We start from the raw sequence: 112,937 nt of genomic DNA on the forward strand, positions 1-112,937 counted from the left end.
TGCCGACGGGCCCGGGCGACGTGATCTTCACCCCGATCACCACCGGTGGCCGCACCTACACGGCGGCGGAGCAGGAGTCGGCGTTCTTCGCGTGGCTCGCGGCCAATCCGGACATCGGCAAGTACCGCGGCAAGGTCGTCCCGGCCAACGCGCTGCGTGCCGGCTGGCTCAACAGCTTCGACGTGCGCCTGAGCCAGGAATTCCCGGGTTTCATGGCCAACGACAAGCTCGAGCTGACGCTGGACATCATGAACATCGGCAACCTGTTCAACAAGAAGTGGGGCCAGATCGAGGACGCGGGCTTCAACTCGAACCTCGGCATCGCCAACTTCGGCGGCATCGACCCGACCACCGGCAAGTACGTCTACCACTACACCGGCACGGGTGCGCAGCGTCTCAGCATCCAGGAGACGAACGGCGACGGCGTCAACACGGGCGTGTCGCGCTGGTCGGTCCAGGGCACGATCCGCTACCGCTTCTGATCCACCGTTCCACGTGACGTGACACGAAGCCGGCGCCCGCGAGGGCGCCGGTTTTTTTTGTGGCCGCATCGCCGGCCGGCCTCGGTTGACCGCCGCAAGGCCTTGCCCGATGCTAGCCGACCCGCGCAGCCCGGGACGTCCGGTGCGCGTTGCATCGCCGCATGGAGCGGCTCCAGGACACCCACGATGAGCGATACACCCCTCAAGGATCTCCCGCGTCCCCTCACCGTCACGGCGCGCATCGCGCCGGCTGCGGGACTCGACGTGCTCTCCCGCCACGAAGTTGCGCGCCTGCGCGACGCGAGCTCGGGCGGCCTGCACCAGCTGCTGCGCCGCTGCGCACTCGCCGTGCTCACGCAGGGCCACGTCAGCGACGACCCGCGCACGGTCGTCGAGCTCTACCACGACTTCGACATCCAGGTGCTGCAGCAGGACCGCGGCGTGCGCCTGGAGCTCACCAATGCGCCCGCGCACGCGTTCGTCGACGGCCGCATCATCCGCGGCATCAACGAGCTGCTGTTCGCGGTCGTGCGCGACATCGTCTACGTCGCCACGCAGCTCGAGGCCGAGGGCTTCGACCTCGAGGATTCCTCGGGCATCACGCACGCGGTGTTCGACATCCTGCGCAACGCACGCGTCCTGCGCGCGAACGTCGATCCGAACCTCGTCGTGTGCTGGGGCGGCCACTCGATCTCGCGCGACGAGTACGAGTACACCAAGCAGGTCGGCTACCAGCTCGGCCTGCGCGGCCTCGACATCTGCACGGGCTGCGGCCCCGGTGCGATGAAGGGCCCGATGAAGGGCGCGACGATCGCGCACGCCAAGCAGCGCCGCCGCGGCAACCGCTACATCGGCGTGACCGAGCCGGGCATCATCGCGGCCGAGTCGCCGAACCCGATCGTCAACAACCTCGTGATCATGCCGGACATCGAGAAACGCCTCGAGGCGTTCGTCCGCATCGCGCACACGATCATCGTGTTCCCGGGCGGCGTCGGCACGGCCGAGGAGATCCTCTACCTGCTCGGCATCCTGCTGCACCCCGAGAACGACAGCCTGCCGTTCCCGCTGATCTTCACGGGCCCGCGCAAGTCGGCCGCGTACTTCGAGCAGATCGACCGCTTCCTGCGCCTGTCGCTCGGCGACGACGTCGCGCGCCACTACCAGATCATCATCGACGACCCCGAGCTCGTCGCGCGCCAGGTGATCAAGGGCGTGGAGCGCGTGCGCCAGCACCGCCTCGACAGCAAGGACGCGTTCTTCTTCAACTGGGCGCTCAACATCGCCCCGGGCCTGCAGGTGCCGTTCCGCCCGACCCACGAGGCGATGGCCGGTCTCAACCTGCACCGCGACCAGCCCAAGCACCTCTTCGCCGCCGATCTGCGCCGCGCGTTCTCGGGCATCGTCGCCGGCAACGTCAAGCTCGAGGGCATGCGCGCGATCGAGCAGTTCGGTCCGTTCGTGATCCGCGGCGACAGCGAGATCATGCAGGCGCTCGATGAGCTGCTCGCGAGCTTCGTCGTGCAGCAGCGCATGAAGCTGCCGGGTGGCGCGGCCTACGTGCCGTGCTACCGCGTGCAGGTCGACTGATGCCGCTTCGCGCGCGCGGCCGCTCAGGCCGCGCGCGCGAAGCGGTAGTGCGCGACGAGCCATTCGTCGCCGCCGGCGTAGCCGAACAGCTCGGCGCAGGCCATCCAGAACATGCGCCAGCGCTGGTTCCAGCGTGCGGCCTCCGCCTCGCCGTAGGCCTCACGCAGTACCGCGAGCACGGCCTCGCGGTTCGCATCGTGGCGCGCGAGCCATGCGTTCGCGGTCTTCTCGTAATGCGTTCCCGACAGCAGCCAGCGCTGCTCGAGCGCGAGATCGCGCTGGAAGTGCAGCAGCGTGTCCGCGGCCGGCATGAGCCCGCCCGTGAAGAAGTGCCGCCCCATCCAGTTGCCGTCGCCCTGCGTCTCGAACGGGTACAGCAGCGTGCGGTGGCAGAAGAGGTGCACGAACAGCTTGCCGCCCGGCAGCAGCCACGACGCGATGCGTGCGAGCAGGTGCTCGTAGTTGCGCATGTGCTCGAACATCTCGATCGAGACCACGCGGTCGTAGCGCGCCTCGGGCAGGCGCAGCGTGTTGACGTCGGCCGTCACCACCTCGACGTTGTCGAGCCCGCGCTCGCGGCAGCGTGCCTCGATGAAGGCACGTTGCGGTCGCGAGTTCGACACTGCGGTGATGCGCGAAGACGGATAGCGCGCCGCCATCCACAGCGTCAGCGAACCCCAGCCGCAGCCGAGCTCGAGCACGTGCTGGCCGTCGGCGAGTTCGGCGCGCTCGCCGTAGCGCTCGAGCATGCGTGTCTCGGCCGCGTCGAGGTCGGGCGTGGTCTCGTCCCACCAGCACGCGCTGTACTTGAGGTGCGTGCCGAGGCAGTGCGTGAAGAAGGCCGGCGGCAGCTCGTAATGCTGCGTGTTGGCCGCGTCGGTCTCGATCGCGATCGCACTTCCGCGCAGGGCATCGAGGCGTTCGCGCTGGCGTTCGGCGACGGCGTCGACGCTGCCGTGGCGCTCCTCGTCGAGGCGCTGCGTGCACAGGCGACGCATCGCGAGGCGCAGCAGCGCGTCGGGGATCGCGCCGCTTTCGGCGAGTCGGATCGCGAGCGGCTCGCGCGCGGCGGGCGTCGTCGCCTGCGCCTCTGGTGTGGTCGATGCCGTCATCGTGCTCGCCTCGTCGTGTCCGCTGGGGGCGTGGCCGCATCGCGCGGGAACCACGGGAAGAACGCGCTCGTCGTGCGCTGATACTCGCGGTAGTCGTCGCCGCGCGAACGCAGCGCCTGCGCCTCGCTGTAGGGAATGCCGCTCACGCGATACAGCATCGCGAGCATGAGCGCCGGTCCGGCGAGGCTCGCGAACACGCCCGCGACGCCGCCACCGATCGCGAGAAACACGTAGGTGAACCAGTGCAGCCACTCGAAGAAGTAGTTCGGATGCCGCGACCAGCGCCACAGGCCGCGCCGGCACGTGCGGCCGCGCTGGCCCGGATCGGCGCGATGCGCCGCGAGCTGGCGATCGGCCAGCGATTCGCCGCCGACCGCGAGCAGCCATGTCGCTATCGCGAGCACGCTCCACGGCGTGAGGCCATCGACCGGGTTGCGCGCGGCGAGCCAGAACGGCACCGAGAACAGCACGATCAGCACGGCCTGGGCGAGGAACAAGGCGAGAAATCGGCGCTGGTCGCCGTTCCAGTGCGTGCGCAGCGCGGCATAGCGGCCATCCTCGTTCTCGCCGAGCACGCGGCGCGCGAGGTGCGTGGCGAGGCGCAGGCCCCACAGTGCGCCGAGTGTCGCGACGAGCACACGCGGTACCGTCGCGCCGTCGCCGAGCACGCCATGCAGCACCGCCGACACGCCGACGCCGGCCGACCAGATCACGTCGACGATGCCGGCGTTGCGCGTGCGCACCTGCCAGGCCCAACCCGCCAGCATCGCGCCCGTGGCGAACGCGGCGACGCTCGCGAAAGCCGTCCATGCACTCATGGGGTCGTCCCTCCGATCGTGGTCGCTCGCATGTCGAACCCGCCAGACCGGCGTGAAGCCGTGGAAAGAACTCCGAGCGCCATCGCCCACAGCATCGCGAGCATAACGATCGCGGTCGTGCGCGGTTCGGCGAACGACACGGCCGCGAACGCGCGCTGTGCGCCGAGGTACGAAAGCGGCCCGAGCGTGCCGCCGAGCACCACGGCGAGCCACGGCCTGCGCACGAGCCACGCGAGCGAGTGCTGCAGCGTCAATCCAAAACCGGCCCACAGCGCGAGGATCCAGACCGGTGCGATCGGCGCGCCGGGAAACGGTGACGCGTAGATCGCGAAGCCGCCGGCGACCATGATCGTGTCGCAGGTGAAGCCCGTCGCGAGCGCGACCAGCATCAGCGTCACGTCACCGCGCTTGCGCACGCCGCGTTGCAGCTGCCACGCCGCGAACACGAGCAATGCCGCAGGTCCGGCCCAGCCGTAACCGTGCGCAGCGCCGATCACCGCCGCGAACCAGACGAGCTGGAACGCCACCGCGTTGACGATGATCGCGGTGCGGCGTGACGGCGCCATCACGCGGCGACCTGCGGCGGTCGTGCGCCGGGGCAGGCGAGCAGCATCTGCACGTCGCCGATCGAGCGTTCGAGGAAGCCGCCTTCGCAGTAGGCGAGATAGAACACCCACATGCGCACGAAGCGTTCGGGATAACCGAGCGCGCGCACCTCGTCGACGCGTGCCGTGAAGCGTTCGCGCCACGCGCGCAGTGTCAGCGCGTAGCTCGGCCCGATGTCCTCGAGGTGGAACAGCTTCATGTCGCCGGTGCGCGCGATCGACGAGGTCATCGCCGAGATGCACGGGATGAAGCTGCCCGGGAAGATGTGCCGCTTGATGAAGTCGACCGCACGAAGTGCCTGCGCGTAGCGGTGGTCCTCGATCGTGATCGCCTGCACGAGCGCGAGGCCGTCGTCGGCGAGGCGTGCGCGGATCGTGCGGAAGTAGGTGTCGAGGTACTGGTGGCCGATCGCCTCGATCATCTCGATCGAGACGACGCGGTCGTAGCGCCCGTCGAGGTCGCGGTAGTCCTGCAGTAGCACGGTCACGCGGTCGGCGAGGCCCGCTTCGGCCACGCGCTGCGTCGCCAGCGCGTGCTGCTCGCGCGAGATCGTCGTCGTGGTCACGCGGCAACCGTAGTGGCGTGCGGCGTGCAGCGCGAAGCCGCCCCAGCCCGATCCGATCTCGAGCACGTGGTGGTGCGGAGCGAGCCCAAGCTTCGTGCAGATGCGGTCGAGCTTGCGCGTGGAGGCGTTCTCGAGCGATTCGTGTTCGTCGGCGTAGATCGCCGAGGAATACATGAGGTTGTCGTCGAGGAACAGCGTGAACAGGTCATTGCCGAGGTCGTAGTGCGCGGCGATGTTGCGGCGGCTGCCGGCGCGCGTGTTGCGCGCGAGCGTGTGCCAGGCCCGCATGATCCAGCCGCCGAGGCGTGCGGGTCCGCGCTCCATCGCATCGAGCCGGTCGCGGTTGCGCACGAGGATGCGCACCAGCGTGACGAGGTCGTCGCAGTCCCAGGCACCGTCCATGTAGGCCTCGCCGGCGCCGACGCTGCCGTACAGCGCGGCCTGCTGCCAGAACGACGCATCGTGCACGCGCACGCGCACCTCGAGCGTCGTCGCGCTGCCCGGTTCGGCGTGGCCGAGCACGTGCGTGTGGCCGTGTTCCTCGAGCGTGATGCGCGCATCGCGCAAGCCGTCGAGCACGGCCAGCAGGCGCCGCCGCAGCCACGTGACGCTGCGCCGTTCGCGTGGCGCGGCGTCGAGCGACGTCGGCGTGGCGGGCGTGGCATCGAGGTGGGTCATGGGCGTATCGCCTTGTCGGGATGGTCGTGGACGGGCGTGCCGCGCAGCCACAGGCGCAAGGCCTGCCAGTGGATCGCGGCGACGACGGTCGCGGTCATGAGCGGGAAGCGCCACAGCACGCGCGCGAGGTTCGTGCCGTCGAGCGGTCGCCGCGCGAGGTGCAGCGTCGCGTCGAACTCGCGCTCGCCCTCCGGCGTGCGTCGCAGCACGTCCATGTGCACGCCGAGCGTTGCGCCGGGTGGCGTGAAGCGCCAGGCGTAGTCGTGGTCCATGGCGAGGAACGGTGACACGTGGAAGCACTTGGCGAACGACCACGAAAGACCGTCGCCACGCGTGGTCGCGGTCGCGACCGGCAGCACGTAGGCGTGGCGTTCCTTCCATGGCGTGTTGGTGATCTCGGCGACGATCGCCTCGAGCGTCGTCCCGTCCTCGCCGAAGCAGTAGTAGAAGCTGACCGGATTGAACACGTAGCCCGCGTAGCGCAGATGCGTGAGCAGACGGATCGGCCCACGCGGGCGACGCCCCGTGGCCTCCTCGACACGGTTGCGCACGCAGTCGGCCAGCGGTCGATCCGGATCGCCGAGGTAGTCGGCGCGATGGAACGCGGCGACGTTGCGACGCCCGACGCTCCACAGCAGGCGGCCGCGGAACACGCGGTCGAGTTCGTCGAGATCGAGATACAGCATCGCGACGCGGTAGCGGAACGCATGCGCACGCGGCGCGTGGCGGCGATGCACCACGCGGCCTTCGTAGATCGCGCTGGCGAGCGCCGTCGTCATGCGGCGGCACTCGCGCGCGGCAGATGCTCGATCGCATCGGCGACCTCGTACGCACTGCGCAGGCCGTCCTCGTGGAAGCCGTGGCCCCAGTACGCACCGGCGAACCAGGTTCCCGCATGGCCCTGGATCTCGACCTTGCGCTGCTGTGCGAGCGCCGACGCCTGCGTCTGCTCGGGATGCCGGTAGTGCAGGCGCCGCAGCACGCGTGCGGGATCGATGTCGGCGCTGCGGTTGAGCGTCACCACGAGCGGCTCGCGCGAGAGGATCGACTGCAGCGCATTCATCCAGTAGCTCACGCTGCATGGTGCGTCGCGGTCCTCGGGCACGTGGGCGTTCCACGCCGCCCACGCACCGGGATGACGCGGCAGGATCGTCGCGTCGGTGTGCAGCACGACCTCGTTGTCCTGGTAGGTGAGGTCGCCGAGGATCGCGCGCTCGTGCGGCGTCGCATCGCCGAGGATGGCGAGCGCCGTATCGGCGTGGCAGGCCAGCACCACGTGGTCGAACGCCTCGCGGCCCGCGGCGCTTTCGACGTGCACGCCGTGGGCCTCGCGCGTCACGCGCGTGACCGCGCAGGCGGGGCGTTCCTCGACGTTCCAGCGCGCGCGCATCGCCTCGACGTAGCAGCGCGAGCCGCCGGTCACGACGCGCCATTCGGGCCGCCCGGTGAGCTGCAGCATGTGGTGGTTGGCCATGAAGCGCACGAGGTGGCCGATCGGGAACTCGAGGATGCTCCGTGACGGCGACGACCACAGCGCCGAGGCCATCGGCACGAGGTGGTCGTCGCGGAAGGCGTCCGAGTAGCCGTGTGCGGCGAGCCAGTCGCCGAGCTTCGGTCCCGGCGAGGCGTCGGCGAGCAGTGCGGGCGCCTCGCGATAGAAGCGACGCAGGTCCGCGAGCATGCGCAGGAAGCGCGGATTGGCGAGGTTGCGCGGCTGGCAGAACAGGCCACGCAGCGAGCCCGCGTTGTACTCGAGGCCGCTGCGCGCATCGCTGACCGAGAAGCTCATCGTGGTCGGCTGCGTGGCCACGCCGAGCGTCGCGAACAGCGCGGTCAGCAGCGGGTAGTGCGCGGGATTGAACACGATGAAGCCGGTGTCGACGGCGAGGCGCTGGCCGTCGACCTCGACCGCGTGCGTGTGGGTGTGACCGCCGAGATGATCGTCGGCCGCGAACAGCACCACCTCGTGGCGCGGCGCGAGGCGCCACGCCGTGCCGAGGCCCGCGATGCCGGCGCCGACCACCGCGATGCGCATCAGGCGTCCTTCCGCATGGGCCGGCGCAGCGTGGCCGGCACCGGCTTGAGGGTGTGCACGAGGCCGAGCAGCTGCATCGCCTTGAGGCCGTAGAACGTCACGTCGATTTCCCACCAGCGGAAGCCCTGCCGCGCCGAGCCCGGGAAATGATGGTGGTTGTTGTGCCAACCCTCGCCGAACGTGATCAGCGCGAGCAGCGCGTTGTTGCGGCTGTCGTCGCGCGTGGCGAAGCGTCGCGTGCCCCAGCGGTGCGCGAGCGAGTTGATCGTGACCGTCGCATGGAACAGCACGACGGTGGAGACGAAGAAACCCCACACGAGCAGCTGCGGCCCGCTCGTGCCGAGCGAGGGCGCGGCGCTCTCGAGCACGCTGCCGAGCGCGAACAGCGCCGCCGCGAGCAGGATCGGCACGAGCGTGTCGAAGCGGTCGAGCAGGCGCAGTTCGGGGAAGCCGCGGAAGTCCGGCAGCGCATCGAGGTCGGTGCGGAACGCGCGCCGCGTCAGGAACCAGCCCATGTGGCTCCACAGCAGGCCGTGCTCGCGCGGCGAATGCGGATCGTCGGGCGTGTCGGTGTGGCGGTGGTGATGGCGATGATGCGCGGCCCACCACAGTGGCCCGCGCTGCACGCACGAGGCGCCGATCACCGCGAACACGAACTGCACGACGCGCGAGGTACGGAATGCGCGATGCGCGAAGTAGCGGTGGTAGAACGCGGTCAGCGCGAACATGCGCACCGCATACAGCACGGCGGCGACCGCGAGCGCGAACGGCGACACGCCGACCACGAACACGCCCAGGCAGGCCAGGTGCATCGCGACGAACGGCAGCGCGCGCCACACGTCGATGCGATCCGCGTCGGCGTCGAGTGGGGCGTCCTGCGCGGTGTCGAACCAGCGGCGCAGCGCCGTGGCGATGCGAGGGCGCGCGGAGCGGGCAGGGAGCGATGCCATGGACGACGGGATCCTCGTGCGTGGGTCACCTGATCGTTACGGAGCGGACCGCCACCCGGATGCACGCTGAGAGCCACCCGCGCTCGAGCCCCTCTCCCTCCGGGAGAGGGGTTGGGGAGAGGGTGCGGGATCGTGACAACGGCAGATCGTCGGCGCGATCCCGAACCCTCATCCGGCCCTTCGGGCCACCCCGTATCGGGGTACGGGGCAGGCTCTTCTCCCGGAGGGAGAAGGGAAAAGATGGCTCCACGTGATGCCGTCGCGAAGCGTTCGTCGCATGGATCGGAAGCCCGCGCGCCACCGCGGGCGGCACGCGCTACAGCACCGCCACGCCACCCTTCGCGACGATCGGCCCGGTCGGCTTGCCCTCGGGCGCGCCACCCGGCGGTTCCAGCGTCACCGCGAGCACCGCCTCGGTGCCGACCTCGGCGAGCATCGCTTCCGGAATGCGAACGACCCGCGAATGCGTCACGTCGACGACACCGAGCGAACGCGGCGCCTGATCCTTCGGGATCAGCCACAGTTCGGGCACGCGTCCGCCGCTGGTCGCGGCGGCGACCGGCGTGAGCGTGAGCTGGCCGCGCGAGGGTTCGATCAGCGCGACGAAGCCGGCGCTGCCGTCATCGTGCGCGAGCGTGGACACCATCGCCGCGCCGGGCTCGGGCAGCGTGCCGCGCGGCAACACGACCAGCGCGACTGCGCACGCCAAGGCCGCGGCCGTGGCGAGTCCCGCGAATGCACGCCACACGGCGAGACTTTCCCACCATCCCGCGGATCCGCTGCTGCGCGTCGCGGATGCCGTGGCACCACCGCCGACCATCGCGCGCAGGTGTTCCCAGACGCGCGCCGGCACGGCGACCGGTTCGATGTCCGCGAGCAGCGGCATGAAGCGTTCTTCCCACACGGCGAGCTCGCGCGCGAACACCGCATCGCGTGCGGCACGCGCCTCGACCTCGCGGCGTGCCGGCGCATCGAGCACGCCGAGCACGTACTCGGCGGCCGGATCGCCTTCCGGCGGCGGCAGGTCGGTCGGCGTCGTGTTCATCGCTCGAGGCAGGCCTTGAGCTTGAGAAGGCCGCGGCGGATCCAGCTCTTGACCGTGCCGAGCGGGGTCGCGCTGCGTTGCGCGAGTTCCTCGTAGGTCGCGCCTTCGAAGAACGCCGTACGGATCAGCGTGCGGCGCGGGGCTTCGAGTTCGTCGAGGCAGTCGTCGAGGCGATGCACGTCCTGCATGGTCGCGGCGGCGTCGTCGGCCGCGGCGGCCGGTTCGTCGTCGAGAGTGATGACAGAGCGGGCGATCTCGCTGCGGTTCGCGCGCAGGCGGTCGATCGCGCGGTTGCGCGCCATCATCGACAGCCACGTCATGCCACGCGCACGGTCCGGATCGAACTGGTCGGCCTTGCGCCACACGGCGACGTAGACGTCCTGCACGACCTCCTCCGCCTCGGCACGCGCGAGCATGCGCAGGCAGACGCCGAAGAGTTTTGCCGAGGTCTCGCGGTAGAGGCGTTCGAACGCGTTCGCGTCACCGCGCGCCGTCGCTGCGATCAGGCCCGCGAGAACATCGTCGTTCACCGTCTCGGCCTCGGCCATGCGGTCTCCGCGGGCAGCGTGGGAAAGTCCGCTCGATCCTACACGGTTCCGCGCGCCGTCGATGAACGCCGTCAGTCGATCGCGCGACCGCTCCACCACAGCGCCAGCGCCGCGCCGAGCAGCAGCACCTCGAGCACGGCGGTCCACAGCGTGGTCGGTCCTACCGGCCAGAAGCGCCACAGGCTGACCGCGCGGAACAGCACGATCGGCACGTACAGCGCCAGCGCGAACACGAGCCCGAAGCGCAGGTGCCCGCCGAGTGCCGCCCAGCCGAACAGGAAGGCGAAGCCGAACTGCATGCCGCCGTAGATCACCGCGTACTCGGAGCGGCCGGAGGCCGACAGCTGCGTGAAGCCCACCGCCTGCGAGGTCGCGGTCGGCGCCAGCGTGCACCACGCGGCGAGGCCGGCGTAGAGCACGGCGTTGATCCACAGGTAGATCGCGGTCATGCAGGTTCTCCGGCAGCGGGGCGGGAAAGGACACGTGCGTGTCGTCAGAGGATACAGCGGCCGTCGAGCGGCGCCGTGGCGAGCCGTTCGAACGCGGCGGCATCGGCATCGTCGTGCCGGTCCGAGGAGGGGAACTCGATGCGCACGTCGAGCGGCTTGCCGTCCGCGTTGCGCACGTTGGCCGGGCCGTTGTAGGTGCGGATCGTGCGCGTGGCGGTCACGTAGGTCGCGTCGATCGCCGGCAACGCGAATGCGTACCAGGCGTCGACCTCGAGGCGGAAGCGCGTCGCCGGCGCGCCGTCGACCGTCGTCTCGCCGACGCGCTCGACGCTGAACGGCACGGTCGACAGGCGGCTCGGCACGAGGAACGCCATCGTCATGCGCCGTCCCGACGCGAGCGCATCCCAGTGGCCGCGGATGAACGCATCGAAGCCCGCATCGAGGACGAGGTCCGATGCGACCGGCAGCGGTGCCGACTTCTCGGCCTGTTCCGCGCGCCGCTGCACGAACACCTCGCGGCCATCGCCGCCTGCCGCGCGCACGCCTTCGCGATAGCCCGAGCGCGCGTCCTCGAGCGCGAACGAGGGCGCTTCGGGCGTGCCGTTCTCGTCGACGCGCTTGCGTGCGAACGCCTTGCCGTCCGGGCACTCGAACAGCACCACGAGCGTACGCGCGCCGTGGTCGCCGCGCAGCCCGTGCGATTCGCGATAGAGCACGCGGTCGCGGGCGTCGTAGGCGACACCGTCGTAACGCACGACCGGTGTCGCGGCGAGATCGCCGGCGGCGCCGAGCATCGCGATCGCGACCGCCGCGCCGGCGAGGCCGCCATGGGGGGAGAGGGGAGCGCTTGAACGGGTACGGAGCGAAGGCATGGCGGGGCCGTCTCGTGCAGTGCGGGAAGGTACGTGGCATGACGCCAGGCGGATGCACGGTGCCTCGTCAACATGACGCACGCCACCGTGCCATGACCCACGGGTTCTGCCTATGCTTGGCCTCCACGTGCGACGCCGCACCGCTACGGATCCCGTCCCATGCGTACCCCACTGCTCGCCCTCGCCCTGATCGCCGCCCTCGCGGCCTGCCAGAAGGCCGAGACGCCGCCGCCCGTCACGGCCGACAAACCCGCTGCAGCCACGGCGAATGCCGATACCGCGTTCGCCGACCTCTCGCAGCGCGCGCTCGCGGCGTGGCTGCAGCTGTCGCCGGTCAACGCGACGCAGATCGGCGAGCACCGCTACGACAGCGAGCTCGACGATCTCCGCCCCGAAGGTCGCGCCAAGGCGCTGGCCGTATCGAAAGGCCTGCTCGCCGAGCTCGATGCGATCGACGCCAAGGCGCTCTCGCGCGAGAACCAGGTCGATGCGGCGATCCTGCGCAACCAGCTGCGCTACGGCATCTGGGACAGCGAGACCCTGCAGGGCTGGGCGACCGATCCGCAGGTCTACAGCGGCCTCGCCGGCGGCGCGCTCTACAACCTCATGGCGCGCGAGTTCGCGCCGCGCCCGGAGCGCCTGCGCTCGGCCGTCGCGCGCATCGAGAAGCTGCCGACCCTGTTCGCGCAGGCACGCGCCAACCTCGATCCCGCACGCGTGCCGAAGATCCACGCCGAAACGGTCGCCAAGCAGAACAACGGCGTGCTCGGCCTCGTCGACATGTTCATCACGCCGCACCTCGGCGAACTCGACGAGGTGACGCGCAAGCGCGCCGACACCGCGATCGAAGGCCTGCGCAAGGCCGTCGCCGAGCACCAGACCTGGCTCGACGGCACGCTCGTGCCGAACGCGAAGGGCGAGTTCCGCATCGGCGCCGAGGTGTACGACCAGAAGCTGCAGTTCGCGCTGCTGTCGTCGCTGTCGCGCGCCGACATCCGCCAGCGCGCCGAGGCCGAGCTCGATCGCGTGCGCACCGAGATGTACGGCATCGCACGTGGCGTGCTCGCCGGCGCCAAGACCGCACCCCCGATGCCCGACACGCCCGACGAGGCGCAGCAGCAGGCCGTGATCGAAGCCGCGCTCGAACGTGCCTACGCCGAGAAGCCCGCGCGCGACAAGGTCGTCGAGGAGGCCGAAGCCGCACTCGCCTCGGCGACCGATTTCGTCAAGAAGCACAATCTCGTCACGCTGCCCGATGCGCCGGTCAAGATCATCCTGATGCCCGAGTTCCAGCGCGGCGTCGCGGTCGCCTACTGCGATTCGCCGGGCCCGCTCGACAAGGGTCTCGAGACCTTCTACGCGGTCTCGCCGATCCCGGACGACTGGAACGCCGAACAGGTCGACTCGTTCCTGCGCGAATACAACTCGCGCATGATCCATCTGCTCAGCATCCACGAAGGCACGCCGGGCCATTACCTCGAAGGCTGGCACTCGGCGCGCTTCCCCTCGACGCTGCGCGGCGTGCTGCGCTCGGGTCTGTTCGCGGAAGGCTGGGCCGTCTACACCGAAAAGATGATGGCCGACGCCGGCTACATGGACAACGACCCGCTGTTCCGCCTCGTCCAGCTCAAGTTCTACCTGCGCACGATCGCCAACGCGATCCTCGACCAGGGTGTGCACGTGGACAACTGGACTCGCGAACAGGCCATGGACCTGATGGTCCGCCGCACCTTCCAGCAGGAACGCGAAGCCGCCGGCAAATGGATCCGCGCGCAACTCACCTCCGCACAGCTGCCGACCTACTTCGTCGGCGTGCAGGAACACTTCGACATGCGCAAGGCGGCGGAGGCCAAGCAGGGCGATGCGTTCAACCTCAAGGCGTACCACGACAAGGTGCTGTCGTACGGCGCGCCGCCGGTGCGGTTCGTGAGGCAGTTGATGCTGGATGAGGCGATCCAGTAGCCGGATTCCGGTACGTCCGTTGGGAGCCGTTAGGTTCTCGGCGGCACTCCCCGGTTGCGTCGCACGGCTAATCAGATGAACAGGTGCGCGGTACGCTCGTAAGGTTCCGATTGTTGATTGCGCGATCGCATCGGGGGCTTCGTCGTCGATCACCGTGGATTGTCCATGAAATCCTCACGGCGTCTTGCGGCGTGGATGGGGCAATATCACCGCTTGCCAGCGGTGACACGAGTGATGCACCGCTGTTAAACAGATATCCGCTCGGCGCACTCAAGGCATGCATGGCGTCTTGATCGGGTAACCTCATGTTCGACATTGGGAGATCGCCTTGACAGTCTCGTCAGACTGCGTGATTGTCTCTTCTTGGCCCGCTATTTGCGCGATATATGTAGTTGGGCGCTATAGGGAGACAACGGCGCATGGACAAGACGCTCCGTCTAGCACTGAACAAGTACAGCCCAATCCCCCTGAGGCTACGGAGCAGCCCGAAGGTCGACAGCGCTCGCTCCGAGTTGACGGTGGGGTTGGCGAGTCTCTATCACCACTATTACCTTGACTCGTTTGGTGTAGCGCCGCCGAACCCCGATCCAGCTCAGTTTGAGCACGCCTCCTTTCTGTTGCCTTGTAGCGAGTTCAGGTTTCAGGGTTCCGGTCTTGGTGTCTCGCCCGCTATCAAGTCTCACCGGTCGAACGAGTTGGGGCAGGCTTTTTGCCGCTGGTTCTTGTACGAAAACCTAGATGTCACATACTTCGCTCATCTGCCGCAACTGCTAAATCGCCAACTGCAAAGACCATTCCAAGGCCTCAGCATTCAACGGTCTGCGCCGGGAGACACTCCGGACTATCTGTGCGCCGACGCTTCAGGCCGGGTATTGCTAGCGGAAGCAAAGGGACGGTATTCGCCCATCAGTTTCAAAAACAAGGAGTTCGAGGCTTGGAGGAAACAGTTCGGTCGAGTGCTGCTCAAAGACGCCAACGGCGTGGAGCGCATCCTGAAAGGTCATATCGTGGCCACTAGATTCGCGACAGAGTCGGACAGCACTCGCTTGCATACAACTATCTGGGCCGAAGATCCGGATAGCCAGGGCAGTCAGCCTCTAGATTTTGAATCTTCGCCACCGTTCGCACAGGCAACGATTGCGGCTCACTTCGGAAGCGTCGCGGCGAAACTTCGACAACCGCTTCTTGGTCAAGCACTGACAAGCGGAGTTGCTCTGCCCGCCGAGATACGGGTCCTCGCGGTCGCTTGGAGAGTTGTAGTAGGGCCACTTCAAGGCACGCGTTTCGTCGGTGGGTACTTCGCTAGCGAAGGCAGAAGCGCCGATTTTCAGAGGACCGAAGGCGGGAATCTCCACACTACAGTTGATCCATTCCGTCTAGATGTCCCATCGTTCACATTCTTCGGGGTTGAGGAGACGATCTTTCGTCGGGTGGTTGAGCTGGCTCGCTCTCCAGAGAGCCAGAATGGTCGCAACTTCCCCACCTTTGAGAGGACTGATTTTTTCTATAGCGGCTTCAGCGCTCTCCGTGACGGTAGCGCTGTCGGACCGCTCGAGTTCTTCTCGCCCGACGAACGACTCGTCCTCTAGTCGGCGCGAGAATAAAGCCCAACCCATCCCTCAACCGGAGGGCGGTAAGCCCCGCCTACAGCACGTGATGCATTAACTCAGTCCGGGCTTGCGGCACTCGCCTTCGCAGTCCGGTCAGCTCAAACGTTCGGGCGCACGAGGAGGTGTACTGAAATGGAGGTTATCAACAATCCGTGGTTTATCGGCATCGGAGGGGGTATTTTAAGCGGCCTGATCGTTACACTAATTTCAAGAATGGTCCTGTCACGCAGAGACAATCGCGAATATGCACAGAAGGTTCTTGGCGCCAACCGTGAAGTGATTTATGCAATCAAGCCTGGGATATCTGAGGGGCTAATACCAGCCTCCGAGATCATTCAGTCTCTGATTGAGGCTACCGCTAGAAAGTATGGAGTGGAAGCAAAGAACTTGTATCGAGCTTCTGAAATCGCTCAAGAGCTAATGAAGGAGGTCATGGACTCAAGTTTCATTTCTGCGAAAACGAAAGAAGAGTACTGTGCTCAGCTGGCTAGGTTGGTAGCCGCACCTTCTACGCAACCTTCAAGTACTCATCAAAAGCCGAGAGACGAACGTCCCTCTTCCGGAATGGAAGAATACCGATCTCGCATGATCTCAATGATGAGCATCATGATGGGCATGGGCGCTGCTTCTATGACGCTATTTATGGTCCTATCAAAGAACGCGCCGTTCGCATCTCTAACATTTGGCTCAGGCCTGTTCTCAGCCATCTTTCCCGCGATAGCGGCAATGCTCGTGGTGGTTGCTGCAGCAGCTGCAGCGATGTCTTTCACTAGAATTCAGCGAAAGCACCTAGAAGAACGCGAAAGACTGAAGAGAGAACAGACCAAGAAGAGTCAGGCCGGCGCAGCCTAGCAAGTCAATTGGCTTGACTCCGCTTCGCCGCGCGGCTTAATTTTGGCTTCAGAGCGCACCAAAATCGGCGCACCACCATATTCTTGCGATTGAAGGGGGGCATAGATGATAAAATACCAAATATTCGTGAGCTCTACATACGATGACCTCAAGGAAGAAAGATCTCAAGTTATAAAAGCCATTCTTGAGATGGGGCACATTCCAGTAGGAATGGAGATGTTCAGTGCCGCTGATGAAGAGCAATGGAAGATCATTACTCGACAAATCGACGAGACGGATTACTACGTAGTAATCATCGGGAGCCGGTATGGCTCCATCACGAACGGCATCAGTTACACGGAAAAGGAGTATGACTATGCAGTTGCAAGAGGAATTCCTGCATTGGGATTTATCGTCGATTCCAGCATAGAACCACTTGCAAAAAACACAGACAAGGAAGAAGATAAAATCGTCGCGCTCGCCAAATTTAAGGCGAAGATAAAACAGCGCCCGATTGGTTTCTGGAAGACGGCCGACGATCTTCATGGGAAAGTTTCAATCGCATTAATGAAGGCATTTAACACTACTCCTCGTATCGGCTGGAGCAGATCAACGGGTGTTGCCGGTCCTGAAGTCATGCAAGAGTTATCAAGACTCTCAAAGGAAAATTCTGAACTTCGTAATCAGTTGAGCGTTGTTCAGAATTTAGGGGCTATAGATCGCCGCGCACACTTGCAGGCGCGGATTGACACGCTCAAGTCTATTAATAAAGTCCTGAGTCTTAGAGAGCGCGGAAAAGCAAATTGGGATATACATGTTGAGTTGACTCTTTTTCACATATTCTCTCAACTCGCGCCGGAAATGATGGTCGAAATTTCCGTTAATACCGCTTCCACATTCCTCGGGATTATGAACAAGCCAAAGGACGAGCTGGAGCTATCGCCAGATGCCCCTATCGGCTTAAATCGTGTCAGTCTGCTTTTCGCAGATCTTGCATGCCTTGACCTAGTAGAGCCGAGCAAAAGAAAGCATCAAGTAGCTGACAAAGAGTCTTACTGGTCTCTAACTCAGGAAGGTATTGATTTGCTAAAGCTACATCGCGCCATCCGCCTTGAGGCTGAAGCCGCCAAGGCAGCGTCTCATACATCCGTTAAAGAGCAAAATACAAGAAAAACTAGCAAGGGCCTGGGCATAAAGAAGTCGTCAAACGCGTCCTAATAATTCATTTAAGCCGACACGTTAGCTCCTTCGCTTTAGTGGATACCCTGACCTAATGATCAGGAGTGTCCACGCCCCGTCCTGGTCCGCGCACTACGTATCGTTACAGCGAAAAGTTCAAGGGGGCGGCCGTGCGGCTCAGCGAGCTTCCGGTGTTTCCGTGCGAGAAGGTCCCGAGTCGCATTATGTCCCATCCGTCATGTTGTCTCTTGGCCTAGGTCAGTACGCACGCGAGGACGAGATCATGAGCAAGAAATGTCGCGAAGGAAGCCTTTGCAGGCCGATGTGTGAAGATGCATGCGCATCAGATCGAGGAGTGGCGCGATGAAAACCTTATTGCCGGTGCTCTTTCTCGGGTTGGCCCTGCCAGCCAGCGTCGTGGCCGAGGAGCTTCGATTCGAGTTGTATGCGGGCGGAGACGTGAAGCGTGTTCTATTGGCATCCGGATCGAAGCAGTATTCGGCTGCGGATTTCGATGTTTCGCGAGAGGAGCGGGGCGGTCGCGCTTACGGCACGAGGAAGGTCCTCGAGCTCCATGACGGATTCGGGGTGGGGATCCTCGATACGTACAAGAACGCGGGTGGCTTCGGCCTCACGGTCGAGCACCTCCCTGTCGGATCGCATCCGAACGAATTCAGTTGGGAGTGGTACGACCCCACGACCGGCAATGAATACGTCAAGCGCCAAGGCCGTACGAAGATCGCGGTGACGCTGGAGGGTTTGCCCGTTGCGTCGGAGGTCAGGACGATCCGCTTCCTCGAAGATGCCGAGTTCCGGTATACGGCTGACACCTGCTGCGATGACGGTGGCAAAGGTTCGACCCACGTCCTTCGGATCCTGGCGGGGAGCGTTCTCGAGTTTCCGCGCTGAGTCGTCACGAAGGAGGTGCGCATGACGATCCCGTCTCATCCCGTGCTTGATGCCGCGCTCGTCGGTACCTACCCCGCCAGTGCCAAAGCCGGTGGTGGCTACGTGTGGGACGCGGTCCTCGAGTATCGCGTGTGGTGTCATCCGGAACGCGGTGCGCCGGATCTCATGGACGGTAGCGACTACTACTATCCGTTCGAGACGGTCGAGGAGGCGCTCGCGTTCTCGCAGGAGACGCCTGGCGCCGAGGAACCGCTGGCGCTGATCGTGCTGGAGGAGTACATCGACGAGCCTGAGGCGGGCACCTACGTGCACGTCAAGGAGCGTCGCGTGACGGACTGGCCCGTCGGGTTTCTTTCGCGTCCGCGGCGCACGCCGCAAACGATTCCGGACTTCATGGCGCCCGATGCGCCGCCGAATAGACTCGATATCCTGCACGGTCTCGCTTGATCCCACCGAGGGCAGTCCCATGGCCGAGAACAAGACCAAGGCAACCGACTCCAGCGTCGAGGGCTATATCGCCGCGCGAGCGAACGCGCAGCAGACCGCCGACAGCCAGGCGCTGATCGCGCTGCTCGGCAGGATCACCGGACAAGCGCCGAAGATGTGGGGGCCGAGCATCGTCGGCTTCGGCTCGTACACGTACACCTACGAGAGCGGGCGCTCGGGCGAGGCGCCGCTGGCAGGCTTCGCGGTCCGCGGGCGCGAGCTCGTCGTCTATCTGGACTGCGAGGACGAGGCCGGCGCGAAGCTGCTCGCGAAGCTCGGCAAGCACAAGATGGGCAAGTCCTGCCTGTACTTCAAACAGTTGGCCGATCTCGATGCCGGCGTGCTCGAGAAGCTCGTCAAGGCGTCGATCGCGAACGTGAAGAAGAAGTACGGTTAGGCGTTCCGGATCGCGGGCTTGGGCTGGGGTCAGGTCCATTTGCTCTGAAGTGTAGTCCGTCACCGGGGCATATGTCGGAAAAATAAATCGCCCCAGCTTTATAAGATTAACAAGTAGAGTGCATTTTTATTTTACGGAGCGTAGTAATTATATGGAACTTATTGGCGGCCTCGCAACTGTAGTCGCACTCATTGCAGATTTTTCATCTCAACGCCGATCTGGGAAGGAAGCTAGTCTTGAGGACTTCAAAGCTTGGCTGGCAGAGCAAAGGCATCATGAAATAATTAAACTTTTGGAATCCAATCTTGTTACTATTGTAAGTATGAAAGCTGTTTTGAACGAGTCGCACTCGAGGATCGTTGATCTTCAAAGACAGCTTGAAATGCTTAAGCGAGACCAACCTGCTACGTCGCTAGTGCAAACGCAGGCGAAGTCGGACGCGATAGAGGTCATATACCTTGGCTCTAATAATAAGTTTGTAGGCACCGATCGAGATCTGGATGAGTTAGCGACTAGATGTGCAGTACACACTATTGAGGGAAAGGTGATTGAATTTACGGTCCTGCTTCAGGAAACTGTTCTGAATGTAGTTCCGGACGATCCTCTGATTATCCCGAGATACGAGAAGCATAGGGCTGAACGCGCACGTCGACTTAAATACCGACTAGAGCTTCTTACGTCTCAGGACGTGCATGAGTGGTGGGAATATTTTCTTGGTAGAAAAGAATATTGGATTTCTGCCATTAAGGCGCTTCTTTCAAGGGCTGATATTTCCGCTGATGGAAACGTTACCGGATTGACCAAGATTGACGTTTGGCGCACAGATAAGCCTGGATTGAGCGCGCCTGTTTATTTGAACAAGAATGAGATTTCTGTTGTTCTTGACCATCTGGGTTTCGATTCCACTGCAGATCTTCGGTTCGGGGCTGACTGGAGATCGGCTATAGATCTGCCAATTGATATTATTGTTGGTCATATAATTCCAAGCATTATTGTTCATTTTGATTTGCGATCTGTCTCACCAGATGGGAACGTTTTAGACTTGGCTACGTGGCATATTGGAGAGGGGTAAATAAGAGCGGGCGCTCGGGCGAGGTGCCGCTGGCGGGCTTCGCGGTCCGCGGGCGCGAGCTCGTGGTCTATCTGGATTGCGAGGACGAGGCGGGCGCGAAGCTGCTCGAGAAGCTCGGCAAGCACAAGATGGGCAAGTCCTGCCTGTACTTCAAACAGCTGGCCGATCTCGATGCCGGTGTGCTCGAGAAGCTCGTCAAGGCGTCTATCGCGAATCTGCGTCGTCGCCACGGATAGGAGATCCCATGGCAGGCCATGACGCGTGGCGTACGCAGATCGCCTCGGATGTCATACGCGACGGGCTCGGTGTCGAGCTTTTGAACGCCGCCGGCGACGTCGTCGCGGAGGTATTCCGATGCGATGCCGACCACACCGTGTTGTTCCATTCGTACGTGACAGCCATTCCCTTGTACGCCGTGGATCTTCTGCTTGCGAGGGCAAAGGAACGCCTCGATCCCTTCGAGGACGGCCAACCGTTGAGCGTTGACGTGCGAAACGGTTGACCATCGTTCGCCACGATCGGCGTTCGATCGATCGAAGAATCTCCTCTAGGCGCAAGCTTGGTCAGTTCGCTCTTCGTCCGAAGATATCCCGTGTCCCGGAGCGCGGCCATGCCGCGCTCCGGATGACATCCCTCAACGCGCCGCGTTGCTGTTCATCGTCGCGTTGCGGCTCGCGTTCAAGTACTGCGCGGGATCACGCATGTTGGCGGTGTGGCACTGGCCGGTGACGTGGCCGCGGTTGACCGCACCCGGGAGCTGGCCGTTGACCTGTTCGGTGGTGCCGTCCTCGGGATCGCTGAGGACGAGGTCGGTGGCGAACTGGCAGTAATCGTTGGTGTACCAGTTCGTCAGCGTGAACGAGGTCGTGTAGTAGTTGACCTTGGCGCGCGCCGAGTTCGGCACGCCGGCCAGCCACGACGAGGCGCCGCTGTAGGTCAGGTTGCTGTTCGATCCGCACGCCACGCCGAACCAGCTGCCGAGCGTCGCGAGGATGCCCGAGAGGTTGGTGCCCTTGTACGGCGTGCCGACTGACTGGATCAGGCGGCTGCCGGTCGCGTTGTCGAGGCCGCTCCAGTAGAACGCGTAGAGGTGCAGCGAGGCCGCGCCGCCCTGGCTGTGCGCGACCGTGCCGAACGAGTTCCAGGTCGAGCCGAACGTGCGGATGCGCTGCGCGAACTGGTCGTGGCTGCGGTTCTGGTTGGCGTCGAGGAACGTCGAGGCCGTGCTGAACTGCGAGGCCGGCCACACCGCGTTGGAGCAGTAGCCGTGCACGAGCAGCAGGCGCTGGCCGACGCCTTCGGTGACGCTGCCACGAGCCGGGCGCGGGCCCATGGTCATGGTCTCGTCGACGACGATCTCGGCCGGATTGGCCTTCGAACGCAGGTTCGGCATCGCGAGCGCGAGGCGCTTGGCCGAGGCCACGGTGACGAAATGGTCGGGATCCTCGATGCGCAGCTCGCGCAGTTCGAAGGGCGCCTTTGCGCCGCTCAGGGCGATCCAGCGCTCGTCGAAGCCGAGCGCGAGCTGGCCGTCGCGCGGCACGACCATGCCGCCGAGCCAGGCGACCGCCTTGGGCTTGCCGTCGGCGCCGGTGCCCCAGATTTCGCCGATCGCGCGGTAGTGCTGGCCTTGCTTGCGCGCGGTGACGGGCACGCGGATCGACAGGCGGTTCGCCTCGGTCGCGGTGACGGCCGTGGCCTGCTGCGCGCCGATCGCGAGGCTCGCCTCGACCACGGGCAGCAGGTGTTCGGCCGTGCGCACGAAGGCCTTGCCACGCGCGTTGGTACCGCGCACCTCGACCTGCGCGGTGTAGTTGCCGGCGAGCGTGGCCGGGAAATCACCTGCGAACAGGCCGTCGCCGGCGAGGCCGTCGTCGTGGCGGCCGTCGTCGAACATCGCATGCGTCGTGACGCTGCCGTCCGGCGCGGTGACGCGCAGCATGGCCTGCGCGATGCGACCGGCCTTGGCGCCGACGCGCACGTCGTCGCCGGCTGATGTGGTCAGCAGCGCGGTGAGGCCGAGGCGCTCGCCGACGATCTGGCGCGTGTGGGTCTGGTACGAGGCGAGCTCGGTCGCTTCGTCACCTTCGACGAGGAGGTAGCCGTCAGCCGCTGCCGCGCCGCTGCGCAGCTTGAGGCTCCAGGTGTCGCCTTGCAGGTTGTCGAGGTCGTAGCGCACGGCGGGCACGCGTGCCTCGCCGAGCGCGAAATCGGTCGCGAACACGCGCGAGGCCAGCGACTCGGCCGCGACGCCTCGCCCCGATGCGCCGACGAGGTCGACCTGCCAGTTCGCCTGCGCAGGCGCGAACACGAGGAAGCGCAGCGCATCCTTCTCGACCGGCAGCGAGGCCTGCCACGTGCGTTCGCCGCCGGCTTCGCCGGTGAACTTGACGGGCAGCAGCGCGCTGCGCGAGTGGATCGTCGCCTCGGTCGGCGACGGCGCACGCATCGACGCGATCTCCGACGGCGGACCGGCGAGTTGCTTGGCGAAGGGCAGGGCCGAGGTGTCGGCCTGGGCGAAGGCGGGCGCAGCTGCGAGCAGGGTCAACGCGGACAGCACGGACGAGGTTCGAGTCACGGTGTTTCCTCCCTGGAGCGGGTCTCGGATCGACGATCGCGATCGATTCGCGATGCGACGGCGGCGGATCCGCATCGCACGGCGCGCAGGCGATACCCGCTGCGTCACCGCTCCCCACGATGCCGGACCACTCGCGAGACTCGACGCGTGCGCGCGGATTTGCAAGGCGCAGTGCGGCAAGGGGGTTGAGGGAGATGGCGGGTCGATGACCTGCCGATCGACCATCGGCTGTACATCGAGAACGCCGGGTGTCGCGATGTGCGGCGTGATCCAGAGCAAGGACGGCGGCTCACGGAGGAGCACGATCTCCGAACTCGTTTGCGACGCTTGAATGGATTCCGGCTTTCGCCGGAATGACGGAGTACCAAGGTTCACCGGTGCACGGCGAAGCCATGCCCCTACCTTCAAGATCTTTGGGCATCGCGATGCGAGGCGTGATCCGGACGGCAGGCTCACGCAGGAGCACGACACGTCCGACGCGTCCTTTGAAAGGATGTTGCGCTTGAGCCCCTCTCCCTCCGGGAGAGGGGTTGGGGAGAGGGTGCGGGATCGTGACGACGCCTGACCATCGTCGCGATTCCGGACCCTCATCCGCCCCCGGGCCACCTTCTCCCGGAGAGAGAAGGGAAGAACACGCGCTATGCCGTATTGCCGCGAAGCGAGTCGTCATCCCGACACTCATCGCCGGAAGCCCGATGCAGCAACGCTCTCCACTCTCTGTTGCTTTGAATTTTTCCTGGACAGCAGTGGGCTTGACCAGCCGTTCGGGTGTTGAGAGTCGCCGGAATGACGGAGTGATAGGGCTCGCCGACGGATGGAGAAGCGATCACCGCCGTCTCGAACATCGTCCCGTCGAGCGATACCCGTCTGCGCCGGACGTTCGCCGCCGATCCGTCCGCCTGCCCGCATAATGCGCAGCTGATCGAGTGACGAAACGGGACACCATGAAGATTCCGAAGGGTTTGCAGCCGCTGGTCGACGACGGTGTCGTCGACGAGGTGCTGCGGCCGTTGAAGAGTGGCAAGGAGGCATCGGTCTACATGGTCGGCGCGGGTGGCCGTGTGCTGTGCGCGAAGGTCTACAAGGACATGGCGCAGCGCAGCTTCCAGGCGCGCGTGCAGTACCAGGAAGGCCGCAAGGTGCGGGGCAGCCGCCAGGCGCGCGCGATCGGCAAGGCGAGCAAGTTCGGACGGCGCGAGCAGGAGACCGCGTGGAAGAACACCGAGGTCGAGGTGCTCTACCAACTCGCGGCGGCCGGCGTGCACGTGCCGCAGCCGCGCGGCTATTCGCACGGCGTGTTGCTGATGGATCTCGTCGCCGATGCGGACGGCGACAACGCGCCGCGTCTCGGCGAGGTCGAGCTCGACGCCGACACCGCACGCGCGTTCCACACCAGGCTCGTGCGCGACGTCGTGCGCATGCTCTGCCTCGGGCTGATCCACGGTGATCTTTCCGAGTACAACGTGCTCGTCGCGCCGGACGGTCCGGTGCTGATCGATTTCCCGCAGGTGGTGAGCGCTTCGGGCAACAACGCCGCGCGCGCGATGCTCCTGCGCGACGTGCACAACCTGCGCGACACGCTCGCACGCTTCGCACCGGAACTGGCCGACACGCATTACGGCGAGGAGATGTGGGCGCTGTACGAGCAGGGCGAGCTGCAGCCCGACACGCCGCTGACCGGCACGTTCGTGTTCGACGAGCACACGGCCGATGTCGACGCGGTTCGCGACGCCATCGAGGATGCGCGACAGGAGGCGATCATCCGTCAGCAGGGGCGCGAAGCGGCCGACGCCGAAGACTGAGCAGGATCGCGCGGCGTCAGCTGGAACCGTCGAGGCACGGCGGCGAGCGACGCTCGCGCGCTGCCTCGTGGGCGCGTGGCCCCGCGTGCTGCTGTCTGCCGTGACCTGGATGCAGGGGCGCCACGGCGTCGACGATGGAGCGCGGCGATGCGCCGGCGCAATGGATTCGGTTTCGCGGGACTTCTCTTCGCGGCATGGCTCGCGGCGGCACCCCGTGCGCAGGCACAGGACATCGTGGTCACGCGTCTGGACGATCCGGCGCCCAACGGCTGCACGCCGACCGATTGCTCGTTGCGCGAGGCGGTGATCGCCGCAAACGTCGATCCTGCGGCGTACAACGATATCCTGCTTGCAGCGGGTACCTACCAGATCAATGCGACGCCGCTCGCAGTGACCGGCGGCACGCAGTTCCAGGGCGCCGGCAGCTCCCAGACGCTGATCCGTGGCGACGGCGTGACCGATCTGATCACGTTCGATTCGGTGCATCAGCTCGATCTCGCCAACCTGGCCCTCGATGCCCGGGGCAAGCGCGAACTGTTCGCCACCAACGGCAACGCCGTGCGACTCTACCGGCTGCGCGCGCCGAATCCGCTCGGCTCGATCAGGGTCGAGCCTGCGGTCGGAGGAGGCGACTTCGCAGGATCGTTCTGGGTCGGCGAGAGCGAGATCACCGCGCACGTCTCCAGCGTCGGCAAGGCCGACTTCGCGTTGTTCGGTAGTCGCATCGCCAGGCTTTCAGTGTACGGCAACGGCTTTGCCGGCTACGGTGCCACCGACATCCACCTGCACGACTCGATCATCGACGGTGCGCTCTCCGCGGGCACGACATCGGGCGCGTACCTGTCCACCGCCAACCGCGTTCGCATCAAGAGCGTGGATGTCCTCGGCACCAACGGTGGTGCGGAGATCAGAGGGCACCCGCTTGCGGAAGCCGCAGAGCTCGTGGTCGATCGCATACGCTACGAGGGCAATACGCGGCCGATGTCGATCACGAGAATGGACGGCACGCTGAGCCGCAGCGCGTTCATCGACAACGCCAACGACGATCTCGACGACCGCGGGCCGGGGGCCCTCGAAATCGGTGACACGATCGACCTGCGCATCACGGAGTCGCTCTTCGAGCGCAACCGCGGCAGCGCCAGCGCGGGCGGCGCACTGCTCATGGACGGTGGTGGTACCCGCCTCGCGGTGGAGAACAGCACGTTCTCGGGCAACAGCATCGCGGTGTCCGCCGCGGCGCTGCCGGGCGGTGCGCGTGGCGCCGCGATCGGATGGACCAGCGGTATCGATGGATCGACGCTGATCCTGCAGCACGTCACGGTGGCGGCGCCGGTCGCGCTGCCGGTCGGGCTGTCGGGATCGGCGCTCGGCGGCTACGAGGCGCCGGCCGACTTCGCGCTGCGCATTTACAACAGCATCCTGCGCGGCAGCTGCAGCTTCGCGGCCGGCTCGATCGATTTCGGCGTCGGCACCATCGAAAGCGCCGGCACCACCTGCGGCCTGTCGACCGACCTCAACACGGTCAGCGTATCCGGCACCGCACTCGCACTCGGCCCGCTGGCGAACCACGGCGGCCTGACACCGACCTACCTTCCGGCCGCCGGCAGCGTCGCCATCGATGCCGCGAACATCCTGTTCTGCCTGCACGGCGACCAGCGCGGATACCCGCGCCCGCTCGGCTCAGGGTGCGACATCGGCGCGACCGAAACGGGCGACGTGATCTTCGCGAACAGGTTCGAGTAGCGGGCATGCGCGGGTCGGGATGACGCTCGCGGAGCACATGCGGTCGTCGCGATGCGAGGCGAGATCCGGAGCAGGCTGGGCGGCTCACGGACGGGCACGATGCCCGAACCCGTCTCCGACGCTTGAAGGGATGACCAGCGCTGCGCGCTGTCGTAAAGCGCCTCCGGCTTGACCAGCCATTCGGCTGTCGAGAGCTTGGAATGTGCGTAGGGCGGAACCACCGCAGGTGATTCCGCCGTGGACCGCGATGCGATGCCGGTCTCGTGGCGAATGGACGTTCGCCATCTCTTCGCGCGCGGCATGTGCGCGGAGAGTGGGGTGATGGTGTCGCGGGGGATGTGTAGGGAGCGACGTACGATCGTGCGGCGGAATCCGCTGCGCGGGTTCCGCCCTACGGGAGCGGAATCAGGCGGAACCGCCGCAGGCGACTCCGCCGTGGTTCCCGGCGCGTTGCGCGCCGGGAACGTGGTGGATCACGCAGCGCGCGAGGCGCGCTTGCGGTCGTTCTCGGTGAGGTGCTTCTTGCGCAGGCGGATCGCCTTCGGCGTGACCTCGACGAGCTCGTCGTCCTCGATGAAGTCCAGCGCCTGCTCGAGCGTGTACTTGATCGCCGGCGTGAGCTTGATCGCGTCGTCCTTGCCCGAGGCGCGCATGTTGGTCAGCGGCTTGGGCTTGATCGCGTTGACCGTGAGGTCGTTGTCCTTGGAGTGGATGCCGACCAGCTGGCCCTCGTACACGTTGTCGCCCTCGGCGGCGAACAGGCGGCCGCGCTCCTCGAGCGGGCCGAGCGAGTAGGCGGGCGTGGTGCCGGCCGCGTTCGCGATCATGACGCCGTTCTGGCGCTTGGCGATCGCACCCTGTTCCTTCGGACCGTAGTGGTCGAACACGTGGAACAGCAGGCCCGAGCCCTGCGTGAGCGTGCGGAACTCGTTCTGGAAGCCGATCAGGCCACGCGCCGGGATCAGGTAATCCAGGCGCACGCGACCCTTCCCGTCCGGCTCCATGTTCTTGAGCTGGCCCTTGCGGATGCCGAGCTTCTCCATGACGCCACCCTGGTGCTGCTCCTCGACGTCGACGACGAGCTGCTCGACCGGCTCCATGAGCTGGCCGTCGATTTCCTTGACGATGACTTCCGGGCGCGACACCGCGAGCTCGAAGCCTTCGCGGCGCATGTTCTCGATCAGCACCGAGAGGTGCAGCTCGCCGCGGCCCGAGACGAGGAACTTGTCCGGATCCGAGCCTTCCTCGACCTTGAGCGCGACGTTGTGCAGCGTCTCGCGCTCGAGGCGCTCGCGGATCTGGCGGCTGGTGATGAACTTGCCGCCGCTGTGCTCCTTGCTGCCCGCGAACGGCGAGTTGTTGACCTGGAAGGTCATCGAGATCGTCGGCTCGTCGACCGTCAGCGCCGGCAGCGCCTCGGGCGTGTCGAGCGCGCAGATCGTGTCGGAGATGCTGAGCTCGGCCACGCCCGAGATCGCGACGATGTCACCGGCCTCGGCCACGTCGACCTCGACGCGCTCCAGGCCCATGAAGCCGAGCACCTGCAGCACCTTGCCCTGGCGCTTCTTGCCGTTGCGGTCGATCACGCTGACCGGCATGTTCGTGCGCACCTTGCCGCGCTGGATGCGGCCGATGCCGATCAGGCCGACGAAGTTGTTGTAGTCGAGCTGGCTGATGCGCATCTGGAACGCGCCTTCCGGATCGACGGCCGGCGGCGACACGTGCTTCATGATCGCTTCGTAGAGCGGGGTCATGTCGCCTTCGCGCGCGCTGTCGTCGAGGCTCGCGTAACCGTGCAGCGCCGAGGCGTAGACGATCGGGAAATCGAGCTGCTCGTTGGTCGCGCCGAGCTTGTCGAACAGGTCGAACACCTGGTCGATGACCCAGTCCGGGCGCGCGCCGGGGCGGTCGATCTTGTTGACCACGACGATCGGCTTGAAGCCCATCGCGAACGCCTTCTGGGTCACGAAGCGCGTCTGCGGCATCGGGCCGTCCATCGCGTCGACGAGGATCAGCACCGAGTCGACCATCGACAGCACGCGCTCGACCTCGCCGCCGAAGTCGGCATGGCCCGGGGTGTCGACGATGTTGATGCGGTTGCCCTGCCAGGTGATCGCGGTGTTCTTGGACAGGATCGTGATGCCACGCTCCTTTTCCTGGTCGTTGGAGTCCATGACGCGCTCGGCGAGCACGGTGCGCTCGTTGAACGTGCCGGACTGCTTGAGGAGGCAGTCGACGAGGGTCGTCTTGCCGTGGTCGACGTGGGCCACGATGGCGATGTTGCGGAGATTCTCGATGGACATACGGAGGCCTGACCACCCGTTGCCGGGCGTCGCTGGGGGGAAGGGAAAAAGAGCCGCTCGAAGCGGCAGCCGCCCATTATAGCCGGATTCGCGTTACCGCAAAACGTTTCGGTCGGTCAAGCCGCGGCGCGGCATCCGGCGGTCACGGCGACAGCGACAGCAGGCCCGGGCGGGTGCGCGGCGGCTTCGCGGGGGCCGCGCATGGCGAGGCGGGCAGGCGTTCGACGAGGTCGCGGGCCAGCGCCCGCGCGCCGGCGCGGATTTCGGCCAGGCCCGTGCACTCCCACAGCGCGCCGCGCAGCAGGGTGCCGACGATGCGCAGGTGGGTCGAGGCGCTGCCGTCCGGGCGCAGCAGCAGGCCCGAGGCGTCCGCGGCGAGGCCGAGGCCGAGCGCATCGGCACGCGCGATGCCCTCGTCGAGGATCTGCCGCACGAGGCGGTGCTGGGTGTCGCCGACCGAGGTGTTGAGGCCGGTCGCCTGGATCACGAGGTCGGCTTCGAGGCGCAGCTCGCCCGCGCCGCGCGGACGGCGCAGGCGCACCTCGAGCGGGCCGGCCCCGTCGATGCCGGCGATGCGTGCGGCGACGACCTCGAGGCGGCCGGCCTCGCGCAGCGCCTCGATCGCGCGCGTCGTGCGCGGCGGCAGGCGGTGGCGATGCAGGTCCCAGAGCGGGCGCAGGTGGCGCAGGAAGCGTGCGCGGTCGTTATCGGAAAGCGCCTGCCAGAGGCGCGGCGTCGACGGGCGCAGGCCGTCCATGAGGGCGCGCCAGTCGAGGCCGGGTTCGGTGCTGGTCTCGCGCAGCAGGCGCAGCCAGTGACGCAGGTCGGGGCGCGCGAGCAGCGCATCGACGAGATCCTGCGGATGCGCGTACGGCTCGCCTGGGGTGTCGAGGTGCGTGGTCGGGAGGCGGCCGCGCCGCGACACCGCGGTGATGCGCGCGTCGGGCCAGCGCTCGGCGATGTCGAGAATCGTGTCGATCGCGGTCAGCGCGGCACCGAGTACGACGACATGGCGCGGCGACTCGTTGGCCTTGGGCCACTGCCACGGATCGAGTGCGTAGGCGCCGCTGCAGCGCGCCTCATGGCTGGCCTCGGCGAGCGGACTCGGCGGCAAGGCGCCGACCGCGAGCACGACGGCATCGGCGTGCACGTCGTCGCCGTCCCGCGAGGTGACGACGTAGCCGAGCGCATCGCTGCCGCGCACGGCGACGGCTTCGTCCTGCACGGTCGTGAGCGTGTGGCCGCGCGTGCGCGCGGTCTCGACGAGTGCGCCGAGCGTGTGCTCGATGAAGTCGCCGAACCACGCGCGCGGCACGAAATCCGAGCCTTTCGCGTGCGGGTGGCGCGAGCTCGCGTACTGGAAGAACGCACCGACGTCGTCGGCGAACAGGCCCATGCCCGCCGCACGCACGTTGAGCAGGTGGTGTTCGGACTGGGTCGAGTAGGCGATGCCGCGCCCTGTCGAGCGGCGCCCCGCGAACCAGGTGAGTTCGAGGCCGTCGCCCGCGTACTGGCGCAGCAGTTCGCCGAGCACGCTCGCGCCCGCTGCGCCGCCGCCGATCACCGCGATGCGTGTCATGTCGTTCCCCTGGTGTCGGCGCGGCCCGCGGGCCGCGCCGGCGGCCTCAGATGCGCACCGCGTCGATGCTGGCGGTCTGGCGCGTCGCGGTGTAGCGGCCTTGCGTGTGCGTGTGGAACGTCGAGTACGACTCGAGAGAACCGCCGTACACGTGCAGCGACAGCGCCGGCTTGGTCGCCGACAGGTTGCGGCAGGCGTGCACGTAGCCCGGGCCGTCGAACGTGGTCGCGTCGCCGATGCCGAGGATCAGCGTGCGCTGGTGCTCGAGCACGGGATCGGCCTCGCTGCCGCCCTTGGCGAATTCCTCGATCGCGAGCGCGCCTTCGACGACGAGCTCGATGCCCCACAGGCCGTCGTGGTCGTGCAGCGGCGTCGTGTAGCCCTGCGGCCACGCGATCAGCAGCGCGCTGAAGTTGCGCGTGTCGTCCTGCGCGATCAGGTGGCGGCGGTAGCGGCGCGGAAGATGGGCGACCTCCGAACCGGCCGCGCTCGGACAGCCCGGCAGCCACGGCACCGCCGTGAGGCGGTCGCGCAGGGCTTCGATGTCCCACACGTCGGGTCGTTCGGGAAGCTCGCCGATGCGCACGCGCACGGCGTCGATCCAGTCCTCGGCGATCGAGATCGGTGAGTGGTCCATGGTCCCCTTCCGGTACAGCAGTGATGACGGGCGATAAGAGCACGCGAGGTGTTACGCGCACGCTAAATGTGGGGGAATCGTGCAGGCCTGCGGCGTTCCGCGCGGCGCTATGGATATGAACGAGGATCATGCTGTGGGGTAGGGGTGCGGCGAAGCGCGTTGGGAGCTTGCGTGGGCATATGGCAAGGCATGGGGTCAGGTTCATTTTCCGGGCGACGCCGCCGCGAGGGAGGGCCGCATCGTCGGGAAAATGAACCTGACCCCGTGTTGGTGTTGCGGCGTCGCCCGGAAAATGAACCTGACCCCGGTTGCTGCACTGCTGTCCGGGGAAAGTTCGAGGCGAACGCTCGAAAACGTTGCCACGTCAGACTTCCGGCAAAGAATGCCGGTATGCCGACTCGTTCTCGCGGCAACACGGCATCGCGCACGTTCTTCCCTTCTCCCTCCGGGAGAAGGTGGCCCGCAGGGCCGGATGAGGGTCCGGAATCGTGACGATGATCAGACGTAGTCTCGATCCCGCACCCTCTCCCCAACCCCTCTCCCGGAGGGCGAGGGGCTCAAGCGCAACGCCATTGCGGGAGGACGCGTCGAGCCTGTGAAGTCGCACGATGCCGAGCGCAGGGAACGACGACGCGGCAGCTCCGCTGACGGCGCGACGCGATGTGCGATTTTCCCCGGACAGCAGTGCGCGAAAGCCGGAATCCCCTTGAGCGCATCAATCGATCCGGGCGTCTGATCCCTGCGCCGACTCATGATCCTGCCACGGCGTGTACCGGCACGACACACGACTTGGTTGCACGAATCGAACCGTGCCGATCTTGTCGTCGGCAGCCCTGCGTGTGGCCAGCGGTCAGAAAATCACCTGCGCGCGCACCGCCACGATGTGCGGATCCAGCGCGAGCGTGCCGCGGTCGCTGGTGGCGCGGATCACGTTGGCCTGCAGCTTGAAATGGGTGTCGAGGTACCAGTTCGCGCCGAGCGTCCAGTCGTGCTGGCGGCCGCCGCGCACGAGGCGGTCGTCGAGGTCGAGCGCGCTGTAGCGCAGCAGCAGCTCCACGGCGCCCCAGCGGCCCTTCGGCTTGATGTTGCCGCTGTTGCCGCCGCTGTACGGGCGCGATTCGCCCGTGACGACCCAGCTGCCGAACGCGTACCAGCCGTCGGCGCGGTAGTCGGCGAGGTCGCCGTCGCGGGCGGCGCGCGCGCGCAGATACTCGCCCTGGACCGAGAACGGCCCGTCGATCCACAGCGCTTCGAGGCCGGTGCGGTCGATGTCCTCCACGCGCGACAGCGAGCCGCTGTCGACGAGACGGATGTCGGTGAGCCCGGCTTCGGGGCGCGAGCGGAAGCGCGCCGACGGCAGCACCGTGTCGCCACGCCCGTTGCTGGTCGTGTCGGGGCTTTCGCGCGTCGCCGCGACGCCGAGATGCAGCACGTGACCGTCGGCCTTGATCGGCGTCCAGGCGACGCGGCCGCCGACGGTCGGGCCGTCGAAGTCGCCGGCGAGGTCGCCGTCGTAGGCGCCGAGGTTGAGGATCCAGGTCGGTCGCTCGAGGGCCCAGTCGATGCCGATGCGGCGATTGGCGTGGATGGCCTGGGTCGGCAGTGCGGTTTCCAGAAACGACGTCGCGCGCGAGCTCGTCACGCCCTCGAAGCCGACCGGCGTCTTGGTCTGGCCGATGCGGAACGCGCCGAGATCACGCCCGAACAGGGCTTTCGACTGCACGCGCGCGTAGACGTCGAGGAACTGGTGTGCCTCGAAATCGAACACCGCGCCGGCATCCCACACGCCTTTCTTGCGCACCGAGAACCCGAACTCGCGGCGGCGGAAGCCCTCGTCGTCGGCGAAGCGCGCGCTGCCGTCGGGCAGCGTGTCGTTCGAGAAGCGGTTGAGGTCGTACTGGAAGCTCAGCGACGCGCCGAGTTCGGTGCCGTCGTCGAACGTGACCTTGGTCGGCCAGTCGTTGCGGTCCCAGGCCGCCGCGGACGTGCTCGCGGCGACCAGCAGCAGGGCGGTGCAGGAAAGCGCTCTCATCGTGCGGACTCCGGTACGGCGGCGGGATCCGGCGGGGCCGGTGCAGGGTGGGACGCTAGGCAAGCCGAGTAGGGCGCGGAAAGGAACGCTGTGCATAACCGGATAACGCCGCCGACACCAGCTGCAGGGCGGCTTGGGGCCTTCAGGTGAAATGGGCTAGGCTGCGCGCCCGTTTGCCAAGGAACCCGCCATGAGTGCCAATGCCCTGACCGCGACGATCACGACTTCGCGTGGTCCGATCAAGATCCACCTGCACGCCGAGAAGACGCCGATCACGGTCGCGAACTTCGTGAACCTCGTGCAGCGTGGTTTCTACAACGGCCTGACGTTCCACCGCGTCATCCCCGATTTCATGATCCAGGGCGGCTGCCCGACCGGCACCGGCACCGGCAGCCCGGGTTACCGCTTCGACGACGAGATCGTGCCGACGCTCAAGCACAACACGCCGGGCGTGCTGTCGATGGCCAACGCCGGCATCCAGGGCGGCAAGGGCACCAACGGCAGCCAGTTCTTCATCACCCACGTTCCGACGCCGTGGCTCGACGGCAAGCACTCGGTGTTCGGCGTGGTCGACGGTCCGGCCGACCAGAAGGTCGTCGACGCGATCCGTGGCGGCGACACGATCGAGTCCATCACGATCGAGGGCGACACCACGGCACTGTTCGAGAAGGCCGCGCCGCAGCTGGCCGAGTGGAACAAGACGCTCGACGCGCGCAAGTGATCCACGCGTCACGCGCCCGCCGCGAGGGCGGGCGCGTGGCGATGCGCGTCAGCGCTTGCGCGTGAACAACGCGTAGACGATCAGCAGGATGATCGCGCCGACCACCGAGCCGATGAAGCCCGCGGTCTGGCCCGGCTGGTACCAGCCCATCTGCTGGCCGAGGAACGTGGCGATGAAGGATCCGGCGATGCCGATCAGGATCGTGACGATGAACCCGCCCGGATCCTTGCCGGGCTTGAGGAACTTCGCGACGATGCCCACGAGCAGGCCGATGATGATCGTCATGAGGATGCCGCGCTCGCCGCCGAAGATCTCCATGGTGTATCTCCCCGAGTTGGATGGATGGAAGGCTGCCCGGACCGACGCACCGGCGCGGGCCGGCGCAGCATACGCGGCGCGCCCCAACCGCAGTTGAAGGAACACCGCCGTGCGCGGCACCGTGACGAAAGTTGCAGTGCAGCATGGCGCGGGCCGCGTGCTAGAATCCTGAGGTTTTCCCGCGCGCCGTTCCTTCCTTCCGCCGTCCGTCCGAGAGGTTCTTCACCATGCCGCACCTTGCCGCGCGCATGAGCCGCGCCAAGCCGAGCGCGATCATGCTGGTTGCCGAAAAAGCCAAGCAGCTCAAGGCCGCCGGCCGCGACATCATCAGCTTCTCGATCGGCGTGCCGAATTTCCTGCCGGGCGACCACGTCTACGCCGCCGCGCGCGACGCGCTGACGAAGGACAGTGGCCAGTACGGTTCGAACCGTGGTCCCGACGCGCTGCTCGACGCGTTCCTCGCGCACCTCGAAGGCAGCGGCCTGACCGGCTACACGCGCCGCAACCTCGCCACGGGCATCGGCGCCAAGCACGTGCTGTACAACCTCGCCGAGGCGCTGCTCGATCCGGGCGACACGATCGTGTTCCCGGCGCCGTACTGGACCACCTACCTCGACATCGCCGACATCCTCGGTGCGGTCGCCAAGCCGCTGCCGTGCCCGTCGTCGCAGCAGTACAAGCTCACGCCGGCGCAGCTCGATGCCGCGCTGCCGGGCGCCAAGGTTTTCCTGTTCAACAACCCGTCGAACCCGACCGGCATGGTCTACACGAAGGACGAGATCGCCGCGCTCGCCGACGTGCTGGTCAAGCACCCGGACGTGTGGATCGTCTGCGACGACATCTACAACCGCATGGTGTTCGACGGCGTCGGCTACCACAACGTCGTCAACGCGCGCCCCGAGCTGCGCGACCGCACCATCCACGTCGACTCGATCTCCAAGACCTACGGCATGCCCGGCTGGCGCGTCGGCTTCGTCGCCGGCCCCGAGAGCGTCGCGCAGGCGATGGTCACGCTCAACTCTAACCACATCACCAACGTGCCCGAGGTCGTCAACGCGGCCGCCATCGCCGCGCTGACCGGCCCGCAGGACGTGCCGGAATCCAAGAACCGCGAGTTCCAGGGCAAGCGCGACCAGGTCGTCGCGGCGCTCGAGGCGATCCCGGGCGTGGTCTGCCCGCGTCCGCAGGGTGCGTTCTACGCGTTCCCGGACATCTCCTGCGCGTTCGGCAAGTCGCACGCGGGCAAGACGATCGCCAACGACGTCGACTTCTGCAACGCGCTGCTCGAGGCCAAGGGCGTCGCCTGCGTGCCGGGCAGTGCGTTCGGCGAGCCGCGCGCGCTGCGCATCTCCTACACCTGCCCGACCGCGCAGCTCGCGCCGGGCCTCGCGCGCATCCAGGAATTCTTCGCCGAGCTCGCCTGATGCGCCTGCCGACGCCGCTGCGCCTCGCCGCGCTCGCCTGCACGCTCCTCGTGCTCGTGGCGTGCGGGCGCGTCGACAACTCGGCACTGCGCGCCGAGATCGGCAGCGAGCCGGTCGTCATGCTGACGACCGCATGGTGCGGCTACTGCGCGAAGATGCGCACGCAACTCGACAGCTGGGGCGTGCGCTATACCGAGGTCGATGTAGAGGCCGATGCCTCGGGCCAGCGCGCCTTCCGCCTCGCCAACGGGCGTGGCGTGCCGATCCTCGTGATCGGCGACGAAACGATCCACGGCTATTCACCGGACCGCGCGCACAAGGCGCTCGCCTCGGCAGGCCTGCTGCCGAAGGTGCCCTGAGCGCGGCCATGACTTCCCACGAACGCCAGCGTTCGACTTTCCCGCGAGGTTGATCCCATGAAAGCACCCGTCCGTGTTGCCGTCACCGGCGCCGCCGGCCAGATCGGTTACGCCCTGCTGTTCCGCATCGCCGCCGGCGACATGCTCGGTCCGGACCAGCCGGTGATCCTGCACCTGCTCGAGATCACGCCCGCGCTGCCCGCGCTCAACGGTGTCGTCATGGAGCTCAACGACTGCGCGTTCCCGACGCTGCACGGCGTGGTCGCGACCGACGACGTCAACGTCGCGTTCAAGGACGTCGATTACGCGCTGCTCGTCGGCGCGCGTCCGCGCGGCCCCGGCATGGAGCGCAAGGACCTGCTCGAGGCCAACGGCGCGATCTTCGGGCCGCAGGGCAAGGCCATCAACGACCACGCCAAGCGCGACGTGCGCGTGCTCGTGGTCGGCAACCCGGCCAACACGAATGCGCTGATCGCGCAGCAGAACGCGCCGGACCTCGATCCGGGCCGCTTCACCGCGATGGTGCGCCTGGACCACAACCGCGCGATCAGCCAGCTCGCCGAGAAGACCGGTGCGCTCAACACCGACATCGCCAAGGTCACGATCTGGGGCAACCACAGCTCGACGCAGTACCCCGACGTCCACGAGACGAGCGTGAAGGGCAAGGCCGCGCTGTCGCTGATCGACCAGGCCTGGTACGAGGGCGAATTCATCCCGACCGTGCAGCAGCGTGGCGCGGCAATCATCAAGGCGCGTGGCGCGTCGTCGGCGGCCTCGGCCGCGTCGGCCGCGATCGACCACATGCGCGACTGGACGCTGGGCACCGCCGAGGGTGACTGGGTGTCGATGGCGATCCCGTCGGACGGTTCGTACGGCGTCGAGCCGGGCGTGATCTTCGGCTACCCGGTCACGGTCAAGGACGGCCAGTACACGATCGTGCAGGGTCTCGAGCTCAACGCGTTCTCGAAGGCGCGCATCGCCGCGACCGACAAGGAACTGCGCGAGGAGCGTGCCGCGGTCGAGCACCTGTTCGCGAAGAAGTAATCGCCCGCAGGTATCGCCCCAGGACGCCCCGGCTCGCCGGGGCGTTCGCGTTTCGGGCCTGTGCCGCGCAGGGTGCCAGCGCGCCGCTCGACCATGGTCGGATCCTCCGTGCCGGAGGGCTGCTCTAGGATGGCCGGACGCCTGGAGGACGCACATGCCGTACGAGGACATCTACCGTCGTTCGATCGACGATCCGGAAGGGTTCTGGGCCGAGCAGGCCAGGGCGATCGACTGGCACGTGCCGCCGCAGCGCATTCTCGAGTACACCGAGCCGCCGTTCCGGCGCTGGTTCGCGGGCGGCATGACCAACCTCTGCCACAACGCGGTCGATCGCCACCTCGACGCACGCGGCGAGCAGAACGCGCTCATCGCGGTGTCCACCGAGACGAACACGACGCGCGAGATCAGCTACCGCGAACTGCACCGCGAGGTGAACACGTTCGCCTCGGTGCTGCGCGCGCTCGACGTGGGCAAGGGCGATCGCGTCGTCATCTACATGCCGAACATGGCCGAGGCCGTGTTCGCGATGCTCGCCTGCGCGCGCATCGGTGCCGTGCATTCGGTCGTGTTCGGCGGCTTCGCGGCGCACAACCTCGCGCTGCGCATCGACGACGCGACGCCGAAGCTGCTCATCGCCGCCGATGCGGGCATGCGCGGCGGCAAGGTGATCCCGTACAAGCCGCTCGTCGATGCGGCGTTGCAGGCCGCGGCCTCGCCGCCGCCGCACGTGCTGATCGTGAGCCGCGGGCTCGATCCGGGGCATGCGCGCGTCGAGGGCCGCGACGTCGACTACGCGACGCTGCGCGCCGAGCATGACGGCCGCGAGGTGCCGGTCGAATGGCTCGAGTCGAACGAGCCGAGCTACCTGCTCTACACCTCGGGCACGACCGGCAAGCCGAAGGGCGTGCAGCGCGATGTCGGCGGCTACGCGGTCGCGATGGCGCTGTCGATGCGCACCGTCTACGACGTCGGCCCGGGGCAGGTCATGTTCTCGACCTCCGACGTGGGCTGGGCGGTCGGGCATTCGTACAACGTGTACGGGCCGCTGATCGCCGGCGCGACCGCGCTGCTCTATGAAGGCCTGCCGACGAATCCCGATCCGGGCATCTGGTGGGAATTGTGCGCGCGCTACAAGGTGCGCACGATGTTCTCTTCGCCGACCGCGATCCGCGTGCTCAAGAAGCAGGACGCGGCGTGGCTGCGCAAGCATGACCTGTCGTCGCTGAAGTGGTTGTTCCTGGCCGGCGAGCCGCTCGACGAGCCGACCGCGACGTGGATCACCGAAGGCCTCGGCAAGCCCGTCATCGACAACTACTGGCAGACCGAGACGGGCTGGCCCGTGCTCACGCTGCTGCCGGGCCTCGACCTCAAGCCGGTCAAGTTCGGATCGCCGGGCCTGCCCAACCTCGGCTACCGCACGCGCGTGATCAACGAAGCCACCGGCGAGGATGCCGCGCCGGGCGAGAAGGGCGTGCTCGTGATCGTGCCGCCGCTGCCGCCCGGCTGCATGACCACGGTGTGGAACGACGACAAGCGCTTCCTCTCGAGCTACTTCGGCCATTTCAGGGAGCTGCTGTACAGCTCGCTCGACTGGGCCGTGCGCGACGAAGACGGCTACACGTTCATCCTCGGCCGCACCGACGACGTCATCAACGTCGCCGGGCACCGGCTCGGCACGCGCGAGATCGAGGAATCGGTCGCCACGCACCCGAGCGTCGCCGAGGCGGCCGTCGTCGGCGTGCAGGACGAGCTCAAGGGCCAGGTTCCGATCGTGTTCGCGACACTGCGCCAGGCCGTCGCGACGACGCCCGGCGAAGCCGCCGACGGCATGCTGCGCTGTGTCGTCGACCAGCTCGGCGGTGTCGCGCGTCCTGCGCGCGTGTACGTCGTGAACGCGTTGCCGAAGACGCGCTCGGGCAAGCTGCTGCGGCGCTCGCTGCAGGCGCTCGCCGAGCAGCGCGATCCCGGTGACCTCTCGACACTCGATGATCCCAACGCGCTCGAGGAAATCCGGCGCATCCTCGAGCGCGGTCCCGACGGTGGCAGCTGACGCCTCGCATCGTCGACGCATGGAGCGTCATGCGTCGACGGACGCGCGCCGCGGCTGACGCGCGGCGCGTGACACGCCATGATGCGGGTCCATCGACACGAGACCTGCGGATGCACGCGTGAGCACGACGGAATCCAGCACGATCACGCGCTACCGCCGGCGCGTCGAGGCGCATGTCGCCGAGCGTCGCCTGCAGCCCGCGCTCGACGTGCTCGCGCTGTGGCGCGCGCATGCGCCGAACGCGCTCGAGCCCGCGCTGCTGCAGGCCCGCATCGCGCTGCAGCAGGGGCGCTACCGGCATGCGGCCGACACCGCGATCGATGCGGTCGCGCGGCTCGAATGCCCGCCGGCGCTCGCGCTCGATGCGCTGCAATGCCTGCGCGTGTTCTGCGCGCACGACGTCGCCGCACGTTGGGCACAGGCCTATCCGCATCGCGCGGCGATCGATGCCGCCGACCAGGCCCGTTGCGCGGCGATCCTCGCGTCGATCGGCGAGCATGCGCTCGCGATGACGTGGGCCGACGAGGCCGTCGCCAAGGCGCCACGCTCGGTCGTGTGCCTCGCGAACCGTGGCCTGTGCGCGGTCTACCTCGGCCGCCTCGACGTCGCGCGCGAGGATTTCGAGGCGATCGCGGACGGTCCCGGGGATGCCGCGATCGCGCACTGGCAGCTCGCGCGCCTGGAGCGGCAGACGCCATCCTCGAACCACGTGGCACGCCTGCGCGATCGCATTGCGCGTGCCACCGATCCGCGCGATGTCGCGATGCTGCAGTTCGCGCTGTTCAAGGAGCTCGACGATCTCGGCGACGTGCCCGCGGCATGGCAGGCGCTCGAGGCCGGCTCACGCATCATGCAGGTGCGTGCAGGCCATGCGCGTGATGCGGTCGATGCGCTGTTCGACCGCTTGCCGACGCAGCGGCTCGGATCCGCATCGGATTCCGCGGCATCGCATGGGCCGGTGCCGATCTTCATCGTCGGCCTGCATCGCTCGGGCACGACGCTCGTCGAGCGCGTGCTCGGTGCACATGCACAGGTGCACGCGTACGGCGAGTCGCCGCGACTGACCGCGGCGCTGCGCCATGCCGCCGACTGCGCAGGCGATGCGCTCGTCGACGAGGCACTTCTCGCCGCTGCGGCGAAGGCCGATCCCGCGGAAGTGCGCGCGCGCTTCGCGGCGCTCGGCCGCCATCGCGCGGACGCGCGCTTCGTGACCGAGAAGACACCCGGCAACTTCCAGCTCGTCGGCCTCATCCACGACGCGTTCCCGCAGGCCAAGGTGGTCCACGTGCGCCGCGATCCGATGGACGTCTGCTTCGCGAACCTCGGCGAGCTGTTCACGGAAGGCCTCGGCTACACGTACTCGCAGGAGCATCTCGCGCACTTCCATCGTCGCTACGCGGCGCTCATGCAGGTGTGGCATGCGCGTTGCCCGGGCTTCGTGCTCGATGTCGACTACGAGGCCTTCGTCACCGATCCGGTCGCCCAGTCGCGGCGCCTGTACACGTACTGCGGACTGGAATGGTCGCCTGATGTGGTCGACACGGGATCGCGTCGCGACGCGGCGGTCAGTACGCTCAGTTCGGTGCAGGTGCGCCAGCCGATCGGTACCGGCAGCGTCGGCCGCTGGCGGCGCTACGAGGCCTGGCTGCAGCCACTCGGGGCTGCGTTGCAGCTCCCGCGCTGAGCGTCGCGCTTCGTTTGCGCGTGGTCCTCGCGTGACGCATCCGCTCAGGGCGTGATGACGAGCAGCGTCGAGGTCGCGCTCGCGAGCAGCGTGCCCGAGGCATCCACGAGGTGGGCTTCCGCGTAAGCCACGCGGCGGCCGAACGTCACGGTCCTGCCGCGCGCTTCGATGCGCCCGGTCCGCTTGGTCATGGCCTTGTGGTACGCGACCTTGAGTTCGAGCGTCGTGTAGGACTGACCCGGCGCGAGGCGCGAGTGCACGGCGCAGCCGCAGGCCGAATCGAGCAGCGTGGCCGCGTAGCCGCCGTGCACCATGCCGATCGGGTTGTAGGCGTGCAGGCCCGGCACGCCCGCGAACACGGCATGGCCTTCCTCGATCTCGACGAGTTCGAAATCGAGCGACACCGCGATGCCGGGGCGCTGGCCGGTCGCGATGAGACGGCGCAGCTGTTCGAGTCCGCTCAAGGCGGTAGGGGATTCGGTCATCGTGACGCGCCTTTCAATGATGGGAGTCACGCGAGCGTACGCGGCACGGCGTCGCTGCGTCGTCCCGTGACGGGAGGAGGGTCATGCGGCCGGACTTCGCGTCGCGGGCAGGAGTGACTCGCGCGTCGCCTCGAGGATCTCGTCGGCGAGTGCGGCGTCGTCGACCGCACGCGCGAGCACGATCGCGCCGACCATGCCCGACAGGGTCGCGAGGGCGCGTCGGCGACGTGTCGCACGGATGCGACCGGGGACGGCCTTCTCGAGCACGCCGAGCAGCGCGCGCACGCCATCGGCGAACACGCGTCGCACGCCGGCGCCCTGGCGTGGCGCTTCGGCGGCGAGCGCGGCGAGCACGCAGCCTTTCGCCGGCGCGTCGCGATGGCGTGCATCGAGGTAGCGTTCCACGAGTGCGCGCAACGCATCCGCTTGCGGCGTGCGTGCGGCGACGTGTCGCCAGCGTTCGATCGAGCCCGCGAACGCGTGCGCGCAGCTCTGCGCGGCAAGGTCGTCCTTGGACTCGAAATGGCCGTAGAAGCCTCCGTGGGTGAGGCCGGCGGCCTTCATGAGATCGGCGACGCCGATGCCGTCGAAACCGTGCTCGCGGAACAGCGTCGACGCCGTGTCGACGATGCGCTCGCGGTTGCGTTCGGCTTGTTCGCGCGTGACCCGCATGGCGTTCTCCGGACTCGTGGTCTGGTTGAAATATAAATGATGATCGTCATAAAATGAAGCCGCGGGTGCGGCGCCGACCCGGCGTCGTGCAGTTTTCCTTCAAGGCCCGTGCAGCGCGGCACGCGATCGCCCGGTGCGCCCGCCGGTGCAGACTTCCGAATCATTCCCATCCACCACTCCGGATCCGCGTGACATGACCGAGTCGTCGTCCCCTTCGTGGTCGCGCAGCGCGATCCTCGCCGTCGCCGCGGCGGCGTTCATCGTCACGATCAGCATGGGCATCCGGCAGAGCTTCGGCCTGCTCATGCAGCCCATGGGACGCGATCTCGGCCTCGCGCGTGAGGCGTTCGGTTTCGCGATCGCGCTGCAGAACCTGCTGTTCGGCCTCGTGCAGCCGTTCGTCGCGGCGTGGTCGGAGCGGCTCGGCACGCGGCGCACGCTGATCCTCGGTGCGATCGTCTATCTGGTCGGCCTCGTCGCCGCCGCGATGGTCAGCGCTTCGGCAGGCCTGATCGCCTCGATCGGCGTGCTGGTCGGCCTCGCGCTGAGCGGCACGACGTTCGTGATCGTGCTCGGCGCGGTCGGGCGACTCGTCGAGCCGACGCAGCGCAGCGTCGCGTTCGGCATCGTCACGGCGGGCGGCTCGCTCGGCCAGTTCGCAGTCGTGCCGTTCGCGCAGGCGCTCATCACGGGTTACGAATGGCGTACCACGCTCGTGCTGCTCGGCCTGCTCGCGCTGACCATCGTGGTTGCCGCATTCGGCTTCCCGCGCGCGCGTGCAGGCGCTGCGGCGTTCGCGCGTGCGCCCGGCGAGCCCGACTGGAGCCTGTCGCGCGCGTTGCGCCATGCCTCGCGCCACCCGCACTACTGGCTGCTCAACGGCGGTTTCTTCGTCTGCGGCTTCCACATCGCCTTCGTCGGCACGCACCTGCCGGCCTACCTCGTCGATCGCGGCATCGCGCCGTCGATCGGCGCGTGGTCGCTCGCGCTGATCGGCCTGTTCAACATCGCGGGCTCTTACCTGTTCGGCGTGTGGGGCGCGCGCCGGTCGCGTCCGCTGCTGCTGGCGGCGCTGTACGGCGGACGCGCGGTCGCGATCGCGCTGTTCATCGCGTTGCCGCTGTCGGCGGCGAGTGCGCTCGTGTTCGCGGCCGCGTTCGGTTTCCTGTGGCTCGGCACGGTGCCGCTCACGAGTGGCGCGGTCGCGTCGATGTTCGGACTGCGCCACCTCTCCACGCTCAACGGCGTGGTGTTCCTGAGCCACCAGGTCGGCGCGTTCTTCGGTGCGTGGTGGGCCGGCCTGCTGTTCGACCGTACCGGCAGCTACGACGCGATCTGGTACACGAGCATCGCGCTCGGCCTCGTCGCGGCGGGACTCAGCGCCGCGACGCGTGACCGCGCGGCGTTCCCGGTCGATGCGGTGCCGGCGGGCGCTGCACGATGAAAGCCTGGCGTGTCACCGCGTTCACGGTCGCGATCGTCTTCGCGCTCGCGCTCGCGGCGCTGTGGTGGAAGCACGGCTCGTCGCTGTTCCTGTCGAGCCTCGGCGCGATGATCTGCGCCGAGGTCCCGCTGCATCACGACCGCATCGCCTGAGCGGCTTCTCCCGTTCGTCGTCGATGCGGGTGATGGCCGCTGGTCCGGCGATGCAGCGTGCGATGCGTGTTGCCGCCGCAGGCGATCAGTTCAGGCCTTCGGCCGTGACCGCCTTGCGCACGCCGGGATCGGCGTCCATCGCGGCGAAATGGCGATCGAGGTTCGCGTACCCCGACAGGTCGACCTGCTTGCCCCTGGCCCAGCGCGTGACGACGTAGAGGTAGGCGTCGGCGATCGAGCGCGCGCCGGTCAGCCAGGTGCGGCCTTCGAGCTGCGTGTCGACGCGGCCGAACAGCGTGCGCAGCGTCTCGCGCGCATGTTCGCGCGTCCTGTCGATGACGTGGCGATCCTCGAGGTATGCGGTCGAGCCGAAGATCGGCTTGAACGCTGGGTGCAGGTCCGAGTTGACGAACGCGAGCCAGCGGTTGACCTCGGCGCGCGACGCAGGCGTGCCGTCACCGGCGAGGCCGAGCGCGGGGTGCAGGTCGGCGAGGAAGTTGAGGATCGCGATGTTCTGGGTGAGGCGCCAGCCGTCGTGCTCGAGCACGGGCACCGCGCCGGCCGGGTTGATCGCGAGGAACGCGGTCTTGAGTTCGTCGCGCGGCACGGCGACCGCCTCGTACGGTTCGCCGATCCATTCGAGGACGATGTGGTCGGCCAGCGAGCACGCGCCGGGCAGGTAGTAGAGCTTCATGGAGAGGCCTGTCGGAAAGGGAGCGCGAGCTTGCGCCCGCGCTCCCGTGCCGGCAAGCGGGTCACTCGAGGCCGTGGTCGAAGATCAGGTCGGGCAGCAGGCCCGGGCCGCCGATGAACAGGATGTTGTTCGCGTCGTCGCGGTAGTTGCCCTGGCGGCGCGCGTCGATCTGCAGCTCCCACGTGGTCGCGTCGATGCGTCGGGCACCGGCGAACGAATACCAGCCGAACGAGGTCGCGTCGCCCGGCGTGCGCGGGCCGTAGTTGCGCCACTTCCACTGGCTGTCGAAGGCCGCGCCGTGGAATTTCACGCGCACGGTCGCGGTCGTGCAGGCCGGCAGCGCGAAACTGACGACGCCCCACGGATCGTGCGCGACGGCACTGCCGATCGGATCGGGCGGATACAGCGCGGCATCGTAGCTGCCGACGTCGTTGAGCTGCGTGCAGGTACCCGGCACGATCCATGTGGTCGAGCCGACGCTGCTGCCGGCCGGCGCTTCGAGGAACTCGCCCGGGCGCAGCGACGGTGCGCCGACCGATGCGACGCCGCGCTGCTGCGCGTCGGGCACGCCGTCGCCGTTGCCGTCACCGCCGACCACGCTGTTCTCGACGGCCGACGGAGCACCGTCGGCATCCTCGTCCGGTGCTGCGGTGTAGTCCCAGACGCCGGCGTTGGTGCCGGCGAAGATGCGGGCCGGCGCACCCGTGCTGCGGGCCGGCATCGCGAGCGAGGTCGACGAGTACGCCGGCATGCCGATGCTCAGCGAGTTCCAGGTCGCGCCGCCGTTGGTCGAACGGTAGACACCGCCCGGGTTGGCGCTGCCGCCGCCCGTACCGGCGTAGATCGTCTCTCCGGTCGGGTCGTTGCGGTCGATGGTCAGCGCGCGCACGTCCTGGCCGGCGATGCCCGAGCTGGCCTCGGTCCAGGAGGCACCGCCGTTCGTGCTCTTGAACACTCGGCCGTTGGTCGGGTAACGGTAGAGGTTGACGGTGGCCGCGTAGAGGATCTGCGGATTCACCGGGTTGATGGCCATCGCGAGCACGTCCTCGTTCGAGGTGCCGGGCCCGAACAGCGTGGGCAGGCCGTTGCTGCGGTGCGACCACGTCGCGCCGCCGTCGGTCGAGAGGAACACGCCGTTGGTGACCGTCGGGAACGGGCCTGCTTCGGCATCGGTGTTGGTCGAGATGAACGTGCCGATGTAGATCGTCTGCGTGTTCGACGGATCGAATACGACCGGATTCACGCCGCCCATGTAGGCGAAGGTGTTGGGGGCCAGCGTCTGGCCGAGCGGCAGGCCCGTCTCCGAGGCCGTCCAGTTCGCGCCGGCGTCGACGCTCTTGTAGATACGCGCCGACCGGTAGGGCTGGGTCGGATCACTGATCAGCGGCGCCACGCCGCTGCCGGCCGCGAACAGCGTGCGCAGCGGACCCGAGCCGATCGGACAGGGACCGCTCGCGGGCGGCGTAGCGCACGAACGCGGATCGAGGGCGACGGTGCGCACCGTGCCCATGTCGCGCACGCCGTTGACCGTGGCGATGCCGTTGTCGATCGTCGTCCAGGTGCTGCCGCCGTCGGTGCTCTTGTAGAGGCCGCCGTCCTTCGGGTTCGGGCCGAGCGCGCGTTCCGAGCGTCCACCCGCGTAGGCCGTGAACGGCTCTGCGGTCAGCGGCGAGGCGTCGACCGTGGTCGGGTCGATCGCGATCGAGCGGATCTGCTCGGCGTTGAGGCCGTCGATCGCGGGCTCCCACGTCGTGCCGCCATCGGGCGACTTGAGGATCGCGCGCGTCGACGTGAACGAGTCGCCCTGGCCCGCGAGCACGACCGTGCCCGGGCCCGTATCGACCGGGTGCGTGGCGAGTGCGCGGATGTTGACCGCCTGGTAGCCGTTGTTGGCGGTGGTCCAGGTGGTACCGCCGTTGGTCGTGCGGAACAGACCGCCGTTGGTGGTGCCGAGCCAGAGGCTCTGCACGGCGGGGAAGGCCGGGTGGAACGCGATGGCCTGTGCCTGTACGGGGTCGACGGCATTCACGGTGAGGCCCGAGGCGGTGGTCCAGTTCGTCCACGTCGGCACTGCGTTGCCAAGCGTCGTCGTGATCTGCGCACCGGTGGTGCGGCAGCCGGCCGCGAGCCCCTGCAGGTTGGTCGGATGCGCGGCGAGGCTCAGCACGCCACCGCATCCGGGGCCTCCCGGTGCATCGCGCAACGACCAGGTCGCGCCGCCGTCCGTGCTAAGCGCGAGCTGGTAGCTGTCGCTGACGACGAGGCGCTGGCTGTCACCGGGCCAGGTCGCCAGCCAGTACGCGTCGAAGAAGCCCGTCGGCTGCGTGGGCGTCGCGGCCCAGGTCACGCCTGCGTCGAGGCTGCGCACGACGAGTGCGCCGCCGAAAATCGCGGGGTCCGAGTAGGGGCGCGTCGAGTACAGCGTGCCGTCGGCGGCGTAGGCGATGTTCTCGAAGTAGATGCCGCCGGTGCCGGCGGCCGGACCGGTCCACGAACTGCCGCCGTTGGTCGACGTGAAGATGCCCGAGTTGGTCGCGAGGGCGACGCTGTTGGATGCACCGCGTCGCACGCCGATCTTGTAGACGTAGGTGTCGGCGGGCAGCCCTGCGAGCGGCACCCAGAGGTCGCCCGCGTTGCCGGAACGGAACACGCGCGCGCCGCTGGCGAGGTAGAGCACGGGCGCCTCGGTGGCAACCGCCATGTCGCTCGGGTACGTCGAGGGAGGCAGGCCGATCTCGATGCGCTGCCACGACGAACCGCCGTTGACGCTGCGGAAGGTGCCGCCGCTGCTGGCCGAGAACAGCGTGCTCGGCGCGGCTTCGTAGGAGGTGAGCGTGATGACGTTGCCGCCGTAGGGGCCGGTCGTGCTCCAGCTGCCGACGGCGGCGTGGGTGGCCGGCGCGGCGATGCACAGGGCGAGCGCGACACTTAGGCTCGTGGTGGCGCGGAAACGAAGGTGAACGGACATGGCGATCCCCGGGGAGACGTGAGGGCAACGAACGTATTACGCAAACCGGCGCGCGATCGCGACATCGGGCACGGGTTCGGCGTGATGCGGTTGGCAGTGTGAAGCCGCGATCCGCGGCGTTGTCCGAAGGCACCCGGTCCGGTGCCCTGGACCGCCACGTGGCGGGGTGGCGGATCCGACAAGCGGCTTCAGAGCGAGGCGGCGAGACGGGTTCCCTGGGCGATCGCACGCTTGGCATCGAGTTCGGCGGCAACGTCGGCGCCGCCGATCACGTGGGTCGCCACGCCGAGCACGCCGAGCGCGTCGGCGAGCGCGCGGTTCGGCTCCTGGCCCGCACAGACGACGACATGATCCACCGCGAGCACCTGCGGCGCGTCGTCGACCACGATGTGCAGGCCTTCGTCGTCGAAGCGCTCGTAGGCGACGCCGCCGAGCATGGTCACGCGCTTGGCCTTGAGCGTCGCGCGATGCACCCAGCCGGTGGTCTTGTTGAGGCGCTTGCCGGGCGTGCCGGGCGTGCGCTGCAGCAGCCAGACCTTGCGCGCCGGCGGTTCGGGTGCCGGTTTGACGAGACCTCCGGGGACCGCGTGGGCGAGGTCGACGCCCCATTCGCGCGTCCAGCGCGCGACGTCGGTGGTCGGCGACGGCACGTGCTCGACGAGGAACTCGGCGACGTCGAAACCGATACCGCCCGCGCCGATCACCGCGACGCGAGGGCCGACCTCGGCGCCGCCGCGCAGCACGTCGAGGTAGCCGAGCACGCGCGGGTCGTCGCTGCCCGGCATCGACAGTTTTCGCGGCGTGATGCCGGTCGCGACGACCACCGCGTCGAAACCTTCCGCGGCCAGTGTTTCGGCGTCCACGCGCGTACCGAGGCGCACGTCGACGCCGGTGTCGGCGAGGCGGTGGCGGAAGTAGCGCAACGTCTCGTCGAACTCCTCCTTGCCCGGAATGCGCCGCGCGACGTCGAACTGGCCGCCGATCACGTCGGCGGCGTCGTACAACGTCACGGCATGGCCGCGCTCGGCGAGCGTGGTCGACGCGGCGAGGCCGGCCGGGCCCGCGCCGACGACGGCGTAGCGACGCTTCTGCACGGCCGGCCGGATCACGATCTCGGTCTCGTGGCAGGCCCGCGGATTGACGAGGCAGCTCGCGACGCGGTTCTGGAACACGTGGTCGAGGCAGGCCTGGTTGCAGGCGATGCAGGTGTTGATGCGGTCGGCACGGCCGGACTTGGCCTTGGCCACCCAGTCGGCGTCGGCGAGCAGCGGACGCGCCATCGAGACCATGTCGGCATCGCCCGCGGCGAGCACGCGCTCGGCGACGTCGGGCATGTTGATGCGGTTGGTCGCCACGAGCGGCAGCGCGACCTCGCCCTTGAGCTTGCGCGTGATCGCCGTGAACGCCGCGCGCGGCACCGAGGTGACGATCGTCGGCACGCGGGCCTCGTGCCAGCCGATGCCGGTGTTGATGATCGTCGCGCCGACGGCCTCGACCGCCTTGCCGAGGCGCACGACGTCCTCCCACGCCTGCGCGTTGTCGACGAGGTCGAGCATCGACAGGCGGTAGACGAGGATGAAGTCGCGGCCGACCGCCTCGCGCGTGCGTCGCACGATCTCGACCGGGAAGCGCATGCGCTTCTCCGCGCTGCCGCCCCAGGCGTCGTCGCGACGGTTGGTGCGCGCGGCGAGGAACTCGTTGATGAGGTAACCCTCGGAACCCATGATCTCGACGCCGTCGTAGCCGGCATCGCGCGCGAGCTTCGCGCAGTCGACGAACGCGCGGATCGTGCGCTCGACGCCGCGCGTGGACAGCGCGCGCGGCGTGAACGGCGTGATCGGCGACTTGATGCGCGACGGCGCCACCGACAGCGGGTGGTAGGCGTAGCGGCCGCCATGCAGGATCTGCATGCAGACGCGTCCGCCTTCGTCGTGCACGGCACGCGTCAGCGTGCGATGGCGCGCGACATGCCACGGCATCGACAGGCGTCCGCCGAACGGCTTGAGCCAGCCCTCGATGTTCGGCGCGATGCCGCCCGTGACCATGAGTCCGACGCCGCCGCGCGCACGTTCGGCGAAGTAGGCGGCGAGGCGGTCGTAGTCCTTCGCGCGGTCCTCGAGTCCCGTGTGCATCGAGCCCATGAGCACACGGTTGGGCAGCGTCGTGAAGCCGAGGTCGAGCGGCGCGAGCAGGTGCGGGTAATCCACGGAGCCATCCAGGGATTCAAACGGGCGTTTAATAAGATGCCCGTGCGCGGGGCGCGCTGGCAAGCGGCGGCGCGGCATGGTTCGTCGTCGCCGGGCGTGCGGAGGGGTGCGCTTCGGGAAGCCCCCTCTCCCCAACCCCTCTCCCGCGAGGGGAGAGGGGCTTCGGGCTGTCCCGGGATCAGTGGGGCCGCGGGCTGGCAAGCGGCGGCGCGGCGTGGTTCGTCGTCGCCGGGCGTGCGGAGGGTTGCGCTTCGGGAAGCCCCCCTCTCCCCAACCCCTCTCCCGCGAGGGGAGAGGGGCTTCAGGCTGTCCCGGAATCGGTCCCGGAATCGGTGGGTTCCGGAATTGGTGGGGCCGCGGGCTGGGGAGCTGCGGCGCGGCATGGTTCGTCGTCGCCGGGCGTGCGGAGGGGTGCGCTTCGGGAAGCCCCCCTCTCCCCAACCCCTCTCCCGCGAGGGGAGAGGGACTTCAGGCTGTTCCGGGATGGCGAGGCTGTCCCGGAATCGGCTCCGTCCCGGAATCGGCTCCGTCCCGGAATCGGTTCCGGAATCGAGTTGTCGCGGGGCGTTGCCGTTGTGGACGCGTGGCGTCAGCCGCTCGAGGCGAGGCACGGTCCCGCCGACGCGTGCACGTACTCAGCCGAGGCGCAGCACGATCAGCGTCTGGTCGTCGGTGCCTACCGGGCCGCCCTGATGGGCGTGCAGGGCGGTGCGGATCGAGGCGAGCAGGGCGTCCGGATCGGTCGGGCCTTCGCGCACGAGCGCCTCGAGTCGGGGCATGCCGAATGGCGTTCCCGCCGCGTCGCGCGCCTCGACGATGCCGTCCGTGTGCAGCACGAGCACGTCGCCGGGCGCGACGTCGAACACGCGGTCCTCGAACACGTGGTCGCGCACGATGCCGACCGGGATCTGTTCGCCGGCACCGCGCAGCGTGACGGTGTCGCCGCGACGCTGCAGCAGTGGCGGGTGGCCCGCCGAGACGTAGCGCGCCTCGCACGTGACCGGATGGACCATGAGCGCGAACGCGGTCAGGAAATGATGGCGCGTGCGCCGCGAGAAGAAGTAGCGGTTCGCGTAGGTCAACGCGCCGGCCGGTCCGCTCGCATCGTCGTCGGCGTCGCCGACGTAGGTGCGCAGGATCGCATCGAACTGCACGGCTTCCATCGCCGCCGCGGCGCCGTGGCCCGAGACATCGGCGAGCATGACCGCCCAGACGTCGCGACCGCTGTCGGCGAGTGCGGGCTCGTCGAAATAGTGGGTCAGCGGCATGAGGTCGTAGTAGTCGCCGGCCGCGGTCTCGGCCGGCTGCCAGTGAATGGCGTAGTCGAGGCCGCGGATCGCCGGCGACTCGGGCAGCAGCAGCTTCTGCACGTCGGCGAGGCCTTCGATCGCGAGGCGCTGGCGCGTCGTCTCCTCGCGCAGGCCACGCGTCGCGAGCGGGCGCAGGATGAGGTTCGCGGCGAGGTTGCCCTCGAGCGCGAAGCGTTCGACGTCGACGTCGGCGAAACGCGTCGGATCGGGACTCGCGAGCACGAGCCAGTGGTCGATCACACCGGCGCTCGCGACGGGCGTGGCGAGCAGCGCGCGTGCGCCGCCGAGCAGGTCGAGCAGCGGCGCGGACGTCTCGGACGGCACGCCGATCGCCTTGGCCGCGTCGTCGCCGAACAGCTGTGCGGCGAGCGTGTCGTCGACGCGCGCGAGCGTGCGGTGCTCGCCGAACGGATCGTGGCCCGGTACGCGTTCGAGGCCGTCGGCATCGACGAGTCCGGCCAGGCGCGCGCTGCCGCGCGGTTCGCCGCGCACGAGCATCAGCGCGAGCGCGCAATCCGGATAGGAAGACGAGAGGAACGCGTGCACGGCGAGCACGGCCGCGCCGGCGTCGCCGTCGAAACGGCTCAGGTCGAGCAGGCGTTCGGTAAGCGGGCGTGGCGGCATGCGCGGTCGGCGGCAGGAACGGCGGCGGCATTCTGCATGCCGCCGCCCCGCTTGCCCATCGCGCCGTGCGTCACCAGCCGGCGAGCGCGAGCTTGCCGATCGTGGTGCCCGATTCGAGGCGGCGATGCGCCTCGCGCAGGTTGGCGGCGTTGATCGGCGACAGCGTGTCGCCGAGGGTCGTGCGCAGGATGCCGGCGTCGACGAGTTCGGCGACGCGGTCGAGGATCGCGCCCTGCGCGCCCATGTCGGCGGTGCGGAAGCGTGGCCGCGCGAACATCATTTCCCAGTGGATGCCGATGCACTTGGCCTTGTACGGATCGCCGATGCGCAGGTCGCCCGAGGGCTCCACGATGAGACCGACGTGGCCTTGCGGTGCGAGGATCTCGCCGAGTTCGGTCCAGTAGCGGTCGGTGTCGGCGAGGTTGATCGCGGCATCGACGGTCTCGAAGCCGAGTGCGGCGAGCTGCGGCTTGAGCGGCTGGCGATGGTCGACGACGTGGTCGGCACCGAAGCCCTTGACCCATTCGACCGTGGCCTCGCGCGAGGCCGTCGCGATCACCGTGAAGCCGGCGCGTCGCGCGAGCTGGATCGCGATCGAACCGACGCCGCCGGCGCCCGCGATGACGAGCAGCGTCTTGCCCTTGCCGCCGGTCTCGCTGTCGAACGGCATGCGCTCGAACAGAAGTTCCCACGCAGTGATCGCGGTCAGCGGCAACGCGGCGGCCTGGGCGGCATCGAGCGAGGCCGGCCTGCGGCCGACGATGCGCTCGTCGACGAGCTGGAACTGCGCGTTGCTGCCCGGCCGCGTGATGTCGCCCGAGTAGTACACGGCGTCGCCGGCCTTGAAGCGCGTGACCTTGGCGCCGACCGCCTCGACCACGCCGGCGGCGTCGTAGCCGAGCACCTTGGGCTGGGCTTCGACCTGCGGCTTGGGCGAGCGCACCTTGGTGTCGACCGGATTGACCGAGATGGCCTCGACGCGCACGAGCAGGTCGTGGTCGCCCGGCACGGGCGTGGGCAGGTCGACGTCGACGAGCGATTCGGGATCGTCGATCGGCAGGTAGCGGGTCAGGGCGATGGCTTTCATGGAGGTTCCTCTGGACGGATCGAAGGGATGGGGCCCGTGGCAACGCGGTACAAGTCGCGGCAGGCGGGACTCGCGTCAGGTCGCCGGGCATGCCGCGTGCGGCGCGGCGGCTTGGAGGCGCGCGCTGCGGATCGCGAGCACCGCGACGCCGAGGCCCGCGAGCGTGACGATCGCCGCGACCCAACCGACGGAAGCGAGGCCTCCGCCGTGCACGATGACGACACCGCCGAGCCACGCGCCGAACGCGTTGCCGAGATTGAAGGCGCCGATGTTGAGGCTCGAGGCGAGCGTGCCGCCCGCGTCGCCGGCCTTCTGCAGCACCCACAACTGCATCGGCGAGACGGTCGCGAACGCGGCGACGCCGAGCAGGCCGGTCGCGGCGATGATCGCGGGCGCCGACGTCATCGCGACGCCGAACACGGCCAGCACGACGGCGAGGGCCGCGAGCGTGACGAGAAGCGAGGTCGCGAGACGGCGGTCGGCGAGGCGTCCACCGAGCACGTTGCCGAGGATCATGCCGACGCCGAACACGAGCAGCACGGGCGATACCGACGCTTCGGACAGGCGCGTGACCTGCAGCAGGATCGGCTCGATGTAGGTGTACACGGTGAACACGCCGCCGAAGCCGAGCACGGTCATCGCGAGGCCGAGCAGCACGGGCGCCTTGGCGACCGCGGCGATTTCGGTCGCGATGCGCGGCGCCTCGCGCGGGCCGTGGTCGCGCGGCACCAGCGTGGTGATCACGCCGATCGCGACGACGCCGATCGCGGCCACCGCCCAGAACGTCGCGCGCCAGCCGAAGTGCAGGCCGAGCCAGGCACCGGCCGGCACGCCGAGCAGTGTGGCCACGGTCAGCCCCGTGAACATGATCGAGATCGCCGAGGCCTTGCGGTCGGCGGCGACGAGGCCGGTCGCGACGACCGCACCGACGCCGAAGAACGTGCCGTGCGCGAGCGAGGTGACCACGCGCGCCGCCATCAGGGTCGCGTAGTCGGGCGCGAGCGCGCAGGCGAGGTTGCCGAGCGTGAACACGACCATGAGGCCGACCAGAACCGCCTTGCGCGGCAGCTTGCCGGTCGCCAGCGTGAGCAGCGGCGCGCCCACGAACACGCCCAGCGCGTAGCCCGAGATCAGCAGGCCGGCGGCAGCGACCGTGACGCCGAGGTCGTTCGCGACCTGGGTCAGCAGGCCCATGATCACGAACTCGGTCGTGCCGATGCCGAACGCGCCGGCGGTCAGGGCGTAGAGCGCGACGGGCAGGCGCGCGGACGAAGCGGGAGTAGCCATGGCGGATCCGGGGCAGGAAGCGAGGCGCGCAGGATCCTCCGGAGCTGGTTTTCGAGAAACGGTCTCAATGGCTAATCATATTCAACGTATGATTGAGAATCATGGACCGCCTCGCCGACCTCAGCCTGTTCCTGCGCGTGCTCGACCTCGGCTCGATCACGGCCGCGGCGCACAGCCTCGACCTGTCGGTCGCGGTGGCGAGCCAGCGCCTCAAGCGCCTCGAGCGCGAGCTCGGCGTGCGCCTGCTGCACCGGACCACGCGGCGCCTGCACGCGACGCCCGAAGGCGCACGCCTCGCCGAGCAGGGGCGCGCGCTCGTCGAGGATCTCGAGGCGCTCGGCGCCGGCCTGCGCGAGGCCGCGACCGACGTCGCGGGCACGCTGCGCGTAACGATGTCGGCCTCGTTCGGTCGCCAGTATGTGTCGCCGCTGCTGCCGGCTTTCCTCGCGCGGCATCCCAAGCTGCGCCTCGGCGTGCATCTGAGCGACCAGGTCGTCGACCTCGTCAGCGAGGGCTTCGACCTCGCGATCCGCATCGGCGAGCTCGAGGACTCGCGTCTCGTGGCGCGGCGCATCGCGCCGAACCGCCGCGTGCTGTGCGCTTCTCCGGCCTATCTCGCGCGGCGCGGTCGGCCACGCGCGCCGGCCGATCTCGCCACGCACGATGCGCTGCTGCTGTTCGGCAGCGCCGGCCGCCAGGACGTCTGGCGCCTCGGCGACGGCGCGGGCGGCGAGGTCGCCGTGCGCGTGCGCGGCCGTTTCGAGAGCAACTTCGGCGAGCTGCTGCGCGATGCCGCGCTAGCCGGCGAGGGCATCGCGATCCATTCGGTCTGGCATGTCGCCGAGGACATCCGCAGCGGCCGCCTCGAGGTCGTGCTGCCGGATCATCCGCTCGCCACGACGGCGATCAGCGCGGTCATGCCGCAGCGGCGCCTCGTGCCGCCGCGCGTGCGCGCGTTCGTCGACCACCTCGCAGCCCACTTCGGCGAATCGCCGCCGTGGGAGCGCGGGCTCTAGGCGGCCTCGTCGAACGCGAACGCGTCGAGCGCGAGCGAGCCGAGCTCGATCGAGTCGTGCAGCAGGCGCGCGTGCGGGGCTTCGCCACCGGCGCCGAGCGCGACGTACAGCGGCATGAGGTGTTCGGGACTCGGATGGTTGCGCAAGGCCTGCGGCAGGTGCTGCCAGTCCAGCGCGCCGGCGACGTCGCCGGCGAGCAGGCGAGTGCGCAGCGGATCGGTGAACCCGGTCATCCACGTTGCCGGCGTCACGCCCGAACCGCGCCAGTCGAGCTCGCGCAGGTTGTGCGAGAAGCCGCCCGAGCCGATCACGAGCACGCCCTCGTCGCGCAGCGGCGCGAGCGCGCGGCCGACGCGCCAGTGCCAGGCGGCGTCGCGGCGCGGATCGACCGACAGCGCGACCACCGGCACGTCGATACCCGGATACATGCGGCGCAGCGGCACCCAGGCGCCGTGGTCGAGGCCGCGCGTGTCGTCGCGCGTGGCCGCGAACCCGGCCTGCTCGAGCAGCACCTTCGCGCGTGTGGCAAGGCCTTCGTCGCCCGCGGCGCCGTACTGCAGCGCGTAGAGCGGCGGCGGGAAGCCGCGGAAATCGTGGATCGTCGCGTGCCGGCCCGGCGTCGAGGCGAGCATCGGGCCTGGCGCCTCGAAATGCGCCGAGGCGACGAGCACGGCGCGCGGACGCGGCAGGGCCGGACCGAGGCCGTCGAGGAAGCGCCCGGCGGGCGAGTCGTCGAGGGCGAGCATCGGCGAGCCGTGCGAGAGGAACAGGCTGGGCAGGCGGGGGGTGTCCACGATGGCGATCCTGGAAGCCGCGTGTGCGGCGCAACGAACCACACGATAGGGACTCCGGGGTGAGGCATAGAGCGGCGGTATCGCGACAATCTGTTGCCGCCCGCGGTGTGGTGCCGCACCCGCACAGGCCGTGCCGACCCGCGGCACGAGCCCCTTGCCGACGACGCGGCCGCCCTGCTGTTCCGTTGCGACCTTGCTTATGCCGCTTCGCCATCGGCCGGGCGGAGAGCCGTTCACGATGCACGCGTTAAGATCATGCTTGTCGTTCGTTAGGAATTCCGGTGTGCCGCTGCGCGACTTCTCCCGAATCCCGTTCAGCGAAGCTGAAGCTTGATCCGATAAACTGCGCCGGTTCGACAGCGTTCAGGTAGTTCGTTGATACTTTGTTAAAATCCTGTTTGCACTGCACGGAAGCGGCGTAGAATTCTGCAAACGGGCCATCCGCGTCCTGCGTCGGGTTTCGGCGTGAGTGTCTGGATCAAAACCAAGAAATAGGAGACTGCAATGAAACACAAGGCTCTGAGTGTACTGATCGCCGCAGCCATGCTCGGCGGTGGTGCCTCGCTCGCGACCGCCCAGGACGGCAGCTGGTACATCGCTCCGCGCGTCGGCGCCGTCGTTCCCGACGACAACCGCGGCACGAAGGAATCGCTGTACACCGGCATCGGCATCGGCTGGTGGGTCACCCCGAACCTCGCGATCGATGCCGAGTACGGCATCAACAACGCGGACTTCAAGAACAGCTCGTTCCGTGCCGGCCACGAATGGGAAAGCGTCAGCCTCGGCGTGACGGGTCGCTGGTTCTTCGGCGAGCAGGGTTCGTCGTGGCGTCCGTACGTGATGGGCGGCGTCGGTGCGCTGCGCCACACCGCGTACCCGGCGTCGATCCAGAACAACGGCTGGGATCCGATGGCCACCGTCGGTGGCGGTATCCAGTACAACTTCTCGGACCGCGTCGCCCTGCGTGGTGAGCTCGCCGCTCGCTACGACAAGGACAACAACACGCTCCGTGGCCAGTTCCCGGGCGCGGAAGACCACAACCACTACGTCGACGGCATCGCGACGGTCGGCCTCGTGATCGGTTTCGGTGGCTCGACGCCGCCGCCGCCGCCGCCGGCTGTCGAGCCGCCGCCGCCGCCGCCGCCGCCGCCGGCTGAAGAGGCCCCCGCCAACACGGACGTCGTCATCGACCTGCGTGGCGTGAACTTCAAGTTCGACCGTCCGAAGGCCGGCGAGAAGAACATCGACCCGGCCCTGCAGGAGCCGACGTCGGAGTCGATCGCGATCCTCGACCAGGCGGTGGACGTGCTGACGCGCAACCCGAGCGTCCGCGTGCAGCTCGACGGCCACACCGACTCGGTCGGCAGCGACGAGTACAACCAGAAGCTGTCGGAGCGTCGCGCGCAGATCGTGTACGACTACCTGACCTCGAAGGGTGTGAGCTCGAGCCAGATCGTCGGCGTCCGCGGCTTCGGCGAGAGCCAGCCGATCGACACGAACGACACCAAGGAAGGCCGTGCGCGCAACCGCCGCACCGAGCTTTCGGTCGGTGGCCAGTAAGGTCGCATCGCGTCAAAGGTGAGATGGAAAAGCCCGGCGCAAGCCGGGCTTTTTCTTTGGGCGATCGTTCGCCGTCGGTGCTTCCGCACGACGTCGCAGCGAACCGGCGCGTCGCTCGTGCGCCGCATCCTGAAGCCGGAATGCATGGACCGGCGCCGCCAGCCATGCCTGTCGCCCCGGCGCAGGCCGGGGCCCAGCGACTGCGCGGGTGGCGAGCGGCTTGTCCCGTCTACGGACGCCAACGCACGAACCACATCCCGGGTCTTGCTTTCACGCCCTGGCGTCGAAAGGCACTGGGCCCCGGCCTGCGCCGGGGTGACGGGGTTCTGGCTCGCGGAGGCCATGGGTGTCGACGCCACTTCGCACCGCTCGACCGCCGCTGGCGATTCCGCAGTGGACCGCGTAGCCACATCACGGATGGCGATCGCTTCGAGCGCGCGATGGCAGCACCCTTGGCGGAATCCGCTGCGCGGGTTCCGCCCTAGCAAAGCGTCGACGCTGCGCGCGTACGGAGGAACCACCGCAGGTGATTCCGCCGTGGACCGCGTAGCCACATCACGGATGGCGATCGCTTCGAGCGCGCGATGGCAGCACCCTTGGCGGAATCCGCTGCGCGGGTTCCGCCCTAGCAAAGCGTCGACGCTGCGCGCGTACGGAGGAACCACCGCAGGTGATTCCGCCGTGGGCCGCGACGAGGCTGCCCATGTCGATACCGTCGGAATGCGTACGACTGTTGCCCGTACGGACGGGAGCGCTTGCGTTGCTGCCGCGCGCCGATGACCGGCGCGTGGCGTGTCTCGACCGTGGAGCGGACCTCAGCGCGCGAGCGCGGGCGTCAGTTCGGGCGCGATCGTCTTGACGATGGCGTCGGCGACCTTGACCGAGCCGGCGACGAGGTTGCCGTTGTCGGGCAGGCCGTCACGGCCGGCGAAGTCGCAGAAGCGGCCACCGGCTTCGCGCACGAGCAGGCAGCCTGCGGCCATGTCCCAGGGCTTGAGGCCGATCTCGAAGTACCCGTCGTAGCGGCCGTTGGCGACGTAGGCCAGATCGAGCGCGGCCGAACCCGAGCGGCGCAGGTCTTCGGCCTGCGCGAGCAGCGCACGCGTCATGCCGAGCTGTGCGTCGAGGTGCGCGCGCTGGCGGTACGGGAAGCCCGTCGCGAGCAGGGCGCCGCCGAGGTCGGTGCGCGGACTGACGCGGATGCGGCGGTCGTTGAGGTAGGCGCCGTCGCCGCGGCTGGCCGTGAACAGTTCGTCGCGCAGCGGGTCGTAGACGACGCCGTGCATCGGCTCGCCGTCCTCGAGCAGCGCGATCGACACGCCGAAATGCGGGATGCCGCGCAGGTAGTTGTGGGTGCCGTCGAGCGGATCGATGACCCAGGTGTGCTTCGCGCGGCCGTGCTCGCCGCTTTCCTCGGCGAGGATCGCGTGGGCCGGGAACGAGCGGCGCAGCTCGCGTATGATCTCGGCCTCGGCGGCCCGATCCACTTCCGACGCGAAATCCATGCGCTGCTTCTCGACGATGGCGAGACTGTCCAGGCGGTTCATGTAGCGCAGAATGATCTGGCCTGCGGCGCGCGCAGCGCGCACCGCCACGTTGACGGCGGGTCTTGGCATCGTGTTTCCGGCGGAAGCGAATGAAAAAGAACGTGGGCCCGCGCAGGGCGCGGCGCGGAAGGGTAGCAAATCCGCGGTCCCTCTCCAAACGGGCGTCCCTCCGGAGCCTCGCATGAGCACGGCAGGCGACGTGGCCGCGACGGCCGCCGCACGCGTGCGTTTCGTGCTCGCCAACACCTCGCATCCGGGCAACATCGGCAGCGCCGCTCGCGCGATCCGCACGATGGGATTCCGGCGCCTGTCGCTGGTCGCGCCGCATTCCTTCCCGCATGCGGACGCTTACGCGCTGGCCGCCGGCGCGCTCGACGTGCTCGACGAGGCGCCGCGCACGGCGACGCTCGGCGAGGCGATCGCCGACTGCACGCTCGTGCTCGGCGCGACCGCGCGCCCGCGCGGCGTCGCGCTCGAGGAGATCCCGCCGCGCGAGGCTGCCGCGCGCATGCTCGCCGCGGCGCTCGAGGGTCGCGAGGTCGCGTTCGTGTTCGGCAACGAGCGCACCGGCCTCAGCAACGACGAGATCATGCTGTGCCACGCCGCCGTGCACATCCCGAGCGATCCGGATTTCTCGTCGCTGAACCTGTCGCAGGCCGTGCAGGTGCTGGCTTACGAGTTGCGCATCGCCGTGCTCGCGGGTGCCACGGCCAGTCCCGCCGAAGCCCACGTGCCGGCGACCGCCGACGAGCTCGAGGGTTTCTTCGGCCATCTCGCCGGCACGCTCGACGCGATCGACTTCCACAAGGGGCGTTCGCCGCGCACGATCATGCGCCGCCTGCGCCGGCTGTTCCTGCGTGCCTCGCCGGACACGCGCGAGGTGCGCGTGCTGCGCGGCATCCTCGCCGACGTCGAACGGACCGCGCGGATCGCACGCGGGGACTGACACCGCGCCGCAGGCGGGACGGCTGTCATGTTGCTGTAACATACGCGCCGCCCGCCGGCGCCCGGCGCCACGGGCCTCCCGTCCACGAGCCCCGGCGCGCCCATGTTCTCGCTGCAAACGATCTTCGGCAAAGGTGACAAGTTCTACGGCCTGCTCGAGGCCAGCGCGGACGCCGCGCGGCAGAGCGCCACGGCCCTAAGCGCGATGCTCGCCGAACGCTCGCCGACGCCGGCGCTCGACGAGTTCCGCATCGCGCGCAAGCGCGAGAAGGACCTGTTCGCGCAGATCAACCTCGAGCTCGTCAACACGTTCGTGACCGCGCTCGAGCGCGAAGACATCGAGGCGCTGGCCGGCGCGCTGTACAAGATCCCGAAGACGGTCGAGAAATTCGCCGAACGCTACGCGATGTTCGCCGAACGCCTGCTCGAGATCGACTACAGCTCGCGTGCGCAGATGCTCGAGCGCGCCTGCGAGGTGATCGTGCAGATGGTCGGCGAGCTGCGCCGCGGCTTCAAGCTCGACGTCATGCACGATCTCAACGAGCGCATGCAGTCGATCGAAGGCGAGGCCGACCGCCTGCTGCTCGAGCTGTACCGAGAACTGTTCACGAACGAGAAGGATGCCGCGCGCCTGCTGATGCGCAAGGATCTCTTCGAGCTGCTCGAGAAGGCCATCGACCGCTGCCGCGATGCCGGCAACGTGGTCTACCAGATCGCGCTCAAGAACTCCTGACGGCAGGCGAGGAAACCTCCGGTGACCGTTGCCCTGACCCTCGTGCTGCTGGTCGTCCTCGTCGCGCTGATCTTCGAGTACATCAACGGCTTCCACGACACCGCCAACTCGATCGCGACGGTCGTCGCGACCAAGGTGCTCAGTCCCGGCCAGGCCGTGCTGCTCGCCGCTTCGACCAACCTCGTCGGTGCTCTGTGGGGTACCGCGGTGGCCAAGACCATCGCCTCGGGCCTCGTCGACACGGGTGTCGTCGCGGTCACGCCGCAGGTGCTCATCTGCGCGCTGCTCGGCGCGATCCTGTGGGACCTCATCACGTGGTGGTGGGGGCTGCCGTCGAGTTCGTCGCACGCGCTCGTGGGCGGCCTCATCGGTGCGGCGCTCGCGGCCGCGCACAACGACTGGGCCTCGATCATCTGGTGGGAAGGCGGCGAGCACTGGTGGCAGGGCAAGGGCCTGCTGCCCAAGGTGGTCCTGCCGATGTTCAGTTCACCGCTCGGCGGTTTCGTGCTCGGCTTCCTCGTCATGGGCTTCATCTTCGCGTTCGTGAGCTTCCTGGCCTCGCGCACGGGTGTGCTGCAGAAGCTCGGCCGGCCACGCTTCCTCAACGGCTTCTTCGGCAAGGCGCAGATCCTGTCGGCCAGCGCGATGGGCTTCTCGCACGGCATGAACGATGCGCAGAAGACGATGGGCATCATCGCGCTTGCGCTGGCCGGTGCGACCACTGCGGGCACGCTCGACGAGCTGCCGTCGTGGATGCATTTCCTGCGCGTCGAGGAAGATGCCCAGACGGGCTTCGAGATCGCGACGTGGATCAAGATCGTCTGCGCGCTGACGATGGCCGCGGGCACCGCCGCGGGCGGCTGGCGCATCATCAAGACGCTCGGCCACAAGCTCGTCAAGCTGCATCCGGTCAACGGCTTCGCCGCCGAGACCGCGTCGGCCAGCGTGATCATCGCGGCCTCGCACTTCGGCATCCCGGTGTCGACGACGCACAACATCTCGTCGGCGATCATGGGCGTCGGCGCGGCCAAGCGTTTCTCGGCGATCCGCTGGACCGTCGTCGAGCGCATGGTATGGGCGTGGATGCTGACGATTCCGGTTACCGCGGTGATCGCGTGGGGCCTCGTGCGTCTCGTGCAGTCGCTCGGCCTGGACTGAGCCTAGGCTTCGCGCGCAGCGCGCTTGAGTCGCAGCGCGGGTCGTTCGACGAAACGCCACGACGCCGCCGCGAGCAGCAGCGTGGGCAGCAGCGCCGCCGCGAACAGCGCGGCCGGCGAGGCGATCGCGACCGTCGCGACGATGGCCTGCTGGACCGGGAATCCCCACAGGTAGGTGCCGTAGGACAGGTCGCCGATGCGCGGCTGCGGCAGCTTCGGCACGTAGGCGAACCACAGCGTCGCGTAGCCGATGCAGGCACCGAGCAGCGGCGGATGCAGGTCGGTCGCGCGGGCGAGCCACGCGAGCAGCATGAGCGCGAGCAGGATGCCGGTCGACACCGGCACGATCCTGCGGTGCAGCGCGCACAGCGCGCCGAACACGAACAGCGTCACGAGGATCGCCGAGGTCGCGAACGGGCGCGGCGCCGACAGCGGCGCGTGCAGCCAGGCGACCGCGAGCACGAGGATCGCGAGCGTGCCGAACAGGCGCCGCGCGAGCAGTCCGCACACACCCAGCGCGGCGACGACCAGGTACAGCACGGCCTCGATCGGCAGCGTCCACAGCGAGCCGTTGACCACGTCGCTCGCTGCGTTGTGCACGAAGACGCCGGGCAGCTGCCACTGCAGCGCGACCAGCGACAGGTTGCCGCCGAGGTAGGTCCAGGTCTCGCGCTCGGCGAAGTACTCGGTGACGGGGAGCGTGGTCGCGAGCGGCCCGAGCACGCCGATCGTGAGCGCCAGGCACACCGCGAGCGCAGGCAGGATGCGCAGCGCGCGCGCGCGCAGGAAATCCGCGAGCGAGGGCCGGCGCTGCCAGGCCATCGTGATGAGCAACCCGCTCACGGCGAAGAACGCCATGACGCCGACGAAGTGGCTGTAGGTGTTGCCGAGCAGGCGATGCAGCGGATCGTCGTCGGCGAGGCCGGGTGCGGCGAGCACGTAGCTGTGCCCGAACAGCACGAGCAGCGCCGCGACGAGGCGCAGCACGGTCATGTTGTCGCGGCTGTCGGCGATGCAGGCCTCGAGCGTGCGGCCGGCGACGAACCGGCGCAGCGTTGCGCGCGTCAGCATGCGACGGGGATGCAGGCCGCGACGACCGGCGCCGGGCGGTACCGTCGCAGCGAGGCCTCGCGGGGATGAGGCATGGAGCCTAGAGTGCGTCGCCGCCGGCCGAGAGCGACAGCTCGAGGCGGTCGCCGAGCTGGCCGAGTTCGGCGATCACGCGATCGAGCTCCTCGCCACGCAGCATGCCGTAGGGGCGGTTCTCGCACAGGTGCAGGTAGGGCGAGCCGTCGAGGTCGCTGATCGCGAGGTAGCCGGTGCGCTGCTCCCAGTTGAAGCGCAGGCAGCGGGCCGGGTCGATGCCGGTCGCGGGGCCGATCGGCGTCGAGATGCGCAGCACCTTGTGGCCTTCCTCGTCCTCGAGCTCGGTCAGGTAGATGCCCTGGTGGCGGCCGTGCGCGAGCTCCAGGTCGAAGCTGATCAGGTAGGGATCGTTCGTGCGCAGCGTGTGCGAGCTGCTCGCGTGCGACCGGATCTGTTCGAAGCTCTGCACGGGGCGGGCTCTCCGCGTGAATCGGGCGGCTATGCTAGCGTGCGTCGCCGATGATGTCAGTCGACGCCGCCGCCCCCGATGCGCAATCCGTGATCGCCGACGTGATTCGTGCGATCCCGCGCGGCTGTGTCGCGAGCTACGGCGAGATCGCCGCCCGCGCCGGGCTGCCGGGACGGGCCCGTCTGGTCGGCAAGGTCCTGCGCGACGCGGGCGCCGGCGCGCGCTTGCCCTGGCATCGCGTGCTGCGCGCGGACGGGCGCATCGCGTTCGAACCGCGTACCGCGCCGTTCCGCGAGCAGCAGCGCCGGCTCGCCGCCGAGGGCGTGGCCGTGGTGAAGGGCCGGGTCGACCTTGCCCGCCACGGCTGGCAGCGCGACCTGGATGCCGAGCTGTGGGCCCCGCCGCCCCTTTGAAAGTGCGTCGCGGCGCTACACTTCCGGTCTTGCGACAGCGTCCCGAGGAGCCTGCATGCCGACCAACCTGCCACCGGTGACGCTCGCGTTGCTGCTGTCCAACGTGGGCATCTACCTGCTGCAGATGCTGGGGGGCGACGTGTTCGGTGACGAACTCGTGCGGCTGTTCGCGCTGTGGCCGCTCGGTCACGCGATGACGAACCAGGGGCCGGTCGGCTTCGAGCTCTGGCAACTCGTCAGCTACGGCTTCCTGCACGGCAGCCCGAGCCACCTCCTCTTCAACATGCTCGCGCTGTGGATGTTCGGCGGCGCGATCGAGCGCCTGTTCGGCTCGCGCCCCTTCGCGACGTATTACCTCGTCTGCGTGATCGGTGCGGCCGTCGCGCAGCTCGCCGTGATCGCGTGGTTCACGGGCGGTTTCTACCCGACCGTCGGTGCCTCGGGCGGTGTGTTCGGCCTGCTGCTCGCGTTCGGCATGATGTATCCGCAGGAGCGCATCATGCTGATCTTCCCGCCGATCCCGATGCCGGCCTGGGTGTTCGTGACCGGCTATGGCGTGATCGAGCTCGTCCTCGGCGTCACCGGCACGCAGGCCGGCGTCGCGCATTTCGCCCACCTCGGCGGCATGGCGGCGGGCTTCGTGATGATCCAGTACTGGCGCGGGCGGCTGCCGATCAAGCCGCGTCGCATCCTGACGCGCTGAGGCCATCATGGACGCTCCGCGACGCACGCTGGCCGACTGGCTGGAGTACCAGCAGCGCGTGCACGTGCGCGGCATCGACATGGGCCTCGCGCGCGTCGGCGAGGTCTGGCGCCGTCTCGGCGCACCGGCGCCCGCGCCGCGCGTCGTCACCGTAGGCGGCACCAACGGCAAGGGTTCGACGATCGCGTTCCTCGAGGCGATGCTCGCCGTGCGCGGCCTGCGCGTCGGTGCGTACACCTCGCCGCATCTGCTGCAGTACAACGAGCGCGTGCGCGTCGAGGGGGGCGACGCGTCCGATGCCGAACTCGTCGAGGCTTTCGAGCGCATCGAGGCCGCGCGTGGCGAGATTCCGCTGACCTATTTCGAGTTCGGCACGCTCGCGGCGTTCATCGTGTTCGCGCGGCGCGGTGTCGAGGTCGCGCTGCTCGAAGTCGGCCTCGGCGGCCGCCTCGACGCGGTCAACCTCGTCGATGCCGACGTCGCCGTGATCACGACGATCGACCTCGACCACCAGGACTGGCTCGGCAACGACCGCGACGCGATCGGCCGCGAAAAGGCCGGCATCCTGCGTGATGGCCGGCCCGCGATACTCGGCGAGGCGTCGCCGCCGGCCGGCCTGCTCGATGCGGCGGCGGCGATCGGAGCGCGCGTCGTGAGGGCCGGCATCGATTTCGCCGTCGAAACGAACGTGCAGGGCGGTGCGGTGTGGCGGCAGGGCGACATCCGACTCGAGATGCCCGCGTTGCCGCTCGCGGCGCCGTGCCAGCTCGCCAACGCGGCCGCAGCGGTGGCCGCCGTCGTGGCCTTGCTCGGCGAACCCGATGCCGAGGCCGCAGGATCGATCACGCGAGGCCTCGCGTCGGCGCGCATCGCCGCGCGCCTGCAGCGCGTGCCGGGACCGCCCGAACTCGTCATCGACGTCGCCCACAACCCGCAGGCGGCGCGCACGCTGGCGGCGTGGCTCGGGGCGAATCCGCCGCGCGGGCGCAACCTCGCGGTGTTCGGCGTGCTCGCCGACAAGGACATCGACGGCATTCTCGCGCCGCTGCTCGGCTGCATCGACCGTTGGCATCTCGGTGGCCTCGACGCGCACAGTCCGCGCGGCACCGACGCGGCGGCGCTCGCCGCGCATGCCGGCCTCGAAGGCGCCGAGCGCCACGCGTCGATCGAGGAAGCCTTGCACGGCGCCTTCGCCGACGCCGCGCCCGGCGACCGCGTGCTCGCGTTCGGCTCGTTCTTCGTCGCGGCGGCCGCGCTCGCGCACGTCGATCGCGATGCGCGATGAAATCTGAACCTGAGTGCGGAGCAGGGTGCGTATAATCGCGCCGACTCGTCAGCTGGGCGCTCCATGGAACCCGCACTGAAACAACGCCTGCTCGGCGCCGTGGTGCTCATCGCGCTCGCGGTGATCTTCGTGCCGATGCTGCTCAGCGGTCCGGGCCCGAAGCAGGCTTCGGAAACCGTCGACCTCGAGATCCCGCCCGCACCGGACCGCGAGTTCGAGACCCGCGTGCTGCCGGTACAGCCGACGCCGAATCCCGCCGCGACCGCGGCGGCGCCCACGGCACCCGAGATCGCACCGGCCGACCCTTCGATCCCCGAGTCTGACCGGGTCGCGACGGTCGACCTGCCGTCGCGTCGTCCGCCCGAATCGGCCCAGCATGCACCGTCGACCACGCCGACACCGGCACCTGCGGTCGCGCCGCCGGCCGCGTCGACGGCTCCGTCTGCAACCGCGATCCCGCCTGCCGCCACGGCCGCTGCACCGCCCGCCGCGGCAGCGCCGGTGGCCGGCGTGGCCGCAAACGGCCAGTTCCTCGTCCACATGGGCGTGTACACGTCGACGAAGAACGTCGACGATCTCGTCGCGGCGCTCAAGCGCGGCGGCTTCCCGGCCTTCGCCGAGACCACCGAGTTCCAGGGCAAGAGCGCGCAGCGCGTGCGCGTCGGCCCGTTCGCCGATCGTGCCGCGGCCGAGGCCGCGCGCGTGCGCATGAAGCAGGTGCGCGCCGACGTGCCGTCGAGCATCGTCACGCTCGCTGCCGACGCGAAGGCCGATGCGCCCGTGACCGCGGTCGCGGCGAACCGTCCCGGCGGCTGGGCCGTGCAGCTCGGCGCGTTCAAGACCGAGGCCGATGCGAACGTGTTGCGTGGCCGCCTGCAGGCGGCCGGCATCGCGGGATACGTCGACCGCCTAGCCGCCGACGGGCAGACGCTGTGGCGCGTGCGCGCCGGCCCCGAGGTCAGCCGGGCCAATGCGGACAAGCTGCGCGAGCGCGTCAAGGCGCAGCTCAAGATCGACGGCATGATCGTCACCCAGCAGTGACCGTGCGCCTCGCGGCGCGCGACGGAACCCGACGACGATGAACTGGGCGGATTACGCGATCATCGGCATCCTCGCGCTGTCGGTCCTCGTCGGCGTGTGGCGCGGCTTCATCGGCGAAGTGCTCGCGCTGGCCGTGTGGGCGCTCGCGTTCTGGGTCGCCTGGATGTTCGGCCCGCCTCTTGCAGAGCAGTTTTCCGCCAGCATATCGGTGCCCTCCGCGCGCGTGATCCTCGCGTACGCGCTGTGCTTCGTCGCGGTGCTGATCGGCGGGGCGATCGTCGGGTTCCTGATGCGCAAGCTGGTCAGCGGCAGTGGCCTGTCCGGCACCGACCGCCTGCTCGGCATGGTGTTCGGCCTCGTGCGCGGCGGCGCGCTCGTGGTGCTGCTGGTGTTGCTGCTCGGCTTCACGCCGTTCACGCGGGACGCGTGGTGGCAGGAGTCGACCTTGTTGCCGACGTTCCGCGAAGGTGCCGCGTGGGTGACCGCGCGACTGCCCGAGGGCGTCACGAAATACCTGGACCAGGCGGAACTGCCTGCCGCGATGGATCGCCTGCCCGAGGATGCCGCGCCGGTTCCGGCGCCGTCCCCGTCCACCCCTTCATCTTCTTCGCGGTGACACAACCATGTGCGGAATCATCGGCATCGTCGGCAAGTCGGAAGTCGCGTCGGCGCTCTACGACGGACTCACCGTGTTGCAGCACCGTGGCCAGGACGCGGCAGGCATCGCCACGATCGACGGCTCGCGCCTGCGCCTTCACAAGGGCAACGGCCTCGTCCAGGACGTGTTCCAGCGCGACGACATGCTCGGCCTGCGCGGCCATGTCGGCATCGGCCACTGCCGCTATCCGACCGCGGGCTCTGACGGCTCGGCCGAGGCGCAGCCGCTGTACGTGAACTCGCCTTACGGCATCGCGCTCGCGCACAACGGCAACCTCGTCAACACCGAGACGCTGCGTCGCGAGATGTACCAGGACGATCGCCGCCACATCAATACGGATTCGGACTCCGAGATCCTGCTCAACGTGCTCGCGCACGAGCTGCAGATCCAGGACCGCATGTCGCTGGTGCCCGACAACATCTTCAAGGCGATCGCCGGCGTGCACCGCCGCTGTGTCGGCGGCTATGCCGTGGCGACGCTGCTGCTCGGCTACGGCATCGTCGCGTTCCGCGACCGCCACGGCATCCGCCCGCTCGTGCTCGGCGAGCGCGACACGGCCGAAGGCAAGGAATACGCGGTCGCGTCCGAATCGGTCGCGTTCGACATCCTCGGCTTCCGCCTCGTGCGCGACATCGAGCCCGGCGAAGCCGTGCTCATCACGCTCGACGGCGAGCTGCACTCGCGTCAGTGCGGCGAGCCTGCCGTGCACGCGCCGTGCATCTTCGAGTACGTCTACCTCGCACGACCCGATTCGATGATGGAGGACGTGTCGGTCTACAAGGCGCGCCTGCGCATGGGCGAGCGTCTCGCCGCCAAGATCCAGCGCCTCAAGCCGGGCCACGGCATCGATGCGGTCATCCCGATCCCGGATACCTCGCGCACCGCGGCGTCGTCGCTCGCGCAGGCGCTCGGCGTGCCGATGCGCGAAGGCTTCGTCAAGAACCGCTACATCGGCCGCACCTTCATCATGCCGGGCCAGAGCGAGCGCGTGAAATCGGTGCGCCGCAAGCTCAACCCGCTGCCGCTCGAGTTCCGCAAGAAGAACGTGCTGCTCGTCGACGATTCGATCGTGCGCGGCACGACCTCCAAGCAGATCATCCAGATGGCCCGCGACGCGGGCGCGCGCAAGGTGTTCTTCGCCTCGGCGGCACCGCCCGTGCGCTACCCGAACATCTACGGCATCGACATGCCGAAGGCCGCCGAGCTCGTCGCCCACGGCCGCACCGAGGAAGAGGTCGAGCAGCTGCTCGGTGCGGACTGGCTCGTCTACCTCGATCTCGACGACCTCGTCGCGGCCGTGTCCGAGGGCAACGACGACCTGCACGACTTCGACACCTCGTGTTTCTCGGGCGAGTACGTGACCGGTGTCGAGCTCACCTACCTCGACCAGCTCGAGTTCTCGCGTTCCGACGAGGCCAAGGACAAGCGTCGCCAGGTGGGCTGACCCCGGGTTCGCCGCGGGTTCCGTATCCGCGGTGAAACCGGCAGAATCGGCCGGTTCCCCCGACCGGCTGGCGTGATGACCAGGATCGAACGCAGCGCATGACGGCCATCGACCGCTCCGGCGCTGCCCGCGCGTGCCTCGATGCGGCCGACCCCGCGACCAAGTGCGCGTTGACGCGGCATTACGCGGAACTCGCGATGCAGGGTGCGCTGGTCGATCTCGATACCGGGGCGCCCGATCCGATCGGCGAACCCGGCAGACCCGAACGGCCGCAGCTCGTCGAACCGCGCGCGCTGCCGCAGCGGCCGTTGTCGACGCAGGCCGGCCGCGCCGCGCTCGTGCACGCGGTCGCCCATATCGAATTCAACGCGATCAACCTCGCCTGGGATGCGGTGTACCGTTTCCGCGGCATGCCCGAGGCGTTCTACGCCGACTGGATCGGCGTCGCGGCCGACGAGGCACGTCACTTCGGAATGCTGCAGGCACGCCTGGCCGACATGGGGCATGCCTACGGTGACTTCGACGCGCACAATGGCCTCTGGGACATGGCCGTGCGCACGGCCGGTTCGTGCCTCGAGCGCATGGCGCTGGTACCGCGCGTGCTCGAGGCGCGCGGCCTCGACGTGACGCCGCCGATGATCGCGAAACTGCGCTCCGCGGGCGATCTCGACACCGTCGCCGTGCTCGAGGTCATCCTGCGCGAGGAGGTCGCGCACGTCGCGGCGGGTTCGCGCTGGTTCGCGTGGTGCTGCGCGCGCGAAGGCACCGAGACGTTGCCGACCTTCGAAGCCCTGCTCGCGCGGCATCTTCCCGCGGGCCTGCGTGGTCCGTTTAACCTCGAGGCGCGCCTGCTCGCCGGTTTCACGGCCGAGGAGATGCAGCGTCTCGGTGGAGTCGCCGCATGAGGCGCGCGCTGTTCGGCGTGGTCATGCTGCTCGGCACGTTCGTGCTGCTCGCGTGGGCGGCCGGACTCCAGCCTTCCTCGCCGTTCTCGCCCGAGCAGCGCATGTCCCTGCCGGGATCGGGCTTCCGCGTGGTCATGGGCGCGGGCGCCGAGGACGACGACCGCCTGCGCATCGGCGCCGTCGGCGAGGACCGCACGGCGCTGCAGTCGGTGGTGCTCAACGGCATCGAGGCCGACGAATACCGCCTGCTGCGCTACCGCTTCGAGCAGTTCCCGCACACGCTCGAACTGTCGGTCGTGTTCCGCCGTGCCGACGCGCTCGACGACGTGCACGTCGTCTCGCTGCCATGGCCCGGCGATGGCGAAGCCGCATTCGATCTCGGCACGGTGCCGGAATGGCAGGGTCGCATCGTCGAGCTCGGCTTCGCCGAGTATCCGACGCCGCAGGTCGTGCCGCCGCTGCAGGGCTTCAAGCCGTTCACGCTGGTCGAGGCCGCACTGGCCTCGCGTTCGTGGACGGGATCCTTCGCCGCGCTGTGGACCGACTGGCTCGGCAACTGGCCGTGGAGCCAGCGTTCCGTCCACGCGCTCGGGCGCGACACCGACACGCCACGCGCACAGTCGCTCGTGCTCTGCATCGTGCTCTGGATCGTGATGCTGGTGGTCGCGGCCGCAGCCATCCTGCGCGTGCGTGGGCGTGTCCTGGCGAGCGTCACCGCATCCGCGATCGTCGCCGGCTGGCTCGTGCTCGACCTGCAGTGGCATGCGGGCCTGCGTTGGCGCCACGAGGCGACGCGCACGCTGTTCGCCGACTACGCATGGCCCGAGCGCGAACGGCACGCGGCCGACACCGAGATCCTCGAAGCGGCGCGAACGCTCGGAACGGCCTTGCGCAACGAGCCGGCGTCGACCCACGTGATCGTGCACTCGGCGTCGTCGTTCGCGCTGTTGCGCATGATCTACCACGTCCTGCCGATGAACGTGGCCGTGCTCGCCCAGGCGATGCAGTCCGGTGTCCCACTGCCGGCCGGCACGATCATCGTCGTCTATGACGACGACACGTGGCGCTACGACGCCGCGACGCGTGCACTGACCGATGGCGGCTCGCTGTACCCGGGCGATCTCGTGCTCCAGCGAGGCGGCTTGCTCGTCGTGCGCTACCGGGGGGTGCCGTGAGCTTGTCCTATGTCCTCGCCTGGCTGTTGCCGTGGGTGACCGGTACCGGCATCTGCTTCGCCGTGACGCGGGGACCACGCACATGGTCCGACGCGGTGGCCGCGGCAGGCACGGGTTTCATCGTGGGCTTCGTGCTGGTGTCGCTGCTCGGCTCGTGGGTCGCGGCGGACGATGTCACGGCGGCGTTCACGCGTACCGCGCCTTGGCTGACCGGCATCGGCGTGCTGGCCTGGTCCGCAGCGGTCGCCTTGCGTCGTCGTCGCATCCTTCCGCTCGAGGGCTCGCTGCCGACGGCGTGGCGTGTGGTCTGGTGGCTGGCGGCGGCCGCGATCGTCGTACGGCTCGGCGTGCTCGCGGGCGAGGCGTGGCTGCGACCGACGTTCCCGTGGGATGCCTGGTCGGCGTGGGCGGTCAAGCCGAAGGCCTGGTTCCTGCTGGGCCACCATGCGCCGTATGTTCCCGTGGGCGAGTGGCTCGCGGATGCCACGGGCAACCTGCGCACGGCAGCGATCTGGGACTATCCCGAACTGCTGGCGTGGATCCAGATCTGGTTCGCGAGTGCCGCGGGCGGATGGAACGAACCGCTCGTCAACCTCGCATGGACCGGCGCGCTCGCGGCCCTCGCGCTGGCGTGCTACGGGCACTGGCGCATGCTCGGCCTGCGGCCGCTGCCGGCGATCGGCCTCGCCTATGCGCTCGTCTCGCTGCCTCTGCTCGGTGCGCACGTCGCGCTCGCCGGTTACGCGGACCTGTGGCTTGCCGTCGTGTTCGGACTCGCCACGTTGTCGTGGATGCGCTGGATGCGATCCGGCGAACGTGCGCAGCTCGCGATCGCGGCCGGCCTCGCCCTGTGCATGCCGTTCGTCAAGCTCGAGGGCGCGGTCTGGCTGCTGTTGTCGTCGGTGGTCGCCGTGCTCGCGCTGCTGCCGCGACGCTGGCGCTGGGGGATCGTGGCGGTGATCGTGGTGCTGGCGCTGCTCGGCATCGTGTTCGGCGGCTTCGTGTTCCCGATGCTCGGCCTCGGCTGGGTCAGCGTGAGCTGGGGCCAGGTCGGCATTCCGGCGCTCGGCGAGCTCGACCTGCGCTGGCGCCCGGTCGGCACGCAGATGCTCGCCGGCCTGCTCACGCTGCCGAACTGGCACCTGCTGTGGTACGTCGTGCCGCTCGTGCTCGCGTGGCGCTGGCGCGTCGTCGCCACGGCACGCGACGTGCGCGCGCTGGCCGTGCTCGTGGCCGCGTGCGCGGCCTTCCTGTTCGTGCTGTTCTTCTTCACCGATGCTTCGGCGTGGGCCGAGAACTACACGAGCGCGAACCGGCTCGTGCTGCATCTCGTGGGACCCGTGTTCACGCTGCTGGCGCTGCTTCTGGTCGATGCGTTCCGAGCAGCTCCCGGTACAGCGCCAGCACCTGCCGGGCCGAACGCTCCAGCGTGAAGCAGGCTTGCCAGCGGTCGCGGCCGCCGGCACCGAGCAGGGCGCGGCGTTGCGGATCGGCGCCGAGTTGCCGCAGCACGTCGGCGAGTGCCTCCGCATTCCCGCGCGGGACGCGTACGCCGCTTGCGCCGTCGGCGACGACGTGGCGCACGCCCGATCCGGGAATGTCGCTCGCGACCACGGCCACGCCGGCGCGCATCGCCTCGAGCAGCACGATGCCGAACGCCTCGCTGCGGTCGAGCGACGGCAGCACGAACACATCGGCGCAACGATAGAGCGCGTGCAGGGCGTCGTCGTCGACGTCGCCGCGGAAGTCCACGCGGCCGGCCAGTCCGAGGCCACGGGCGCGCTCGCGCAACTTCGCGTCCTCTTCCCCCGTGCCGACCAGGACGAGGCTCGCATCGGGCACCCGCGCGAGGGCATCGAGCAGGATGTCGAAGCCCTTGTAGTGGCTCATGCGGCCGACCGCGAGCAGGCGCAGTCCGCCGCGAGGCGGGCGCGTCGGTGCCTGTCGCGGATCGTGGCCGGGCTCGTCGCCGATGCCGAGCGGGATGACGCGCGCCTTGGAATGCCAGCGTGAGAGGGCATCGCTCGCGTCGAGGTAGGGTTGCGACGTCGCGATGATCGCGGAGGCGCGCGCGAGCACGGCCTGTTCGAACGGACGGTAGGCGCGGTAGGCCAGCCGGACGCGCCAGTCGGGCATGTCGGGGCTGACGTCCGCATGCCAGTGCACGATCCAGGGCAGCGCGCGCGCGACCGGATCCACGAGTGCCCAGAATGCGGAAGGATTCGGCAGGTGCAGGTGGAGGAGGTCGGGGCGCCGCTCGCGCAGCAGGTGCGACATCCGCCACGCGTAGGCGGGGCTGATCGGCGCGTACAGCGCCGTGCCGAGCGATCCGGCGCGCACGACGTGCACGCCGTCACGTCGCTCGCTGCGGCTGCGCAGGATGCGCCCGGGCTGGTGCACGAGTGCATCGACCTCGGCGCCGTTCGCGACGAGCCAGCGTGCGAGGTCTTCGAGATGGCGCTCGATGCCGCCACGCTGCGGTGCGTAGTACTTGCCGAGATGGAGGACGCGCATCGGGTCAGCAGCCTCGTGCCGTGCTCGAGCGGCCGCGGCACCTCGTGCGCTTCACGGCGGTGTCGGCGGAGCGGTCTTCGTTTCGGTGGCTGTCGTTCCGCGCGCGCGCAGTTCGGCGATCTCGTGTTCGAGGATCGCGAGCTTCTGCGTCAGGCGGCGCATCTGGCGCTCCTGGCGCGAACGGTCGATGTCGAGCTTGAGCAGGCGCAGCAGCACGAGCGAGAGGCCGATGATGATCGGCAGCACGGGCGCATAGCTGATGCCGGTGACGCGACCCAGCCAGAGCACGAGGGACGGGAACACGCCGAGCGCGAGCGTCGCCGTCGCGACGATCAGCCACCATGCCGCGAACGGACCGTGCAGGTGGTCGCGGCGCACGAGGTAGAGGATCGTGCCGGCGAGCGCGACACCGAGGATCGCCGCGGTGATCTGGCCGGTCATGCTTCCGTCCCGCGGGCGCCGCGCCGCTGCTCGATGTCGAATCGCGAGAGGCAGAGGATCGTCGTGTCGAACATGTAGCGTGCGACGACGGCCCACGACGCGAACACGCGTGAATGGCCGGTCTCGCGGGGACGCATGGGCGTCGGGGTTTCCACGATGCGCAGTCCTTTCTTGGCCAGCAGCATCAGCACGCCGACATCCTGGTAATCGAGGAGGCTCGCCTCGGGCGCCGCGAGTTCGCGCACGGCCGCGGCGTCGTAGAGGCGGAGGCCCGAGGTGAAATCGCGCAAGCCGAGGCCGGTCAGCATGCGCAGGTACTGCCAGGCCACGCGCTTGGCCGCGCTGAGCCGCTCGACGCAGGTGCCGATGACCACGTTCGATCCGCTGCGTGCGTGGGCGTCGAACAGCGCGGCGAGCGACTCGGGAAGGTGCTGGCCATCCGCGTCGAGCGTGACCACGGCCGGGAAGCCGTGGCGTTCCGCGTAACGGATGCCCGCCTGGCTCGCGCCCCAGGCGCCGAGTCCGAGCGGCAGCGTGAGGACCTCCGCACCGGCTTCGCGCGCGGCAGCAGGCGTGCCGTCGGTGCTCGCATCGTCCACCACGAGCACGCGGCAACCGATCGCGTCGCGCACACCCGCCACCACGGCGGCGACCGTCGTGACTTCGTCGCGTGCGGGGATCACCGCCAGGCTGTCGGCGGGAAGGAAGGCGGGCATGGGAACGTGGCGCATCCGGGAGCGCGGGGGGACGGCGATTCTGGGTAGCACGCGCCGATGCTGTCAATCGCCGGGCCGGCCGCGGCGGGAGCCCGCCCGGCACGTCGGGCGTTCATACCCCTGCTCGTACCGCTTGTCGAAGGACGCGCTTGCCCGCTCCGAGCCACACCGCATATATAGCTCGTCCGCACGACCGGGGAGGGTCCGCTTCAGGGGAGGCGGAGAGACCAGTTGAAGGAATCTTCGGTTCCGCGTGTCCGGTTCCGGATTCACGCTGCGTCTAGTGGGAGTGTGGACGTGGTCGGCCCGTGAGGTTCGCCCTTCGTGGCCGGAAGGCCAGGCACCAGCCGCCGCCACGGTAGTGATCAAGCGGTCAAGTTTGCGTCTGGAAGTGGTTGACGGAGAAGAGGGCATGTCCTTATGCTCCGCGCGTTCCAGATTCAGGCGAGGCCATTTCGCCAACAAGTGAAGGGGAAGGGGAAAGCCCCCGCCCGAACAATCCTGGAGATGTTCAGATGAATACGAAGATCAAGTCGCTGTCGCTGGCGCTGTTCGGTCTGGCGGGTTTCGCGTTCGCGGGTTCGGCCATGGCGCAGTGCCCGGCCAGCCTCAGCCCGACCCCGTGGTCGGCGACCGTTGCCATCGGTGGCACGGCTGCGTCGACGACGGGCGGTTACGCCGGCACGGCGTGCAAGCTCAGCGCAACGCTGACGGGCAACCTCGGTTCGGCTTCGGCGTTCGTGCGTGACGACACGCCGGCTGCCGAGCAGCGCTACCGCGCACAGTTCCTCATCAACGTCGATGCGCTGACCGGCCAGAACGCCGCCCAGCTCGTGCGCGTGTTCGCCGCGACGACCGATGCGCCGAACGCCGGTGTTTCCGAGCTCGTCAAGCTGACCGTGTACGGCAACGTCGCCGGTACGTCGAAGACGCTCGGCATCCTGACGGCGAGCTCGACCGGCACGGGTGGCGTTGCAGCCTCCGGCATTCCGCTCACGGGCGGCACGGCTGGCGTGCATCGCGTCGAGATCGAGTGGACGAAGGGCGCGAGCGGCGGCGTCAAGGTGTGGCTGAACAACACGACCGAAGGCACCCCGAGCGCGACCGTGACGGCCAACAACACGGCATGGACCGGTGGCGTGGATGCCGCGGCGCTGGGTCTGGCTCAGGCTTCGCCGGGCTTCCGCACGGCCCAGACGGGCCGCGCTGTCCATTTCGACCAGTTCGATTCGCGCCGCCAGACGTTCATTGGCGCGAACTGATCCTGTTCCTGCCTGCAAACATAATACGAGGATAAATCTCCATGAAGCGCCCTCTGCTCGCTACGCTTGCTCTTTCGATGTTCGCCCCGGTGGTTGCGTTCGCCGGCACCTGCGCGGCTCCGACGTCCCTCCAGCAGTCTCCGAACGGCACGGTCGCCGGCACCACCTGCGGTGGCCAGGCCGGAATCCCGCTCGGTGGCGCGGTCGCCACGCACCCGTCGCAGGTCTACTCGTTCCGTTACAACCCGGCGGGTCCGAACGGTGCGGCTGGCCCGGTCACGATCACGGGTGCCGAGCGTGAAGTCGTCATTGCGCAGGACTGCAGCAGCCCGCCGCTCGGCGGCGCCGCTCCGGGCGTCCCGGTGAACATCGAGTCGATGGGCCTCACGGCTGGCGCGAACTACATCATGGTCGTCACGTCGGATTCGGGCCTCGCGGTCACCGATCCGCCGCGCTGTGGTGCGTTCTCCATGACCTGGACGACGCTCCCGGTGACGCTGCAGGGCTTCTCGGTCGAGTAATCGACAGCTCAGCTGGTGTTTGATGAAACCCACCCGTCTTTGACGGGTGGGTTTTTTATTGGCCCTCGTGACGGATCATCGTTCCATGCTTATCGCCGCGCTTTCGTCGATAGTGCTCCTCGCGGCACCGACGCCTCCCATGATGCTTCCGAGTTCGCTCGCAGTGGAGCAGAACTGCGATTTCGGCGAACGCCATGCGTTCACCGCATTCGACTGCACCATCGTGCTCCGCAACACCGGCAAGGCACCGCTCAAGATCTCCGCTTCGGCCATCGACAAGGCCGAGAGCGTCGAACCTTCGAAGCTCACGCTGGCACCCGGCAAGACGGCCGAGGTCACGGCGAAGGTGCATCCCGAGGGCACCTCGGGACTGGTCAGCCGGACATTCCGTTTCGAGACGGACGAGGCCGATCATCCGCAGCGCTTCGGCTATGCCTACGGCTTCATCGGGAGCGTGATCGAACAACCTCTCGCGCCGATCGACTTCGGCGACATCGCGGTCGGCGACGGTGCATCCTGGGCCAGCCTTCGTCTCGCCAGCACCGAGATCGAGGATCTGGCCGTGACGGACATCGTCGAGGTGCCGGCCCACGTCGAGGCGCGCATCGCCGCGGACAAGCGCACCGTCGAGGCGCGCCTCAAGCCCGATGCACCGTGGGGGCCGTTGCCTCCTTCCCGTATCGTCGTCGCGCTGGGCTCGGGGCCGCAGCCGAAAGCCGCGATCGAGGTCCGCGGTCGTGTGCTCGGTGACATCCGGCCTGCGCAGGAGCCGTTCGCCATCGGCGTGGTCCGCACCGATGCCACGCGTGCCTACGACCTGCGTCTCCGGCACGTCGACGGCAAGGCGTTCGAGGTGGGACGCGTGACGCTGGACGGGCTCGACGGAAGTGCCCGCGTCGTGGATTGCGAGCCACGCGCCAAGGGATGCAAGCTGCTGCGGCTCGAGCTGGGCAAGGGCCTCGCGATGGGGCCGTTCGCCGCCACGGTGAACATCGAGATTCCCTCGTCGCGCAGGACGTTGCCGGTCGGTATCACCGGCGTCGCGTTGCCTCCCGGCATCGACCCGGTCGATGAGCCTGCGGAGACGGCGAAGGACGCGCCTGCCAAGCGTGGACCCGCCAACCTCGGCCAGGCGATCCGCTCGCAGGTCCGCGATGCCGGTGCGCCGCCGCCGCCGGGAGCGGGGCCGCTCCTCAAGTGGGCGGTCGCCGACGAGGATGCCGTGTACGGATACCGGATCCTGCGCTCCGACAGCGAAGCGGGTCCGTTCCGCCGCATCAACGACACCACGATCGCCACACAGCCTTCCGCGCCGGGCGTCACCAATGGCTACCAGTGGCGCGACACCGGTGCGGTGGCGGGCCAGACCTACTGGTACTCGGTCGGCGTGATCTACAAGGATGGACGCAAGGAGCCGCTGACCACGCCGCAGAAGGTCGTTGCCAAGGCGGCGGCTGCACCCGCCGCTCAGTGAGCGTGGCGGGTGCTCCACGCGAGGTCGATGCCCTCGCGCGTGACGGTCAGGACGCTGGCCTGGTCGTACCAGTCGCCGAGCACGATGCGTTCCGCCTGCGCGCCGTCGATCCCGAACCGGTGCACGGCGGGGCGATGCGTGTGGCCATGGACGAGGCGGCGTACGCCTGACGCGCGCATCGTCGCGTCGACGGCCTCCTGACTGACGTCCATGATCGCCGCCATCGCGTTGCCCGTGTGGCGGCGGCTCTCTTCGCGTGCCTGCCGCGCGAACGCCTCCCTCTCCGCGAGCGGGCGCGACAGGAACGCGCGCTGCCAAGCGGGTGAATGAGCCTGTGTGCGGAAGGCCTGGTAGGGCAGGTCGTCGGTGCACAGCGTGTCGCCGTGCATGACCAGCGTGGGAACGCCCTCGATCTCGAGCACGCTCGGGTCGGCGAGCAGCGTCATGCCGGCGCGACGTGCATAAGCATCGCCGAGCAGGAAATCGCGGTTGCCGTGGAGGTAGAAGCACGGTATCCGGGCTTCACGCAGCGGCGCGAGCGCATCGACGAAGCGCTGTGCCGTCGGATCGCCCGTGTCGTCGCCGGTCCATGCCTCGAAGAGGTCGCCGAGGATGTAGAGCGCGCCGGCGCTCGCGGCCTGGTCGCGCACGAAGGCCTCGAAGAGGTCCGTGATGTGCGGACGCGAGGCGTCGAGGTGCAGATCCGAGATGAAGAGCGTGGTCATGCCTGCGTGCTCCGGGGCATTCCGCGCCATCCGGCGCGCCGGCATCGGCACCGCGCCGGCACGCTTCGCGGCGACCGTGCATGCGTGACGCGCACGGCCGCCGCGAGTGGCGGGATCACTCGAGGACCGTTACCTTCTCGATGACGACATCGGTCATCGGCACGTCACCGCGGAACGGACCCTTGGGGCCGGTCGCGGTCGAACGGATCGCGTCGACGACATCCATGCCCGACACGACCTGGCCGAACACCGCGTAGCCCCAGGTCTCGGCACGCTCGTCGCTGACATAGTCGAGATTGCGGTTGTCGACCGTGTTGATGAAGAACTGCGCGGTCGCCGAGTTCGGATCCGAGGTGCGCGCCATCGCGATCGTGCCGCGCTTGTTGGACAAGCCGTTCTTCGCCTCGTTGGCGATCGAGGGACGCGTCGGCTTCTGGCGCAGGTCCGGCGTGAATCCGCCGCCCTGGATCATGAAGTTGGCGATGACGCGGTGGAAGACCGTACCGTCGTAGAAGCCGTCCTTCACGTACTGCAGGAAGTTCTCGACGCTCTTCGGTGCCTTCTCGGCGTTGAGCTCGACCGTGATCTCGCCGAGGCTCGTCTTCATGAGCACGCGGGGCGACGCGGGCTTGGCATCGGACGTCGCAGCCACGGCGGGCTTGGCTTCCGTCTTGGCCTCGGGCGTCGCGGGCTTGGCCTGCGCGAAGGCGAGCATGGGGGCGCCGACGAGTGCGACGAACAGGCCGAGACGGGAAAGCGTGGAGCGGAAACGCAGCATGAGGGAAGATCCTTGGCAGGGGTCCGCGCCATGATAGGCGCTCGATCGTGGCGTGCAAGGCCGGAGGTGCGGGACGTGCCGCGCGTGCATCTTCGCGGCCCTCATGGCGATACCCGGTAACGGCATCGCGCCGGCGAAGGCGCCACGGTGTGACGGAGCGGAATCCGGGTGACGACGACCGCGCCTCATCCCGCCTTCGGCAGGACGAGGCGGATCTCGAGGTGGCGCAGGTAGTCCCTTTCCTGCTCGAGGTCGACGCGCGTCAGCGGATGCTGGTCGACCCATTTGCGCGGCAGCTCGATCGTGAGTGCGCCGTCGTTCGCAGGCTTCAGGCTGATCTCGGGCAGGGCCGACTCGCTGTGCGAACGATGCAGCAGGACACCGAGGCGCAGCAGCGTGGTCAGGCGCTGCGCGACGGGTTGCATGCGCGCGGGCAGCGCGCGCAGCGTGGCCGTATCGGGCTTGCGTCGATGCAGGCGCAGGATCGCGGCGAGGAGTTGCTGCTCCTGCCGGCTGAAGCCGGCGAGATCGGAGTTCGCGACGATGTACGCGCCATGCACGTGGTGCTGGCTGTGCGCGATCGCGAGGCCGATCTCGTGGATGTCCGCGGCCCAGGCGAGCACCGTCCGCGCGCCGGCGTCGAGCGCCCACGCCGAGGCGACCTGGTCGAAAAGCTTCAGTGCCGTCCGGCCCACGCGCGCAGCCTGGTTCGTGTCGACACCGTAGCGCTCGGCGAGACCGGCCACGCTCGTGTGGCGCGGATCCTTCTGCAGCGCGCGACCGACCATGTCGTGGAGCAGGCCTTCGCGCATCGCGGTGTCGCAGACGTTCATCTGCGCGATGTCGAACGTGTCGAAGATCGTGTCGAGGATCGCGACGCCGCCCGCGATCACCGCGGCGCGGTCGCTGGACAGCCCGGGAAGATCGAGATCGTCGGCGTTGCCTGCACGCAGGAGCGCGGCGCGCGTCTGGTCGAGCGAGGCGCGTGTGATGCCGCCGTCGCTCCAGCCGTTGGCCTGCGCGATCGCGGCGATCGCCTTGGCCGTACCCGACGAGCCGATCACTTCGCTCCAGCCACGCTCGCGGTAGTGCGCGCCGAACTGCTGCAGCTCGACGGCGATCTCGCTGCGCGCCTGCTGCCAGCGGCGCTGGGTGATCTTGCCGTCGCCGAAGAAGCGCAACGTGCTCGCGATGCAGCCGACCTGGACGCTCTCCCTTTCGAGCGCCTCGTAGCCGCGCCCGATGATGAATTCGGTGCTGCCTCCGCCGATGTCGATGACGAGGCGCTTGTGCTCGGCCAGCGGCAGCCCGTGTGCGACGCCCTGGTAGATCAGGCGCGCCTCCTCTCGACCCGAGACGATCTCGATCGGATGACCCAGCGCGGTCTCGGCCGGAAGCAGGAACGCCTGGGGATGCGCGAGCTGGCGCACCGCGTTGGTGGCCACCGCGCGCACGCGGCCGACGGGAAAGTCCGCGATGCGCTGGCCGAAGCGCGCGAGGCAAGAGAACGCGGCCTCGCGACGCTCCTGCGTCAGCGTGCCGCCGGGCTTGAGTCCGGCGGCGAGACGGACCGTCTCGCGCAACCGGTCGATCACGCGCAGTTCGCCCTTGGCGTAGCGCGCGACGACGAGGTGGAAGCTGTTGGATCCGAGGTCGGCCGCGGCGATCGTGTCGCCGTCGCGGATGCCGCGTGGTGCAGGTGCCGGCACGGACTCAGCCACCGAACTTCGCGAGCAGCGTCGACTGCGCCGAATGCGGCTTGTCGTCACCGGGTTGCGCGTGCGTGTAGCCACCGTCGGCATCGAGCTCCCACGCCTGCGTGTTGTCCTCGAGGTAGTTCTCGAGTGCTTCCTCGTAGACGCGGCGCGCCAGCTTCGGATCACGGATCGGGAAGCAGGTCTCGACGCGGCGCAGCAGGTTGCGATCGAGCCAGTCCGCGCTCGAGCAGTAGATCTCGGGCGTGCCGTCGTTGGCGAACCAGTACACGCGGCTGTGCTCGAGGAAGCGGCCGACGATCGAGCGCACGCGGATGTTCTCCGACACACCCGGGATGCCGGGACGCAGCGTGCAGGCACCGCGCACGATCAGGTCGATGCGCACGCCCGCGCAGGATGCGCGGTAGAGCGTCGCGATCACGGCCGGTTCGTTGAGTGCGTTGATCTTGGCGATGATGCGCGCGGGCCTGCCGGCGCGCGCGTGCGCGGCCTCGCGCTCGATCTTCGCCATGAGGCCCTTGTGCAGCGTGAACGGCGAATGCAGCAGCTGCTTGAGCTTGATGACGGGGCCGAGGCCCGAGAGCTGCAGGAACAGCAGGTGGGCGTCCTCGCCGATCTCCGGATCCGCGGTCATGAGGCCGAAGTCGGTGTACACGCGCGACGTGCCGTGGTGGTAGTTGCCCGTCGACAGGTGCACGTAGCGGCGCAAGCCGCCGGTTTCCCTGCGGACGATGAGCAGCATCTTGGCGTGCGTCTTGTAGCCGACCACGCCGTACACCACCTGCACGCCTGCTTCCTGCAGGCGGTTGGCGAGGCGCAGGTTGGCCTCCTCGTCGAAGCGCGCGCGCAGCTCGACGACGACGGTCACGTCCTTGCCCTGGCGTGCGGCCTCGATGAGATGGTCGACGAGCGGCGAGTCGTTGCCTGCGCGATACAGCGTCTGCTTGATCGCGAGCACGCCGGGATCGAGGCTCGCCTGCTTGACGAGCTCGGTCACCGTGACGAACGACTCGTACGGGTGATGCAGCAGGATGTCGCGCTCGCGGATCGCGTGGAACAGGCTGTCGCCCTCGAGCACGGCCGGATGGATGCGCTGCGTGAACGGCGGGAACTTGAGGTCCGGTCGATCGATCTGGTCGTAGATCGCGGTGCTGCGGCTGACGTTGACCGGGCCTTCGCAACGGTAGATGTCGTGGTCGTCGAGCTCGAAGTTCTGCTTGAGCATCGTCGTGATCGCCTGCGGGCAATCGGCGGCGACCTCGAGGCGCACGGGCTTGGCGTAGCCACGGCCGCGCAGTTCGTCACGCAGCGCGATCGCGATGTTCTCGACTTCCTCGTCGTCGACGAACAGCTCGCTGTTGCGGGTCACGCGGAACTGGTACGAGCCCTTGACCTGCATGCCCGGGAACAGCTCGTCCATGAACTCCTGCAGCAGTTCGGACAGGAACACGAAATCGGTCGTGCCGTCGGAGATCTCGGCAGGCAGGCGGATGATGCGCGGCAACGAACGCGGCGCGCGCAGCAGTGCCATGTGGCCCTCGTGGCCGAACGCGTCCTTGCCCTTGAGCACGATCGCGAGCGTCAGGCTCTTGTTGAGGATGCGCGGGAACGGGTGGGCAGGGTCGAGGCCGAGCGGCGACAGCACCGGCAAGGTCTCGTTGCGGAAATACCCTTGCAGCCAGCGGCGCTGCTTGACCGTCCAGGCGCTGCGCGACAGGAAGCGGATGCCCTCGCGCTCGAGCGCGGGCAGCAGGTCGTCGTTCCAGCAGTCGTACTGCTGCTTGACGAGCACGAGCGCGCGTTCGCGGATGCGTGCGAGGAGCTCGCCGGGCGTCAGCGCGTCGGCGCCGGGCTGGGAGTCGCCGAACGCGTAGTGGTGCTTGAGCACGGCGACGCGCACCTCGAAGAACTCGTCGAGGTTGGTGCACGAGATGCACAGGAAGCGAAGCCGCTCGAGCAGCGGGTTGGCCGGATCCTGCGCCTGCGCCATGACGCGCATGTTGAACTCGATCTGCGCGAGTTCGCGATTGAGGTACAGCGTGGGATCGGCGAAGTCGGACAGCGGTGCGCCGGCGTCGGCGGCGGGCATCGCGTCGAGCGCTGCGCCTTCTTCGAGGGTCTCGGCGGCGTCCTGGCTCGTGGCGGCGGACATGTCAGGCTTCCTCGGCAGCGTGTTCGGGGGACAGGAGGCGGTTGCGTTCGAACACGCACGTGAACGTGCTGCCGACGCCGACCTCGCTTTCGATTTCCAGATGCGCATCGTGCAACTGCAGCACATGCTTGACGATCGACAGGCCGAGGCCGGTGCCGCCGCTCTCGCGCGAACGGCTCGTCGACACGCGGTAGAAGCGCTCGGTCAATCGGGGCAGGTGCTGCTGGGCGATACCATGCCCCGTGTCGGTGACACGCATGCGTCCGCCGCGCGGCCCGCTGCTCCATCCGATCGTGATGCGGCCACCCGTGGGCGTGTAACGCACGGCGTTGCTGACGAGGTTCGAGAACGCGCTGTAGAGGTCCTTCGAGGAGCCGCGCAGGTCGTCGTCGCCTTTCATGTCGAGCACGATCGTGTGGCGGCCGCGGCTGAGCCCCTCGGCGTCGCGATGCAGCGAGTTCATGAGCGGGCGCATCGCCACGCGCGACTCGGGCAATGCTTCCTCGGCGTCGAGGCGCGACAGCGTCAGCAGGTCCTCGACGATCTGGGTCATGCGGCGCGACTGGTTGCGCAGCTCGCGCAGGATCGGCTCGTACTCGGGGATCTGCTCGGGCTCGATGAGGTCGAGGTAACCGTGCACCACCGTGAGCGGCGTGCGCAGCTCGTGCGAGACGTTCGCGACGAAGTCGCGGCGCACCTTCTCCACGCGCAGCATCTGGCTGACGTCGCGCGCGAGCAGCAGTGCGTGGTCTTGCGCATACGGGATGAGGCGCAGTGTGAGATGGACGTCGGCGTCGGTCGGCGCGACGACCTCCGTCAGTGCCTCGGCACCGCCGCTCGCGATCCATTCGGGCATGCGCGGGATGTGGACGACGTCGAACAGGCGCGCGCCGAGGTCGTTGGGGTACGACAGCCCGAGAAGGCGTCCGGCCGCCGCGTTGAACCACAGCACGCGCTGGTGCTCGTCGATCGCGACGAACGCGTCGGGCAGGGCGACCGCGGCATCGCGGAAGGCGCGCAGCAGCCCGAACAGCTCGGCGCGACGACGAGCGGTGCGCTGCTTCACACGTTGGCCGAGAAGCGGTAACCCGCGCCGCGCACGGTCTGCACGAGGCCGTCGAGCTGGTACGGTGCGAGCGTCATGCGCAGGCGGCGGATGTGCACGTCGACCGTGCGCTCCTCGACGTAGACGCCGCCGCCCCAGACATGGTCGAGCAGCTGGCTGCGCGAGTAGACGCGCTCGGGATGGGTCATGAAGAAGTGCAGCAGGCGGTATTCGGTCGGACCGATCGGAACGGTCTGGTCCTTGGCGAACACGCGGTGCGCGGCGCTGTCGATGCGCAGGCCGCCGATCTCGACGACACCCTCGGCATCCTCGCCGTGCGCACGGCGCATGACCGCGCGGATGCGGGCGACGAGTTCGCGGGCCGAGAACGGCTTGACGACGTAGTCGTCGACGCCGGCATCGAGGCCGTTGACGCGGTCGGTCTCCTCGCCTCGCGCGGTGAGCATGATGATCGGCACGTCGCGGGTCAGGTCTTCCCTGCGCAGTCGCCGCGCGAGGTCGATGCCGCTCATGCCGGGCAGCATCCAGTCGAGCAGGATGAGGTCGGGAACCTGATCGCCGATGGCGGTCTGGGCGCTGCGGGCGTCTCCTGCATGAACGGCTTCCATGCCGGCCTTTCGCAGTGCGAAAGCCACCATGTCGCGGATCGCAGGCTCGTCTTCGACGATGAGGATGCGTTTCTGCACGGCGTCGTGGTCGATGGCCCCGTCGGGGGTGCCTTGTGACATGTTCATTGCAACGGAGCACTGTTACGTTGCGATGACACCCTCATGCACGGCATGTGACGGCACTCGCCGGACGCCTCCCCGAACGCGGTGACGCCGCTGCCGCCCGACGAGGTGTCGTCGGTGCGCTGGCCGCGCTTGCGCTGCTCGAGCACGATCGGGGTCATCGCGGTGATCCGCGCGTCGACGCGTGCGCGCTGATAGTAGTCGAGCTCGGTGTTCTTGCTGAGGTTCTTGAGCTGGTTGAGCGCGTCCTCGGCGCGACCGTTGAGGAACGTCGCCTCGGCGAACGCCTCGGTGGCGCGGACCTTGTCGCCACCGAGTTCGCAGGCGCGGGCGAAGCTGCGCTGCAGCTCGGGATCGTCGCCGTGACGTGCGAGCAGCGGGCGCAGGATCTCCTGGGCACGCCTGGCACTGTCGGGCTGGCCGTTCGACACGAGCGCCGACGCGTACGCGAGCGCCACCGCGCGATTGCCGGGCGAGTCGTGCTGCAGGCGCTCGTAGCGTGCCAGCGCGGCGGCCCGGTCGCCCGACTGGTCGTGGGCGGCGGCGAGGCCGAGTTCGAACGCGAGCGTCCCCGGGTGGTCGGCGAGCAGGGTCTCGAAGGCCTTCGCGGCGTTCTCGGGCTGGCGTGCCCGCAGCATCGCGAGCGCGTGGCCGTAATGGCGGGCCGGCGTGAACGACGAAGGGTTCGATTTCAGGTCGTCGGCGTAGTAGCGCAGCATCGTCGCCGGAACCTCGGCGGCGAGCACGCGGGCACGCTCGCGCATGAGGTGGAAGTCGCCGCTGCCGTCGGCCGTCGAGACGACCGCGCGCGGGCTTCCCGCGGTGAGGCGCGGCACGGTCAGCAGCAGCGGGGGAGGCGCACCGTCGGGCCCGGGCTCGCGTGAGGCGGCGGACGGCACATCGTTGCGCGCCGGCGTGTACTGGTCCGCGAGCTGACCTGCACGTGCCTTCGCGTCGGCGATGCGGTTGACGTCGATCGGATGGGTGCGCAGGAACTCCGGGACATCGACGCCGTTGGTGCGCATCGTGCGCTGGAACATCGAGAACGTGTCGGCCATCGCGAGCGGGTCGTAGCCTGCCTTGGCGAGCGTCTGGATGCCGACGCGGTCGGCCTCGATCTCGTCGTAGCGCGTGAAGTTGATCGCGCGCTGCTGCATCAGGCCGAGTCCGCCGATCATCGCGGCCTGGCCCGCGTCGTCGGTGCGGTTGCGCGAGGCGACCATCGCGCCGAGCATGGCGAGCGCGATCGGCAGCGCGGTCTTCTTCGAATCCTCGAACGCGCGCAGCGTATGCAGCTGGGTGACGTGGGCGACTTCGTGGGCGAGCACGGCGGCGAGTTCGTCCTCGCTCGACACGGCCGTGATGAGTCCGACATTCGAACCGATGTGGCCACTCGGGAATGCGAAGGCGTTGATGTCGTTGCTGCGCACGACGAAGAACGTGTAGCGCAGCTCCGGGCGGTCGCTGAACGCAACGAGGCGATAACCGAGCGACTGGATGTAGTCGCCGACGAGGGGGTCCTCGAGGATCATGTCGTAGGCGCGCATCTCGCGCAGCATCGCATCGCCGTAGTCCTTGAGTTCGGTCGTGGACACGGCCGATGCGGCGGAGCTTCCGATGTCCGGCAGGCGCACGGACGGATCGCGTGCACCGGCCATCGAGGTGACGCCGGCGGCGACCGCGGCGGCGAGCAGGCGGGTAACGATGCGCATGCGGTTCGACTCCGGAAAGCGTGACGCAGCATGGGATGCCATAGTGTAGCGGCTGGTTCCTTAAATGGCGGTAAGCCGCCGTGGTCCCGCACGGTGCCCCCAAAGCTTGTGCGAGGATGGCGTCATCCCCATGTCACGCGCCATCACGCGTCGCGCGAGGTTCGATCATGGTTCCCGTCGAGGTCTACTCCACCGCCATCTGCCCGTACTGCGTCGCGGCGAAGAACCTGCTGCGCCAGCGTGGCTTCGAGTACACCGAGATCCGCATCGACACGGATCCGGCCAGGCGCGACGAGATGCTCGTGCGCAGCGGTGGCCGCCGCACGGTGCCGCAGATCTTCGTGAACGGCGTGCATGTCGGCGGCTTCGACGACCTGGCGACGGCCGATCGCAGCGGGCGACTGGCGCAAATCGCCGCGATCTGACGCGGCGGCGGCCGCGACGCCGGCCTTCAGTTCGACACGCGCGTGAGCTGGACCGGCCCGCCGTCCAGTGCGCGGCCCTTCATGCGGTCGATGCCGATCCCATCGAACGTGGCGAGGACCGTGAGTCCGTCCGACAAGGTGCACAGATCGGGGGGGCGGCGAGCCCCCGACGTCGCCATGCGGCACTCGAGGGCGATGTCGTTTTCGGTGGTGGCGAGCCTGAAGCGGTCGTTGCCGAGATTCGATGTCGTGGTCAGCGTCAGCACGCGCGCATGGTCGGACTGGTCCCACGTGAAGATCCAGCGACCGCGCCAGGTCGCCGCGGCCTGCCCGTCGGCGAACGGCACGCGCGAGAACGCGGCCCGTTCCTCGCGCAGGCCACTGCCCGAGGCGGCGGCGTCCACGACCATCCATGCATCGACCTCCGCAGGCGAACGGAAATCGAGATTGAGCGCAAGGTCCGGACTTGCGTGGGGCGTACTCCCCGAGGTCTGGAACGGTTCGCCGCCGCCGCTCATGCGCATCATCGCGATGCGCGCGGTGCCGCCCTCGAGCTTCGTGCTGCCGAATCGCCAGGTCGGTGCGCCGTTCTCGTACGTGAGCAGGCTCACGGCGAGTTCGTTGCCCTGCCGCTCGATGGCGAGTCCGCTTCCGTTGAGCGGAGGCATGCCGTCGTCGGTCGGGACAGCCCACCAGAAGCCGCTCTCGGGGCGTGGCGCGTACTCGCGGGCGCCCGCTTCGAGCAGCCGGAATGCCACGAGGCGTTCGGGGCCATCGCCGTGCCTCAGGAACAACCGCACGCGATAGGTGCCCAAGGGCAGCTCGCGCCAGCCGCCCGCGATCGCCGGGTTCGTGCGCAGCGTCACGGGTGAGGGCGTCTCCGTGCATCCCCGGGTCGACGCGCGCAGGCGAACCTCGATGTCCCGGCCTTGCAGCATGGTGCGCTCGATCACGGGCAGACAGCTCTCGGGCCACGAGCCTTCGATGACGAGGTCGGGAGGCAGATGCGGCGCATGCGGCGGCAGCTCGAGGCTCATCGTGATCGTGGCATCGTCGGTGGCCGCCAGCGCCTGCACGGCCGTCAGCGAAGCCAGCAGGCCCAGAAGCACGCATGCGGCGCGCAAGGCGCGTTTGGTTGTGCGATGCACCGTCATTTCCGGATAATGGCCGACTTTCGCCTTCGGGCGATCATTCTACCGTGGAGTCTGGTTGGTCATGAGCAAGACGATTGCAGTCATCCGGGGCGATGGTATCGGCCCCGAAATCGTCGACGCGACGCTGAGGGTGCTCGATGCCCTCGACGCGGGTCTTTCCTATGAATTCGTCGAAGCGGGTGTTGCGGCGCAGCAGGCGACCGGGGAATTGTTGCCCCAGGCGACCCTCGATGCGATCGCGCGCCACAAGGTGGCCCTGAAGGGCCCGCTCATGACCCCGATCGGCGGCGGCTTCAGCTCGCTCAACGTGGAGCTGCGCAAGCGCTTCGACCTCTACGCCAACGTGCGTCCGGCGATCACGTTCCCGGGCACCAGGGCGCGCTACGAAGAGATCGACATCATCACCGTGCGCGAGAACACCGAAGGCGCGTACGGATCGGAGGGCCAGACGCTGTCCGAGGACGGCGAGGTCGCCCAGTCGCTGATCCGCAACACCCGCCGCGGCTGCGAGCGCATCGTGCGCTACGCGTTCGAGATGGCGCGCAGCCAGGGGCGCAAGAAGGTAACGGCCGTGCACAAGGCCAACATCATGAAGACGACCTCGGGCCTGTTCCTCAAGATCGCGCGCGACGTCGCGCGCGAGTACGAGGACATCGCGTTCAACGAGATGATCGTCGACAACACCTGCATGCAGCTGGTCATGAATCCGCACCAGTTCGACGTGATCGTCACGACGAACCTCTTCGGCGACATCATCTCCGATCTCTGCGCCGGTCTCGTCGGCGGCCTCGGCCTTGCGCCGGGCGCCAACATCGGCACCGAAGCGGCCATCTTCGAGGCCGTGCACGGCTCGGCGCCGGACATCGCCGGCAAGGGCGTCGCCAATCCGTGCGCGCTGCTGCTCGGCGCCGCGCAGATGCTTGGCCACCTCGGCATGGAAGACCGCGCGCGCCAGCTGCGTTCGGCCATCCACGCCACGCTCGAGGCGCGCGACCGCCTGACGCCGGACCTCGGCGGCAGCGGCACGACCGCGACGTTCACCGATGCGCTGATCGAGCGCCTGCGCGCCTGATTCAGCCGCGTGCGGCGAGGTGGTCGAGCACGACCGCCTCGCCCTTCCCGGGGCGATAGGCGCGTTCGAGTGCCCGGTGCACGAACGCGACCGCGTCCGCCACTGCCTCACCCAGGGTGCTGCCTCTCGCCAGCCCCGCCGCGATCGCCGCGGCCAGCGAGCATCCCGTGCCGTGACCTTCGACGTCGATGCGCGCGTGCTCGAACCACTGTTCGCCACCTGCCTCCACGAGTACGTCGTGGACGATCGGGCCGGGCAGGTGGCCTCCCTTGAGCAGGACCGCGCGTGCGCCCAGGCCGCGCAGTTCGCGAGCAGCGGCGAGGAGATCGTCGCGATCACGCAAGGTCCGGCCCAGCAACTGCTCGGCCTCGGGCACGTTCGGCGTCAGCAGGTCGGCGAGCGGCAACAGGTGGCGCTTCATCGTCGCGACGACGCCGCCGCGCGCGAGCGCCGCGCCCGTGGTGGCGACGAGCACGGGGTCGACGACGAGTGCCTGCGGCCGATGCTGCCGCAGCCGGTCGGCGAGGACCCTCACCAGCGCCGGGCTGCCGAGCATGCCGGTCTTGACGGCGCCGACCGAGAAATCCTCGAACAGCGCATCGATCTGCGCGGCCAGCACTGCGCCCGACGTCATCTGGATCGCGGTGACCCCGCGGGTGTTCTGGGCGGTCAGCGCAGTGATCGCGCTGAGGCCGTGCACCCCGAAGGCCGCGAACGTACGCAGATCCGCCTGGATGCCTGCACCGCCGCCGGAATCGGAGCCGGCGATGGTCATGGCGATCGGAGGGGAGGCGGAGACGTCGTGCATCGTGGCGGAGCCTGTTGGTTTTTCGCAACGGATCGGGCGGCGAAGGGCGTCGGACGGCCCTGCGAGAGCCGTTCCTGCCGTCGGCACGCCATGTTGCGTGCTTGACCCGGTGTTGTGTTTACGCGAATATGGGTCGTCAAGGATACATCCCTTCCCCGAACCGCAGCACAGGGCAATGCAGCGGGCAACAGCAACGGCACCAAAGTGGGCGGGAGCGTTCAGCATCATGCTGGCGCTCCCCCTTTCTTCCCCCGCGCTTGGCGCGGACATCGTGGGCGCGTCCTACGGTGTGGCCGGCGCTCGCCCCGATGCCGCTGTGCCTTCGCGCTGGCGCGACTACGCGCTGGCCAGCATCACCCCGGGCTTCTCGTGGGCCCAGAAGGTCCAGGCCACGCAGCCGGATGTCTTCGAGACCGCGTTCGCCGATGCATCGTCCACGATGCTTCTCGCGGCGCTCGGCCAGGGCTCCGGCGCATCGCTCAATCTTTCGGTGTCGCGCGCGATGGTCGATGATCGTGCCCCGGCGCTGTCCCGCCCGGCCGTCGACCCCGATGCCGAATTGCCGCGTATCGGCTTGCAGCGCTACATCGTGGCGCCGTCCTACGTGCATCCGTTGGGGCCATCGGGTTCGGTCGGCGTGACCGCCGTGCTGGCCTACCAGCGCTTCGCGAGCCTCGGACTCGGCTCTCTCCCGTTGCAGCAGGTCCTGCCTTACTGGAACGGCGTCGGATCCGAGACGTCGTACGGTGCGGGCATCCGGCTCGATGTCGACAACACGTTGAGCGAGCGGTTGAGCTGGAGTGCGTCGTATCAGTCGCAGGTCGACATGGACGCGTTCAAGAACTACCGCGGCGTCTACGCGGAACCGGGCCAGTTCGACATCCCGGCCAGCGCCAGCTTCGGCCTCAGCTACGCGCTCACGCGCATGCTGTCGTTCGATGTCGGCGTCCAGCGCGTGATGTACAGCGGCGTCAAGCCGTTCACGAGCTCGGCGTTGCCGACCCGCTTCCTCGCATTGCTCGGAACCGGCGCGAGCCCCGAGTTCGCCTGGAAGGATCTCGACGTCTACAGCGCGGGCTGGACGTTCCGTCACGCGCCGTTCGGCGAGCTCGAGTTGCGCTACACGACACGCCAGCAGCCCGTTCCGACGGCGCGCGTGCTCGAGCGTGCGCTCGGGTCGGATCCGTCGGATCACGCGATCGCGCTCGGCTACGCGCGTGCGATCGGCCGTCATGCAAGCCTGAGCCTGCAGACGGTGTATTCGACGGCTCCGTACTTCCTGGGCGTGCCGAGCTACCGCACGCGCGATCCGTCCGGTGGCGGCGACAGCCTCGAGTTCGAGGCCATGTGGGCGATGCGGTTCTGAGATCGACCCGCAGTCACGCGCCCGGCAGCCTGCGATGATCACGGCATCCGTTTCTTCCTGAGTGTCCCGCCGTCGAGGGGGTCTTGCGCGCACGTGTACACGAGGCCCGCAGGGACCTTCGCGCCATCGGGGAGGCGGCCGCGCGCGGGCTTCCGTCAGCGTGGATGACATCGCGGTTGCGTTGCCGGGCATCGTGCGCGGAACGCTTGACGCGCGGGGGCGACCTCACCACAATACGCGGCTCGCCCGAATAGCTCAGCCGGTTAGAGCACTTGACTGTTAATCAGGGGGTCGTTGGTTCGAGTCCAACTTCGGGCGCCATATCTGAAAAGGGCCGGCAGAAATGCCGGCCCTTTTCTTTTGTCCAATATCCGGCCCGGCGTCCAATATTCCCCGGCCAGCTGTGTCCACGTTCGGGCGCGTGGCGCGCGCTGATGGCTTGCCGGGGAGGTCAGTCTGTCGCGCCTGCGGGCCTGCTTTAATGGACGCTTCGCGCGTCGTGGCGTGGGAATTCGCTTACGCCGCTCCCGACCTCAGAGCGACTCCTCGAACACCGCCGACAGTGGCCACCGGTCGTTGCCGGCCTGCCCCTCGAAACCGTTCATGTCGACCAGGCGCGCGAGCATCGTGTTGACGTCCACCATCGGCTGACTGATCGGGCGCGAATGGTCGTAGCGCCACCGGGTCACGATGCCGAGCTTCGTCGCGCGCGCGGCCCCGAACATCAGGTTGCGCAGGTTGCCGGGCAGCGGCCAGATCGTCGAGTCGAGGAAGGCGTCGCGGTAGGACTGGTTCACGAATGCCGCATCGACGCGGCGGAACGGCAGCCGCACCAGCGGCCACGGCTGGTTGCCCGAGCTGCGCCGCGTGACGCTCGGGTCGACCGGCGTCTCGGTCAGCCGGTCGACCGGCACCTCGTAAGCGCGCGAGATGAAGACGTCGCCGACCGACACCTGCGCCGACGCCACGGCGTTCGTGATGTCCAGGCGGATGGCCGAGACCGCTGCCGGCGACGCTCCGAAGAACGACCGCGGCAGGAGGATGGACCGGGACGCGTTGCGCGATGCCGGGCTCACCACGACCTGCGCGGCAGCGATCGACGTGCCGGGCCCGGTCAGCGTGACGGCGACCTGCGGGACGTTCACGAACGACGCGCGCACGTTGTCGATGCGGATGAGCAGATAGTCGGCTGTGGCCAGCGGGATCGACGTGCCCAGATTCATGGTGAAGCGCAGCGTCTGGCCCGTGCTCGCGGGAGTCTGGAATGCGACCGCGGTTCCAGGGCGCCCGTCGTACAGGTCGGGACCATTCGTGCCGAGCATCGCGCCCTGCTGGACGGAGACCGCCGAGATGGCGGGCATTTCGTAAGCGATGATCATCGGTCCTTGCCACCCCAGATTGTGAAGTCGACCATGCCGCCGTGCGGGTAGTAGGTGGCGTCCACGACCGCGAGCACGACGCCGTTTTCCATCCCGAAGCGGGGGTAGCGCGCGAGCACGTAGTCGCCGAAGTAGCCGATCGGGATGTTCTCGAGCGAGTCGAAGAACACCGTGCACTTCTTGAAGCGCGGCGCCGGCACGAGGGTGCTGTACGAGTACAGCGTGCGGTCGAGCATCGCGCCCGCGATCTCGATCGAATCGAACAGCGTGCCGAGCGGCGGAGCGTTGACCGCGTGCGCGTACGCCGCCGACATCGACAGGGTGCTGGTGACCTGCAGCTGGTAGTCGCGCCGGAACTGCGCGCGCGTCGCCGCCGGCACGGTGTCGAAGTCTGAAACGAAGTCGCTGTCGCCGAACTTCGACCAGTTCTTGCGCGCGCCGACCGCCGTGGTCAGGCCCGGCGCGTTGTCGGGACTGTCCTGCATGCCGAACGCCGTGTTGGTGGTGTCGAACAGCAGCGAGGTTGCGATCGCGATCGGCGGCGCGCCGGGTCGGTACCACCAGCGCGGATCGATGAACTCGCGGATGCGCACGCGGCCCTCGGCATCCGTGAACATGGCGCCGGTGATGGAGTCGAGCGGCGCGAGCGCGGCGGCCGAGAGCTGCACGTTGTTCGTCTCGCGGATGTGCAGACCGATCGGACGAGGCGTGTTGTCGATGATGCTGGTGTCGCTGGAATCCCACTCGGCAGCACTCAGGCCGCCGCGGCGCTCCAGCAGCTCGCGGTACATGTCGGTCCAGCCGATGCCATCGAGTGGCAGTGTCGCGGTGACTTGACCGAGAAGCTCGATCTTCACGTCGTAGACCTCGACGCGTCCGGGCCCGGCGCCGACGCCCGTGATCGTGCTCTGCGGCGCGCTCACGATGATGTAGAGCGGCAGCGCGGATCCCGCAGGGCACGAGAACGTGAAGGTGTAGTTCTGGAACGCGGGCGTGTTCGGCGCGCTGATCGGGCGCATGTTCGGCGTGATCGCCCCGGGCGGGAGCCGGCCGAGGTCGGTGCGCAGCATCATGCCGAACGGAACGCCGGCCGCGCCGTACGAGGATGCGCCACCCTGCGACGATGCGATCTTGAACGTGATGCGGTAGTTCTTTCCGGGCTGGAACACGTGCGCCGACGTCCGCAGGTGGACGCCCACAAAGCCGAGCTGGCCCTCGTAGAACCCGCTCGTGAACAGGCTGGCGTGGAACGGAGCCGACGCGCCGATCCGGCTGACCGTGCCGCTGCCGCCCGAAGTCCATCCGGTCGGCGGGTTCGCGGGGTTCGGCCATGCGTTGAATTCGCCCGCGCCCGCAAGCACGTCCGCGGCGCCGGGAATCACGACCTGCGAGCCGACGCTCGAGCAGTCCATGGTGAGTTTGCCGATCGGCATCGTCTCGAGCGTGATGCCGTCCAGGTCCGGAGACGGGACGTACTGCGGCGGCGTCGAGTACGGTGACAGCGGTGCGCCGCGATCGCGCACGCGGCCGATGTTCGTGAGGGGGGCGTCGTGCGCGACGAAGGTGCGCTTCGTCTGCTCGGTGAGCACCGGTTGCACGTTGCGGCATGCGCCGAGCGTGATCGGTACCGGCGTGTTCGCGACGCCGGCGTCCAGGTACGGCAGGAAGATGTCGGTCTGCAGCGGCTTCTGCAGTCGCGCGAGCGTGTCCTTCACCCGAATGCGGATGCCGTCCTCGCCGATCGACTCGACGCTGTCCAGCACACCGGTCGCCAGAGTCATCCGGTTCTTCGTCGGGTAGACCGCGAGATGGTCCGTGACGTCGAGGATCGAGATCCGCACGGTCGCATCGCGATACGCCTGGTCACAGAGGAAGTCGTACAGGCCGTCGCGGTTGTCCAGCTCGAGATTGCCGAAGCTCGTGCCCGAGGTGCGGCCGCCCCACTGCCAGACCGAGCAGGCCCGCGTGAAGCTGAAACCCTCGCCGTTCGTGATGCGCGGCGCGTAGGCGGTCGTGCTGCCGCCGTTCTGCACAAGCGCGCCACCGGAATCGACCGGGATCAGGTACGCGTTGCGCGGCGCCGCGCGGCCCTCGTACCAGCCGTCGACCACGCCGCCGCCCGTGCGCGCGATCGGACGCTTGAACTTGCGCTGGCCAAACGAACAGAAGGCGTGCAGGTCGTACGCGGCGGTCGCGCTGCCGACGGTCACGGCCGGGTAGTAGGTCGTCGCGGCGGCGAGCGCGATGGCGGTGCCGACCGCGGCGCCGTTCGCGTAGAAGCGCACGACAGGCGCCGCAGGGTTCGACGCATCGAGCACGACCGTGATCACCACGCGCTGCGCGATCGTGTCGACGGTCTGGATCGACGCGGCATTGCGATGGATCTGGCCGTCGCCGGGAAGGAGGCCGATGTTCTGCGCGCCGGTGCCGCCGGCGTACGTCGTCAGCACGGTGGTAGCCGTTGCGAGGCCGACCGCGGTCACGCTGGCCAGTGCCTGCGCGGGATCGGAGGCGTAGAACACGCACTCGAAGCCGTAGACCCCACCGTCCGCGGTGTTGCGGCCGACCGTGCCGCGCACCATACGGTTCCGGTTCGTGCTGATGGTGCTGCACGTGACGATGAGCGCGCCCTGGTCGAGCTCGAGCGCAGGGCCTTTGGCGGCATCGTTGAGCGTGGCGAAGGTGCGCGTGAACATCAGGCGATCCGGAATGCGAGGGAGCGCGTGCGGCCGTTCGCGTCGGTCTGCGTCTGCGCGGCGCTGTAGGTGCCGGTGGCCGTTCGCGAGATCTCCGGGCGCACGGTCTGGCCGGCGACAGTCGTCGTGACGAGCATGTTGATCGTGGTCGTGGTCAGGTAGTCGGTGCTCGCCACGCCGGCATACGCGAGACGCGTCTCGGAGTTCGCGATCGCCGCGCCCGTGCTGGTGTTGTAGAGCCGCGCAAGCAGCGTGCCGCCGGGGGCCGACTGCGCGACCCATGAGCGAATCGTCGCGCTGAAGAAGTACGTGCCAGCGTCGGGCAGCACGAGGCCGCAGCCGGCGTCGTACCAGGTCGAGTTCGCGGCAGCGAGCACGGCCGATGCCGCCGTCGCCTGCAGCCGCGTCGCGGTCGGGATGAACAGCGGTCCGATGGTGGCGGTGCCAATCCGAACGAACAGGCCGGCGGCCGTCGTCCAGACGTCGCCGCTGACAGGCGCGGAAGGCGCGGTGCCGGGCGGCAGCCGCAGCTGCGCACCTGCGGCGACACTACCAGGGAGGATCAGGGGCGATTCGGAGATCACGTGTGCGTCCCGCAGATGACCTTCAGGAAGTAGCGACGGCCGAGGGCGGGCGGCGCCGTGAAGGTGACGTAGATGAAGCCGTCGGCGGACGTGTTCACATCGATCATGCGCAGCACGACCGCGGGGATGCTGGTGGCGTCGTACACGACGGCGTGCGTGCGCGCCTCGACTGCGCCGGTGCCGAAGCCAGCGAACGGGTTCGCGAACGCGAACACGCTGGTGGAGCCGTCGCCGAAGAACTCGATCGACACGAGGCCGGCCGGATTCGGCGTCGGCATGTTCACGGTCAGGTAGTAGGTCTGCGTGATCACCGCCCCGGCGAGGTCGGTGAACGTGACCGAGAAGGGCTGATTCGGACCGCCAGTCGCCGCCGTGGGCCGCCCGGTGACCCATCCGGTATTCGGATCGAGCGAGAGGCCCGGGATCGATGTGATCGAAGCGTAGACGGACGTGTCCGGCACGATGGTGTAAGGCGGCTGCCCACCTGCGTGCGGAAGCTGGAACGCGAAGTCGGCACCGACCAGTGCGGGAGGAAGTACGGCCGGAGGCGCCGACATCAGCGGCGCCACGACCAGCACGAAGTCGATCGTCGCGACGCCGATGCCGTCCGTCACGGACACGCGCACGGGGTAGCTGCCCGGGACCGTCGGCAAGCCGGTGATCAGTCCGGACGCCGCGTTGATCGAGAGGCCCGGCACGCCCCAGATCGGCGTGCTCCAAGTGAGCGTGCCGGCCGCGCCCGTCGTCTGGAAGCTCGACGAATACGGGACCTGCTCTTCGCACGGCGCCAGCGTGCCGACGATGGTCAGCTGCGGCACGATGTCGAGCGCGACCACGACATCGACCGTCGCGCCGAGCGCGTCTGTGATGCGTACCGTGGCCGTTCCGTAGGTCGTGCCGTTCGGGGGCGTGCCGGTGATGTCGCCCGTCACGGGGTCGATCGTTGCCCAGCCGGGCATCGCGAGCGATGCGTAGCTGTAGCCCTCCGCGCCACCGAGTCCTCGCACGCTCGCGCGGTAGGCGACGCCCACCTTACTGCGCGTCGCCCGGATGTCGGATCGCAGGCGAGCGGCTGCCGGATCGATCTGCGGCTCGATGTCGACGAGCATCGCGAGGCGCGTCACGAGATGTGCTCCGTCGGGCGCACGCTGCGCGGCATGCTCGCGTCGCGGCCAAGCTCGCCGCGCAGAGCTGCGATGCCGGCGACGATCTGGCGCATGACATCGAGCTGCTGCTCGCCGATCCGTAGCCCAGCGCGCGCGGTGGTGTTCTGCTCGTCGATGCCGTCCTGGATGCGGACCGTCGAGTCATCTTCCACGGCCGCGTCCGCTGCGCTGTCCGCCGCCGGCTTGCGATTCGTGTCATTGCCCGTGATGGCTGCGACCAGGTCGTCGCGGGTGACGTAGAGCGCGTCGCGGATCATCTCGCCGACGTCGATGAAGCTCACGTCCATGGCTTCGGCGGTGTAGACGCCGAGCAGCTCTTCGAGGCCCTTCAACGATAGGCCCATGTCCTCGGCAAGGCGCTCGAGGTTCCAGCCCTGAGCCTCCGCGATCGCCGCGTAGGTCTCGTTGCTGGCTCCGGCGAGCTCGGCGATGTACCGCGCGGTCTGCTGCGCGATGATCGGCCGCTGCGCGGCGAGCATCTCGTCGCGCGCGGCGATCAGCTGCTCGAGCGTCCGAGTGTCGCCGCTCGCGTTCACCTGCGATCCGTTGCCGGTCGGACCCAGCGCATTCGCACCAGCGTTCGCCGTGGCCATCACCTGATCGAACAGCGCGTTGTATGCGGCGGAACTCGCATAGAGGCGGCGGCCGATCTCAAGCACCTGGTTCGGATCGACGGTCCCGGCAGCGAAGCCTTCGAGGGCGATCTGCAGCTTGCGTTCGTCGTTGAACGGGGACAGGTCGCCCAGCAGGAGCCCCATGCGCTCGCGCATCGCATCGATCGCAGCGTTGATCGCGCCGCCAGCATCCGTCGTCGTGTTCGAAAGCTCCGAGATCCGCTGGTTGAGGTAGTCGAGAGTGTCGGCGGGGTTGATGTAACCCAGCGCCTCGGCGCCGGAACGAACCTGCGCCCGGAGCGCGTCGATCATCTGCTCGATGCGTCGCGTCGCTGCACGGCGGATCGTGTCGAGATCCTTCTCGGCGGCGCCCTGCAGACCTGCAGCGCGCGCGAGCGCGTTCGCCTGAGCGATGGTCTGCATCTCCCAGGCCTCGACCTGGGCGCGTGCCGCGGCGAACCCGGTGTTGTCGCCGAGCTCGACCTCCAGGCCGCTGATCAGGCCGATGTAGTCGAGCGCGGCCTTCGCGATCGCCTCGTTGTAGGCGCGCTGGGCGTTCGTGGCCACGGCGAGAGCGTCGGCGGCTTCCAGCCACTGCACGATCTGCTCGGCCGTCATCGATGCCATGCCGCCTTCGAACGCGGTGCGCAGGTCCTGCATCGAAGTTCCGGCCTTCAGGCCAATGCCTTCGAGCGCGGCGTCGGCGCTGGCCCACTGCTCGGCCATCTGCTTCGCGGCCAGCTCCTGCTGGCTGTAGTAGTTGGACATGAACGAGCTGACGAGGGCGCCCGCGCGGTCCATGCCGCCGGCGACGTCGACCAGGTCGGTGGCGAATCTGATGAAGCCCTCGCGCGTCTTGTCGAACGTGACGCCCATCAGGCCGGCCATCTGCTCGAGGAGCTTCGTCGATCCGTAGACGCGGTTGTACGCGCTCGCGAGATCCTCCCCAGCGACGGCGAGGTCCTCGATCAGCGTGGCGGTCTGGACAAGGATGCTGTCGGCGCTCTTCGTGTCGCCAGTGGTAAGCAGGCCTTGGCCGCGACGCACGTCATCCGCGGCGGTCATGAGCATCTGCACGCCGGCGGTGAGCTCTTCGATGCTGGCGCGCCACTGCTCCGCGAACGCGCTGACACCGCGCCCCATGTCCAGAGCGTCGAGGAATGCGACGTCCTGCTCGGCCACGATGCGGCGTTGGAACGTCTCCCAGTCCTCCTCGTATTGCTTCCCGAGGATGGTGCCGATCGTCTTGGTGAGCTCGCCCTTCTTGTTGAACTCGGACCGGAACGCGGCATCGATCTTGTCGGGCGCGTTCGCGTTGAAGGTGCGCGCGAGGCGGGTCATCCGCTCCGTCACGCTGTCCCAGAACTGGGTGATGCTCTTCTGCATCTCGGCCGACAGCTCGGCGGTTTCGGTCCACTTCTTGTCGCCGACGAACCAGCCACCCTTCGCCTTGATCTGCGCCCACAGGTTACCGGTCGCGCCGTCGCCGCCGAAGTTCCAGTCGAAGCCCTGCGCGTCGTCACGGTTGCGCAGCGACGGCTTGCGATAGCCCCACGCGCGAGCGATTCCGCTCGAGCCGGACAGCGCGGCCGCGGTGCGATCGTCGAAGATCCCGCGCAGGAGCGAGTCGGTCGCCATCACGGTCCAGTCGACGAACGTGTTGCCGCCGATGCTGTTGAAGTCGCCCTGGCTACGGCCCCAGAAGTTGCCGAGTTCCTTCTGCCCGGACCAGTTCGGATCCCAGCCCTCGGCGTACCACGCGTCTCCCTTCGAGATGCCGAACAGGATCGCGCCGATGATCGGGATCCAGGAGAGCGCCGCCGCCATGGCCGAGGCGCCGCCAGCAGCGGCAGTGCCGCCTGCGGCCGCGCCCGAACCGGCGCCGATGCCGGTGACGCCAGCCGACACGCCGGTCGTCCATGCGCCCGTCGCGCTCGCGGCGGTGACCCACGGTGCCGCGGCGGTGTATGTGCCGGCGGCGAGCGCGCCAACGCCGGCCATGCCTGCACCTGCCGCGGCGGCCGTAGCCCCTCCGAACAGGCTGGTGATGTAGTTGGTCGCGGCGTTGTTGAGGTAGCTCGACATGCCGCTCGATGCGACGCTACCGACGTTGAAACCGCCCCCGCCGCCCGATCCGCCGCCCATCAGCGCGCCGAAAGCCTGCGTGGCGATGCCACCCCACGACGCCCCGGAGCCGGTCAGCATCTTGATCGCGGCGAGCTTCGCGAACTCGGCGATCATCTGCGAAACCATGTCCCGCGCCATGTCGACCATCGCGCGTCCGAAGTCGCGGACGGACCGGATGTTCCCGACCACGAAGTCGCCGATCGCGCTCGACACCTGGTCGACGGCGGTCATCCACTGGTCGACCCACTTCTGCGCGATCGCCTTCGCCGCGTCGACTGCCTTGCTCTGGTCGTAGTAGGCGCCCTCGGCCTCGCGCACCTTGGCGACGATCTCGTCGAGGTTGCCGGCCTGCTTCTTCTGCTCCTCGTCCAGGGCCTCGTAGGCCTTGACGACGCTGCGCACCGCGACCTCGATCGCCTTCTGGCGGTCGCTCAGGCCGAGCAGCGCGCGATCATCGTCGAGCTCGCGCATGTACTCGCCGAGCACGTCCGTCTGCTTGGCGATCTCGGCCGTGGTCTTGCGGAACTCGACGCCCGCGGCATTGGCCTCGGCGCCGAGGTACTCGATGATCTTGCCGGCGGACAGGTCGGCATCGGCCATCTTGGCGGACTGGCGCTGCGCCTCCAGCATGCGCTGGTTGAACTTCTCCACCGCGGCCGCCTGGGGTCCGGACTCGGCGCGGATCCTCGACATCGCCATCGCGAGGTCGTGCTGCGCATCGGCGAACTTCTTCGCCTTCTCGCTACCGTCCTCGATGATCGGCGCCGTCTCCGAAGTCGCCAGACCCATGCGCTTGATCGCCGTCGCGGCGAGCTCGTGCGCCTTGGCCTGGTAGACGCCACCAGCGACCGCAGCCGCGGCGGCCATGTTGATTTCCTTGACGGCGGCGGCGTACTCCTTCGAACCCTTCGAAGCGGCGATGTTCGCGTAGGAAACGCCATCGATCCGGTCCGTGAACGCCTTCAGCGCGTTGGAGACCGTCTCTGTCTGGATCTCGTACTCGGCGAGCTCGCCATACCCGCGTCGGATCGCCTCGACCTGGGCGTCGGCCTCCCTGTTGATCGCGGCAAGGGCCTGCTGCAGGTCGCCCGCGGCGGGAACCACGCCCTGCAGCTTCGCGCGCCAGCCGTCGATCTCGAGCGCGCCGGCGATGTTTCCTTGGCCGATCTGCACGTACCTCATGATGCCGAGGATCTTGTCGACGCCGCTCACCACCTCGCCCGCGTACACGAGGAACGAGTGCTTCACGCCCTCCCACGCGGCCATGCCGAACTGCTTCATGCGCTCCCACGCGACCGAGAGTCCTTCCATCAGCGCGATGCCAGCGAGGCGAACTTCGACGAACTCCTCGCGCAGGTAGGTTCCGATCTGCCAGCCGCTGAACGCAGCGGTCGCCGCGCCGATGGCGCCTGGCAGCAGCCCGATCTGCTTGAGGGAGGCGCCGATCCCGCTAGCCATGCCCGCACCTGCAGCGGCACCCGCAAGGCCGAGCTCGCGCGACAGTGCCGTCGAGATGGCGATCTTCTTCGTGAGCTCAGCGCACTCCCAGGCGGCGAGCGCGAAGGCGTTCACCATCTTGCCTGCGACGACGACGCCGACGATCTGGCCGAGGATGACGGTCGCCTTGCCGATGCGATCGATGTTGTCGACGAGCAGCTTCGTGCCGGACGACAGCGCGGAAAGGAACGACTTCCAGCCGTCGCTGCGGAACGCACGAAGCGTCGCGTCGGCGAGACGGTTGAGAGCGGGCAGCAGCTGTTCGGCGAGCTGATTGCCGACGCCCTGGACGACGATGCCGAGCTTCGCGACGGTGTCGTTGAACTTGGCCGCCGCCGCGCCCGCGCGGTTGCTGATGGTGGCACCGAACTCGTCCGACAGCTTGATCGCTTCGGCGACGTTGCCGTTCCAGTCGTTGAACATCGGAATCAGGTCGGTGCCCGACTTGCCGAACAATTTCACGGCGAGGGCGGTCTTCGTGATGCCGCCCTCGTAGCCCTCGAACTTCTTCGCCACGTCGTCGAACAGCGCGAAGCTGTCGCGGACCTTGCCGTTCACGTCCTTGACCTGGACGCCGATGGCAGCGAACGCATCGGCCTGAGCCTTCTGGCCACCAGCCGCGGCCGCCGCGTTCTGGGCGAGCTTCTGCATGCCCTTCGTCACGCCGTCCAGGTCGGTCGCGGCGAACTTCGAAGCCGTGGTGAGCTTCGACATCTCCTGCGTGCTGACGCCGACCTTCTGCGCCAGTTCGTCAGCGCGATCGGCGGCATCGATCGAACTCTTCACCCACGCGGCGAGCGCGCCAGCGCCGAGCGTCACGCCGACGGTTCCGGCTAGCCCGGTGAACACGCGCTTGATCTTGTCCGCCTGCTGCTGCGCGACACGTTCGGCGCGACCGAGGTCGCTCTCGAACTTGGCGATGTTCGCCATGACGTCGACGCTGAAGCTGCCGAGTGAGTTCGACATGCGTGCTCCGGAAATGAAAAACCCCGCCGAAGCGGGGTCAGTAGTTGTTGTTGAGGTCTTGGACTTGCCGGAGCTTCTCGGTCAGCTCTTGCGCGCTGACCGGCGTTCCCACGTCACCCAGTTCCTTCCACGGCGGCAGGAAGTCGTCAGCCGTGTAGGGGTCACGCCGCTTCTTCGGATCGCGATGGCAGTTCGCGAGCACCGCGGACGTCGTCGCGGACGGCAGGTGGTGCGTGTGGATGTCGTCGATCGGCGTCTCGGCGTCGTAGAGGCGCCACTTCTGCAGCTCTTCGAACGACATCGTCGCGTCCAGCTCGGCAACGGTTTTGCCGAGCCGGAGCGCGAGCGTGAACTTGAAGCGCTCTAGTCCTCTGAGTCCTTTTTTTCGCCACCCACGACAATGCCGTTCACCTCGAGCGCGATGTTCTGCAGCGAGTTGGCGAAGTCGTTGGGGAGCGCGTTGGCGTCGGCTTCCGAGCAGTCGACGTCGCCGTCTTCGCTCGGGAACGAAACGGTCGCGGCGATCAGGCGCGCGCGCAGGCTCTTGCCCTTCTTGGCGGGACCGCCGTCGTTGAAAAGCTTCTCGGCTGCGCCGGCCGTGAGCTTGCGGAAGCGGATCTTGATCGAGGTGCCGCCCTCGACTTCGACGTCACGCGTGACGCTCTGCTCGCCGAGCTTCGACGCAACGCAGCTCAGGAAGCTGGGGGCGCCGCTGATGGAATCGTTCATGGTGGTTTGCCTCGTAGATCCTGCCGACACGGCGCGAGAGCGCCACGGCAAACGGCGAGAGCGCGCCGCGCCGGCAGGAATGCCGTTGGGTGGTGGATGCCGTTGGTGTGCGCCCGGGATGGGCGCGTCAGGTGGGATGGATCAGTCGTCCCACGACGAGGTGATCTCGCCCGAGATGCGCAGCGCGGTCGTCGCGTTCACGACGGTGTTGACGCCCACGGGCATGCGGAACGACTTGACCGAGGCCAGGAACGAGAACCACTCGCGGTCGGCCGGCGGATCGAAACCATCCGAGGTGTCCAGCGTCGGCAGGTCCGTGCCCGTGCTGTCGCAGATGATGAACTCGAAGCGGGGATCGCCCTGGGCCGGCGTCATCTTGTGCGCCTTCCACATGAACTTATGGCCAAGATCGTTGCGCGCGACGTTGATCTGCAGGCTCATCTCGCCGTTGTCGGCGAGGCCGCGGACGAACTCCTTGGCCTTCGAGTCCAGGTTCGTGGTCTCGAGGTCGTCGGCCGTTCCGCCGAACTCGCCGAGGTTGGTGATGTTGCCGATCTTGCGAACGACCGGAACGGACGGGTTCGTGAGCCTGTCGCGCACGAACAGCTCGAAGCCCTGGGCAAGGGTCTCGTTTGCCATGGTGAATACCTCAAGGGTTGGGGGATCGGCACGAACCCGCGCAGGGCGGAAACAAAAAGCCCGCCTCGAGGGCGGGTCCGGTTCCTTTCGCCAGCCGTGCCGGGCTGGGTTCGGGAATCGATCAGGTGCGGCGGACCCAGAAGCTCCAGTCGAAGCTGTAAAGCCACAGGCCCGTCGCCGGGTCTTTCGTGAACTGGTTGAAGCTGACGCACACGGCGTGCGGATCGAGACCGCGGCGCACGTGATCGGCCAGCGCCTTCACCCCGGGCGACGTGTCGGACACGCAGTCGATCTGCGTGCGGATGTTGTCGATCGCGGGCGGCTCGCCGATGTAGTTCTCCGGCGTGCCGAAGATCAGGTTCCACACGATGTAGTCGCGGGGCGTCTTGTCCGGTGCGACCGACTCGAAGATCCGGACCGGGTTGGATCCGACGAGCGCCGCGACGGGCGCGTACGCCGACAGGATCGGGAACACGGGAGGGATCACCGGCCACCTCGATTGAGCTTGCGGACAGCGCGCGCGATCGCTGCCGATAATTCCGTGCGGAACATCTCCGGCATGCGCGGCTTCGTCTCTTCGAACGCAGGCCGCATGAACGGGTGCGGCGGCGCGTTGATGGTCCCGAACTCGAGGAACTTGGCGTAGAAGAGCCGGCCGTGGTCCTTGTACTCGGCGCCCACGCGGGCCTTTCTGCGGTTCTTCTTGTTGTCGCGGTACGCCTTCGCCTTGAACCTGACGGTGACGTGCACGACCTCGGTCATGCCGACCTTCTGCGGCGCGCGGTCGCGCGTGACGATGATGTTCTCGCGCAGCGTCCCCGTGTCGACGGGCACGCGCTGCTGCGCGGCTTTCTGGATCTCGCCGCCCATCTTCCGAAGCGCCGACAGCAGGGGGCCACCGTTCTTTCCGGCAATCTCCTTCGGCAGCGCGCGCAGCCGCGCGCCGAGCTCTTTGAGCCCGTGGACCTGGACGGTGCTGGCCATCAGGTTCCCGCGATGACGATCTGCGCCGCGATGCCGCGACCCTGCCAGTACGGCGCGGACAGCGTCGCGTCGATGTCGATGTCGCCGGTTGCAGTCGAGTCCACGAGTGCGAGCGATGCCACGGCGCCGTGCATGTACGCTGTGCCGCCAGGAATCACGCCGGACGTGTCAACGAGCGCGTCGCCTTGCTCGAAGGCGAAGCTCGGCGCGTTGCCGCCCACGTTGACGATTCCGATCACGAACGCGACACCTCCGACCGCACCGTCCGCGCTGGGCGCGACCAGAGATACCGCGCCGGACGTGGTCACATCCTGGACGGCGACGACGGCATCGACCGCAGCACCACCGCCATCGCACACCGCCGCCAGAGCGATGCAGCGGGTGAACGTGGAGTAGGTGCCAGAGACCGCGCCGGCGGTGATGTCGTCCTCGGTCAGCACGACGCGCGCGATCGCCATGCGCACGACGTGCTCGCCCGCGGTCGTGCCGAACGTGCCGAGGAAGTCGGCGCCGTCGGAGAGGAACACGATGCCGGCGCCGAGCGCGTCTGTCGCGACAGCGACGACGGCGACGTCGCCCACGGCCGCACCGTCCACGAGCGGAACCGACCAGGCGTTGTCGCCAGCATTCTGGTAGCTGGCGAGGGCGCCGCGCACGACGAGCGAGGGCGGGGATCCCGACGGCCACACCTGCGTACTGCCCGCGTAAACGCGCGACACGACGCTCGAGCCTAGCCGGATCGCAGCGGCGGTGTTGATCAGAGCCATCAGCCGACGATCACGTACAGGGTGCCGGCGTCTGGCGGGCTCAGCGCGTCATACGCTGACTGTGTGATCTGCGTCCAAGGTCCCGCCGGTCCGGTGGGACCAGTAGGGCCCGGCACCGTCGAAGCAGCGCCCGTCGGACCGGTCGGGCCCGGGACATTCGATGCGGCGCCCGTGGGGCCGGTGGGGCCGGGAACGTTGGAAGCTGCCCCCGTGGGTCCCGTCGCGCCGGCATCTCCAGCCGGCCCGGTCGGACCCGTGGGTCCAGCGACTGCGGAAGCCGCACCAGTCGGGCCTGTGGGCCCCGTGGCGCCGGTCGCGCCCGTGACACCAACGCCGGCCGGCCCGGTGGCTCCCTGAGCGCCTGTGGCTCCCGTGGGACCTGTCGCACCGGCGGTGATCCCGAGGGCCGCACGCATCTGCGCCTGCTGGCCGAGGGTTGGCGGCGTGCCGACCGGGGCATCGCCGAGGTCAATTGCCATTGAAGGTCACTCCCTCGCCGTTGAAGGCGAGCTGGTCGCCGTTGAAGGTCAACGCGCCGCCGGTGGGCGGCGGCGCATATTCGATGGCCGGGGCAGGCACGCCGGCTTCGCACATCAGCGTCATGTGCCGCCGGAACGACGGGTCGGGCAGCACGGCAAGGATGTTGTGCACCACGCCGAGGTGCCGGATGCGCATGTTCGGGATCACGCCGGCATCCAGTCGGATGGTGATGCGCGTCGTCACGCCGGCCTGCTCGGCCTGGGCGGCGATGAACTCGCGCCCGGACAGCGGCACCACGTCGGCCGGCACGCGGCGGGCGTAGCTGGCCCACGTGTCCGTGAGCGAGCCGGATGCGTCCTGCACGCGCGCCGGCATCTCGATGTCGACGCGGTGGCGAAGCCGCTGGGTCAGCATCACACGCCCATTCGGCAGCGGTACGGGCGCAGCATCGACCACGCGACGTTGCGCATGGCGTCCATCTCGGCCGCCGTGCCGCCCTCGTAGGCGGCTTGAACGAGCACGCAGATGCCGTTGCGCACGATCGGCGCGACGTCGGTCGCGTCGGACACAGGGTCTTCGCCGGACACCGGTCCACAGTCCCGGCACTTCGCCGCAGCGCGCGGCAGCGCGGCGAGCTCGAGGTAACGAAGCGCCTCGTCCTCGGCGGCATCGATGAGGTCGCGCAGCAGCGCGTCGTCTTCATCGTGCGTCGCGCGCAGCCACGCCTTCACCTGGTCGAGCGTCACGACGCTCATGCAGCGGACTCCATGGCGGCACGCTCGGCGCGCCAGGTGTCGGCGTGCGGGGCGTTGCGGTAGTGGTGGAAAGCGGGGATGCCGGCGGTCCAGTGCAGAATCTTGGCGTTCGTGTCGTCCTGCCCTTCGTCGACCAGCACGTTCCACTCTCGAGGAAGCTCGCCGATGACCTGATCCTCGCCTGCCGCATCCCACAGGACCATCATCAGCCATGCGACGACGCTTTCCTTCGCGAGCACCTCGGGCCGCGCGTCCTTCCAAACTGGGTGCCCGCAGTTGATCAGCATGAGGCTCGCCCAGTTCTTCCGGGCATAGCTCCGGTTCTCGGCCTCCATCGGCGTGCCGACGTACTTGCGCGGGTGTCGGGTCTGATACTTCGGGTGTTGGACAACCTGCACGGCGAGTCTCGGATCAAACAGGGCGTCGAGGTTCGCGATGTCGTCGAGCATCACCATGTCGGACGCGTCGGCGAAGATCGCGCGACCGCGATACCCGCACAGCCACGGGACGAGGAACCTGGACATCGTGAAGGCGTTGGTCCCCTGCGGCAGGCCCATGGAGGCGAGGGGCGTGATCGCCACGGGCACCGACGCGCGCGATATGACCGAGTGCGCGAAGACGTGAAAGCCGATCGCCTCGCGCGGGTCGTAGCCGCAGAACAGGTTGATCACTGCAGGCATCCCTTGATGAAGGCCCAGGCTTCCGCAGCCTCGGGCGGCGACCACTGCCACCACGCGAGGCTGCGCAGGAATTCGAGCCGCTGCTCGCGCGACGGCTGGGGGTTGTCGCGGTAGAGCGTGAGCGCTGCGCCATCGCTGCAGCGCACCGGCACGCCGGCGATGCACGCGTCGACCGCGACGTTCGAGTGCGCGCACACGACCAGCGACGCGCCGTGAAGCACGTGCTCGATCGGTCCGCGAGCTGTTGGGCACCCGTCGAGCGGCGATTCCTCGCGCTTCGGGCGGTAGACGATTCGTCGGTTCGGGAACTCGCGGCGCAGCTTCCGGATCGCGCCGAGCTCCCACGCGCGCGCCGAGATCCCGAGCATGCGGCGCTGCTTCTTCCCCATGCCGACCAGGACGATCGGACCGGTCGGGTCGAAGTCCTCGCGCAGCTCGATGCCCTCGCGGTCGAAGCGCCAGCCCGGCGCGGGCGTGATCCATCCGTGCGGATGGTCGGCGTCGATCGTAAGCCGCATGCCAAATGCATCGGGAACCTCGCGGTTCCAGTAGCCGAGGTCCCAGCCGATCAGCCGGCCGCCTGCCCGGACGTGCGCGACGTTGGCGGCGCGGCGCTCCGGATGGCCCAGCCCATACGTCATGAGCCACGGCGCCTGCTGCCGGCGTCGGTCCGTTACGGTCACGCGCACGCCTGCCTCGTCCGCCGCCGCGACCATGGCGCGCAGCATCTTCTCGCCGCGCAGCGCCGTGCGCGGCGCGATCACGACCTCACAGTCCACGGAGCCACGCCTCGAGGTCGCGCGCGGCGCGTTCGACGGAATAGGCCGCCTGGATGAAGCGGTCGTGCACCTGCTCGCGCGTGGTCATGGCGTCGAGCCAGTCGAAGCAGACGCGCAGCTCCGCGGCGTTCTCGGCCCAGTATTCCGCGCCGGTCGCGGTCTCGACGTAGCCCCGCTCGGCTTGGCCGATGAAGGGCGTGCCGCTCGCGTGCGCGTTGGCGAGCTTCACGTTCGATTTCCAGTGTCGCTGCGCGTAGCCGGTCCACGGCGCGCCGCGCAGTGCGACGACGATGTCGACGTCGGACAGGCTCGCCGGATTCAGCGCGAGCGACCAGCCGCGATCCCGGCACTGGTCGCGCAGGGTGCTTTCCCAGCCGCCGAGGTAGTGCGCCGCTCCCTCGTACCCGACGACGGCGACACGCTCGCGGATCGGGTTCGACGCGATGCCCGGCCGGTGGTGATGCGGCAGCACGATCCCGGGCGTGCGTCCCGTGTCGCAGTCCTCGCGCATCCGCTGGGTCGGCCAGATGATGGCGTCCGGCGAGAGCTCCGCGAGGCGGCGCTGCATCCATCGGATCGCCTCGTCGCGTGACCACCCCGAGGCCTCGGGCTGCGGGTATGCGTCGACGACGTCGTAAACCCAAGGCTTCCCGGAAGCGTTGATGGTCGCGAGCAGCGACTCCGGGACGCGCTTGACCGCGATCGCGATGTCGCAGTGCACGAGGTCCATCCGCGTCGCAGCGGGCTTCACCTGCGCGCCGAGCGCGGCACCCAGCTGCTCGCCACGCACGGTCCAGCTACCGGCACCGCCGCGGCCGGTGACGAGGATCTTCACGCGTCGGCGCCGCCGGCGTCGCCGCCACCGAATGCGGCGCGATGCTCGTCGTCGACCTGGCGGGAGGTGCGGCGCGGGCGTGCAGCGCGCGTCGGCGTGTACGGCTTGCGCGTGCCGAACGCGACCGTCTCGGTGCGCGCGAAATACGGATGCGCGCCGACTTTCGTGCTGCCGAACTTCGGCCCCTCGGTCAGCCCGTGCGACGCGAGCATCACGGCCGTCCACTCGATCTCGGGGAACAGCGCGCGAACGCCCTCCGGCGTCAGGCGCCAGTAGTCGTTCGGGTAGCCGTGGATGCGCCACACGAACGGCACGGACACGAACAAGGTCGCGCCCGGCGCCATGAGGCGTTCGATGTTCGCCGCGAGCAGCCACGGCCGGCGCGAGTGCTCGAGCACGGACATGCACTCGACGTGATCGAACAGGCCGAGGTCGTCGGGCAGCGATTCTTCGAGGTCGAGCACGCGGTCGACGCCGGGGCCGGCCAGCATGTCGATGCCGACGACATCCGGATACCGCGCGCGGCGGTCCTCCTTGTCGCCGTAGACCTGCGAGCCGACGATCAGGGTGCGGCCGGCGCGCGGCGTGACGACGCGCTGCTCGAATTCCTCAAGCGAGGAGGCGGGCAAACGGGGTGCCTTGCTCGATTTCATGGAGTCTCCATTGCGCGTAGGCCAGCCGGCGGAACATCGCCAGCCGGCCGGCGTCGGTGTTGTCTTGCTCGCCGATCCAGTTCGGCATGTGCGACTCGACATGGATGCCCCACATCAGCGCCTTTACCGCGGCACCGCTGCCCCACGTCACGACGCGCGCGGCGCGTGCGAGGTCCACGTCGAGGGGCGTGCAGTGAAACTGCCCGGGATGGCGACGCACGCGGCCCTGCTGCTTCTCGGGCCAGTCGTGCGGCATCGCGGATCCCGGAGCGCCGATGCCGCGCTGCGGAAGCACGACCGTCTCGCCCTCGGTGCGCCACGGCGCGAGTTCGACGCCGAGGTCATCCCAGCGCGACGCGTCGCCGACCGGGAACATCCCGGCCGTGTTGTGGCGCGAGCGCGCGAGCGTGTACCAGTGCCCGCCGAGGAAGTCGTTCCCCCACGTGGCGTTCTCCGCGACTATCACCGGCAGGCCCGCGGCTTCGAACCGCTGCGCGCAGTACCGGCCGTCCCGGATCAGATTCCACGTGACGAAGATGTCACCCGGCTTCGGCCGGCTCGGCATCTCGTCGAACACCGAGTAGCCCAGCCGCTCGAGGCCTCGCTCGAACGCGCGCCGCCGCTCCGGGACGTTGTGCCGGAGGTTTAGAAAGGCACGCATCCAGGTCCCTCCGAGGGAAGCATTCCAGCGCCGTCGCGCGCGTCGCGTTGACGATCTCGACGCCGACGGGCAGCTCGGCCGCCAGCTGCGCGAACCGCGTGCACCACGTGCGCAGCTTGTCCGCGTCGGGGTTGCCGAGCCCGGCGCGGTGGTCGCCGTGGTGGTGCGTGCGCCCGCCGGTGAGCTGCATGTCGTAGCCGAGCAGCACGATCCGCGAGGCACCGAAGTGCAGCGCCAGACTTGCGGCAGCGAAGCCGCTGTTGCCGCCGTGACGGATGCGTCCGGGCGCCGTGGCCACGCCGCCGCCGTCCTCCGTCGCGATGGCGTTGAGGCTGAAGACCTTCGCGGCGTAGCCGCTGGCGGTCCAAAGCTCCATGCCTGGGGGAACGGTGGATCCGTACTCGCGCCACCACTTCCAGTCCATGGCGAACATCGCGTCCGCGAACGGCGCGCTGCTAGCCGATGAGCAGACCGCGATTACTCGCCGGCCGGCTCCTTCTTCGCGCCAGCGCGCGACGCGCCGGCAGTCTTCCGCGGTGAGGCTCGGCCCGCTCGCGATGCAGACGACGACGTCGCCGCGCCAGCGGTCCCGGTAGGGTTTGCCTTGTTGTCGCCCGGGGGCGCCATCTTGTTCTCGTGCGGGCCATTGATCTTGGCCAGCCCCTTGCGCACCAGCTGCTCGGCTTCGCGCTCCGGGACGCTGAACGAGTCGCCGGGCCGGTGGCTGTTGCACGGTTCGATCGCGATCATCGTGACGTGGGTCATCGTGGCTCTCCTGAAAGAGAAGGGGCGGCCGGAGCCGCCCCTTCTTACGCGTTGACGATCAAGCCGAGGATCAGCTCGCCGACTCGAGCACGCCCTTGACGAACGCCTCGGGGCGGTAGATCGCGAGCGCGAGACGCTCCTCGATGCGCAGCGTCGCCATGTTGCGTTCGAAGTTGTCCTTGTTCTCGAACGAGATGGCGACGTTCGCGTCCTGGCGATCGAAGATCTGCGCGTGCGCGGCGAAGTCGCCGACCAGGAAGCGGCCCAGCGCCATGGCCTGCGTCGACACGACGTCACGGCCCCAGATGCGGCCGGTGGTCGTGTTCTGCGGGTTGGCGATGATGTAGCGGCCGAGCGAGTCCTTGATCAGCTCGATGTTCGCCCAGTTCGTCGGGTGCAGCACGATACCGGTCGTGAACGCGTTCGCGAGCTCGACCTGCAGCATGGCGAGGCGCAGCTTGTCGATGTCCTGCTCGGCCTGGACCTCGACGCCAGCCGGCTGCACGTACGGGGTCGCCGCCGTGTAGATGCCCTCGAGGTTCTGGCCGGTGCCCGAGCCGTTGAGGAGCTGGTTCTCCTCGACGAGCGCCAGACCGTAACGGCCGCGCGTCTCGATGTAGCTCTGGATGAACTCGACGTCGTCGAGCATCTGCAGCGAGATGTCGAACAGGTGCGCGAGCGTCTTGACCGTCTCGGTCTGCAGGTCGAAGGTCAGCTCGGACTTCGGCTTGAGCGAACCTTCCGAGACCGGCGCGGCGTTGTTCACGAAGCCGGTCTCGCGCATGTAGAACAGCACGGCCTTCGAGATGCGGCCCTGCGCGAGCAGGTCGCGGATCGTGAGGCGGCGCACCAGCGGCTGCTGGGGCTGCGCGAGCACCTGGACACCGGGATAGTTCAGGGCGGCGCCGGTGACGCCCGAGTTCACGAGCGCCTTGCGCGAGATCGGCATGTTCACCGTCTTGCCGCGGAACGAGATCGCGTCGCCGATCTTGGCGAGGCCGGCTTCCTCGTGCGCCTTCTTGAGCTGCGCGCCGAGGTCGTCGGGGCCCGTGGCCGAACCGATGTTCTTGATCGCGTCGGCGACCGACTGCTGGATGTCCAGGATCTGCTGGTTGATCTCACCCTGCTTGGTCAGGGCCTCGTCGACCTTCCCCTTCAGCTCGAGCGAAGCGTCCTCGCCGTTCTTGGCCTTGCGGACCAGTTCGGCGCCGAGCTCCTTCACCTCGGCCGTCGCCTTCTTGAAGTTGGTGACGACCTCCTCGAGGCCTTCCTCGGTGATGGCGACGGCGGGGCACATGGCCACGGCGGCCGACATGTCGAAGAACGCGACGATCGCGAGCACGGCAAGCGCCGTGCACACGAACAGCTTGTGCGGCGTGATGTTCATGATGGTTCCTTTCAGCTACGGAGAAGTGCGGCGAGCCTGTCGCCGGTGCGATTCGCCTGAGACGGGTCGCCGGACTCACTCCGGAGCAACTTCGCGAGGCCACCACTGGCGATAGCCGTGGCCTGCGTTTTTGAGAAGCCTGCCTCGCGCAGGTGCTTCTCGAATTCCTTGAGCGACGGGAGCTGACCCGCGCAGAGCTTCGCCTTCACGTCGTCGACCAGCGCCTCGACGTTCGCGGGGAACGTGACGATGCTGATCTCCTGCAGGTCGAGCTTGGTGAGCGTGCGGACGCCGGTCTTCTCGTTGTAGTCCGACGCCTCGACGTAGTAGCCGATCGACAGGCCCTTCACGACGCGGCGCTTCATCAGGGCGTGCGCCTGCGCGGCGAGCGGGATCTCTTGGATCATCAGCCAGCCCGAGCACTTGAGGCCGCGAGCGTCCTCGGCGAGCAGGTCATAGCCTCCGATCGGCTCGTCGTGCCGGTGCTGCCAGAGCGCTGGCAGAGGGTCGCCCGAGTCGGCGATCGCCTTGAGGCTCTCCGCGAACGCGCCGGGAGCGACGATCTCGCGGTAGCTGTCCACGTTGCCGAAGACGGAGCCATAGCCGCTGAACGTCCCATCGTCGGCCACCGAATCGGCCTTGAACGCGAACTGCTTGTGCTGCAGCGGCGTGCTGCGGTTCTTGCGGCGGATCATGGGGTGACCTCCGTGACCGGCGGCGCCGGCGTGTCGGTTGGCGCAGTGGGAACGAAGCCTTCGAGCGGCACGATCATCGCGTCGATCTCCGCGGCCGTGAGCAGCGGGAACGCCGCGGCGATCGTCGCGCGCACGGTCG

Annotated in this window: 107 protein-coding genes and 1 tRNA gene (2 of these 108 cut by a window edge); 43 read left to right on the top strand and 65 right to left on the bottom strand. The window is 68.4% G+C overall.

Going from position 1 to position 112,937, the window contains the following annotated elements; genetic code table 11:
* Together ACQQ2N_RS11645 and ppnN are read left to right on the top strand one after the other, a co-directional pair.
* Nucleotides 1–482 carry the 3' portion of a TonB-dependent receptor gene (locus tag ACQQ2N_RS11645; protein WP_440221743.1) on the top strand. It extends 2,737 nt beyond the left edge of the window, so 482 of the gene's 3,219 nt are visible here — the last part of the coding sequence; its start codon lies off the left edge, out of view; the stop codon is at nt 480–482.
* A 186-nt stretch (nt 483–668) separates the two neighbouring features.
* On the top strand, nt 669–2,069 hold the full coding sequence (ppnN, locus tag ACQQ2N_RS11650; protein ID WP_440221745.1) for a nucleotide 5'-monophosphate nucleosidase PpnN: 1,401 nt from the start codon (nt 669–671) through the stop codon (nt 2,067–2,069).
* Between the two features lie 23 nt (nt 2,070–2,092).
* Here the strand turns inward: ppnN and ACQQ2N_RS11655 are convergent, their stop codons facing one another.
* The 11 genes from ACQQ2N_RS11655 to ACQQ2N_RS11705 form a co-directional block, all read right to left on the bottom strand.
* Nucleotides 2,093–3,181: an SAM-dependent methyltransferase gene (locus ACQQ2N_RS11655; protein ID WP_440221746.1), complete on the bottom strand. Its 1,089-nt coding sequence runs from the start codon at nt 3,179–3,181 to the stop codon at nt 2,093–2,095.
* Nucleotides 3,178–3,999, bottom strand: coding sequence for a DUF1295 domain-containing protein (locus ACQQ2N_RS11660; protein ID WP_440221747.1), 822 nt, complete (start codon nt 3,997–3,999; stop codon nt 3,178–3,180). Before ACQQ2N_RS11660 ends, ACQQ2N_RS11655 begins: the two co-directional genes overlap by 4 nt.
* Nucleotides 3,996–4,565, bottom strand: coding sequence for a DUF2878 domain-containing protein (locus tag ACQQ2N_RS11665; protein ID WP_440221748.1), 570 nt, complete (start codon nt 4,563–4,565; stop codon nt 3,996–3,998). The genes ACQQ2N_RS11660 and ACQQ2N_RS11665 overlap by 4 nt, the downstream gene beginning before the upstream one ends.
* Nucleotides 4,565–5,848, bottom strand: a complete 1,284-nt coding sequence (locus ACQQ2N_RS11670; protein ID WP_440221749.1) for a class I SAM-dependent methyltransferase — start codon at nt 5,846–5,848, stop codon at nt 4,565–4,567. Before ACQQ2N_RS11670 ends, ACQQ2N_RS11665 begins: the two co-directional genes overlap by 1 nt.
* Nucleotides 5,845–6,627, bottom strand: coding sequence for a DUF1365 domain-containing protein (locus tag ACQQ2N_RS11675; protein WP_440221750.1), 783 nt, complete (start codon nt 6,625–6,627; stop codon nt 5,845–5,847). Before ACQQ2N_RS11675 ends, ACQQ2N_RS11670 begins: the two co-directional genes overlap by 4 nt.
* The gene (locus ACQQ2N_RS11680) at nt 6,624–7,883 is read right to left on the bottom strand and encodes an NAD(P)/FAD-dependent oxidoreductase (RefSeq protein ID WP_440221751.1); all 1,260 of its coding nucleotides are present in this window, start codon (nt 7,881–7,883) and stop codon (nt 6,624–6,626) included. Before ACQQ2N_RS11680 ends, ACQQ2N_RS11675 begins: the two co-directional genes overlap by 4 nt.
* Nucleotides 7,883–8,833: an acyl-CoA desaturase gene (locus ACQQ2N_RS11685; RefSeq protein ID WP_440221752.1), complete on the bottom strand. Its 951-nt coding sequence runs from the start codon at nt 8,831–8,833 to the stop codon at nt 7,883–7,885. Before ACQQ2N_RS11685 ends, ACQQ2N_RS11680 begins: the two co-directional genes overlap by 1 nt.
* A 316-nt stretch (nt 8,834–9,149) precedes the next feature.
* On the bottom strand, nt 9,150–9,878 hold the full coding sequence (locus ACQQ2N_RS11690) for an anti-sigma factor (protein WP_440221753.1): 729 nt from the start codon (nt 9,876–9,878) through the stop codon (nt 9,150–9,152).
* Nucleotides 9,875–10,426: a sigma-70 family RNA polymerase sigma factor gene (locus ACQQ2N_RS11695; RefSeq protein WP_440221754.1), complete on the bottom strand. Its 552-nt coding sequence runs from the start codon at nt 10,424–10,426 to the stop codon at nt 9,875–9,877. Before ACQQ2N_RS11695 ends, ACQQ2N_RS11690 begins: the two co-directional genes overlap by 4 nt.
* A 71-nt stretch (nt 10,427–10,497) precedes the next feature.
* Nucleotides 10,498–10,875 carry a DUF4345 domain-containing protein gene (locus tag ACQQ2N_RS11700; RefSeq protein WP_440221755.1) on the bottom strand — a complete coding sequence of 126 codons (378 nt, stop codon included), beginning with the start codon at nt 10,873–10,875 and terminating at the stop codon, nt 10,498–10,500.
* Between the two features lie 44 nt (nt 10,876–10,919).
* Nucleotides 10,920–11,747, bottom strand: coding sequence for a hypothetical protein (locus ACQQ2N_RS11705; RefSeq protein ID WP_440221756.1), 828 nt, complete (start codon nt 11,745–11,747; stop codon nt 10,920–10,922).
* A gap of 159 nt (nt 11,748–11,906) precedes the next feature.
* Between ACQQ2N_RS11705 and ACQQ2N_RS11710 the strand changes: the two genes are divergently transcribed.
* From ACQQ2N_RS11710 to ACQQ2N_RS11755, 10 genes are all read left to right on the top strand, one after another.
* Nucleotides 11,907–13,709 (top strand): DUF885 domain-containing protein, encoded by a 1,803-nt coding sequence (locus ACQQ2N_RS11710; protein ID WP_440221757.1) that lies wholly within the window; start codon nt 11,907–11,909, stop codon nt 13,707–13,709.
* A 419-nt stretch (nt 13,710–14,128) separates the two neighbouring features.
* Nucleotides 14,129–15,298 (top strand): hypothetical protein, encoded by a 1,170-nt coding sequence (locus tag ACQQ2N_RS11715; RefSeq protein WP_440221758.1) that lies wholly within the window; start codon nt 14,129–14,131, stop codon nt 15,296–15,298.
* Between the two features lie 153 nt (nt 15,299–15,451).
* Nucleotides 15,452–16,171 (top strand): hypothetical protein, encoded by a 720-nt coding sequence (locus tag ACQQ2N_RS11720; RefSeq protein WP_440221759.1) that lies wholly within the window; start codon nt 15,452–15,454, stop codon nt 16,169–16,171.
* Nucleotides 16,172–16,297: 126 nt separating this feature from the next.
* A complete protein-coding gene (locus ACQQ2N_RS11725) occupies nt 16,298–17,368 on the top strand; it encodes a DUF4062 domain-containing protein (protein WP_440221760.1) in 1,071 nt (356 codons plus the stop codon).
* A 324-nt stretch (nt 17,369–17,692) separates the two neighbouring features.
* On the top strand, nt 17,693–18,238 hold the full coding sequence (locus ACQQ2N_RS11730; protein ID WP_440221761.1) for a hypothetical protein: 546 nt from the start codon (nt 17,693–17,695) through the stop codon (nt 18,236–18,238).
* Nucleotides 18,239–18,259: 21 nt separating this feature from the next.
* Nucleotides 18,260–18,685 carry a hypothetical protein gene (locus ACQQ2N_RS11735; protein WP_440221762.1) on the top strand — a complete coding sequence of 142 codons (426 nt, stop codon included), beginning with the start codon at nt 18,260–18,262 and terminating at the stop codon, nt 18,683–18,685.
* A gap of 19 nt (nt 18,686–18,704) precedes the next feature.
* The gene (locus tag ACQQ2N_RS11740; RefSeq protein WP_440221763.1) at nt 18,705–19,121 is read left to right on the top strand and encodes a DUF1801 domain-containing protein; all 417 of its coding nucleotides are present in this window, start codon (nt 18,705–18,707) and stop codon (nt 19,119–19,121) included.
* Nucleotides 19,122–19,272: 151 nt separating this feature from the next.
* Nucleotides 19,273–20,193 carry a hypothetical protein gene (locus tag ACQQ2N_RS11745; RefSeq protein WP_440221764.1) on the top strand — a complete coding sequence of 307 codons (921 nt, stop codon included), beginning with the start codon at nt 19,273–19,275 and terminating at the stop codon, nt 20,191–20,193.
* Complete coding sequence (locus ACQQ2N_RS11750; RefSeq protein ID WP_440221765.1) at nt 20,172–20,429, top strand: DUF1801 domain-containing protein; 258 nt, start codon at nt 20,172–20,174, stop codon at nt 20,427–20,429. The genes ACQQ2N_RS11745 and ACQQ2N_RS11750 overlap by 22 nt, the downstream gene beginning before the upstream one ends.
* 8 nt (nt 20,430–20,437) lie before the next feature.
* Complete coding sequence (locus ACQQ2N_RS11755; protein WP_440221766.1) at nt 20,438–20,695, top strand: hypothetical protein; 258 nt, start codon at nt 20,438–20,440, stop codon at nt 20,693–20,695.
* Nucleotides 20,696–20,827: 132 nt separating this feature from the next.
* Here the strand turns inward: ACQQ2N_RS11755 and ACQQ2N_RS11760 are convergent, their stop codons facing one another.
* Nucleotides 20,828–22,771, bottom strand: a complete 1,944-nt coding sequence (locus ACQQ2N_RS11760; protein ID WP_440221767.1) for a choice-of-anchor X domain-containing protein — start codon at nt 22,769–22,771, stop codon at nt 20,828–20,830.
* Between the two features lie 944 nt (nt 22,772–23,715).
* Here ACQQ2N_RS11760 and ACQQ2N_RS11765 point away from each other — a divergent pair.
* Nucleotides 23,716–24,573 (top strand): PA4780 family RIO1-like protein kinase, encoded by an 858-nt coding sequence (locus tag ACQQ2N_RS11765; protein WP_440221768.1) that lies wholly within the window; start codon nt 23,716–23,718, stop codon nt 24,571–24,573.
* Between the two features lie 147 nt (nt 24,574–24,720).
* A complete protein-coding gene (locus ACQQ2N_RS11770; RefSeq protein WP_440221769.1) occupies nt 24,721–26,316 on the top strand; it encodes a choice-of-anchor Q domain-containing protein in 1,596 nt (531 codons plus the stop codon).
* A 473-nt stretch (nt 26,317–26,789) separates the two neighbouring features.
* On the opposite strand, the gene typA is transcribed toward ACQQ2N_RS11770, so the two are convergent.
* The 4 genes from typA to ACQQ2N_RS11790 all read right to left on the bottom strand — a co-directional run bounded on the left by typA (nt 26,790) and on the right by ACQQ2N_RS11790 (nt 32,867).
* Complete coding sequence (typA, locus tag ACQQ2N_RS11775) at nt 26,790–28,619, bottom strand: translational GTPase TypA (RefSeq protein ID WP_440221770.1); 1,830 nt, start codon at nt 28,617–28,619, stop codon at nt 26,790–26,792.
* Nucleotides 28,620–28,761: 142 nt separating this feature from the next.
* The gene (locus ACQQ2N_RS11780) at nt 28,762–30,198 is read right to left on the bottom strand and encodes an FAD/NAD(P)-binding protein (RefSeq protein ID WP_440221771.1); all 1,437 of its coding nucleotides are present in this window, start codon (nt 30,196–30,198) and stop codon (nt 28,762–28,764) included.
* Between the two features lie 46 nt (nt 30,199–30,244).
* Nucleotides 30,245–30,835 (bottom strand): cysteine dioxygenase, encoded by a 591-nt coding sequence (locus ACQQ2N_RS11785; protein WP_440221772.1) that lies wholly within the window; start codon nt 30,833–30,835, stop codon nt 30,245–30,247.
* A gap of 850 nt (nt 30,836–31,685) precedes the next feature.
* Nucleotides 31,686–32,867: an OprO/OprP family phosphate-selective porin gene (locus ACQQ2N_RS11790; protein ID WP_440221773.1), complete on the bottom strand. Its 1,182-nt coding sequence runs from the start codon at nt 32,865–32,867 to the stop codon at nt 31,686–31,688.
* 190 nt (nt 32,868–33,057) lie between these two features.
* Here ACQQ2N_RS11790 and ACQQ2N_RS11795 point away from each other — a divergent pair, with 190 nt between their 5' ends.
* Nucleotides 33,058–33,588 carry a peptidylprolyl isomerase gene (locus ACQQ2N_RS11795; RefSeq protein WP_440221774.1) on the top strand — a complete coding sequence of 177 codons (531 nt, stop codon included), beginning with the start codon at nt 33,058–33,060 and terminating at the stop codon, nt 33,586–33,588.
* Between the two features lie 48 nt (nt 33,589–33,636).
* Here ACQQ2N_RS11795 and ACQQ2N_RS11800 read toward each other — a convergent pair whose 3' ends face one another.
* Entirely contained in the window at nt 33,637–33,906 is a 270-nt protein-coding gene (locus ACQQ2N_RS11800; RefSeq protein ID WP_440221775.1) for a GlsB/YeaQ/YmgE family stress response membrane protein, read from the bottom strand.
* 227 nt (nt 33,907–34,133) lie between these two features.
* Between ACQQ2N_RS11800 and ACQQ2N_RS11805 the strand changes: the two genes are divergently transcribed.
* The 5 genes from ACQQ2N_RS11805 to ACQQ2N_RS11825 all read left to right on the top strand — a co-directional run bounded on the left by ACQQ2N_RS11805 (nt 34,134) and on the right by ACQQ2N_RS11825 (nt 40,467).
* A complete protein-coding gene (locus tag ACQQ2N_RS11805; protein WP_440221776.1) occupies nt 34,134–35,330 on the top strand; it encodes a pyridoxal phosphate-dependent aminotransferase in 1,197 nt (398 codons plus the stop codon).
* Nucleotides 35,330–35,689 carry a glutaredoxin family protein gene (locus ACQQ2N_RS11810; protein ID WP_440221777.1) on the top strand — a complete coding sequence of 120 codons (360 nt, stop codon included), beginning with the start codon at nt 35,330–35,332 and terminating at the stop codon, nt 35,687–35,689. Before ACQQ2N_RS11805 ends, ACQQ2N_RS11810 begins: the two co-directional genes overlap by 1 nt.
* 57 nt (nt 35,690–35,746) lie before the next feature.
* Nucleotides 35,747–36,733 carry a malate dehydrogenase gene (locus tag ACQQ2N_RS11815; RefSeq protein WP_440221778.1) on the top strand — a complete coding sequence of 329 codons (987 nt, stop codon included), beginning with the start codon at nt 35,747–35,749 and terminating at the stop codon, nt 36,731–36,733.
* A gap of 154 nt (nt 36,734–36,887) precedes the next feature.
* Nucleotides 36,888–38,783: a propionate--CoA ligase gene (gene prpE, locus ACQQ2N_RS11820; protein ID WP_440221779.1), complete on the top strand. Its 1,896-nt coding sequence runs from the start codon at nt 36,888–36,890 to the stop codon at nt 38,781–38,783.
* Nucleotides 38,784–38,901: 118 nt separating this feature from the next.
* The gene (locus ACQQ2N_RS11825) at nt 38,902–40,467 is read left to right on the top strand and encodes a sulfotransferase (protein WP_440221780.1); all 1,566 of its coding nucleotides are present in this window, start codon (nt 38,902–38,904) and stop codon (nt 40,465–40,467) included.
* A 44-nt stretch (nt 40,468–40,511) separates the two neighbouring features.
* Here the strand turns inward: ACQQ2N_RS11825 and ACQQ2N_RS11830 are convergent, their stop codons facing one another.
* Nucleotides 40,512–40,952 (bottom strand): PaaI family thioesterase, encoded by a 441-nt coding sequence (locus ACQQ2N_RS11830; protein ID WP_440221781.1) that lies wholly within the window; start codon nt 40,950–40,952, stop codon nt 40,512–40,514.
* An 81-nt stretch (nt 40,953–41,033) separates the two neighbouring features.
* Nucleotides 41,034–41,624: a TetR/AcrR family transcriptional regulator gene (locus ACQQ2N_RS11835; protein WP_440221782.1), complete on the bottom strand. Its 591-nt coding sequence runs from the start codon at nt 41,622–41,624 to the stop codon at nt 41,034–41,036.
* Nucleotides 41,625–41,817: 193 nt separating this feature from the next.
* Here ACQQ2N_RS11835 and ACQQ2N_RS11840 point away from each other — a divergent pair, with 193 nt between their 5' ends.
* Nucleotides 41,818–43,068 carry an MFS transporter gene (locus ACQQ2N_RS11840; RefSeq protein WP_440221783.1) on the top strand — a complete coding sequence of 417 codons (1,251 nt, stop codon included), beginning with the start codon at nt 41,818–41,820 and terminating at the stop codon, nt 43,066–43,068.
* Nucleotides 43,065–43,220: a hypothetical protein gene (locus ACQQ2N_RS11845; protein WP_440221784.1), complete on the top strand. Its 156-nt coding sequence runs from the start codon at nt 43,065–43,067 to the stop codon at nt 43,218–43,220. Before ACQQ2N_RS11840 ends, ACQQ2N_RS11845 begins: the two co-directional genes overlap by 4 nt.
* A gap of 85 nt (nt 43,221–43,305) precedes the next feature.
* On the opposite strand, the gene ACQQ2N_RS11850 is transcribed toward ACQQ2N_RS11845, so the two are convergent.
* From ACQQ2N_RS11850 to ACQQ2N_RS11875, 6 genes are all read right to left on the bottom strand, one after another.
* Nucleotides 43,306–43,914 carry a glutathione S-transferase family protein gene (locus tag ACQQ2N_RS11850; RefSeq protein WP_440221785.1) on the bottom strand — a complete coding sequence of 203 codons (609 nt, stop codon included), beginning with the start codon at nt 43,912–43,914 and terminating at the stop codon, nt 43,306–43,308.
* 61 nt (nt 43,915–43,975) lie between these two features.
* Nucleotides 43,976–46,882: a WD40/YVTN/BNR-like repeat-containing protein gene (locus tag ACQQ2N_RS11855; protein WP_440221786.1), complete on the bottom strand. Its 2,907-nt coding sequence runs from the start codon at nt 46,880–46,882 to the stop codon at nt 43,976–43,978.
* A 188-nt stretch (nt 46,883–47,070) separates the two neighbouring features.
* The gene (locus ACQQ2N_RS11860; protein WP_440221787.1) at nt 47,071–49,089 is read right to left on the bottom strand and encodes an oxidoreductase; all 2,019 of its coding nucleotides are present in this window, start codon (nt 49,087–49,089) and stop codon (nt 47,071–47,073) included.
* 635 nt (nt 49,090–49,724) lie between these two features.
* Nucleotides 49,725–51,023, bottom strand: a complete 1,299-nt coding sequence (locus tag ACQQ2N_RS11865; protein ID WP_440221788.1) for a PP2C family protein-serine/threonine phosphatase — start codon at nt 51,021–51,023, stop codon at nt 49,725–49,727.
* A gap of 70 nt (nt 51,024–51,093) precedes the next feature.
* Nucleotides 51,094–52,110: a zinc-binding alcohol dehydrogenase family protein gene (locus ACQQ2N_RS11870; RefSeq protein ID WP_440221790.1), complete on the bottom strand. Its 1,017-nt coding sequence runs from the start codon at nt 52,108–52,110 to the stop codon at nt 51,094–51,096.
* Nucleotides 52,111–52,185: 75 nt separating this feature from the next.
* Nucleotides 52,186–53,397: an MFS transporter gene (locus tag ACQQ2N_RS11875; protein ID WP_440221791.1), complete on the bottom strand. Its 1,212-nt coding sequence runs from the start codon at nt 53,395–53,397 to the stop codon at nt 52,186–52,188.
* A 101-nt stretch (nt 53,398–53,498) separates the two neighbouring features.
* On the opposite strand from ACQQ2N_RS11875, the gene ACQQ2N_RS11880 reads away from it, so the two are divergent.
* Complete coding sequence (locus ACQQ2N_RS11880; RefSeq protein WP_440221792.1) at nt 53,499–54,413, top strand: LysR family transcriptional regulator; 915 nt, start codon at nt 53,499–53,501, stop codon at nt 54,411–54,413.
* Here ACQQ2N_RS11880 and ACQQ2N_RS11885 read toward each other — a convergent pair.
* Entirely contained in the window at nt 54,410–55,207 is a 798-nt protein-coding gene (locus ACQQ2N_RS11885) for a DODA-type extradiol aromatic ring-opening family dioxygenase (protein WP_440221793.1), read from the bottom strand. The two genes, ACQQ2N_RS11880 and ACQQ2N_RS11885, sit on opposite strands and share 4 nt — an antisense overlap.
* 504 nt (nt 55,208–55,711) lie before the next feature.
* Here ACQQ2N_RS11885 and ACQQ2N_RS11890 point away from each other — a divergent pair.
* Entirely contained in the window at nt 55,712–56,767 is a 1,056-nt protein-coding gene (locus tag ACQQ2N_RS11890) for an OmpA family protein (RefSeq protein ID WP_440221794.1), read from the top strand.
* A gap of 815 nt (nt 56,768–57,582) precedes the next feature.
* Here ACQQ2N_RS11890 and ACQQ2N_RS11895 read toward each other — a convergent pair.
* Nucleotides 57,583–58,383 (bottom strand): inositol monophosphatase family protein, encoded by an 801-nt coding sequence (locus ACQQ2N_RS11895; RefSeq protein WP_440221795.1) that lies wholly within the window; start codon nt 58,381–58,383, stop codon nt 57,583–57,585.
* 112 nt (nt 58,384–58,495) lie between these two features.
* Between ACQQ2N_RS11895 and ACQQ2N_RS11900 the strand changes: the two genes are divergently transcribed.
* From ACQQ2N_RS11900 to ACQQ2N_RS11910, 3 genes are all read left to right on the top strand, one after another.
* Entirely contained in the window at nt 58,496–59,260 is a 765-nt protein-coding gene (locus ACQQ2N_RS11900; RefSeq protein WP_440221796.1) for an RNA methyltransferase, read from the top strand.
* Between the two features lie 102 nt (nt 59,261–59,362).
* On the top strand, nt 59,363–59,992 hold the full coding sequence (locus tag ACQQ2N_RS11905; RefSeq protein ID WP_440221797.1) for a DUF47 domain-containing protein: 630 nt from the start codon (nt 59,363–59,365) through the stop codon (nt 59,990–59,992).
* A 33-nt stretch (nt 59,993–60,025) separates the two neighbouring features.
* Nucleotides 60,026–61,150, top strand: coding sequence for an anion permease (locus ACQQ2N_RS11910; protein ID WP_440225749.1), 1,125 nt, complete (start codon nt 60,026–60,028; stop codon nt 61,148–61,150).
* Between the two features lie 2 nt (nt 61,151–61,152).
* On the opposite strand, the gene ACQQ2N_RS11915 is transcribed toward ACQQ2N_RS11910, so the two are convergent.
* Nucleotides 61,153–62,220 (bottom strand): acyltransferase family protein, encoded by a 1,068-nt coding sequence (locus ACQQ2N_RS11915; RefSeq protein ID WP_440221798.1) that lies wholly within the window; start codon nt 62,218–62,220, stop codon nt 61,153–61,155.
* A 79-nt stretch (nt 62,221–62,299) separates the two neighbouring features.
* A complete protein-coding gene (locus ACQQ2N_RS11920; protein WP_440221799.1) occupies nt 62,300–62,704 on the bottom strand; it encodes a hypothetical protein in 405 nt (134 codons plus the stop codon).
* A 50-nt stretch (nt 62,705–62,754) separates the two neighbouring features.
* Between ACQQ2N_RS11920 and ACQQ2N_RS11925 the strand changes: the two genes are divergently transcribed.
* The 9 genes from ACQQ2N_RS11925 (at nt 62,755) to ACQQ2N_RS11965 (ending at nt 71,761) form a co-directional block, all read left to right on the top strand.
* Nucleotides 62,755–63,117 carry an MGMT family protein gene (locus ACQQ2N_RS11925; protein WP_440221800.1) on the top strand — a complete coding sequence of 121 codons (363 nt, stop codon included), beginning with the start codon at nt 62,755–62,757 and terminating at the stop codon, nt 63,115–63,117.
* A gap of 55 nt (nt 63,118–63,172) precedes the next feature.
* Nucleotides 63,173–63,820 (top strand): rhomboid family intramembrane serine protease, encoded by a 648-nt coding sequence (locus tag ACQQ2N_RS11930; protein ID WP_440221801.1) that lies wholly within the window; start codon nt 63,173–63,175, stop codon nt 63,818–63,820.
* Nucleotides 63,821–63,827: 7 nt separating this feature from the next.
* A complete protein-coding gene (gene folC, locus ACQQ2N_RS11935; protein ID WP_440221802.1) occupies nt 63,828–65,105 on the top strand; it encodes a bifunctional tetrahydrofolate synthase/dihydrofolate synthase in 1,278 nt (425 codons plus the stop codon).
* Nucleotides 65,106–65,168: 63 nt separating this feature from the next.
* Entirely contained in the window at nt 65,169–66,146 is a 978-nt protein-coding gene (locus ACQQ2N_RS11940; RefSeq protein ID WP_440221803.1) for an SPOR domain-containing protein, read from the top strand.
* 37 nt (nt 66,147–66,183) lie between these two features.
* Nucleotides 66,184–66,762, top strand: coding sequence for a CvpA family protein (locus tag ACQQ2N_RS11945; protein WP_440221804.1), 579 nt, complete (start codon nt 66,184–66,186; stop codon nt 66,760–66,762).
* A gap of 7 nt (nt 66,763–66,769) precedes the next feature.
* Nucleotides 66,770–68,248, top strand: coding sequence for an amidophosphoribosyltransferase (gene purF / locus ACQQ2N_RS11950; RefSeq protein ID WP_440221805.1), 1,479 nt, complete (start codon nt 66,770–66,772; stop codon nt 68,246–68,248).
* A gap of 98 nt (nt 68,249–68,346) precedes the next feature.
* Entirely contained in the window at nt 68,347–69,153 is an 807-nt protein-coding gene (locus tag ACQQ2N_RS11955) for a ferritin-like domain-containing protein (protein WP_440221806.1), read from the top strand.
* On the top strand, nt 69,150–70,328 hold the full coding sequence (locus tag ACQQ2N_RS11960; protein WP_440221807.1) for a hypothetical protein: 1,179 nt from the start codon (nt 69,150–69,152) through the stop codon (nt 70,326–70,328). Before ACQQ2N_RS11955 ends, ACQQ2N_RS11960 begins: the two co-directional genes overlap by 4 nt.
* Nucleotides 70,325–71,761, top strand: a complete 1,437-nt coding sequence (locus ACQQ2N_RS11965; protein WP_440221808.1) for a hypothetical protein — start codon at nt 70,325–70,327, stop codon at nt 71,759–71,761. Before ACQQ2N_RS11960 ends, ACQQ2N_RS11965 begins: the two co-directional genes overlap by 4 nt.
* Here the strand turns inward: ACQQ2N_RS11965 and ACQQ2N_RS11970 are convergent.
* From ACQQ2N_RS11970 to ACQQ2N_RS11980, 3 genes are read right to left on the bottom strand one after another with little or no spacing between them, the layout of a single operon-like run.
* Nucleotides 71,673–72,842, bottom strand: a complete 1,170-nt coding sequence (locus ACQQ2N_RS11970) for a glycosyltransferase (protein ID WP_440221809.1) — start codon at nt 72,840–72,842, stop codon at nt 71,673–71,675. The genes ACQQ2N_RS11965 and ACQQ2N_RS11970 overlap by 89 nt on opposite strands.
* Before the next feature lie 51 nt (nt 72,843–72,893).
* Nucleotides 72,894–73,283 (bottom strand): DUF2304 domain-containing protein, encoded by a 390-nt coding sequence (locus ACQQ2N_RS11975; protein WP_440221810.1) that lies wholly within the window; start codon nt 73,281–73,283, stop codon nt 72,894–72,896.
* Entirely contained in the window at nt 73,280–73,999 is a 720-nt protein-coding gene (locus ACQQ2N_RS11980) for a glycosyltransferase family 2 protein (protein ID WP_440221811.1), read from the bottom strand. Before ACQQ2N_RS11980 ends, ACQQ2N_RS11975 begins: the two co-directional genes overlap by 4 nt.
* 515 nt (nt 74,000–74,514) lie before the next feature.
* Here ACQQ2N_RS11980 and ACQQ2N_RS11985 point away from each other — a divergent pair.
* The 3 genes from ACQQ2N_RS11985 (at nt 74,515) to ACQQ2N_RS11995 (ending at nt 77,256) form a co-directional block, all read left to right on the top strand.
* Entirely contained in the window at nt 74,515–75,261 is a 747-nt protein-coding gene (locus ACQQ2N_RS11985; protein WP_440221812.1) for a hypothetical protein, read from the top strand.
* Nucleotides 75,262–75,302: 41 nt separating this feature from the next.
* A complete protein-coding gene (locus ACQQ2N_RS11990) occupies nt 75,303–75,782 on the top strand; it encodes a hypothetical protein (RefSeq protein WP_440221813.1) in 480 nt (159 codons plus the stop codon).
* 139 nt (nt 75,783–75,921) lie between these two features.
* On the top strand, nt 75,922–77,256 hold the full coding sequence (locus ACQQ2N_RS11995) for an Ig-like domain-containing protein (RefSeq protein WP_440221814.1): 1,335 nt from the start codon (nt 75,922–75,924) through the stop codon (nt 77,254–77,256).
* Here the strand turns inward: ACQQ2N_RS11995 and ACQQ2N_RS12000 are convergent.
* The 7 genes from ACQQ2N_RS12000 to ACQQ2N_RS12030 form a co-directional block, all read right to left on the bottom strand.
* The gene (locus ACQQ2N_RS12000) at nt 77,250–77,981 is read right to left on the bottom strand and encodes a UDP-2,3-diacylglucosamine diphosphatase (RefSeq protein ID WP_440221815.1); all 732 of its coding nucleotides are present in this window, start codon (nt 77,979–77,981) and stop codon (nt 77,250–77,252) included. The two genes, ACQQ2N_RS11995 and ACQQ2N_RS12000, sit on opposite strands and share 7 nt — an antisense overlap.
* 115 nt (nt 77,982–78,096) lie before the next feature.
* Entirely contained in the window at nt 78,097–78,759 is a 663-nt protein-coding gene (locus tag ACQQ2N_RS12005; RefSeq protein ID WP_440221816.1) for a peptidylprolyl isomerase, read from the bottom strand.
* A gap of 185 nt (nt 78,760–78,944) precedes the next feature.
* Nucleotides 78,945–80,468: an exopolyphosphatase gene (gene ppx / locus ACQQ2N_RS12010; RefSeq protein ID WP_440225750.1), complete on the bottom strand. Its 1,524-nt coding sequence runs from the start codon at nt 80,466–80,468 to the stop codon at nt 78,945–78,947.
* 4 nt (nt 80,469–80,472) lie between these two features.
* On the bottom strand, nt 80,473–82,563 hold the full coding sequence (gene ppk1 / locus ACQQ2N_RS12015; protein ID WP_440225751.1) for a polyphosphate kinase 1: 2,091 nt from the start codon (nt 82,561–82,563) through the stop codon (nt 80,473–80,475).
* A 64-nt stretch (nt 82,564–82,627) separates the two neighbouring features.
* Nucleotides 82,628–83,692, bottom strand: coding sequence for a phosphate regulon sensor histidine kinase PhoR (gene phoR / locus ACQQ2N_RS12020; RefSeq protein ID WP_440221817.1), 1,065 nt, complete (start codon nt 83,690–83,692; stop codon nt 82,628–82,630).
* Nucleotides 83,689–84,378 carry a phosphate regulon transcriptional regulator PhoB gene (gene phoB / locus ACQQ2N_RS12025; protein WP_440225752.1) on the bottom strand — a complete coding sequence of 230 codons (690 nt, stop codon included), beginning with the start codon at nt 84,376–84,378 and terminating at the stop codon, nt 83,689–83,691. Before phoB ends, phoR begins: the two co-directional genes overlap by 4 nt.
* A 44-nt stretch (nt 84,379–84,422) precedes the next feature.
* On the bottom strand, nt 84,423–86,135 hold the full coding sequence (locus tag ACQQ2N_RS12030; RefSeq protein WP_440221818.1) for a M48 family metalloprotease: 1,713 nt from the start codon (nt 86,133–86,135) through the stop codon (nt 84,423–84,425).
* A gap of 167 nt (nt 86,136–86,302) precedes the next feature.
* On the opposite strand from ACQQ2N_RS12030, the gene grxC reads away from it, so the two are divergent.
* Entirely contained in the window at nt 86,303–86,560 is a 258-nt protein-coding gene (gene grxC, locus ACQQ2N_RS12035) for a glutaredoxin 3 (RefSeq protein ID WP_440221819.1), read from the top strand.
* 26 nt (nt 86,561–86,586) lie between these two features.
* Here grxC and ACQQ2N_RS12040 read toward each other — a convergent pair whose 3' ends face one another.
* Nucleotides 86,587–87,708 (bottom strand): hypothetical protein, encoded by a 1,122-nt coding sequence (locus ACQQ2N_RS12040; protein WP_440221820.1) that lies wholly within the window; start codon nt 87,706–87,708, stop codon nt 86,587–86,589.
* A gap of 67 nt (nt 87,709–87,775) precedes the next feature.
* On the opposite strand from ACQQ2N_RS12040, the gene ACQQ2N_RS12045 reads away from it, so the two are divergent.
* On the top strand, nt 87,776–88,786 hold the full coding sequence (locus ACQQ2N_RS12045) for an isocitrate dehydrogenase (RefSeq protein WP_440221821.1): 1,011 nt from the start codon (nt 87,776–87,778) through the stop codon (nt 88,784–88,786).
* 1 nt (nt 88,787) lies between these two features.
* Here the strand turns inward: ACQQ2N_RS12045 and thiD are convergent, their stop codons facing one another.
* Entirely contained in the window at nt 88,788–89,594 is an 807-nt protein-coding gene (thiD, locus tag ACQQ2N_RS12050; protein ID WP_440221822.1) for a bifunctional hydroxymethylpyrimidine kinase/phosphomethylpyrimidine kinase, read from the bottom strand.
* A gap of 316 nt (nt 89,595–89,910) precedes the next feature.
* Between thiD and ACQQ2N_RS12055 the strand changes: the two genes are divergently transcribed.
* Nucleotides 89,911–90,960: a hypothetical protein gene (locus tag ACQQ2N_RS12055; protein WP_440221823.1), complete on the top strand. Its 1,050-nt coding sequence runs from the start codon at nt 89,911–89,913 to the stop codon at nt 90,958–90,960.
* Between the two features lie 244 nt (nt 90,961–91,204).
* Nucleotides 91,205–91,281: transfer RNA gene (locus tag ACQQ2N_RS12060), tRNA-Asn, on the top strand.
* A 212-nt stretch (nt 91,282–91,493) separates the two neighbouring features.
* Here ACQQ2N_RS12060 and ACQQ2N_RS12065 read toward each other — a convergent pair.
* The 24 genes from ACQQ2N_RS12065 to ACQQ2N_RS12180 form a co-directional block, all read right to left on the bottom strand.
* Nucleotides 91,494–92,339, bottom strand: a complete 846-nt coding sequence (locus ACQQ2N_RS12065; RefSeq protein ID WP_440221824.1) for a hypothetical protein — start codon at nt 92,337–92,339, stop codon at nt 91,494–91,496.
* Nucleotides 92,336–95,035 (bottom strand): hypothetical protein, encoded by a 2,700-nt coding sequence (locus tag ACQQ2N_RS12070; protein WP_440221825.1) that lies wholly within the window; start codon nt 95,033–95,035, stop codon nt 92,336–92,338. Before ACQQ2N_RS12070 ends, ACQQ2N_RS12065 begins: the two co-directional genes overlap by 4 nt.
* Nucleotides 95,035–95,619 (bottom strand): hypothetical protein, encoded by a 585-nt coding sequence (locus ACQQ2N_RS12075; protein ID WP_440221826.1) that lies wholly within the window; start codon nt 95,617–95,619, stop codon nt 95,035–95,037. Before ACQQ2N_RS12075 ends, ACQQ2N_RS12070 begins: the two co-directional genes overlap by 1 nt.
* Entirely contained in the window at nt 95,616–96,743 is a 1,128-nt protein-coding gene (locus tag ACQQ2N_RS12080; protein WP_440221827.1) for a putative Ig domain-containing protein, read from the bottom strand. Before ACQQ2N_RS12080 ends, ACQQ2N_RS12075 begins: the two co-directional genes overlap by 4 nt.
* A complete protein-coding gene (locus tag ACQQ2N_RS12085) occupies nt 96,740–101,989 on the bottom strand; it encodes a hypothetical protein (protein WP_440221828.1) in 5,250 nt (1,749 codons plus the stop codon). Before ACQQ2N_RS12085 ends, ACQQ2N_RS12080 begins: the two co-directional genes overlap by 4 nt.
* Before the next feature lie 37 nt (nt 101,990–102,026).
* Nucleotides 102,027–102,290: a phage tail assembly protein T gene (locus ACQQ2N_RS12090; RefSeq protein ID WP_440221829.1), complete on the bottom strand. Its 264-nt coding sequence runs from the start codon at nt 102,288–102,290 to the stop codon at nt 102,027–102,029.
* A gap of 62 nt (nt 102,291–102,352) precedes the next feature.
* Nucleotides 102,353–102,718 carry a hypothetical protein gene (locus ACQQ2N_RS12095; RefSeq protein ID WP_440221830.1) on the bottom strand — a complete coding sequence of 122 codons (366 nt, stop codon included), beginning with the start codon at nt 102,716–102,718 and terminating at the stop codon, nt 102,353–102,355.
* A 141-nt stretch (nt 102,719–102,859) separates the two neighbouring features.
* Nucleotides 102,860–103,357 (bottom strand): phage tail tube protein, encoded by a 498-nt coding sequence (locus tag ACQQ2N_RS12100; RefSeq protein ID WP_440221831.1) that lies wholly within the window; start codon nt 103,355–103,357, stop codon nt 102,860–102,862.
* 121 nt (nt 103,358–103,478) lie between these two features.
* Nucleotides 103,479–103,844, bottom strand: coding sequence for a tail completion protein gp17 (gene gp17 / locus ACQQ2N_RS12105; RefSeq protein WP_440221832.1), 366 nt, complete (start codon nt 103,842–103,844; stop codon nt 103,479–103,481).
* Nucleotides 103,841–104,341 (bottom strand): HK97-gp10 family putative phage morphogenesis protein, encoded by a 501-nt coding sequence (locus ACQQ2N_RS12110; protein WP_440221833.1) that lies wholly within the window; start codon nt 104,339–104,341, stop codon nt 103,841–103,843. Before ACQQ2N_RS12110 ends, gp17 begins: the two co-directional genes overlap by 4 nt.
* Nucleotides 104,341–105,108, bottom strand: a complete 768-nt coding sequence (locus ACQQ2N_RS12115; protein ID WP_440221834.1) for a hypothetical protein — start codon at nt 105,106–105,108, stop codon at nt 104,341–104,343. Before ACQQ2N_RS12115 ends, ACQQ2N_RS12110 begins: the two co-directional genes overlap by 1 nt.
* Nucleotides 105,108–105,587, bottom strand: coding sequence for a phage upper tail fiber protein (locus tag ACQQ2N_RS12120; protein ID WP_440221835.1), 480 nt, complete (start codon nt 105,585–105,587; stop codon nt 105,108–105,110). Before ACQQ2N_RS12120 ends, ACQQ2N_RS12115 begins: the two co-directional genes overlap by 1 nt.
* Nucleotides 105,577–106,002, bottom strand: a complete 426-nt coding sequence (locus ACQQ2N_RS12125) for a phage head closure protein (RefSeq protein WP_440225753.1) — start codon at nt 106,000–106,002, stop codon at nt 105,577–105,579. Before ACQQ2N_RS12125 ends, ACQQ2N_RS12120 begins: the two co-directional genes overlap by 11 nt.
* Nucleotides 106,002–106,343, bottom strand: coding sequence for a head-tail connector protein (locus ACQQ2N_RS12130; protein ID WP_440221836.1), 342 nt, complete (start codon nt 106,341–106,343; stop codon nt 106,002–106,004). The genes ACQQ2N_RS12125 and ACQQ2N_RS12130 overlap by 1 nt, the downstream gene beginning before the upstream one ends.
* Nucleotides 106,340–107,014, bottom strand: a complete 675-nt coding sequence (locus ACQQ2N_RS12135; RefSeq protein WP_440221837.1) for a hypothetical protein — start codon at nt 107,012–107,014, stop codon at nt 106,340–106,342. The genes ACQQ2N_RS12130 and ACQQ2N_RS12135 overlap by 4 nt, the downstream gene beginning before the upstream one ends.
* Complete coding sequence (locus tag ACQQ2N_RS12140) at nt 107,011–107,802, bottom strand: hypothetical protein (RefSeq protein WP_440221838.1); 792 nt, start codon at nt 107,800–107,802, stop codon at nt 107,011–107,013. The genes ACQQ2N_RS12135 and ACQQ2N_RS12140 overlap by 4 nt, the downstream gene beginning before the upstream one ends.
* Nucleotides 107,792–108,637 carry a hypothetical protein gene (locus ACQQ2N_RS12145; RefSeq protein ID WP_440221839.1) on the bottom strand — a complete coding sequence of 282 codons (846 nt, stop codon included), beginning with the start codon at nt 108,635–108,637 and terminating at the stop codon, nt 107,792–107,794. Before ACQQ2N_RS12145 ends, ACQQ2N_RS12140 begins: the two co-directional genes overlap by 11 nt.
* Nucleotides 108,634–109,290 carry a class I SAM-dependent methyltransferase gene (locus ACQQ2N_RS12150; protein WP_440221840.1) on the bottom strand — a complete coding sequence of 219 codons (657 nt, stop codon included), beginning with the start codon at nt 109,288–109,290 and terminating at the stop codon, nt 108,634–108,636. The genes ACQQ2N_RS12145 and ACQQ2N_RS12150 overlap by 4 nt, the downstream gene beginning before the upstream one ends.
* Nucleotides 109,247–109,867 (bottom strand): hypothetical protein, encoded by a 621-nt coding sequence (locus ACQQ2N_RS12155; RefSeq protein ID WP_440221841.1) that lies wholly within the window; start codon nt 109,865–109,867, stop codon nt 109,247–109,249. The genes ACQQ2N_RS12150 and ACQQ2N_RS12155 overlap by 44 nt, the downstream gene beginning before the upstream one ends.
* On the bottom strand, nt 109,830–110,375 hold the full coding sequence (locus ACQQ2N_RS12160; RefSeq protein WP_440221842.1) for a hypothetical protein: 546 nt from the start codon (nt 110,373–110,375) through the stop codon (nt 109,830–109,832). Before ACQQ2N_RS12160 ends, ACQQ2N_RS12155 begins: the two co-directional genes overlap by 38 nt.
* A gap of 53 nt (nt 110,376–110,428) precedes the next feature.
* Nucleotides 110,429–110,716, bottom strand: a complete 288-nt coding sequence (locus tag ACQQ2N_RS12165; protein WP_440221843.1) for a hypothetical protein — start codon at nt 110,714–110,716, stop codon at nt 110,429–110,431.
* Between the two features lie 70 nt (nt 110,717–110,786).
* The gene (locus tag ACQQ2N_RS12170; RefSeq protein WP_440221844.1) at nt 110,787–112,103 is read right to left on the bottom strand and encodes a phage major capsid protein; all 1,317 of its coding nucleotides are present in this window, start codon (nt 112,101–112,103) and stop codon (nt 110,787–110,789) included.
* Nucleotides 112,104–112,114: 11 nt separating this feature from the next.
* Nucleotides 112,115–112,798: an HK97 family phage prohead protease gene (locus ACQQ2N_RS12175; RefSeq protein WP_440221845.1), complete on the bottom strand. Its 684-nt coding sequence runs from the start codon at nt 112,796–112,798 to the stop codon at nt 112,115–112,117.
* Nucleotides 112,795–112,937 carry the final stretch of a phage portal protein gene (locus tag ACQQ2N_RS12180; RefSeq protein WP_440221846.1) on the bottom strand. It continues 1,459 nt past the right edge of the window, so the window shows 143 of its 1,602 coding nt (coding positions 1,460–1,602); the start codon falls outside the window, past its right edge; it ends in the stop codon at nt 112,795–112,797. The genes ACQQ2N_RS12175 and ACQQ2N_RS12180 overlap by 4 nt, the downstream gene beginning before the upstream one ends.

It is taken from the genome of Dokdonella aquatica (assembly GCF_051987395.1).
Taxonomy (GTDB): domain Bacteria; phylum Pseudomonadota; class Gammaproteobacteria; order Xanthomonadales; family Rhodanobacteraceae; genus Dokdonella.

Coding starts and splice junctions, on each gene's coding strand:
- ppnN (WP_440221745.1), top strand. CDS start 669: ATGAGCGATACACCCCTCAAGGATCTCCCGCGTCCCCTCACCGTCACG.
- ACQQ2N_RS11655 (WP_440221746.1), bottom strand. CDS start 3,181: ATGACGGCATCGACCACACCAGAGGCGCAGGCGACGACGCCCGCCGCG.
- ACQQ2N_RS11660 (WP_440221747.1), bottom strand. CDS start 3,999: ATGAGTGCATGGACGGCTTTCGCGAGCGTCGCCGCGTTCGCCACGGGC.
- ACQQ2N_RS11665 (WP_440221748.1), bottom strand. CDS start 4,565: ATGGCGCCGTCACGCCGCACCGCGATCATCGTCAACGCGGTGGCGTTC.
- ACQQ2N_RS11670 (WP_440221749.1), bottom strand. CDS start 5,848: ATGACCCACCTCGATGCCACGCCCGCCACGCCGACGTCGCTCGACGCC.
- ACQQ2N_RS11675 (WP_440221750.1), bottom strand. CDS start 6,627: ATGACGACGGCGCTCGCCAGCGCGATCTACGAAGGCCGCGTGGTGCAT.
- ACQQ2N_RS11680 (WP_440221751.1), bottom strand. CDS start 7,883: ATGCGCATCGCGGTGGTCGGCGCCGGCATCGCGGGCCTCGGCACGGCG.
- ACQQ2N_RS11685 (WP_440221752.1), bottom strand. CDS start 8,833: ATGGCATCGCTCCCTGCCCGCTCCGCGCGCCCTCGCATCGCCACGGCG.
- ACQQ2N_RS11690 (WP_440221753.1), bottom strand. CDS start 9,878: ATGAACACGACGCCGACCGACCTGCCGCCGCCGGAAGGCGATCCGGCC.
- ACQQ2N_RS11695 (WP_440221754.1), bottom strand. CDS start 10,426: ATGGCCGAGGCCGAGACGGTGAACGACGATGTTCTCGCGGGCCTGATC.
- ACQQ2N_RS11700 (WP_440221755.1), bottom strand. CDS start 10,875: ATGACCGCGATCTACCTGTGGATCAACGCCGTGCTCTACGCCGGCCTC.
- ACQQ2N_RS11705 (WP_440221756.1), bottom strand. CDS start 11,747: ATGCCTTCGCTCCGTACCCGTTCAAGCGCTCCCCTCTCCCCCCATGGC.
- ACQQ2N_RS11710 (WP_440221757.1), top strand. CDS start 11,907: ATGCGTACCCCACTGCTCGCCCTCGCCCTGATCGCCGCCCTCGCGGCC.
- ACQQ2N_RS11715 (WP_440221758.1), top strand. CDS start 14,129: ATGGACAAGACGCTCCGTCTAGCACTGAACAAGTACAGCCCAATCCCC.
- ACQQ2N_RS11720 (WP_440221759.1), top strand. CDS start 15,452: ATGGAGGTTATCAACAATCCGTGGTTTATCGGCATCGGAGGGGGTATT.
- ACQQ2N_RS11730 (WP_440221761.1), top strand. CDS start 17,693: ATGAAAACCTTATTGCCGGTGCTCTTTCTCGGGTTGGCCCTGCCAGCC.
- ACQQ2N_RS11735 (WP_440221762.1), top strand. CDS start 18,260: ATGACGATCCCGTCTCATCCCGTGCTTGATGCCGCGCTCGTCGGTACC.
- ACQQ2N_RS11740 (WP_440221763.1), top strand. CDS start 18,705: ATGGCCGAGAACAAGACCAAGGCAACCGACTCCAGCGTCGAGGGCTAT.
- ACQQ2N_RS11745 (WP_440221764.1), top strand. CDS start 19,273: ATGGAACTTATTGGCGGCCTCGCAACTGTAGTCGCACTCATTGCAGAT.
- ACQQ2N_RS11755 (WP_440221766.1), top strand. CDS start 20,438: ATGGCAGGCCATGACGCGTGGCGTACGCAGATCGCCTCGGATGTCATA.
- ACQQ2N_RS11765 (WP_440221768.1), top strand. CDS start 23,716: ATGAAGATTCCGAAGGGTTTGCAGCCGCTGGTCGACGACGGTGTCGTC.
- ACQQ2N_RS11770 (WP_440221769.1), top strand. CDS start 24,721: ATGCGCCGGCGCAATGGATTCGGTTTCGCGGGACTTCTCTTCGCGGCA.
- typA (WP_440221770.1), bottom strand. CDS start 28,619: ATGTCCATCGAGAATCTCCGCAACATCGCCATCGTGGCCCACGTCGAC.
- ACQQ2N_RS11780 (WP_440221771.1), bottom strand. CDS start 30,198: ATGACACGCATCGCGGTGATCGGCGGCGGCGCAGCGGGCGCGAGCGTG.
- ACQQ2N_RS11785 (WP_440221772.1), bottom strand. CDS start 30,835: ATGGACCACTCACCGATCTCGATCGCCGAGGACTGGATCGACGCCGTG.
- ACQQ2N_RS11790 (WP_440221773.1), bottom strand. CDS start 32,867: ATGAGAGCGCTTTCCTGCACCGCCCTGCTGCTGGTCGCCGCGAGCACG.
- ACQQ2N_RS11795 (WP_440221774.1), top strand. CDS start 33,058: ATGAGTGCCAATGCCCTGACCGCGACGATCACGACTTCGCGTGGTCCG.
- ACQQ2N_RS11800 (WP_440221775.1), bottom strand. CDS start 33,906: ATGGAGATCTTCGGCGGCGAGCGCGGCATCCTCATGACGATCATCATC.
- ACQQ2N_RS11805 (WP_440221776.1), top strand. CDS start 34,134: ATGCCGCACCTTGCCGCGCGCATGAGCCGCGCCAAGCCGAGCGCGATC.
- ACQQ2N_RS11810 (WP_440221777.1), top strand. CDS start 35,330: ATGCGCCTGCCGACGCCGCTGCGCCTCGCCGCGCTCGCCTGCACGCTC.
- ACQQ2N_RS11815 (WP_440221778.1), top strand. CDS start 35,747: ATGAAAGCACCCGTCCGTGTTGCCGTCACCGGCGCCGCCGGCCAGATC.
- prpE (WP_440221779.1), top strand. CDS start 36,888: ATGCCGTACGAGGACATCTACCGTCGTTCGATCGACGATCCGGAAGGG.
- ACQQ2N_RS11830 (WP_440221781.1), bottom strand. CDS start 40,952: ATGACCGAATCCCCTACCGCCTTGAGCGGACTCGAACAGCTGCGCCGT.
- ACQQ2N_RS11835 (WP_440221782.1), bottom strand. CDS start 41,624: ATGCGGGTCACGCGCGAACAAGCCGAACGCAACCGCGAGCGCATCGTC.
- ACQQ2N_RS11840 (WP_440221783.1), top strand. CDS start 41,818: ATGACCGAGTCGTCGTCCCCTTCGTGGTCGCGCAGCGCGATCCTCGCC.
- ACQQ2N_RS11845 (WP_440221784.1), top strand. CDS start 43,065: ATGAAAGCCTGGCGTGTCACCGCGTTCACGGTCGCGATCGTCTTCGCG.
- ACQQ2N_RS11850 (WP_440221785.1), bottom strand. CDS start 43,914: ATGAAGCTCTACTACCTGCCCGGCGCGTGCTCGCTGGCCGACCACATC.
- ACQQ2N_RS11855 (WP_440221786.1), bottom strand. CDS start 46,882: ATGTCCGTTCACCTTCGTTTCCGCGCCACCACGAGCCTAAGTGTCGCG.
- ACQQ2N_RS11865 (WP_440221788.1), bottom strand. CDS start 51,023: ATGCCGCCACGCCCGCTTACCGAACGCCTGCTCGACCTGAGCCGTTTC.
- ACQQ2N_RS11870 (WP_440221790.1), bottom strand. CDS start 52,110: ATGAAAGCCATCGCCCTGACCCGCTACCTGCCGATCGACGATCCCGAA.
- ACQQ2N_RS11875 (WP_440221791.1), bottom strand. CDS start 53,397: ATGGCTACTCCCGCTTCGTCCGCGCGCCTGCCCGTCGCGCTCTACGCC.
- ACQQ2N_RS11880 (WP_440221792.1), top strand. CDS start 53,499: ATGGACCGCCTCGCCGACCTCAGCCTGTTCCTGCGCGTGCTCGACCTC.
- ACQQ2N_RS11890 (WP_440221794.1), top strand. CDS start 55,712: ATGAAACACAAGGCTCTGAGTGTACTGATCGCCGCAGCCATGCTCGGC.
- ACQQ2N_RS11895 (WP_440221795.1), bottom strand. CDS start 58,383: ATGCCAAGACCCGCCGTCAACGTGGCGGTGCGCGCTGCGCGCGCCGCA.
- ACQQ2N_RS11900 (WP_440221796.1), top strand. CDS start 58,496: ATGAGCACGGCAGGCGACGTGGCCGCGACGGCCGCCGCACGCGTGCGT.
- ACQQ2N_RS11905 (WP_440221797.1), top strand. CDS start 59,363: ATGTTCTCGCTGCAAACGATCTTCGGCAAAGGTGACAAGTTCTACGGC.
- ACQQ2N_RS11915 (WP_440221798.1), bottom strand. CDS start 62,220: ATGCTGACGCGCGCAACGCTGCGCCGGTTCGTCGCCGGCCGCACGCTC.
- ACQQ2N_RS11925 (WP_440221800.1), top strand. CDS start 62,755: ATGATGTCAGTCGACGCCGCCGCCCCCGATGCGCAATCCGTGATCGCC.
- ACQQ2N_RS11930 (WP_440221801.1), top strand. CDS start 63,173: ATGCCGACCAACCTGCCACCGGTGACGCTCGCGTTGCTGCTGTCCAAC.
- folC (WP_440221802.1), top strand. CDS start 63,828: ATGGACGCTCCGCGACGCACGCTGGCCGACTGGCTGGAGTACCAGCAG.
- ACQQ2N_RS11940 (WP_440221803.1), top strand. CDS start 65,169: ATGGAACCCGCACTGAAACAACGCCTGCTCGGCGCCGTGGTGCTCATC.
- ACQQ2N_RS11945 (WP_440221804.1), top strand. CDS start 66,184: ATGAACTGGGCGGATTACGCGATCATCGGCATCCTCGCGCTGTCGGTC.
- purF (WP_440221805.1), top strand. CDS start 66,770: ATGTGCGGAATCATCGGCATCGTCGGCAAGTCGGAAGTCGCGTCGGCG.
- ACQQ2N_RS11955 (WP_440221806.1), top strand. CDS start 68,347: ATGACGGCCATCGACCGCTCCGGCGCTGCCCGCGCGTGCCTCGATGCG.
- ACQQ2N_RS11960 (WP_440221807.1), top strand. CDS start 69,150: ATGAGGCGCGCGCTGTTCGGCGTGGTCATGCTGCTCGGCACGTTCGTG.
- ACQQ2N_RS11970 (WP_440221809.1), bottom strand. CDS start 72,842: ATGCGCGTCCTCCATCTCGGCAAGTACTACGCACCGCAGCGTGGCGGC.
- ACQQ2N_RS11975 (WP_440221810.1), bottom strand. CDS start 73,283: ATGACCGGCCAGATCACCGCGGCGATCCTCGGTGTCGCGCTCGCCGGC.
- ACQQ2N_RS11980 (WP_440221811.1), bottom strand. CDS start 73,999: ATGCCCGCCTTCCTTCCCGCCGACAGCCTGGCGGTGATCCCCGCACGC.
- ACQQ2N_RS11985 (WP_440221812.1), top strand. CDS start 74,515: ATGAATACGAAGATCAAGTCGCTGTCGCTGGCGCTGTTCGGTCTGGCG.
- ACQQ2N_RS11990 (WP_440221813.1), top strand. CDS start 75,303: ATGAAGCGCCCTCTGCTCGCTACGCTTGCTCTTTCGATGTTCGCCCCG.
- ACQQ2N_RS11995 (WP_440221814.1), top strand. CDS start 75,922: ATGATGCTTCCGAGTTCGCTCGCAGTGGAGCAGAACTGCGATTTCGGC.
- ACQQ2N_RS12000 (WP_440221815.1), bottom strand. CDS start 77,981: ATGACCACGCTCTTCATCTCGGATCTGCACCTCGACGCCTCGCGTCCG.
- ACQQ2N_RS12005 (WP_440221816.1), bottom strand. CDS start 78,759: ATGCTGCGTTTCCGCTCCACGCTTTCCCGTCTCGGCCTGTTCGTCGCA.
- ppk1 (WP_440225751.1), bottom strand. CDS start 82,563: ATGCCCGCCGCCGACGCCGGCGCACCGCTGTCCGACTTCGCCGATCCC.
- ACQQ2N_RS12030 (WP_440221818.1), bottom strand. CDS start 86,135: ATGCGCATCGTTACCCGCCTGCTCGCCGCCGCGGTCGCCGCCGGCGTC.
- grxC (WP_440221819.1), top strand. CDS start 86,303: ATGGTTCCCGTCGAGGTCTACTCCACCGCCATCTGCCCGTACTGCGTC.
- ACQQ2N_RS12045 (WP_440221821.1), top strand. CDS start 87,776: ATGAGCAAGACGATTGCAGTCATCCGGGGCGATGGTATCGGCCCCGAA.
- thiD (WP_440221822.1), bottom strand. CDS start 89,594: ATGCACGACGTCTCCGCCTCCCCTCCGATCGCCATGACCATCGCCGGC.
- ACQQ2N_RS12065 (WP_440221824.1), bottom strand. CDS start 92,339: ATGATCATCGCTTACGAAATGCCCGCCATCTCGGCGGTCTCCGTCCAG.
- ACQQ2N_RS12070 (WP_440221825.1), bottom strand. CDS start 95,035: ATGTTCACGCGCACCTTCGCCACGCTCAACGATGCCGCCAAAGGCCCT.
- ACQQ2N_RS12085 (WP_440221828.1), bottom strand. CDS start 101,989: ATGTCGAACTCACTCGGCAGCTTCAGCGTCGACGTCATGGCGAACATC.
- ACQQ2N_RS12090 (WP_440221829.1), bottom strand. CDS start 102,290: ATGTCGTTCGAAGAGCTGCAGAAGTGGCGCCTCTACGACGCCGAGACG.
- ACQQ2N_RS12095 (WP_440221830.1), bottom strand. CDS start 102,718: ATGAACGATTCCATCAGCGGCGCCCCCAGCTTCCTGAGCTGCGTTGCG.
- ACQQ2N_RS12100 (WP_440221831.1), bottom strand. CDS start 103,357: ATGGCAAACGAGACCCTTGCCCAGGGCTTCGAGCTGTTCGTGCGCGAC.
- ACQQ2N_RS12110 (WP_440221833.1), bottom strand. CDS start 104,341: ATGGCCAGCACCGTCCAGGTCCACGGGCTCAAAGAGCTCGGCGCGCGG.
- ACQQ2N_RS12115 (WP_440221834.1), bottom strand. CDS start 105,108: ATGGCTCTGATCAACACCGCCGCTGCGATCCGGCTAGGCTCGAGCGTC.
- ACQQ2N_RS12120 (WP_440221835.1), bottom strand. CDS start 105,587: ATGGCAATTGACCTCGGCGATGCCCCGGTCGGCACGCCGCCAACCCTC.
- ACQQ2N_RS12125 (WP_440225753.1), bottom strand. CDS start 106,002: ATGCTGACCCAGCGGCTTCGCCACCGCGTCGACATCGAGATGCCGGCG.
- ACQQ2N_RS12130 (WP_440221836.1), bottom strand. CDS start 106,343: ATGAGCGTCGTGACGCTCGACCAGGTGAAGGCGTGGCTGCGCGCGACG.
- ACQQ2N_RS12150 (WP_440221840.1), bottom strand. CDS start 109,290: ATGAAATCGAGCAAGGCACCCCGTTTGCCCGCCTCCTCGCTTGAGGAA.
- ACQQ2N_RS12160 (WP_440221842.1), bottom strand. CDS start 110,375: ATGGACTGGAAGTGGTGGCGCGAGTACGGATCCACCGTTCCCCCAGGC.
- ACQQ2N_RS12165 (WP_440221843.1), bottom strand. CDS start 110,716: ATGACCCACGTCACGATGATCGCGATCGAACCGTGCAACAGCCACCGG.
- ACQQ2N_RS12170 (WP_440221844.1), bottom strand. CDS start 112,103: ATGAACATCACGCCGCACAAGCTGTTCGTGTGCACGGCGCTTGCCGTG.
- ACQQ2N_RS12175 (WP_440221845.1), bottom strand. CDS start 112,798: ATGATCCGCCGCAAGAACCGCAGCACGCCGCTGCAGCACAAGCAGTTC.